This window comes from Streptomyces sp. NBC_01197 (assembly GCF_036010505.1).
Lineage (GTDB): Bacteria > Actinomycetota > Actinomycetes > Streptomycetales > Streptomycetaceae > Streptomyces.
The window spans coordinates 2086234-2201576 of record NZ_CP108569.1 but is presented as its reverse complement, the minus strand read 5'-3'; the positions used below and the strand labels follow the sequence as shown (position 1 = coordinate 2201576).

General features: G+C 70.6%; 100 protein-coding genes and 1 pseudogene (2 of these 101 only partly in view). 60 read left to right on the top strand and 41 right to left on the bottom strand.

Going from position 1 to position 115343, the window contains the following annotated elements:
* From prfA to OG452_RS09735, 16 genes are all read left to right on the top strand, one after another.
* Window positions 1-165 carry the 3' portion of a peptide chain release factor 1 gene (prfA, locus tag OG452_RS09810; protein WP_327295229.1) on the top strand. Its footprint begins 915 nt before the window's first position, so the window shows 165 of its 1080 coding nt (coding positions 916-1080); its start codon lies beyond the left edge, outside the window; its stop codon occupies window positions 163-165.
* 25 nt (window positions 166-190) lie between these two features.
* On the top strand, window positions 191-1036 hold the full coding sequence (gene prmC, locus OG452_RS09805) for a peptide chain release factor N(5)-glutamine methyltransferase (RefSeq protein ID WP_327295228.1): 846 nt from the start codon (window positions 191-193) through the stop codon (window positions 1034-1036).
* A 65-nt stretch (window positions 1037-1101) separates the two neighbouring features.
* A complete protein-coding gene (locus tag OG452_RS09800; protein WP_327295227.1) occupies window positions 1102-1749 on the top strand; it encodes an L-threonylcarbamoyladenylate synthase in 648 nt (215 codons plus the stop codon).
* On the top strand, window positions 1746-2393 hold the full coding sequence (locus OG452_RS09795) for an arsenate reductase/protein-tyrosine-phosphatase family protein (protein ID WP_327295226.1): 648 nt from the start codon (window positions 1746-1748) through the stop codon (window positions 2391-2393). The genes OG452_RS09800 and OG452_RS09795 overlap by 4 nt, the downstream gene beginning before the upstream one ends.
* Window positions 2394-2491: 98 nt before the next feature.
* Window positions 2492-3733: a serine hydroxymethyltransferase gene (gene glyA, locus OG452_RS09790; protein WP_327295225.1), complete on the top strand. Its 1242-nt coding sequence runs from the start codon at window positions 2492-2494 to the stop codon at window positions 3731-3733.
* Window positions 3734-3839: 106 nt separating this feature from the next.
* Complete coding sequence (locus tag OG452_RS09785) at window positions 3840-5210, top strand: MraY family glycosyltransferase (RefSeq protein WP_327295224.1); 1371 nt, start codon at window positions 3840-3842, stop codon at window positions 5208-5210.
* Window positions 5211-5518: 308 nt separating this feature from the next.
* Entirely contained in the window at window positions 5519-5962 is a 444-nt protein-coding gene (locus OG452_RS09780) for a hypothetical protein (RefSeq protein ID WP_327295223.1), read from the top strand.
* A gap of 304 nt (window positions 5963-6266) precedes the next feature.
* The gene (gene atpB / locus OG452_RS09775; RefSeq protein ID WP_327295222.1) at window positions 6267-7073 is read left to right on the top strand and encodes a F0F1 ATP synthase subunit A; all 807 of its coding nucleotides are present in this window, start codon (window positions 6267-6269) and stop codon (window positions 7071-7073) included.
* A gap of 73 nt (window positions 7074-7146) precedes the next feature.
* Window positions 7147-7392: an ATP synthase F0 subunit C gene (gene atpE, locus OG452_RS09770; RefSeq protein ID WP_266853030.1), complete on the top strand. Its 246-nt coding sequence runs from the start codon at window positions 7147-7149 to the stop codon at window positions 7390-7392.
* A gap of 42 nt (window positions 7393-7434) precedes the next feature.
* On the top strand, window positions 7435-7983 hold the full coding sequence (locus OG452_RS09765) for a F0F1 ATP synthase subunit B (RefSeq protein ID WP_405563084.1): 549 nt from the start codon (window positions 7435-7437) through the stop codon (window positions 7981-7983).
* Window positions 7980-8795, top strand: coding sequence for a F0F1 ATP synthase subunit delta (locus OG452_RS09760; RefSeq protein WP_327295221.1), 816 nt, complete (start codon window positions 7980-7982; stop codon window positions 8793-8795). The genes OG452_RS09765 and OG452_RS09760 overlap by 4 nt, the downstream gene beginning before the upstream one ends.
* A gap of 130 nt (window positions 8796-8925) precedes the next feature.
* Window positions 8926-10521, top strand: a complete 1596-nt coding sequence (gene atpA / locus OG452_RS09755; RefSeq protein WP_266853027.1) for a F0F1 ATP synthase subunit alpha — start codon at window positions 8926-8928, stop codon at window positions 10519-10521.
* 20 nt (window positions 10522-10541) lie between these two features.
* A complete protein-coding gene (locus OG452_RS09750) occupies window positions 10542-11459 on the top strand; it encodes a F0F1 ATP synthase subunit gamma (RefSeq protein ID WP_327295220.1) in 918 nt (305 codons plus the stop codon).
* Window positions 11459-12913 (top strand): F0F1 ATP synthase subunit beta, encoded by a 1455-nt coding sequence (atpD, locus tag OG452_RS09745; protein ID WP_327295219.1) that lies wholly within the window; start codon window positions 11459-11461, stop codon window positions 12911-12913. Before OG452_RS09750 ends, atpD begins: the two co-directional genes overlap by 1 nt.
* 127 nt (window positions 12914-13040) lie before the next feature.
* Window positions 13041-13415 carry a F0F1 ATP synthase subunit epsilon gene (locus OG452_RS09740; RefSeq protein ID WP_327295218.1) on the top strand — a complete coding sequence of 125 codons (375 nt, stop codon included), beginning with the start codon at window positions 13041-13043 and terminating at the stop codon, window positions 13413-13415.
* Between the two features lie 118 nt (window positions 13416-13533).
* Window positions 13534-13980 (top strand): DUF2550 domain-containing protein, encoded by a 447-nt coding sequence (locus OG452_RS09735; RefSeq protein WP_327295217.1) that lies wholly within the window; start codon window positions 13534-13536, stop codon window positions 13978-13980.
* A 50-nt stretch (window positions 13981-14030) separates the two neighbouring features.
* Here the strand turns inward: OG452_RS09735 and OG452_RS09730 are convergent, their stop codons facing one another.
* The 3 genes from OG452_RS09730 to OG452_RS09720 are packed head-to-tail and all read right to left on the bottom strand — an operon-like array spanning window position 14031 to window position 16169.
* Window positions 14031-14603: a cob(I)yrinic acid a,c-diamide adenosyltransferase gene (locus tag OG452_RS09730; RefSeq protein ID WP_327295216.1), complete on the bottom strand. Its 573-nt coding sequence runs from the start codon at window positions 14601-14603 to the stop codon at window positions 14031-14033.
* Between the two features lie 24 nt (window positions 14604-14627).
* A complete protein-coding gene (locus OG452_RS09725) occupies window positions 14628-15377 on the bottom strand; it encodes an ABC transporter permease (RefSeq protein WP_327295215.1) in 750 nt (249 codons plus the stop codon).
* A gap of 9 nt (window positions 15378-15386) precedes the next feature.
* Window positions 15387-16169 carry an ABC transporter ATP-binding protein gene (locus OG452_RS09720; protein WP_327295214.1) on the bottom strand — a complete coding sequence of 261 codons (783 nt, stop codon included), beginning with the start codon at window positions 16167-16169 and terminating at the stop codon, window positions 15387-15389.
* A gap of 101 nt (window positions 16170-16270) precedes the next feature.
* Between OG452_RS09720 and OG452_RS09715 the strand changes: the two genes are divergently transcribed.
* The 4 genes from OG452_RS09715 to OG452_RS09700 all read left to right on the top strand — a co-directional run bounded on the left by OG452_RS09715 (window position 16271) and on the right by OG452_RS09700 (window position 21158).
* Complete coding sequence (locus OG452_RS09715; RefSeq protein WP_266853011.1) at window positions 16271-16906, top strand: TetR/AcrR family transcriptional regulator; 636 nt, start codon at window positions 16271-16273, stop codon at window positions 16904-16906.
* Window positions 16907-17036: 130 nt separating this feature from the next.
* Window positions 17037-17885 (top strand): 3-hydroxyacyl-CoA dehydrogenase family protein, encoded by an 849-nt coding sequence (locus OG452_RS09710; protein ID WP_327295213.1) that lies wholly within the window; start codon window positions 17037-17039, stop codon window positions 17883-17885.
* A 146-nt stretch (window positions 17886-18031) separates the two neighbouring features.
* Window positions 18032-18355, top strand: coding sequence for an STAS domain-containing protein (locus OG452_RS09705; protein ID WP_164264323.1), 324 nt, complete (start codon window positions 18032-18034; stop codon window positions 18353-18355).
* 211 nt (window positions 18356-18566) lie between these two features.
* Complete coding sequence (locus tag OG452_RS09700; RefSeq protein WP_327295212.1) at window positions 18567-21158, top strand: ATP-binding protein; 2592 nt, start codon at window positions 18567-18569, stop codon at window positions 21156-21158.
* Between the two features lie 147 nt (window positions 21159-21305).
* Here OG452_RS09700 and nucS read toward each other — a convergent pair whose 3' ends face one another.
* Window positions 21306-21977 (bottom strand): endonuclease NucS, encoded by a 672-nt coding sequence (gene nucS, locus OG452_RS09695; RefSeq protein ID WP_327295211.1) that lies wholly within the window; start codon window positions 21975-21977, stop codon window positions 21306-21308.
* A 213-nt stretch (window positions 21978-22190) separates the two neighbouring features.
* Between nucS and OG452_RS09690 the strand changes: the two genes are divergently transcribed.
* Complete coding sequence (locus OG452_RS09690) at window positions 22191-22583, top strand: SCO5389 family protein (protein WP_164267472.1); 393 nt, start codon at window positions 22191-22193, stop codon at window positions 22581-22583.
* Between the two features lie 72 nt (window positions 22584-22655).
* Here OG452_RS09690 and OG452_RS09685 read toward each other — a convergent pair whose 3' ends face one another.
* Window positions 22656-23687: an LLM class flavin-dependent oxidoreductase gene (locus OG452_RS09685; protein ID WP_327295210.1), complete on the bottom strand. Its 1032-nt coding sequence runs from the start codon at window positions 23685-23687 to the stop codon at window positions 22656-22658.
* 219 nt (window positions 23688-23906) lie between these two features.
* Between OG452_RS09685 and OG452_RS09680 the strand changes: the two genes are divergently transcribed.
* Complete coding sequence (locus tag OG452_RS09680; RefSeq protein ID WP_327299570.1) at window positions 23907-24239, top strand: ATP/GTP-binding protein; 333 nt, start codon at window positions 23907-23909, stop codon at window positions 24237-24239.
* A 40-nt stretch (window positions 24240-24279) separates the two neighbouring features.
* On the opposite strand, the gene OG452_RS09675 is transcribed toward OG452_RS09680, so the two are convergent.
* The 7 genes from OG452_RS09675 to mce all read right to left on the bottom strand — a co-directional run bounded on the left by OG452_RS09675 (window position 24280) and on the right by mce (window position 33853).
* The gene (locus OG452_RS09675) at window positions 24280-25143 is read right to left on the bottom strand and encodes an ABC transporter permease subunit (protein WP_327295209.1); all 864 of its coding nucleotides are present in this window, start codon (window positions 25141-25143) and stop codon (window positions 24280-24282) included.
* Window positions 25140-26252, bottom strand: a complete 1113-nt coding sequence (locus OG452_RS09670; protein WP_327295208.1) for an ABC transporter ATP-binding protein — start codon at window positions 26250-26252, stop codon at window positions 25140-25142. Before OG452_RS09670 ends, OG452_RS09675 begins: the two co-directional genes overlap by 4 nt.
* Window positions 26253-26404: 152 nt before the next feature.
* Window positions 26405-27172, bottom strand: a complete 768-nt coding sequence (locus tag OG452_RS09665) for an ABC transporter permease subunit (protein WP_327295207.1) — start codon at window positions 27170-27172, stop codon at window positions 26405-26407.
* Between the two features lie 2 nt (window positions 27173-27174).
* The gene (locus OG452_RS09660; RefSeq protein ID WP_327295206.1) at window positions 27175-28197 is read right to left on the bottom strand and encodes an ABC transporter ATP-binding protein; all 1023 of its coding nucleotides are present in this window, start codon (window positions 28195-28197) and stop codon (window positions 27175-27177) included.
* 226 nt (window positions 28198-28423) lie between these two features.
* Window positions 28424-29362, bottom strand: a complete 939-nt coding sequence (locus OG452_RS09655; RefSeq protein WP_327295205.1) for a cellulose-binding protein — start codon at window positions 29360-29362, stop codon at window positions 28424-28426.
* A gap of 114 nt (window positions 29363-29476) precedes the next feature.
* A complete protein-coding gene (gene scy / locus OG452_RS09650) occupies window positions 29477-33196 on the bottom strand; it encodes a polarized growth protein Scy (RefSeq protein WP_327295204.1) in 3720 nt (1239 codons plus the stop codon).
* Window positions 33197-33373: 177 nt separating this feature from the next.
* The gene (gene mce / locus OG452_RS09645; RefSeq protein ID WP_327295203.1) at window positions 33374-33853 is read right to left on the bottom strand and encodes a methylmalonyl-CoA epimerase; all 480 of its coding nucleotides are present in this window, start codon (window positions 33851-33853) and stop codon (window positions 33374-33376) included.
* 134 nt (window positions 33854-33987) lie between these two features.
* On the opposite strand from mce, the gene OG452_RS09640 reads away from it, so the two are divergent.
* From OG452_RS09640 to OG452_RS09620, 5 genes and pseudogenes are all read left to right on the top strand, one after another.
* Window positions 33988-35187, top strand: coding sequence for an acetyl-CoA C-acetyltransferase (locus OG452_RS09640; protein WP_327295201.1), 1200 nt, complete (start codon window positions 33988-33990; stop codon window positions 35185-35187).
* 99 nt (window positions 35188-35286) lie between these two features.
* A pseudogene (meaB, locus tag OG452_RS09635) lies at window positions 35287-36237 on the top strand (methylmalonyl Co-A mutase-associated GTPase MeaB); the annotation flags it as partial.
* Window positions 36238-36549: 312 nt separating this feature from the next.
* Window positions 36550-37842 (top strand): MFS transporter, encoded by a 1293-nt coding sequence (locus OG452_RS09630; RefSeq protein WP_327295200.1) that lies wholly within the window; start codon window positions 36550-36552, stop codon window positions 37840-37842.
* A 163-nt stretch (window positions 37843-38005) separates the two neighbouring features.
* On the top strand, window positions 38006-38668 hold the full coding sequence (locus OG452_RS09625; RefSeq protein WP_327295199.1) for a response regulator transcription factor: 663 nt from the start codon (window positions 38006-38008) through the stop codon (window positions 38666-38668).
* The gene (locus OG452_RS09620; RefSeq protein ID WP_327295198.1) at window positions 38665-40086 is read left to right on the top strand and encodes a sensor histidine kinase; all 1422 of its coding nucleotides are present in this window, start codon (window positions 38665-38667) and stop codon (window positions 40084-40086) included. The genes OG452_RS09625 and OG452_RS09620 overlap by 4 nt, the downstream gene beginning before the upstream one ends.
* Before the next feature lie 53 nt (window positions 40087-40139).
* Here the strand turns inward: OG452_RS09620 and OG452_RS09615 are convergent, their stop codons facing one another.
* The 4 genes from OG452_RS09615 to OG452_RS09600 all read right to left on the bottom strand — a co-directional run bounded on the left by OG452_RS09615 (window position 40140) and on the right by OG452_RS09600 (window position 42861).
* A complete protein-coding gene (locus OG452_RS09615; RefSeq protein ID WP_327295197.1) occupies window positions 40140-40613 on the bottom strand; it encodes a MarR family winged helix-turn-helix transcriptional regulator in 474 nt (157 codons plus the stop codon).
* Between the two features lie 186 nt (window positions 40614-40799).
* On the bottom strand, window positions 40800-41576 hold the full coding sequence (locus tag OG452_RS09610) for an AIM24 family protein (protein ID WP_327295196.1): 777 nt from the start codon (window positions 41574-41576) through the stop codon (window positions 40800-40802).
* The gene (locus OG452_RS09605) at window positions 41573-42223 is read right to left on the bottom strand and encodes an AIM24 family protein (RefSeq protein WP_266852956.1); all 651 of its coding nucleotides are present in this window, start codon (window positions 42221-42223) and stop codon (window positions 41573-41575) included. The genes OG452_RS09610 and OG452_RS09605 overlap by 4 nt, the downstream gene beginning before the upstream one ends.
* Window positions 42223-42861 (bottom strand): AIM24 family protein, encoded by a 639-nt coding sequence (locus OG452_RS09600; RefSeq protein WP_327295195.1) that lies wholly within the window; start codon window positions 42859-42861, stop codon window positions 42223-42225. Before OG452_RS09600 ends, OG452_RS09605 begins: the two co-directional genes overlap by 1 nt.
* A 158-nt stretch (window positions 42862-43019) precedes the next feature.
* Between OG452_RS09600 and OG452_RS09595 the strand changes: the two genes are divergently transcribed.
* From OG452_RS09595 to OG452_RS09575, 5 genes are all read left to right on the top strand, one after another.
* On the top strand, window positions 43020-43367 hold the full coding sequence (locus OG452_RS09595; RefSeq protein WP_327295194.1) for a DUF3817 domain-containing protein: 348 nt from the start codon (window positions 43020-43022) through the stop codon (window positions 43365-43367).
* On the top strand, window positions 43364-43657 hold the full coding sequence (locus OG452_RS09590; protein WP_327295193.1) for an MTH1187 family thiamine-binding protein: 294 nt from the start codon (window positions 43364-43366) through the stop codon (window positions 43655-43657). The genes OG452_RS09595 and OG452_RS09590 overlap by 4 nt, the downstream gene beginning before the upstream one ends.
* A 96-nt stretch (window positions 43658-43753) precedes the next feature.
* A complete protein-coding gene (locus OG452_RS09585) occupies window positions 43754-44260 on the top strand; it encodes a MarR family winged helix-turn-helix transcriptional regulator (protein ID WP_327295192.1) in 507 nt (168 codons plus the stop codon).
* Between the two features lie 144 nt (window positions 44261-44404).
* A complete protein-coding gene (locus tag OG452_RS09580) occupies window positions 44405-44743 on the top strand; it encodes a DUF3817 domain-containing protein (RefSeq protein ID WP_327295191.1) in 339 nt (112 codons plus the stop codon).
* A 103-nt stretch (window positions 44744-44846) separates the two neighbouring features.
* Entirely contained in the window at window positions 44847-46547 is a 1701-nt protein-coding gene (locus tag OG452_RS09575; RefSeq protein ID WP_327295190.1) for an acyl-CoA mutase large subunit family protein, read from the top strand.
* 36 nt (window positions 46548-46583) lie between these two features.
* Here the strand turns inward: OG452_RS09575 and OG452_RS09570 are convergent, their stop codons facing one another.
* On the bottom strand, window positions 46584-47981 hold the full coding sequence (locus OG452_RS09570) for a sensor histidine kinase (RefSeq protein WP_327295189.1): 1398 nt from the start codon (window positions 47979-47981) through the stop codon (window positions 46584-46586).
* A complete protein-coding gene (locus tag OG452_RS09565; RefSeq protein WP_327295188.1) occupies window positions 47978-48697 on the bottom strand; it encodes a response regulator transcription factor in 720 nt (239 codons plus the stop codon). The genes OG452_RS09570 and OG452_RS09565 overlap by 4 nt, the downstream gene beginning before the upstream one ends.
* A gap of 64 nt (window positions 48698-48761) precedes the next feature.
* Between OG452_RS09565 and OG452_RS09560 the strand changes: the two genes are divergently transcribed.
* Window positions 48762-49895, top strand: a complete 1134-nt coding sequence (locus OG452_RS09560) for a UDP-N-acetylglucosamine--N-acetylmuramyl-(pentapeptide) pyrophosphoryl-undecaprenol N-acetylglucosamine transferase (RefSeq protein WP_327295187.1) — start codon at window positions 48762-48764, stop codon at window positions 49893-49895.
* Window positions 49892-50896, top strand: coding sequence for an SDR family NAD(P)-dependent oxidoreductase (locus tag OG452_RS09555; protein ID WP_327295186.1), 1005 nt, complete (start codon window positions 49892-49894; stop codon window positions 50894-50896). The genes OG452_RS09560 and OG452_RS09555 overlap by 4 nt, the downstream gene beginning before the upstream one ends.
* A gap of 42 nt (window positions 50897-50938) precedes the next feature.
* Here the strand turns inward: OG452_RS09555 and OG452_RS09550 are convergent, their stop codons facing one another.
* Window positions 50939-51577: a TetR/AcrR family transcriptional regulator gene (locus OG452_RS09550; protein ID WP_327295185.1), complete on the bottom strand. Its 639-nt coding sequence runs from the start codon at window positions 51575-51577 to the stop codon at window positions 50939-50941.
* A gap of 378 nt (window positions 51578-51955) precedes the next feature.
* On the opposite strand from OG452_RS09550, the gene OG452_RS09545 reads away from it, so the two are divergent.
* The 6 genes from OG452_RS09545 to OG452_RS09520 all read left to right on the top strand — a co-directional run bounded on the left by OG452_RS09545 (window position 51956) and on the right by OG452_RS09520 (window position 57903).
* Window positions 51956-52933, top strand: a complete 978-nt coding sequence (locus OG452_RS09545) for a tetratricopeptide repeat protein (RefSeq protein WP_327295184.1) — start codon at window positions 51956-51958, stop codon at window positions 52931-52933.
* Between the two features lie 610 nt (window positions 52934-53543).
* Window positions 53544-54188: a DUF6230 family protein gene (locus OG452_RS09540; protein WP_327295183.1), complete on the top strand. Its 645-nt coding sequence runs from the start codon at window positions 53544-53546 to the stop codon at window positions 54186-54188.
* A 94-nt stretch (window positions 54189-54282) separates the two neighbouring features.
* A complete protein-coding gene (locus tag OG452_RS09535) occupies window positions 54283-54870 on the top strand; it encodes a DUF6114 domain-containing protein (RefSeq protein WP_327295182.1) in 588 nt (195 codons plus the stop codon).
* Window positions 54839-56230: a hypothetical protein gene (locus OG452_RS09530; protein WP_442809985.1), complete on the top strand. Its 1392-nt coding sequence runs from the start codon at window positions 54839-54841 to the stop codon at window positions 56228-56230. The genes OG452_RS09535 and OG452_RS09530 overlap by 32 nt, the downstream gene beginning before the upstream one ends.
* Before the next feature lie 116 nt (window positions 56231-56346).
* Window positions 56347-57186: a hypothetical protein gene (locus tag OG452_RS09525; RefSeq protein ID WP_327295181.1), complete on the top strand. Its 840-nt coding sequence runs from the start codon at window positions 56347-56349 to the stop codon at window positions 57184-57186.
* Window positions 57187-57324: 138 nt separating this feature from the next.
* Window positions 57325-57903, top strand: coding sequence for a dihydrofolate reductase family protein (locus OG452_RS09520; RefSeq protein WP_327295180.1), 579 nt, complete (start codon window positions 57325-57327; stop codon window positions 57901-57903).
* 313 nt (window positions 57904-58216) lie between these two features.
* On the opposite strand, the gene OG452_RS09515 is transcribed toward OG452_RS09520, so the two are convergent.
* The gene (locus OG452_RS09515) at window positions 58217-59080 is read right to left on the bottom strand and encodes an SDR family NAD(P)-dependent oxidoreductase (protein WP_327295179.1); all 864 of its coding nucleotides are present in this window, start codon (window positions 59078-59080) and stop codon (window positions 58217-58219) included.
* Window positions 59081-59157: 77 nt separating this feature from the next.
* Between OG452_RS09515 and OG452_RS09510 the strand changes: the two genes are divergently transcribed.
* The gene (locus OG452_RS09510) at window positions 59158-59898 is read left to right on the top strand and encodes an AraC family transcriptional regulator (RefSeq protein WP_327299568.1); all 741 of its coding nucleotides are present in this window, start codon (window positions 59158-59160) and stop codon (window positions 59896-59898) included.
* Window positions 59899-60059: 161 nt separating this feature from the next.
* On the opposite strand, the gene pyk is transcribed toward OG452_RS09510, so the two are convergent.
* The 3 genes from pyk to pta all read right to left on the bottom strand — a co-directional run bounded on the left by pyk (window position 60060) and on the right by pta (window position 64876).
* Window positions 60060-61493, bottom strand: a complete 1434-nt coding sequence (pyk, locus tag OG452_RS09505; protein ID WP_327295178.1) for a pyruvate kinase — start codon at window positions 61491-61493, stop codon at window positions 60060-60062.
* 81 nt (window positions 61494-61574) lie between these two features.
* Complete coding sequence (locus OG452_RS09500) at window positions 61575-62780, bottom strand: acetate kinase (protein WP_327295177.1); 1206 nt, start codon at window positions 62778-62780, stop codon at window positions 61575-61577.
* Window positions 62777-64876, bottom strand: coding sequence for a phosphate acetyltransferase (gene pta / locus OG452_RS09495; RefSeq protein WP_327295176.1), 2100 nt, complete (start codon window positions 64874-64876; stop codon window positions 62777-62779). Before pta ends, OG452_RS09500 begins: the two co-directional genes overlap by 4 nt.
* Window positions 64877-65184: 308 nt before the next feature.
* Between pta and OG452_RS09490 the strand changes: the two genes are divergently transcribed.
* Window positions 65185-66210 carry an ATP-dependent 6-phosphofructokinase gene (locus OG452_RS09490; protein ID WP_327295175.1) on the top strand — a complete coding sequence of 342 codons (1026 nt, stop codon included), beginning with the start codon at window positions 65185-65187 and terminating at the stop codon, window positions 66208-66210.
* 118 nt (window positions 66211-66328) lie between these two features.
* Here the strand turns inward: OG452_RS09490 and OG452_RS09485 are convergent, their stop codons facing one another.
* The 3 genes from OG452_RS09485 to OG452_RS09475 form a co-directional block, all read right to left on the bottom strand.
* Complete coding sequence (locus tag OG452_RS09485; RefSeq protein ID WP_327295174.1) at window positions 66329-67003, bottom strand: helix-turn-helix domain-containing protein; 675 nt, start codon at window positions 67001-67003, stop codon at window positions 66329-66331.
* A 150-nt stretch (window positions 67004-67153) separates the two neighbouring features.
* Window positions 67154-67828, bottom strand: a complete 675-nt coding sequence (locus OG452_RS09480; protein WP_327295173.1) for a response regulator — start codon at window positions 67826-67828, stop codon at window positions 67154-67156.
* Window positions 67825-69402, bottom strand: coding sequence for a sensor histidine kinase (locus OG452_RS09475; RefSeq protein ID WP_327295172.1), 1578 nt, complete (start codon window positions 69400-69402; stop codon window positions 67825-67827). The genes OG452_RS09480 and OG452_RS09475 overlap by 4 nt, the downstream gene beginning before the upstream one ends.
* A 178-nt stretch (window positions 69403-69580) precedes the next feature.
* Here OG452_RS09475 and OG452_RS09470 point away from each other — a divergent pair, with 178 nt between their 5' ends.
* A complete protein-coding gene (locus OG452_RS09470; protein ID WP_327295171.1) occupies window positions 69581-70960 on the top strand; it encodes a cation:dicarboxylate symporter family transporter in 1380 nt (459 codons plus the stop codon).
* Window positions 70961-70978: 18 nt separating this feature from the next.
* On the opposite strand, the gene OG452_RS09465 is transcribed toward OG452_RS09470, so the two are convergent.
* Window positions 70979-71557, bottom strand: coding sequence for a DNA-3-methyladenine glycosylase I (locus OG452_RS09465; RefSeq protein WP_327295170.1), 579 nt, complete (start codon window positions 71555-71557; stop codon window positions 70979-70981).
* Window positions 71558-71854: 297 nt separating this feature from the next.
* Here OG452_RS09465 and OG452_RS09460 point away from each other — a divergent pair, with 297 nt between their 5' ends.
* A complete protein-coding gene (locus OG452_RS09460) occupies window positions 71855-72883 on the top strand; it encodes an alcohol dehydrogenase catalytic domain-containing protein (RefSeq protein WP_327295169.1) in 1029 nt (342 codons plus the stop codon).
* 468 nt (window positions 72884-73351) lie between these two features.
* On the opposite strand, the gene OG452_RS09455 is transcribed toward OG452_RS09460, so the two are convergent.
* Entirely contained in the window at window positions 73352-73978 is a 627-nt protein-coding gene (locus OG452_RS09455; protein WP_327295168.1) for a TetR/AcrR family transcriptional regulator, read from the bottom strand.
* Between the two features lie 144 nt (window positions 73979-74122).
* On the opposite strand from OG452_RS09455, the gene OG452_RS09450 reads away from it, so the two are divergent.
* The 4 genes from OG452_RS09450 to OG452_RS09435 all read left to right on the top strand — a co-directional run bounded on the left by OG452_RS09450 (window position 74123) and on the right by OG452_RS09435 (window position 78971).
* On the top strand, window positions 74123-75715 hold the full coding sequence (locus OG452_RS09450; protein ID WP_327295167.1) for an MFS transporter: 1593 nt from the start codon (window positions 74123-74125) through the stop codon (window positions 75713-75715).
* An 80-nt stretch (window positions 75716-75795) separates the two neighbouring features.
* Window positions 75796-76215, top strand: coding sequence for a MerR family transcriptional regulator (locus tag OG452_RS09445; protein WP_266852881.1), 420 nt, complete (start codon window positions 75796-75798; stop codon window positions 76213-76215).
* Window positions 76212-76544: a thioredoxin gene (trxA, locus tag OG452_RS09440; RefSeq protein ID WP_327295166.1), complete on the top strand. Its 333-nt coding sequence runs from the start codon at window positions 76212-76214 to the stop codon at window positions 76542-76544. Before OG452_RS09445 ends, trxA begins: the two co-directional genes overlap by 4 nt.
* A gap of 162 nt (window positions 76545-76706) precedes the next feature.
* Window positions 76707-78971 (top strand): HelD family protein, encoded by a 2265-nt coding sequence (locus OG452_RS09435; protein WP_327295165.1) that lies wholly within the window; start codon window positions 76707-76709, stop codon window positions 78969-78971.
* A gap of 96 nt (window positions 78972-79067) precedes the next feature.
* Here OG452_RS09435 and glgB read toward each other — a convergent pair whose 3' ends face one another.
* From glgB to OG452_RS09415, 4 genes are all read right to left on the bottom strand, one after another.
* Window positions 79068-81368 carry a 1,4-alpha-glucan branching enzyme gene (glgB, locus tag OG452_RS09430; protein ID WP_327295164.1) on the bottom strand — a complete coding sequence of 767 codons (2301 nt, stop codon included), beginning with the start codon at window positions 81366-81368 and terminating at the stop codon, window positions 79068-79070.
* Window positions 81369-81427: 59 nt separating this feature from the next.
* Complete coding sequence (locus tag OG452_RS09425; RefSeq protein ID WP_327295163.1) at window positions 81428-82873, bottom strand: maltokinase N-terminal cap-like domain-containing protein; 1446 nt, start codon at window positions 82871-82873, stop codon at window positions 81428-81430.
* A gap of 232 nt (window positions 82874-83105) precedes the next feature.
* Window positions 83106-84812: a maltose alpha-D-glucosyltransferase gene (gene treS, locus OG452_RS09420; RefSeq protein WP_327295162.1), complete on the bottom strand. Its 1707-nt coding sequence runs from the start codon at window positions 84810-84812 to the stop codon at window positions 83106-83108.
* Window positions 84809-86881 (bottom strand): alpha-1,4-glucan--maltose-1-phosphate maltosyltransferase, encoded by a 2073-nt coding sequence (locus OG452_RS09415; protein ID WP_327299567.1) that lies wholly within the window; start codon window positions 86879-86881, stop codon window positions 84809-84811. The genes treS and OG452_RS09415 overlap by 4 nt, the downstream gene beginning before the upstream one ends.
* A gap of 793 nt (window positions 86882-87674) precedes the next feature.
* On the opposite strand from OG452_RS09415, the gene glgP reads away from it, so the two are divergent.
* Window positions 87675-90302: an alpha-glucan family phosphorylase gene (gene glgP / locus OG452_RS09410; RefSeq protein WP_327295161.1), complete on the top strand. Its 2628-nt coding sequence runs from the start codon at window positions 87675-87677 to the stop codon at window positions 90300-90302.
* A 50-nt stretch (window positions 90303-90352) separates the two neighbouring features.
* Here glgP and OG452_RS09405 read toward each other — a convergent pair whose 3' ends face one another.
* Window positions 90353-91921: a sensor histidine kinase gene (locus tag OG452_RS09405; RefSeq protein WP_327295160.1), complete on the bottom strand. Its 1569-nt coding sequence runs from the start codon at window positions 91919-91921 to the stop codon at window positions 90353-90355.
* Between the two features lie 117 nt (window positions 91922-92038).
* Here OG452_RS09405 and murJ point away from each other — a divergent pair, with 117 nt between their 5' ends.
* Window positions 92039-93775, top strand: a complete 1737-nt coding sequence (murJ, locus tag OG452_RS09400) for a murein biosynthesis integral membrane protein MurJ (RefSeq protein WP_327295159.1) — start codon at window positions 92039-92041, stop codon at window positions 93773-93775.
* On the opposite strand, the gene OG452_RS09395 is transcribed toward murJ, so the two are convergent.
* The 5 genes from OG452_RS09395 to OG452_RS09375 form a co-directional block, all read right to left on the bottom strand.
* A complete protein-coding gene (locus OG452_RS09395; RefSeq protein WP_327295158.1) occupies window positions 93759-94436 on the bottom strand; it encodes a response regulator transcription factor in 678 nt (225 codons plus the stop codon). The genes murJ and OG452_RS09395 overlap by 17 nt on opposite strands.
* Before the next feature lie 162 nt (window positions 94437-94598).
* Window positions 94599-96230, bottom strand: a complete 1632-nt coding sequence (locus OG452_RS09390) for a M4 family metallopeptidase (protein WP_327295157.1) — start codon at window positions 96228-96230, stop codon at window positions 94599-94601.
* A 189-nt stretch (window positions 96231-96419) separates the two neighbouring features.
* Entirely contained in the window at window positions 96420-98450 is a 2031-nt protein-coding gene (locus OG452_RS09385) for a M4 family metallopeptidase (protein WP_327295156.1), read from the bottom strand.
* Between the two features lie 305 nt (window positions 98451-98755).
* Window positions 98756-98977, bottom strand: a complete 222-nt coding sequence (locus tag OG452_RS09380; RefSeq protein ID WP_327295155.1) for a nuclear transport factor 2 family protein — start codon at window positions 98975-98977, stop codon at window positions 98756-98758.
* The gene (locus OG452_RS09375) at window positions 98974-99435 is read right to left on the bottom strand and encodes a nuclear transport factor 2 family protein (protein ID WP_327295154.1); all 462 of its coding nucleotides are present in this window, start codon (window positions 99433-99435) and stop codon (window positions 98974-98976) included. The genes OG452_RS09380 and OG452_RS09375 overlap by 4 nt, the downstream gene beginning before the upstream one ends.
* Before the next feature lie 138 nt (window positions 99436-99573).
* On the opposite strand from OG452_RS09375, the gene OG452_RS09370 reads away from it, so the two are divergent.
* From OG452_RS09370 to OG452_RS09360, 3 genes are all read left to right on the top strand, one after another.
* Window positions 99574-100521: a helix-turn-helix domain-containing protein gene (locus OG452_RS09370; RefSeq protein WP_327295153.1), complete on the top strand. Its 948-nt coding sequence runs from the start codon at window positions 99574-99576 to the stop codon at window positions 100519-100521.
* Window positions 100522-100586: 65 nt separating this feature from the next.
* A complete protein-coding gene (locus OG452_RS09365; protein ID WP_327299566.1) occupies window positions 100587-101486 on the top strand; it encodes a sulfurtransferase in 900 nt (299 codons plus the stop codon).
* An 87-nt stretch (window positions 101487-101573) separates the two neighbouring features.
* Window positions 101574-102083 (top strand): DinB family protein, encoded by a 510-nt coding sequence (locus tag OG452_RS09360; protein WP_327295152.1) that lies wholly within the window; start codon window positions 101574-101576, stop codon window positions 102081-102083.
* A 158-nt stretch (window positions 102084-102241) separates the two neighbouring features.
* Here the strand turns inward: OG452_RS09360 and OG452_RS09355 are convergent, their stop codons facing one another.
* On the bottom strand, window positions 102242-104176 hold the full coding sequence (locus tag OG452_RS09355; protein WP_327295151.1) for an ABC transporter ATP-binding protein: 1935 nt from the start codon (window positions 104174-104176) through the stop codon (window positions 102242-102244).
* The gene (locus tag OG452_RS09350) at window positions 104173-105969 is read right to left on the bottom strand and encodes an ABC transporter ATP-binding protein (protein ID WP_327295150.1); all 1797 of its coding nucleotides are present in this window, start codon (window positions 105967-105969) and stop codon (window positions 104173-104175) included. The genes OG452_RS09355 and OG452_RS09350 overlap by 4 nt, the downstream gene beginning before the upstream one ends.
* Before the next feature lie 182 nt (window positions 105970-106151).
* Between OG452_RS09350 and OG452_RS09345 the strand changes: the two genes are divergently transcribed.
* From OG452_RS09345 to OG452_RS09330, 4 genes are all read left to right on the top strand, one after another.
* On the top strand, window positions 106152-107054 hold the full coding sequence (locus OG452_RS09345) for an ABC transporter ATP-binding protein (protein WP_327295149.1): 903 nt from the start codon (window positions 106152-106154) through the stop codon (window positions 107052-107054).
* Entirely contained in the window at window positions 107051-107836 is a 786-nt protein-coding gene (locus OG452_RS09340) for an ABC transporter permease (protein WP_327295148.1), read from the top strand. Before OG452_RS09345 ends, OG452_RS09340 begins: the two co-directional genes overlap by 4 nt.
* A 92-nt stretch (window positions 107837-107928) precedes the next feature.
* Window positions 107929-109182, top strand: coding sequence for a sensor histidine kinase (locus tag OG452_RS09335; RefSeq protein WP_327299565.1), 1254 nt, complete (start codon window positions 107929-107931; stop codon window positions 109180-109182).
* Window positions 109172-109813, top strand: coding sequence for a response regulator transcription factor (locus OG452_RS09330; protein WP_327295147.1), 642 nt, complete (start codon window positions 109172-109174; stop codon window positions 109811-109813). The genes OG452_RS09335 and OG452_RS09330 overlap by 11 nt, the downstream gene beginning before the upstream one ends.
* Before the next feature lie 42 nt (window positions 109814-109855).
* Here OG452_RS09330 and glgX read toward each other — a convergent pair whose 3' ends face one another.
* Window positions 109856-112129 carry a glycogen debranching protein GlgX gene (glgX, locus tag OG452_RS09325; RefSeq protein WP_327295146.1) on the bottom strand — a complete coding sequence of 758 codons (2274 nt, stop codon included), beginning with the start codon at window positions 112127-112129 and terminating at the stop codon, window positions 109856-109858.
* A gap of 160 nt (window positions 112130-112289) precedes the next feature.
* Here glgX and OG452_RS09320 point away from each other — a divergent pair, with 160 nt between their 5' ends.
* The 3 genes from OG452_RS09320 to OG452_RS09310 all read left to right on the top strand — a co-directional run.
* A complete protein-coding gene (locus tag OG452_RS09320; RefSeq protein WP_327299564.1) occupies window positions 112290-113483 on the top strand; it encodes a L,D-transpeptidase in 1194 nt (397 codons plus the stop codon).
* 201 nt (window positions 113484-113684) lie between these two features.
* Window positions 113685-114938: a L,D-transpeptidase gene (locus tag OG452_RS09315; protein ID WP_327295145.1), complete on the top strand. Its 1254-nt coding sequence runs from the start codon at window positions 113685-113687 to the stop codon at window positions 114936-114938.
* Between the two features lie 85 nt (window positions 114939-115023).
* Window positions 115024-115343 carry the 5' portion of an enoyl-CoA hydratase/isomerase family protein gene (locus OG452_RS09310; protein WP_327295144.1) on the top strand. 448 nt of this gene lie beyond the right edge of the window, so 320 of the gene's 768 nt are visible here — the first part of the coding sequence; its start codon is at window positions 115024-115026; its stop codon lies off the right edge, out of view.

Below are 115343 nucleotides of genomic sequence, written 5' to 3'. Positions count from 1 at the left end.
TCCGAGAAGATCCGCACGTACAACTTCCCCGAAAACCGGATCTCCGACCACCGCGTCGGCTTCAAGGCGTACAACTTGGACCAGGTGCTCGACGGCGACCTGGACGCAGTGATCCAGGCGTGTGTGGACGCGGACTCCGCGGCCAAACTCGCCGCCGCCCAGTAGTAGCCGGCCCGTACTGGAGAACCGCATGAACCTGCTGCTTGCCGAGGTGGCCCAGGCCACCCAGCGGCTGGCCGACGCCGGCGTGCCCTCCCCGCGCTTCGACGCGGAGGAGCTCGCCGCCTTTGTGCACGGTGTCAAGCGGGGCGAGCTCCACAACGTCAAGGACGCGGACTTCGACGCCCGCTACTGGGAGACCATCGCCCGCCGTGAGGCCCGCGAACCGCTCCAGCACATCACAGGCCGCGCCTTCTTCCGCTATCTGGAACTCCAGGTCGGGCCCGGGGTGTTCGTGCCCCGCCCGGAGACCGAGTCGGTCGTCGGCTGGGCCATAGACGCCGTACGCGCGATGGACGTCGTCGAGCCGCTGATCGTCGACCTCTGCACGGGCTCCGGCGCCATCGCGCTGGCCATGGCCCAGGAGGTGCCGCGCTCGCGCGTGCACGCCGTGGAGCTGTCCGACGACGCGCTGCGCTGGACCCGCAAGAACGCCGAGGGGTCCAGGGTCACCGTCCACCAGGGCGACGCGCTGAGCGCCCTGCCCGAACTCGACGGCCAGGTCGACCTGGTCATCTCCAACCCGCCGTACATCCCGCTCACCGAGTGGGAGTACGTCGCACCCGAGGCCCGTGACCACGACCCGGAGATGGCCCTCTTCTCCGGCGAGGACGGCCTCGACACGATTCGCGGTATCGAGCGCACCGCCCACCGTCTCCTCGTGCCCGGCGGCGTAGTCGTCATCGAGCACGCCGACACCCAGGGCGGCCAGGTCCCGTGGATCTTCACCGAGGAACGGGGCTGGGCCGACGCGGCCGACCACCCCGACCTGAACAACCGGCCCCGGTTCGCCACGGCCCGCAAGGCTCTGCCGTGACGATCGCAGGACCGGTTCCGCACCAGATTTCTCAGGCTCAGGCTTTGCTCAGGGAGGCTCGCTAAATGGCACGGCGATACGACACCAACGACGCGACCGACCGCACCACCGGTCTGCGTGAAGCCGCGTCCGCCGTCCGCCGGGGCGAGCTCGTCGTACTTCCGACGGACACCGTGTACGGCATCGGCGCGGACGCCTTCAGCTCCGAGGGCGTCGCCGATCTGCTGGACGCCAAGGGGCGTGGCCGCAATATGCCCAGCCCTGTCCTCATCGGCTCCCCGAACACCCTGCACGGCCTGGTCACGGACTTCTCCGAGCAGGCCTGGGAGCTGGTCGACGCCTTCTGGCCGGGCGCGCTGACGCTCGTCGCCAAGCACCAGCCGTCGCTGCAGTGGGACCTCGGGGACACCCGCGGGACCGTCGCCGTACGGATGCCGCTGCACCCGGTCGCCATCGAACTGCTCACGGAGGTCGGCCCGATGGCCGTGTCCAGTGCCAACCTGACCGGCCACCCGGCGCCGGAGGACTGCGACGCGGCCCAGGAGATGCTCGGCGACTCCGTCTCCGTCTACCTGGACGGCGGTCCCACCCCCGGCAACGTCCCGTCGTCCATCGTCGACGTCACCGGCAAGGTCCCCGTCCTGCTCCGTGCGGGCGCGCTCTCCGCCGAGGAACTGCGCAAGGTGGTACCTGACCTTGAGGTGGCCAATTGACAGCCCCTGAGGGGCGTGGCATAGGCGCGTCCGCCTCCGGCGGCACGTTCAGGATCCTCCACGTCAGCACCGGCAACGTCTGCCGCTCGCCGATCACCGAGCGGCTGACCCGCCATGCCCTGTCGGACCGCCTGGGCACCGGGCTCGCCGACGGCCTGATCGTGGAGTCCGCCGGCACCTGGGGCCACGAGGGCGCCCCGATGGAGGCCAACGCGGCGACCGTGCTCGCGGACTACGGCGCGGATGCCGGGGGCTTCCTCGGCCGCGAACTGCTGGACGACCATGTGATCCGCGCCGATCTGGTCCTCACCGCGACCCGCGACCACCGGGCACAGGTCATCTCGATGGGGCACTCGGCCGGGCTGCGGACCTTCACGCTGAAGGAGTTCACCCGGCTGGTGCGGGCCATAGACCCGGCGACGCTGCCGGACCCGCTCGACGAGGGCGTGGTGGAGCGGGCGCGGGCACTGGTCCGGGCCGCTGCCGCGCTCCGCGGGTGGCTGCTGGCGCCGACCGTCGAGGCGGACGAGGTGAACGACCCCTACGGGGCGCCGATCACGTTCTTCCGGTCGATCGGTGACGAGATCAACCAGGCGCTGGATCCGGTGGTCACGGCGCTCACGGGGGTCGCGGCGCCGCACTGAGCGCGCGCTGCGGCGGAGCTGTCCGCCGCACGGCAGAACACCGGCAGGCGCACCCGCGCGGCCCGTCCTACATTGGACTGGACGCCGAGGAGCCCACGATGCCGGTCACGACCACCGCCGCCCACCCCGCCGGCTTCGAGGTGCTGCGCGGGCAGGACCCCGAGATGGCCGATGTGCTCCTCGGCGAGGACGAGCGGCAGGCCACCTCGCTCCAGCTGATCGCCGCCGAGAACTTCACCTCACCCGCCGTGCTGGCCGCTCTCGGCTCATCGCTCGCCAACAAGTACGCCGAGGGCTACCCCGGCGCCCGCTACCACGGCGGCTGTGAGCTGGCCGATCTCGCCGAGCGGATCGCCTGTGAGCGGGCCACAGCGCTCTTCGGAGCCGCGCACGCGAACGTCCAGCCGCACTCGGGCTCCTCGGCCGTCCTGGCGGCGTACGCGGCCCTCCTGCGCCCCGGTGACACCGTGCTGGCCATGGGCCTCCCGCACGGCGGTCATCTCACCCACGGGTCGCCCGCCAACTTCTCCGGCCGCTGGTTCGACTTCGTCGGGTACGGCGTGGACGCGGAGAGCGGGCTCATCGACTACGACCAGGTACGGACGCTGGCGCGGCAGCACCGGCCCCGGGCGATCGTCTGCGGCTCCATCTCGTACCCCCGCCACCCCGACTACGCGGCCTTCCGGGAGATCGCCGACGAGGCGGGCGCCTATCTCATCGCGGACGCCGCCCATCCGATGGGCCTGATCGCCGGGGGAGCGGCGCCCAGCCCCGTGCCGTACGCCGATGTGGTCTGCGCCACTACCCACAAGGTGCTGCGCGGTCCACGCGGCGGTCTCATCCTCTGCGGGGCGGAGCTGGCCGACCGGATCGACCGGGCCGTCTTCCCCTTCACCCAGGGCGGCGCCCAGATGCACACGATCGCGGCCAAGGCGGTCGCCTTCGGCGAGGCCGCGGCCCCGGCGTTCGCGGCGTACGCGCACCAGGTGGTGGACAACGCCCGGGTGCTCGCCGCCGGGCTGGCCGCCGAGGGACTGGCGATCACCACCGGGGGGACCGACACCCATCTGATCACCGCGGACCCGGGTCCGCTGGGCACCGGCGGCGTCGCCGCCAGGGCCCGGCTGGCGGCGGCCGGGATGGTCCTGGACACCTGCGCACTGCCCTGCGGCGACGAGCGGGGCATCCGCCTGGGCACCGCCGCCGTCACCACCCAGGGCATGACCGCGCCGGAGATGGCGGAGATCGCCGGGCTCTTCTCGGCCGCGCTGCGTGAAGAGCGGGGGGCCCGTGAAGAAGTCCGCGAACTCGCCAGGAGATTTCCGTCGAATTCGGGCTAGAGCGGTACTCGTGCAACCATCGGAGCTACCCGTGTGTCCTCAACCTTATGCAGGCCGAAGCTAAGGTGTGGGGCTGAGATGGCCAGCGATATCTGTGGGGCAGCCCGTGCGTGAATACCTGCTGACGCTCTGCGTCACGGCCGCGGTGACGTATCTCCTGACCGGGCCGGTGCGGAAGTTCGCCATCATGGCCGGGGCGATGCCGGAGATCCGGGCCCGTGACGTGCACCGCGAACCGACGCCGCGGCTCGGCGGCATCGCCATGTTCGGCGGTCTCTGCGCCGGGCTGCTGGTCGCGGCGCATCTGCAGAACCTCGGCAACGTCTTCACGCTGTCGAACGAGCCGCGCGCGCTGCTCTCCGGCGCCGGACTGATCTGGATCATCGGTGTCCTGGACGACAAGTTCGAGATCGACGCCCTGATCAAGCTCGGCGGCCAGATGATCGCGGCGGGCGTGATGGTCATGCAGGGTCTGACGATCCTGTGGCTGCCCATCCCGGGCGTCGGCACCGTCTCGCTCACCCAGTGGCAGGGCACGCTGCTGACCGTCGCGCTGGTGGTGATCACCATCAACGCGGTGAACTTCGTGGACGGCCTGGACGGCCTCGCGGCGGGCATGGTCTGCATCGCGGCGGCGGCCTTCTTCATGTACACGTACCGGATCTGGTACGGGTACGGAATCGAGGCGGCCGCCCCGGCGACCCTCTTCGCCGCCGTACTGATGGGGATGTGCCTGGGCTTCCTGCCGCACAACATGCATCCGGCCCGGATCTTCATGGGCGACTCGGGGTCGATGATGATCGGCCTGGTGCTCGCCGCCGGTGCCATCTCGGTGACCGGCCAGGTCGACCCGGACGCGATGAGCCTCAACCTCGGTGGCGGACGTGAGGCCACTCACGCGATGCTCCCGGTCTTCATCCCGCTCCTGATGCCGCTGACGATCATCGCGGTCCCCTTCGCGGACCTGGTGCTCGCGATCGTCCGGCGTACCTGGAACGGCCAGTCGCCGTTCGCCGCCGACCGCGGCCACCTCCACCACCGGCTCCTGGAGATCGGTCACTCGCACAGCAGGGCGGTGCTGATCATGTACTTCTGGTCGGCCCTGTTCGCCTTCGGCGCCCTTGCCTACTCGGTGCGTTCCTCGTCCACCTGGATCCTGCTGGCGGTCGTCGTGCTGAGCGCGGTAGGTCTCGCGCTGCTGCTCATGCCGCGTTTCACCCCGCGCGCCCCGAAGTGGGCCCAGGGCTTCGTCCCGCCCCGTTACCGCGGTCGCCGTCGTACGGTCGCCGAAACGGAACCGGAGACAGTCGGCACAGCGAAATGCGACGAGTCGGGCAATTCACTTGAAATGGAAGATCCCACCCCGCATATCGATGTGAACGGAAGCGAGCCGATTCCCGCAGGCGTCAACGGGGCGACAGCAATTGGTCCCCGATCCGGGCTTCCCGATCGGCGCGAGGCCGGAACCTGGCGTTGAGTATTTCGCTCAACAGCCCCCAATATCAGGCAAACCAGCGGCCCGCCTGCACACACGCGCGGGTTAACTCTCATGTGTGACGGGCAGCACACTTCCATGGTAAAGACCTCATCAAATAGTTTGTGATAGCGTTCACTACCACCGGTTGGAGCACTGAAAGGCCTTGGTAAGAAGGCCTTTTGGACCGAGCCGCAGCTGTCTTCCGGCGCATCTCCCGGCGCTAACCTCTGATCGACGTAAGACCATCGACGAGTCGCCGTCAGTCACCACATGCATATCCACCCCCAACTCCTTCTGGAGCTGTTCGCATGCCGTCCAACGACGCCCGGATCCTCCGGGGCTCGACGATCATCGCCGCCCCTGTCGGTGTAGTCGCCACCGTTGTCAGTGCGCTCGTCGCAGGCGAGAAGGGCCTGATCGGCGGAGTGGTGGCGCTGGCTGTCGTCGGTGTCTTCTTCGTACTCGGTTTCGCCGCCCTGATGCGCATCACCCGGGACAAGCCCCAGGTGGCGATGACGGCCGGACTGCTGGTCTATGCCGTGCAGATCCTGCTCATCGGTGTCTTCGTCATTGCCTTCGGTCACACGACACTGTTCAACGGCCGTGCGTTCGCCCTCACTCTGCTGGTCACCGCACTGGCATGGGTGGGAGGCCAGGTTCGTCACAGTCTCACCAGCCGCATGCTCTATGTGGACCCCGAGCCTTCCGTTCCCGCCAAGGGGACGGCGGACCTGGCGAAGACGGAGTCCTGATCATGTGTAGGGGGGGCCTAAAGGGAGTTCGTCCCGGTCTGCTATCGTCCGGAATCGCTTCCAGTGAAGGCCCCTCCCGCTTGATGAGCGGAGGAGGACGCAGCCCTCACGACCGGCGGCGTACTCGGCCCGGCAGCTGTGAACACGGCGCGGAACCCGGGATGCCCGGTCCTCGGTGGATGCTTCCAGCGGACCGCGGAGGCACCGCCACACCACCACGTCCCCAGTGCCGAAAAGCGGCTCCAGCAGCCGCGCTGACACACAAGGTTGCCGTTACTTATGCGTCACGACGAAGGAGTCACGGGTGAGTGCCCAAACGCTGCTCGCTGAAAGCGGGTGCCATATCAATGCGGACTGCGCGTTCCCGGCGCCGGGCCTCCACTCGTTCGACTTCAAGCCGATCTTCAGCATCGGAAGCTTCGACTTCACGAAGCCGATGCTCCTCGCGATCATCTGCATGCTGCTCGTGGTCGGCTTCTTCTGGGCCGCGTTCAACAAGCCGAAGCTTGTGCCCGGGAAACTGCAGTTGGTCGGCGAGATCGGCTACACCTTCGTGGCCCGTAGCATCGCGCGGGAAGTGATCGGCAAGAAGGGCGACAAGTACGTCCCTTTCCTCACGTCGATCTTCTTCTTCGTGTGGATCATGAACCTGATGTCGGTCATCCCGCTGGCGCAGTTCCCCTCCACGGCACGCTTCGCGTACCCGGTGGTGCTCGCGCTCCTGGTGTGGGTCACCTACATGTTCCTGACGTTCAAGAAGCACGGTTTCGCCGGCGGCATCAAGAACCTGGTGTGGCTCGAAGGGCTTCCCAAGCCCATCGCGCCGCTCATTGTGGTCCTGGAGTTCCTGCAGAAGGTCATTCTGCAGCCGTTCACCCTCGCGGTGCGGCTGTGGGCCAACATGTTCGCCGGACACATGCTGATCGTCATGTTCAGTGTGGCCAGCTGGTACCTGCTGACGCCGTCGCTCCTGTCGGCCGTCGCAGGCGGCTCGTTCCTGCTGGCGCTCGCCATGACCGCCCTTGAGGTGCTGATCCAGTTCCTCCAGGCCTACATCTTCACGCTGCTCGCCTCCATCTACATCGGCGGAGCGCTCGAAGAGGGTCACTGACCCGTCTGCCCGTCCCACAGCCCTTCCGCTGGGAATCCTCCCAACGGACCGCATCACATAGGAAGACCGGAAAATGTCTGCCGACCTTGTTAACCTCGCCGCTTCCACCGTCCCCGGCCGCATGGGCGCCATCGCCTATGGTCTCGCCGCGATCGGCCCCGGCATCGGCATCGGCGTCGTCTTCGGCCACTCCATCGAGGCCATGGCCCGCCAGCCCGAGGCCATGCCGATCATCCGCACCAACATGTTCCTGGGCTTCGCCCTCTGTGAGGTGCTCGCGCTGCTCGGTCTGGTCGTTCCCTTTGTCTTCAGCAGCTGATCTGAAGCCGACCGGTAGCCACATTCGACGAAAGGTTCGGACATGATGCTCTTCCTGGCGGAGGGGGGCTCCGAGAACCCGCTCATCCCCAATACGGCGGAACTGATTGTCGGCCTGCTCTGCTTCTTCATCGTCTTCGGCTTCCTCGGAAAGAAGCTTCTGCCGAACATCCAGAAGACTCTGAACGAGCGGCAGGACGCGATCGAGGGCGGTCTGGAGCGGGCGGCCGAGGCTCAGGCCGAGGCGACCCAGACGCTTGAGCAGTACAAGGCCCAGCTCGCCGAGGCCAGGCACGAGGCCGCGCGCCTCCGCCAGGAAGCGACCGAGCAGGGCGCCACGATCATCGAGGAGATGCGGGCGGAAGGCCAGCGGCAGCGCGAGGAGATCGTCGCCGCGGGTCACGCCCAGATCGAGACGGACCGCAAGGCCACGGCCGCCGCGCTCCGTCAGGACGTGGGCAAGCTCGCGACCGAGCTGGCCGGAAAGCTTGTCGGCGAGTCCCTTGAGGACCACGCCCGGCAGAGCCGTACGGTCGACCGCTTCCTCGACGACCTCGAGGGCAGCGCTTCGAAGGCCGAGGCCGCGCGATGAACGGTGCGAGCCGCGAGGCGCTGGCCGCTGCACGCGAGCGTCTCGAGGCGCTGACCGACACCCCGTCGGTCGACGCCGCGCAGCTCGCGGACCAGCTGGCACAGGTCACCGGGCTGCTCGACCGCGAGGTGACCCTGCGCCGGGTCCTCACCGAGCCGGCGCAGGAGGGCGAGGCCAAGGCCGAGCTGGTCGGACGGCTGCTGGCCGGACAGGTGGACAGCCCCGCTGCCGACCTGGTCGCCGGTATGGTCCGTTCCCGCTGGTCGCGTTCGCGCGACCTGGTCGACTCGGTGGAGGAGCTCGCAGCCACCGCCGATCTGACCGCGGCCCAGCAGTCCGGTGCACTGGACGACGTCGAGGACGAACTGTTCCGGTTCGGCCGGATCGTCGAGTCGAGCCCCGCACTGCGCTCCGCGCTCACCGACCGTGCGGCGACAGTCGCCGCCAAGACGGAGCTGCTGCGCAGCCTGCTCGGAGGCCGGGCCAACCCGGTGACCGAGCGCCTGGTCGTGCGTCTCGTGACGCACCCGAGGGGACGTAGCCTGGAAACGGGTCTGCAGACCCTGTCCAAGCTCGCTGCCGCACGCCGGGACCGTGTCGTCGCCGTTGTCACATCGGCGGTGCCGCTCACCGACGGGCAGAAGCAGCGTCTCGGCGCCGCGCTGGCGAAGCTTTACGGCCGCCAGATGCACCTGAACCTGGACGTGGACCCCGAGGTCCTCGGCGGGATCTCGGTGCGGGTCGGCGACGAGGTCATCGACGGCACCATCGCCGAACGTCTCGACGAGGCGTCCCGGCGGCTCGCCGGCTGACCACCGCCGGCACAACTGCAGAACAAGAAGAGCGGCCCGGTTGGGCCGTGCAGAAATTGCAGAAGATTCCTGGGGGCCGCCCCCAGACCCCCAAAGACTTCAGGCCCAACAAGGAGAGCAGGGAACCCAGATGGCGGAGCTCACGATCCGGCCGGAGGAGATCCGGGATGCGCTGGAGAACTTTGTCCAGTCGTACAAGCCGGACGCGGCCTCGCGCGAGGAGGTCGGTACGGTCAGCGTGGCCGGCGACGGTATCGCCAAGATCGAGGGTCTTCCCTCGGCCATGGCGAACGAGCTGCTGAAGTTCGAGGACGGCACGCTCGGTCTTGCGCTGAACCTGGAAGAGCGCGAGATCGGTGCTGTTGTACTCGGTGAGTTCAGCGGTATCGAGGAGGGCCAGCCGGTGCAGCGCACCGGTGAGGTGCTCTCGGTCGGTGTAGGCGAGGGCTACCTCGGCCGCGTTGTCGACCCGCTCGGCAACCCGATCGACGGCCTCGGCGAGATCGCGACCGACGGCCGCCGTGCGCTGGAGCTGCAGGCTCCCGGCGTCATGGTGCGTAAGTCGGTGCACGAGCCGATGCAGACCGGCTACAAGGCTGTCGACGCGATGGTGCCGATCGGCCGTGGCCAGCGTCAGCTGATCATCGGCGACCGCCAGACCGGCAAGACCGCCCTGGCCGTCGACACGATCATCAACCAGCGCGACAACTGGCGCTCCGGCGACGAGAAGAAGCAGGTCCGCTGCATCTACGTCGCCATCGGCCAGAAGGGCTCCACCATCGCGTCCGTGCGCGGTGCGTTGGAGGAGGCGGGCGCCCTGGAGTACACGACGATCGTCGCTGCTCCGGCTTCCGACCCGGCCGGCTTCAAGTACCTGGCTCCGTACACCGGTTCGGCCATCGGCCAGCACTGGATGTACGCGGGCAAGCACGTCCTGATCATCTTCGACGACCTCTCGAAGCAGGCCGACGCCTACCGCGCCGTATCGCTTCTGCTGCGCCGCCCCCCGGGCCGTGAGGCCTACCCGGGTGACGTCTTCTACCTGCACTCCCGTCTGCTGGAGCGCTGCGCGAAGCTCTCCGACGACATGGGTGCCGGTTCGATGACGGGCCTCCCGATCGTCGAGACCAAGGCGAACGACGTGTCGGCGTTCATTCCGACCAACGTCATCTCCATCACCGACGGTCAGTGCTTCCTGGAGTCCGACCTGTTCAACGCCGGCCAGCGGCCCGCGCTCAACGTCGGTATCTCGGTCTCCCGTGTCGGTGGTTCGGCTCAGCACAAGGCCATGCGCCAGGTGTCCGGCCGACTCCGTGTGGACCTCGCCCAGTACCGCGAGCTGGAGGCGTTCGCCGCCTTCGGTTCCGACCTGGACGCGGCTTCCAAGGCCTCGCTGGAGCGCGGTAAGCGCATGGTCGAGCTGCTGAAGCAGGGCCAGTACCAGCCGATGCCCGTCGAGGAGCAGGTCGTCTCCGTCTGGTCCGGCACCACCGGCAAGATGGACGACGTACCGGTCGAGGACATCCGCCGCTTCGAGGAAGAGCTGCTGGACCACCTGCGCCGCGAGCGCAAGGAACTCCTCACCTCCATCCGCGAGGGCGCCAAGATGTCGGACGACACAGTGACCGCGATCGGCGACGCTGTCGCAGCGTTCAAGCGGCAGTTCGAGACCTCGGACGGCAAGCTCCTCGGCGAGGACGCGCCGGCCGTCAGCGCCTCCAAGTGACGACGGAAGGGACCTGACTCATGGGAGCCCAGCTCCGGGTCTACAAGCGTCGCATCCGATCCGTCACCGCGACCAAGAAGATCACCAAGGCGATGGAGATGATCGCCGCCTCGCGCATCGTCAAGGCGCAGCGCAAGGTGCAGGCATCGATGCCGTACGCGACCGAGCTCACCCGTGCGGTGACCGCGGTGGCGACCGGCTCCAACACGAAGCACGCGCTGACCACGGAGGCCGAGAACCCGACGCGGGCCGCAGTTCTGCTCATCACGAGCGACCGCGGTCTGGCCGGCGGGTACTCCTCCAACGCCATCAAGGCGGCGGAGCGGCTCACCGAGCGGCTCCGCGGTGAGGGCAAGGACGTCGACATTTACGTCGTCGGCCGCAAGGGCGTCGCCTACTACGGCTTTCGCGAGCGCAAGGTCGTGGAGTCGTGGGGCGGGTTCACCGACAACCCGACGTACGCGGATGCCAAGAGCGTGTCGGCGCCGCTGATCGCGGCGGTCCAGCAGGACACGGCCGAGGGCGGTCTGGACGAGCTCCACATCGTCTTCACCGAGTTCCAGTCGATGCTGACGCAGACGCCGGTCGAGAACCGGCTGCTGCCGCTGAGCCTGGACGAGTCCGCCGAACAGTCGGACAAGAAGGCTGAAGCGCTTCCGCTGTTCGAGTTCGAACCGTCGGCGGAGGGCGTTCTCGACGCGCTGCTGCCGCGTTACGTCGAGAGCCGTGTCTACAACGCGCTGCTGCAGTCGGCTGCTTCCGAGCATGCCGCCCGCCGCCGTGCGATGAAGTCGGCCACCGACAACGCCGGGGATCTCGTCAAGAGCCTCTCCCGGCTTGCCAATGCGGCCCGCCAGGCCGAAATCACCCAGGAAATCAGCGAGATCGTCGGTGGCTCAAGCGCCCTGGCCGACGCGACCGCGGGGAGTGACAAGTAATGACGACGACTATCGACGAGGCGGCGACGGCCGCCGCCGCCACGGGCCGCGTTGCCCGGGTCATCGGCCCGGTCGTCGACGTGGAGTTCCCCGTCGACGCGATGCCGGAGATCTACAACGCGCTGAAGGTCGAGGTCGCTGACCCGGCCGAGGACGGCAAGCTCAAGACGCTGACCCTCGAAGTCGCGCAGCACCTCGGTGACGGCGTGATCCGTGCGATCTCGATGCAGCCCACCGACGGCCTGGTCCGCCAGGCCCCGGTGGTCGACACCGGCAACGGCATCACGGTGCCGGTCGGTGACATCACCAAGGGTAAGGTGTTCAACACCCTCGGTGAGATCCTGAACCACCCTGAGGCCGAGTCGGAGATCACCGAGCGCTGGCCGATCCACCGCAAGGCCCCGGCCTTCGACCAGCTCGAGTCGAAGACCAAGATGTTCGAGACCGGCATCAAGGTCATCGACCTTCTCACCCCGTACGTCACGGGTGGGAAGATCGGTCTGTTCGGTGGTGCCGGTGTCGGCAAGACCGTGCTGATCCAGGAAATGATCTACCGCGTCGCCAACAACCATGACGGTGTGTCGGTGTTCGCGGGCGTCGGTGAGCGTACCCGTGAGGGCAACGACCTCATCGAGGAGATGGCCGAGTCCGGCGTCATCGACAAGACGGCGCTTGTCTTCGGTCAGATGGACGAGCCCCCGGGCACCCGTCTCCGTGTCGCGCTTGCCGGTCTGACCATGGCGGAGTACTTCCGCGATGTGCAGAAGCAGGACGTGCTCTTCTTCATCGACAACATCTTCCGTTACACCCAGGCCGGTTCCGAGGTGTCCACCCTGCTCGGCCGTATGCCGTCCGCGGTGGGTTACCAGCCGAACCTGGCTGACGAGATGGGTCTGCTGCAGGAGCGCATCACGTCGACCCGTGGACACTCGATCACCTCGATGCAGGCGATCTACGTCCCCGCGGACGACCTGACCGACCCGGCGCCGGCGACCACCTTCGCCCACCTGGACGCGACGACCGTGCTGTCCCGTCCGATCTCGGAGAAGGGCATCTACCCGGCGGTCGACCCGCTGGACTCGACGTCCCGCATCCTGGACCCGCGTTACATCGCGAAGGACCACTACGACGCCGCTCTGCGCCTCAAGGGTGTTCTTCAGAAGTACAAGGACCTCCAGGACATCATCGCGATCCTCGGTATCGACGAACTGGGCGAGGAGGACAAGCTCACTGTCCACCGTGCCCGGCGTGTCGAGCGCTTCCTGTCGCAGAACACCCACGTCGCCAAGCAGTTCACCGGCGTGGACGGTTCGGACGTGCCGCTCGACGAGTCGATCACCGCGTTCAACGCGATCTGCGACGGGGACTACGACCACTTCCCCGAGCAGGCGTTCTTCATGTGCGGTGGCATTGAGGACCTCAAGGCCAACGCCAAGGAGCTCGGCGTCTCCTGAGTCGCTGCCCCATGTGAGTCATCAGACTCCCGGAGAGGGGCGGGTGTGTCCCGCCCCTCTCCGTACGCCCATTAGACTTTGACCCAACACCCGGCAGCAGTGCCGGGTGATGACCCGAGGAGCCACCTTGGCTGCTGAGCTGCACGTCGAGCTGGTCGCGGCGGACCGTAATGTCTGGTCCGGCGAGGCGACTCTCGTTGTCGCGCGCACCGCGTCCGGCGACATCGGGGTCATGGCCAATCACCAGCCGCTGCTCGGTGTGCTGGAATCGGGCCCGGTGACCATTCGTACGAGCGATGGTGGGACGGTCGTTGCCGCTGTGCACGGCGGTTTCCTCTCCTTCGCCGACAACAAGCTTTCGCTGCTGGCCGAGATCGCGGAGCTGGCAGACGAGATCGATGTCCAGCGCGCCGAGCGTGCGCTGGAGAGCGCGAAGTCCGATGACGACGCCGTCGCCGAGCGGCGCGCCGATGTCCGACTGCGCGCGGTGACGGGGAACTGACGCCTCCCACCGAGATTTGACCTCAGCCGCGGCCCGTCCGGAACCATCCGGACCGGGTCGCGGCTGAGGCGATGCAGAACCAGTTCCCTTACGGTATGAGGCGAGGAGGTCGGTGTAGATGATCCTCGCTCTGCTTGTGGGCGGCCTGGTCGTCGTACTGGTAGCGGTGGGACTCTTCGTCTTCGGCCTGCGCCGGCGGCTGATCCAGCGTTCCGGGGGCACCTTCGACTGCAGTGTGCGCTGGGACCTTCCGGAGAAACCGGATGTGTCCGGCAAAGGCTGGGTGTACGGGGTGGCCCGTTACAGCGGCGACCGGATCATGTGGTTCCGCGTCTTCTCCTACGCCCCGCGCCCGCGCCGCACTCTGGAGCGCCAGTCCATCGAAGTCGTCTCCCGGCGTACGCCGGAGGGCGAGGAGGAACTGGCGCTCCTTTCTGATGCGATCGTGCTGCGATGTTCGCACCAGGGTGTCCGGCTCGAACTCGCGATGAGCGAGGACGCGCTGACGGGCTTCCTGGCCTGGCTGGAAGCGGCACCGCCCGGCCAGAGAGTTAACGTGGCTTAGCCAACCGGCTTATGCAAGAGGCCAGTTGGCCATGGGGAGGCCCCCGGTCCCTACCGCTCGCCGCCCGGCACCCACAGCACGTCACCGATCTCCTTGTTCGCGGTGCGCGCCAGGATGAACAGCAGGTCGGACAGCCGGTTCAGATAGGTCGCGGTGAGTGCGTTCATCACCTCGCCGTGCACCTCAAGCGCAGCCCAGGTCGACCGCTCGGCCCTGCGTACCACCGTGCACGCCTGGTGCAGCAGCGCCGCCCCGGGCGTGCCGCCGGGCAGGATGAAGCTCCGCAGCTTCTCCAGGTCTTCGAGGAAACGGTCGCAGTCGGCCTCCAGCTTGTCGATGTACGACTGCTCCACCCGCAGCGGCGGATACTTCGGGTCCTCCACCACGGGTGTGCACAGGTCGGCCCCCACGTCGAACAGGTCGTTCTGGACGCGGACGAGCACCTTCACCACCTCGTCCGGCAGACCGCCGAGCGCGACGGCGGTCCCGATGGCCGCGTTGGCCTCGTTGGCGTCGGCGTACGCGGAGATCCGCAGATCGGTCTTGGCGGTCCGGCTCATGTCACCGAGTGCGGTGGTGCCCTTGTCGCCGGTACGGGTGTAGATGCGCGTCAAATTGACCATGCGGCCGAGCCTAGCCGGGCGCGGTCAGCAGCCGGCCCTGCGGAAGACACGTGTGCCCACCGTCACGGCTGCGGCTGCCAGCGCCCCGGCCGCGAGTACCCCGTAGAGCATCGCCGTACTGGTGTACTCGCCCACGTAGCCCGCCCGTACCGCGTCCACCAGATAGCGGAACGGCATGAAGTGCGACAGCACGTTCAGCCAGCCCGGGGCCAGCGCCATCGGGAGCATCAGTCCCGAGAGCAGCATGGACGGCATGGTCACCGCGTTGATGACCGGGCCGAACTCGTGCGGCTTGGAGACCTTCAGGGCCAGCGCGTACGAGAGCGAGGCGAGCGACACCGTGAGGACGCCCACGAAGGCGAAGCCGATCAGTACGCCGCCCACAGGTGCCCGCAGCCCCATCACCAGGGCCGTCACGACCAGCAGGACGGACTGGAAGACGAAAAGCACGGCGTCCCGCAGCACCCGGCCCAGCAGCAGCGCGAACCGGCTGACCGGGGTGGCCCGCATCCGCTCGAACACTCCGGTCTGGTTCTCGATGATGATGGCGAAGCCGCTGAACGATGCTCCGAACAGGGCGAGTTGGAGCAGCAGTCCGGGGACCAGGATCTGCCAGGAGTCGCCCTGGGAGCCGAGCGGAAGACCGGTCAGCAGCGGGCCGAAGAAGAGCAGATAGAGCATCGGCATCAGAACGCCGAAGAGGATCTGGAACTTTGAGCGCGCTGTCTGCCGGGCATAGCGGCCGAAGATCAGCGCGGTGTCGTGCATGAACATGCGAGGCTCCTACACGGCTACGGGGGCGGTCTCTTCGGGTGCGGCGGTGCGGCCGGTGATGGCCAGGAAGGCGTCCTGGAGAGTGGCGTCGACGGAGCCGGTGTACTGGAGCTTCAGCGCGCCGGGCGTGCCGTCGGCCACCACCGTGCCCTCGTCCACGACGACCAGCCGGTCGGCCAGCGCGTCCGCCTCGTCGAGGTAGTGCGTGGTCAGGATGACCGTGGTGCCGTGTTCTTTCCGCAGCGCGCGCACCAGTTCCCACAGATCGGCCCGGCTGCCGGGGTCGAGGCCGGTGGTCGGTTCGTCGAGGAAGAGCACTTCGGGCCGGTGGGTGAGGCCCATCGCGAGGTCCAGGCGCCGCCGCTGACCGCCGGAGAGCGAGGCGCACTTGCGGTCGAGCAGTGCGGTGAGGCCCAGTTCGCCCGCGAGTTCGCCGGCGCGTGCTGCGGCGCGCGCCCGGCTCAGCCGGTAGAGGCGGCCCTGGGTCACGAGCTCCTCGCGTACGGACATCTGGGGGTCGACACCGCCCGACTGAGCGACGTAGCCGATCTTCCGGCGGACGCCCGCCGGGTCCCGTACCAGGTCGCAGCCCGCGACGGTGGCCGCGCCGGCGCTGGGCGCCAGCAGGGTGGTGAGCATCCGCAGCGTGGTGGTCTTGCCCGCGCCGTTGGGTCCCAGGAAGCCCAGGATCTCGCCCGCCCGGACGGTCAGATCGATCCCGCGTACGGCCTCCACCGGGCCGGCCTTGGTGGTGAAGGTCCGGGCCAGCCCGGACGTACTGATGATTGGCATGGAACTCAGAAAAACAGAGACGCTGTATTTTTGCAATGGATATAAATTTTGTAGTCACCCCAAGCTTTCACCGTGTCCAGCGGCCCGCATACGATGCGGGCATGGCTGAGGGGCTCAGGGAGCGCAAGAAGCGCCGGACCAGGCAGTACATCTCCGATGTGGCGACGGGGCTGTTCCTGGAGCGCGGCTTCGACGAGGTGACCGTCGCGGAGGTCGCCGAGGCGGCGGAGGTCTCCGTCAACACGGTGTACAACTACTTCCCGGCCAAGGAGGACCTGTTCCTCGACCGCAGCAAGGGCGTGGTGGACCGGCTCGCGCGCTATGTGCGCGGCCGGGACCCGGGGGAGTCGGCGGCGGGAGCGGTCCTGCGGGAGCTGCGGGACCAGGTGACGGCGGTCTCGCCCACGGTCGGGCTCCTCGACGGCTACGACCGGTTCTTGCGCGTCGTGCAGGACGCGCACTCCCTGCGCTCCCGGATGTGGCACATCCAGCAGCAGTCCCTGGCGAATGTGGAGACGGCGCTGCGCGAGGAGACGGGCGCGGCGGGCTCCGACACGCTCCCGACCCTGGTGGCCGGTCAGCTCGCCTGGATCCAGTCGACGCTGATGGCGTGGATCGGTGACGAGATGATCGCCGGGCACGCGCCGGACGAGGTCTCCCGTCGGGCCCTGGATCTCCTCGACGACATGGAAGAGGTCCTGGGGGAGAAAGTGCTCAACTACGCAGTAAGGGGCTGAGGGTGACGCCCCGGGGTGTGATGTCCGCCATGTGGGACGTGACGCGCATCTCTTAGCCACCACAAGGTGCCCGGCTCCCTATAGCCTCCGCCCCAGAGCCGTTCGCAGAATGCCGTTTAAGGGGTGCCAATTGGCCAGGAAGCTCGCTGTCATCGGAGCCGGACTCATGGGTTCCGGAATTGCGCAGGTGTCGGCTCAGGCCGGCTGGGACGTTGTTCTGCGCGATGTCACCGATGCGGCCGTGACCCGCGGTACCGACGCCATCAAGGCGTCCTATGCGCGGTTCGTCGCGAAGGGCAAGCTGGAAGCGGCCGACGCCGACGCCGCTCTCGCACGGATCACCACAACCACCGATCTGGACGCGGCAGCCGACGCCGACATCGTCGTGGAGGCGGTGTTCGAGAAGCTTGAGGTCAAGCACGAGATCTTCCGTGCACTCGACAAGCTGGTACGGGAGGACACGGTCCTCGCCTCCAACACCTCGGCGATCCCGATCACCAAGATCGCGGCGGTGACGGAGCGCCCGGAGCGGGTCGTCGGCGCGCACTTCTTCTCGCCCGTCCCGATGATGCAGCTGTGCGAGCTGGTCCGCGGCTACAAGACGAGCGACGAAACCCTCGCCACCGCAAGGGAGTTCGCCGAGTCCGTCGGAAAGACCTGCATCGTCGTCAACCGCGACGTGGCGGGCTTCGTCACCACCCGGCTCATCTCCGCGCTCGTCGTCGAGGCGGCGAAGCTGTACGAGTCGGGCGTGGCCACCGCCGAGGACATCGACACCGCCTGCAAGCTCGGGTTCGGGCACGCGATGGGTCCGCTGGCCACCGCGGATCTGACCGGCGTCGACATCCTGCTGCACGCCACTGGCAACATCTACACGGAATCCCAGGATGAGAAGTTCGCTCCGCCGGAGCTGATGCGCCGAATGGTCGATGCGGGTGACATCGGCAGGAAGAGCGGGCAGGGGTTCTACAAGCACTGAATCGCACAGGTCGCCCTACGATCACCCGGTTGGGTGAATTCGGTATCGGTTCGCTTACGGACGGCAACTTCTTTCCCGGCGGGGCAGTCAGTTCAGTGACAGACGTGAAAGACGTGACGGAGTCCGAGAACTCCCGGGGAGCGCATATGCATATCAGGGGCGACCACGTCGAGCTGGTCGTCGGGGGCCGCCTCGACGTTCGCAGCGCGGCGGACGCCCGTACGGTCCTGCACTCGGCTGTCGATGACGGTGTCGGCGATCTGGTGCTCGACCTGACCGAACTCGATTCGTGGGACGCCACCGGACTCGGGGTGATCATGGGCGTCCACCGGCGCGCCGGGAGATGCGGCCGCCGGCTCGTCCTGCGCGGGGTGCCGCCGCAGATGCAGCGCCTCCTGGTGGCGACCCGGCTGCACCGTATTCTGGCCATCGAGGGCGGAATCGCCGCCGAGTGCCTGCCCCGCGTCTGACCGAGCCCGCGTACCGCTCCTTCCGCACCCGCGAGGGCCGCCCCCGGCGCCGGGGACCCCGAGTGGTGACGGATACTGGCCGAAGGTCTATGGTTCGGTCGCCTACTGATTGACGAACCCATGTGCGGTAGGCACCGGACCAGAAGCGACAGCGTGGTGTGCGAGGCCGGGAAGGCAGACCGCGCGCAACGCCAGCTGGGGGCTTTGACCTATGGACCCGATGAACAGCAGACCGGACGAGCACGGCCAGGACCCCGGCCGCCGTCCGCCGTGGCCCGATGGTCCGGTTTCGCCCAGACCGCCCCGGGACCCGCTCGCACCCGACCTCGCCCAGCAGGCGCCCCCCCGCGTCCGTACCGTGCGGCTCGTCACGGGCGACTTCCTGGTCACGGTGAACCCGGTCGACGGCAGTGAGATCGAACACTGCCCGCCAGGTGAACACCCCGGCGCCCCGGAGCGGTACAGCCCCGAGGAGCGTACGGGCCTGCTGCGCGCGGCGGGCCCGCCGGTGCCGCCAGGGCCCGCAGGACCCGAACTGCCGCTGCTGGAGCGGCAGGAGGAACACGAGCGGCTGGTACGACTGCTGGCGCGCGGACGATCCGTACGTCTGACGGGCCCGGCGGGCTCCGGGCGCACCTCGCTGCTCGACGCCGTGGCCAGGGACTGCTCGGGTTTCGCGCCCGACGGGGTCGTCAGGCTCTCCGGATACCACCGCACCGCCGCCGACCTGCTGTACGGGCTCTTCGCCGCCGTTCACCGGGCTCCCCTGCACCGGCCCGACAGGGCCGAGCTGCTCACCCTGGTCCACGGGATCGGCGCCATCGTCGTCCTGGACGACCTGGAGCTCGGCGGGGCCGCCCTGGAGGAGTTGCTCGACGCCACCCCCGAGTGCGCCTTCCTGCTCGCCGCCACCCCGGACGTGGCCGCCCCGCTCCCCGAGTCCCACCTGGAGGAGGTCTTCCTCGGCGGTCTCGGGCGCAGCGCCTCGCTCGACCTCCTGGAACGCGCCGTGCAGCGGCCGCTCACCGACGAGGAGGCCAACTGGGCCGGTGACCTGTGGTTCGAGTCGGAGGGCTTGCCGCTGCGCTTCGTCCAGGCGGGAGCGCTGCTGCGCCAGCGCGACCTGCTGCGGACCGGCCCCGGCTCCTCCGGCGCCTACCCGGGACCCAGCACCGACGACGCCCCCGCGGGCAGCTCCGGTGGAGCCGCCGGCCCGCCCGGCGACACCACCGAGGTACCGCTGCCCACCCTCGGCCAGGGGGCGGCGCCCGCCCAGTTGCTCGCTGAGCGGCTCAGCGACGCGGCACGGGCCACGCTGGCCTTCGCCGTGGCACTCGGCGGCGAGGTGCCGCACCAGGCCCATCTGCCGGCGCTGGTCGGCGACACCCATGCCGACGCGGCGATGGGGGAGCTGGCCGGGTCCGGGCTGCTCTCCCCGGCCGGATCGCACTACCGGCTGGCCGCCGGAGTCCTCCAGCAGCTGGAGGCCGGCGGGTACGCCGACGACTCCGCCGGGCACGCGCTGACCACCGCCCAGCACTACGCCTGGTGGGCCGGGCACCCATCGGTGGCACCCGAGCGTGCGGCCGCCGAAGCCGACGCCGTCCTCGCGGCGATGAGCGCACTCGTACCCGGCTCGGAGGCCGGACACCCCAGCGCCGCCGTACTGCTGGCCCGCAGCGCGGCTCCCGCCTTCGCGGCCGCACTGCACTGGAGTGCCTGGGAGCGCGCCCTGCGGACCGGCCAGGAGGCTGCCAGGCTCTCCGGCGAGGTCGCCGAAGAGGCCTATTTCCACCATGAGTTGGGCGTACTGGCGCTCTGCACCGGTAACCCGGACCGGGCGCTGGCCGAGCTGGAGGCCTCCATAGCGCTGCGCGGTGCGCTGGCCGACAAGGCGGGTACGGTCGCCGGACGCAGGGCGCTCGCGCTCATCGCCGACCGCTCGGGAGCCGCCTCACTCGGCGGCTATGTGCCGGGCGCCCCGGGCGACACCCCGCCGCACGGGGCCGAGGTTCTGCCGCCCGCGCACGAGGACGTGGCCCCACCGCCGGTCGGCCCGGGCGCGGCGGGCGCAGTCGTCTCGCTCTCCCCGGCGCCCCACGACCACATCACGCTGGTCACCCAGCAGGTGTCCCCGGCAGGCGCCGCTCCGCCCACCCGGCGCCGTACGGTATTGGGAGGTGCCCGGCGCAATCTGGTCGCGGCCGGTGCCGGGGTGCTGCTCGCCGGAGTACTCGGCACCGTGGTGACCCTCGGCGCGACGAGCAACAGCGACCCCGGGCACGGGGACAGCACGCCCGGCCAGTCCGTCGACGACGGCGGCGGCAAGGACGGCATGAGCGCGGACGAGCCCACGCAGAGCACGCCGGGCACCTCGGACGGCTCGACGGGCAGTACCGCCGCCCCCTCCACCCCGGCGACTCCGAGCGCCACCGGCAGCGACCAGCCGTCCGGGAGCAGCACACCGTCGGACGACGCGTCGACATCGGGCGACAAACCCTCGGCACCGTCGGACAAGCCGTCCGGCCCCAGCGGGAAGCCGCCCACGAAGCCGTCGACGCCGCCGTCCAAGCCGCCGCACTCGCCGCCCAGCAGCCCGTCCACGTCGCCGAGCGACCCGGCCAGCCCGACCCCCAGCCCGTCCGACTCCACGACCGAGGGCCCGCCGCCCGCCGATTCGCCCTCGACCACCCAGAGCGCGATGCGGCCCTCCACGGCCTCCAGCGGGCCGGTGGACAGCGGGAGTTCGTCCACGCCTCCGGGGGACGCCTCGGCGTCCGCCTCGTCTCCCTCGGCGGGCTGAGGCTCACACGGCGCAGCTGACACGGCACGGCTCACACCGCACACAACTGGCACGGGAGACAGCGGAAGGCTCCGGCGGACGTCCACCGGGGCCTTCCGTTCAGCAGCTTCTGCTGTGCCGACCGGTCCGGCCGGCTGTTCCCGTTCCTCAGAAGAGCCGCAGCTTGTCGTCCTCGATGCCCCGCATCGCGTCGTAGTCGAGCACCACGCACTCGATCCCGCGGTCCGTGGCCAGCACCCGGGCCTGCGGCTTGATCTCCTGCGCCGCGAAGACGCCCTTCACCGGGGCCAGATGGGGATCCCGGTTCAGCAGCTCCAGATAGCGGGTGAGCTGTTCCACGCCGTCGATGTCACCGCGCCGCTTGAGCTCGACCGCCACGGTCCCGCCGTCGCCGTCCCGGCAGAGGATGTCCACCGGGCCGATCGCCGTCATGTATTCACGCCGAATCAGGGTGTGACCCTCACCGAGGGTTTCGATGCGGTCGGCGAGGAGTTCCTGGAGGTGCGCCTCGACGCCGTCCTTGATGAGCCCCGGGTCGACCCCCAGCTCGTGCGAGGAGTCGTGGAGGACCTCCTCCATCGTGATGATGAGCTTCTCGCCCGCCTTGTTGACGACCGTCCACTGACCGGTCTCGTCCCCTGTCCCCTCCTTCAGAGTGCAGGGCGGCGACATCCAGTTGAGGGGTTTGTACGCCCGGTCGTCCGCATGAATCGAGACGCTCCCGTCGGCCTTGACCAGGATCAGGCGCGGAGCGGACGGCAGATGGGCGGTGAGGCGGCCCGCATAGTCGACGGAGCAGCGGGCGATGACGAGACGCATGGTCGGCAACGCTACTCGACATCGCCGCTTGTACGCGATTCGCCCTGAACAACCCCGTTCGTTATTGGCCGGTTGTGTGCCCATTCTCCTGGTGCGGGCGCCTGCGCACGCATACCGTGGAAGCAGGAGGTCGTCGCGCGTGTACTCTGCGTCGCGGTCCTCCGCCCCTGCCCGTAAGGCCCCGGCTACTCCGGGGTCGCGAGAGGAGAACCCATGTCGCTCGACGTCTCACCGGCCCTACTCGAACAGGCCGAGCGAGGCGAGGTCGATGAAGCCGACTTCATCGACTGCGTCCGGACCTCCCTGCCCTATGCATGGGAGATGATCAGCTCTCTGGCGGTCCAGCTGAAGGTCGACGGTGGCGAGTTCGCCGACAACCAGACGCCTCCCCCCAATGAGCAGGCGCGCGGCCAGCTGCTGCGCGCACTCGCGAGTGACGCGATACGTGGAGCGCTGCAGCGGCATTTCGGGGTGCGCCTGGCATTCCAGAACTGCCACCGTGTGGCGGTCTTCCCGCTGGATCCCTCGGTCGATGAGCGGCTCGGCCGCTTCACCTCGATCAGGGGCCAGCTGCTGAACCAGTCTCCGGAGCTCAGGGACTGCTGACGCGCCGGGCTGCCGCTCCGCACCACCGGAGGTGTCATGGCTGCCGGAGCGGCAGTGCCCGGTTCCACTGGATCAGTGCAACCTGGGGAGGACTTCGGCTCCGATCAGCCGGAGGTTCTCCTCGGTGGCCGCTACATCGCCCGAACCCTCCACCAGCATCGCGAACCGTGTGATGCCGGTCCTCTCCGCCGTGGCCGCGAGCCGGTCGGCAGCCAGACGGGGAGGGCCCACCGGATGGATACCGCAGAGCATCTCCGTGTACGCGACCGGGTCCCGCATCGCGCGGTGTCTGCCGTCGACGGTCACATGGGCGTCAAGTCCCTGTTTGAGCCAGCCCGGCATGGCCTTCACCAGAGTCTCCGCCGCCTCGGCCCGGCGGTCCGCGATCTGCGCCACTCCCGCCGCCACATGCCCGGCCTCCGACACGGCCCCGGCCGGAACTCCCGCTGCCCGCGCGTGCGTTCGCCACAGGGAGATCATTTCGGCCTTCTCCTCGTCGTCCGAATGCATCCCGAGCAGCATCGGCAGACCGCGCTCGGCGGCGAGCCGCACACTGGCCGGGGAAGTGCATGCCACGATGACCTCGGGCCCCGGCACTTCACCGCACCGCAGCTCCTGCGGCCGTGGTACGACCGGGACTTCACGGAAGCGGAAGCGCTCCCCTCCGGCCGAGACCCGGGACTCGCGCAGCCACCGCAGCAGCAGGTCCAGTGACTCCGGGAAGCCGCTCTCGTATGCGCCGAGCCCCGCGCCGAAGACCTCCAGGTCCACCCAGGGGCCGCCGCGTCCCACACCGAGGCTGAACCGTCCGCCCGATGTGATGTGCAGCAGCGCCGCCTGTTCGCCCAGCGCGACCGGGTGCACGGTCGGCAGTACGCTCACCGCCGTACCGACCTGGATCCGCCGGGTGCGGCCCAGCATCATCGCGGCCAGCGTCACGGCCGACGGGCAGACCCCGTACGGTACGAAGTGGTGCTCGGCCAGCCAGACCGCGTCGAGCCCGGCCTCCTCGGCGACCTCGGCGGACCGCACCGCGCGGTGCAGTGCCTCTTCCTGCCCCTGCCCCGGGAACTGGGCTGCCAGTACAAATGCCCCAACACGCATCGCCTTCTGCCTCCTTGCGGCCGACGCGACTCTCCCCTTACCGGCAACAACGCCTGACACGTGCCAAAGGCACGGCCCATCGCAAAGTTGTTGTGATTTTCCGGTAAGCAGGGCTCCGGGGCTTTCACGTTCTCACGGTGCGCGGTACGGATGTGGCGTTCCGCTGCCCTTAGGCTGGACCGAGCGAGAAACTGTCCGCTCTGCCCCGTGAGGTGTTACGTGTCCCCGCGCCGCAACCGCCCCCGTGGGGGCGAGAAGCCGAGCGAGTCCGTCGGCGGGGGTGGGGGGCCCGACCGCTTCGGCCTCCAGGCCACCGAGTCCTGGCAGGGCGAGGAGTGGTCGGTCCGCATGGTCAGCGGGGCGAGCGCGCAGGGCAAGCGCTACCGCTGTCCCGGCTGCGACCAGGAGATCCCCTCGGGGGTGCCGCATGTGGTGGCCTGGCCCGAGTACGGCGGGGTCGACGACCGCAGGCACTGGCACAAGGCCTGCTGGAACGCCAAGGACCGCCGCACCTCCCGGGTGCAGCGGTCCCGTAACGCGCCGAAATACTGAATCGCCGAAAATGCTTGATCGCCGAAAATGCTGAGTCGCTTCAGACGTCGCGGCTGTTGAGCGCGGCGACCGCGCCCCCGAAGACCACCGCCGTCACCCCGAGCAGGACGCACAGCGCCTCCCAGCCGGACGGCCCGGTGCTGGAGACCGAGGTGCTGTAGAAGGCGCTGAGCTGGTTGGGGATCGAGTACTCGAAGAGCTTCTCGCGCACACTGAACAGTGATTGCGGCATGAACAGCGCCAGCACCAGCGGGACCAGCACCACCCCGAGCATGACCGTGATCGCACCGGCCGAGTGCCGGATCAGCGAGCCGACGGCCAGCGACAGCAGCCCCAGCACGGCGACATGGAGGCTGACGCCCACCGTCGCCAGGATCCACCCCGCGGCGTCCGGCTGCCGGGCGCCCGTCCCCTGGAGCACCGCGTACTGGAACATCGCGACCAGCGTGGTCGTCACCAGCAGGATGACGAACGCCAGCAGGAAGAAGACGATCGCCTTCGCCGTGAGCACCCGCGCCCGGCTCGGGCAGGCGGTCAAAGTCGTGCGGATCATGCCGGTGCCGTACTCGGATGCCACCGTCAGCACACCGAGCGTGATGACGCACATCGAGCCGAGCAGCACGCCGAAGAACCCCATACTCAGCACCGGGGTGCCGTTCATCGTGGAACCGGACGACGAGACGGCGACTGTCGTCAGCAGGCCGATGCCGAAGACGAGCAGGATCAGCACGCCCAGCGTCCACATCGTGGAGCGGAGCGACTTGATCTTCGTCCACTCCGAAGCGATGGCGTGCCCGAGGTGCGCGTCGGTCACCGGGATCGGCGAGACGTAGGACGGAGCCCGGTGGGGCAGGGGCGGCTGCTGCTGCGGCGGCTGGAACGGCGCGGAAGCGGGGGTCGTCATCGGAGGTCCTTCGGGGCGGGAGCGGGAGCGGCGGCCTGCGGCGCTGTGGGGCCGGTGGCGGGCGGCGCGGGCGCGGCGGCCGGGGGAGCGGCGTACGGGTTCTGGCCGGGCGGCGGCGGGGCGTACCAGCCCTGCTGCGGCATCTCGGGCGGCGCCGGCAGCGGGTGGTCGGGCTGCTCGAAGCCGGACAGCCGATCCGCCGTCGAGCGGTAGTCGACCGCCCCCTGCGTCATCCGCATGTACGCCTCCTCCAGCGAGGCCTGGTGCGGTGAGAGCTCCCACAGCCGTACGCCGGCGTCATGCGCGAGGTCGCTGATACGCGCCAGCGGCAGCCCGGTCACCCGCAGCGCGAGATCCTGCTCCGGCATGACCTGCCCGCCGGCCTCGGTGAGCGCGGCCGTCAGCTTCTCGCGCTGCGGCATGTCGGGGGTGCGTACCCGTGCGAAGTCGGCCGAGTTGTGCGAGATGAAGTCCTTGGTGCTCATATCCGAGAGCAGCTGGCCGCGGCCGATCACGATCAGATGGTCGGCGGTGAGGGCCATCTCGCTCATCAGGTGCGACGAGACGAGGACCGTACGGCCCTCCGCGGCAAGGGACTTCATCAGATTGCGGACCCAGAGGATGCCCTCCGGGTCGAGACCGTTGACCGGCTCGTCGAAGAGCAGCACCTGCGGGTCGCCGAGCAGGGCGGCGGCGATGCCCAGGCGCTGCCCCATACCGAGCGAGAACCCGTTGGAGCGTTTGCGGGCCACCTCCTGGAGGCCGACGACACCGAGCACCTCGTCGACCCGGGACGCCGGGATCCCGGAGAGCTGCGCCAGCGAGAGCAGATGGCTGCGCGCGCTGCGGCCGCCGTGCACCGCCTTGGCGTCGAGCAGGGCGCCGATCTGCCGGGGGGCGTTCGGCAGCTTGCGGAAGGGGTGGCCGCCGATCGTGACATGGCCCGAGGTCGGCTGGTCGAGGCCGAGGATCATGCGCATGGTGGTCGACTTCCCGGAGCCGTTGGGCCCCAGGAAGCCGGTCACCGTGCCGGGCCGCACCTGGAAGGAAAGGTTGTACACGGCCGTCTTGGCGCCGTAGCGCTTCGTCAGGCCGACTGCCTCGATCATTCTCCAGCCCCATCGACGTTCTGCGTGTCGTCGGGGCCTGGCCGCTTTTGGCCGAACACCCCCGTATGAGTGAGGAGGATAACCAGGCCTTTACGGTTCCAGCCAAGCCGTGAGCGGCGGCCGTTTCCGGCCACCGGCCCCCGGAACGGCCGTCAGGCGTCGCGTTTCTTCAGCAGTACGTAGCCGGCGAGCACCGCGGCCGCCACCCACAGAGCCATGATGCCCAGCCCGGCCCAGGGCCCGTACGGGGCGCTGTTACTGCCCGACACCACCTGGGTGATCTTGCTCCCTGCCTGGTCGGGGAGGTACTGGCCGACCTTCTTGGTGGCGGAGACGCTTCCCAGGATGTTGGAGATCAGGAAGAAGAACGGCATCAGGATGCCCAGCGACAGCATGGGACTGCGCAGCAGCGAGGCGATGCCCATCGAGAACATCGTGATCAGAGTCATGTACAGCGAGGCACCGAACACGGCCCGCAGCACACCGGGGTCCCCGATGTGGGAGCGGTGGACGCCGAGCAGCGCCTGGCCGAGGAAGTACGTCAGAAAGCTCGTCACCACACCGATGACGAACGCCAGGACCGTGGCCACCACGATCTTGGAGACGTAGAAGGTGCCGCGCTGCGGGACGGCGGCCAGCGACATCCGGATCATTCCGGTGCTGTACTCGTTCGAGACCACGAGCACCCCGAAGACGATCAGCGCGAGCTGGCCGAGCACGATCCCCGCGAAACTCACCGACGTCGGGTCGAAGGTGAGCTGGTCCGAGCGGGGCATGTTGCTGAACTGGGAGTTCGACAGCGCGCTGAACAGCGCCCCGAACGCCACCGTCACCACCAGCGCGCTCGCCAGTGTCCAGACGGTGGACTGCACCGAGCGGATCTTGGTCCACTCGGACTTCATCACCTGGGCGGCCGCCATGGTCAGGCCCCCCTCTTCGGGTTCTTCGGGTCCTGGCCCCACCTGGGCTGCTGTCCCGGCTGCTGCGGTTTCTGACCCCACCCGGGCTGCCGCGGTGCGCCCGGAGGTGCGCTGTCGCCGCCGTTGTGTGCGTGGTACTCCACCGATTCCGCGGTGAGCTGCATGAACGCCTCTTCGAGTGAAGCCTGCTGGGGACTCAGCTCATGCAGGACGAGCTGGTGTCGGGCGGCGAGTTCACCGATGTCGGCCGCGGCCGTGCCGTCCACTTCGAGTGTGCCGTCGCCCGCCGAGACCGGCTTGTACCCGGCCTCGTGCAGCACGTCGAAGAGCTGCTCCCGCTGCGGGGAGCGCAGCCGCACGTACGACCGCGAGTTCTCCGCGATGAACTCCGACATGCTGGTGTCGGCCATCAGCCGCCCCTGCCCGATGACGACCAAGTGGTCGGCGGTGAGGGCCATCTCGCTCATCAGGTGCGAGGAGACGAAGATCGTGCGGCCCTGCCCGGCAAGGGCCTTCATGAGGTTGCGGATCCAGTGGATGCCCTCGGGGTCCAGACCGTTCACCGGCTCGTCGAACATCAGGATCTCGGGGTCACCGAGCAGCGCCCCCGCGATGCCGAGCCGCTGCCCCATGCCGAGCGAGAAGCCCTTGGCGCGCTTCTTCGCCACCGCCGAGAGGCCGACGGTCTCCAGCACCTCGCCGACCCGGGACGCCGGGATGCCGTTGCTCTGCGCGAGACAGAGCAGATGGTTGTGGGCCGTACGCCCGCCGTGCATGGTCTTGGCGTCGAGCAGCGCGCCGATGTGCCGCAGCGGGTCCTTGAGGTCCTTGTAGTGCTTGCCGTCGATCCGGACGTCTCCGCCCGTGGGGTTGTCCAGGCCGAGGACCATCCGCATCGTGGTGGACTTCCCGGCTCCGTTGGGTCCCAGGAAGCCGGTGACGATGCCCGGTCGTACATTGAAGGTCAGCTGGTCGACCGCCATCTTCTCGCCATAGCGTTTGGTCAGCCCCGAGAGTTCGATCACTGCGTTCCGCCTCGTCGTTTCTGGTGATTCGCCCGGCCTTCCCCCTGCCCCCGGCCGGGCCGCGCGGATCCTGAGGGCAGCACGCAGCCACGTTAGGCGTACGACAAGCCCCCCGCCACCGGAATGACGGGGGGCTTGCTCGCGGTACGCGGGACCGCGGATGTACCGAGACCTGCACTGAGACCATCGAGACGCGGCCCCGGGGGAGAGGCGACGTAGCGGCGGGTCAGCGGGTCTGCTGCGCCGGGACTCCGTGGGAGGTCTGCTCCTCGTCGGCCGGCGCACCGGCAGCGGCCACCGCGGCACCGGTCAGCGTGGCCAGCATCTCGCGGACGTTGGTCAGCTGCGCGTTGATCGAGTCGCGGCGGTTGGTGAGCGCCGCCAGCTCGCGCTCCGATTCGCTGCGGATCCGGTCGGCCTTGGCGTTCGCGTCGGCCACGATGTCCTCGGCCTGGCGCTGAGCCGTCTCCACCGTCTGACGGGCGCGGCGCTCGGCGTCCGTACGCAGCTTCTCCGCCTCCAGACGGAGCTGCTCGGCGCGGTGCTCGATCTCGGCCAGACGCTTCTCGGCCTTGGCCTGACGCGAGGCCAGGTCGCGCTCAGACTGCTCGCGGCGCTTGGCCAGGTTCGTCTCGAAGTCCGCGGCGGCCTGGGCGGCCTTGGCGCGGGTCTCCTCGAAGAGGGCATCGGCCTCCTCACGCTTGGACTGCGCGTCCTTCTGGGCCTCGGAACGCAGCGAGGACGCGTCGCTCTTCGCCTTCTCTACGATCCGGACGCCCTCGTCCTCGGCCTTCGCCTTGCGCTCGGATGCGAAGGACTCGGCGTCGTTGCGGACCTGCTGGGCGGCCGACTCGGCGAGCTCGCGGTGCTGCTCGGACGCGCGACGGGCCTCCTCACGGAGGTCCTTCGCCTCCTCCTCGGCAAGCCGGAGGATCTTCTCGACGCGGGCGCCGAGACCCGCGTACGACGGCTCCGCGTCGTTGACCTGGGCCTGCGCGTTCTGCGTCTCGAGGTGGAGTTCCTCGATGCGCTTTTCCAGAGAGGTGATCCGTGCCAGAGCGCTGTCACGGTCGGCGACGAGCTTGGTAATGCGGTCGTCCACCTGACCGCGGTCGTAACCACGCCGCACGAGCTCGAAGCCGAATGGGGAGGAAGTGTCGCTCATGGGGTTCCTGTCGAATGAGACCGGTGAGGTGATAGGGGGAATCCTAGGGGCCGAAGCGGCGTGTCATCGAGCGGATGCCCGTTTGATCTGGAGAATGTCCAGCCTTTTGAGTGGCTAGCCATCAGAAGGCTTGCCACTCGGACGGGTTCCGCCTGCCGCCGCACCTGCCTTGACGCCGTCTGCGGCCTTGCCGCTCCCGGTCGGCGCCTCGAAGGACTCCAACGCCTCCAGTACGTCCTGGACACGGGAGATCTCGGCCTGGATGTCCGCCCGACGGCGCATCAGCACATCGTGCTCGCGGGTGGCTTCCTCGATGAGATGGTCCGACTCGGCCGCGGCGTCCGTCTTGAGCTGCTCCGCCTCCCGTATCAGACCGGCCTTCTTCTGCTCGGCCTCCTTCAGGAGGGCCTCGGCCCGTTTGACGGCGGAGATCCGGACACTGGCCGCCTCCGACTCGGCGTCGGACACCAGCTCCTTGGCCTTCGCCTCAGCCTCGGCCTGCTGGTCGGCGGCCGCCTTCAGCAGCTTGTCGACGCGTTCGCCCGCCGACTTGAGCTGCTCGGCTGTCTCGCGGCGGGCCCGCTCGTGCAGCTCCTCGATCTCGGCCGTCACCCGGTCCCGCAGCTCCTCGGACCGCTCCCTTATGGCGGTCGCGTCCCGCCGTGCGCCGACGAGCAGTTCATCGGCGTCCGTACGGGACCGCTCCACCAGGCTGTTGCCCTCGACGGTCGCCTCGGCGGTGATCCGGTCGGCCTCCTGTCGGGCTGCTCCGACCATCGTGTCGGCCTGCGCCTCGGCCTCGGTGGCGGTGCGCAGCGCCTCCTCCTGGGCCTTCGACATCAGCTGGTCGGCCTGTTCCGCCGCGTCCGCGCGGCGCTTGGCCGCGACCTCACGAGACTCGTCCAGCATCCGGTCGGACTCCGACTGGGCCTCGGCACGCAGCTGTTCGGCAGTGGCGGCGGCGTCGGCCCTGACCCGCTCGGCCTCCACCCGGATGCGCTCGGCGGCCTGCTGGGCGGCGCCGACGGTCTCGGCCGCCTCGGCCCGCATCCGCTCCGACTCGCCGGAAGCCTCCGCGATCAGGGCGTCCGCCTGGCCCGCCGCGTCCGAGCGGATGCGGTTGGCGTCCTCGCGTGCATCGGCCCGGGCGCGGGCCGCGTCCTGTTCGGCCGACGCCACCGTGTCGGAGGCCTCGGTCCGCATCCGCTGGGCGTAATCGGCGGTGTCGGAGCGCAGCTTCTCCGCCTCGGCGATCGCATCCGAAACGGTGCGCTCGGCCAGGGACTTGGCGGCCTCGGACTCCTCCTGGGCGACGCGTCGGATCCGGCCCGCGTCCTCGGACGCGCGCTCCCGCTCGGCGTGCGCGTCGGAACGGACCCGGTCCGCCTCCTCCTGCGCCTCCGTCCTGGTCCGCTCCGCCGCGTGCTCCGCCGCCGAGCGCAGCCCGGTGATCTCCTGCTCGGCCTGGTCCTGGAGACCCGCGACCGAGTCCCGTACCTGCTGAGCGGTCTGCTCGGCCGCCGACACCAGCTCGGTGGCCCTGCGGTCCGCCTCCTCGACCAGCCGCGCGGCCTCGGCCTGGGCCTCCTCCACCCGCTTGCGCGCGGAGGCCAGCAACTCCTCGCTCTGGCCACGCGCCTGGACCCGCTCCTGTTCGGCCTCGGCACGGGCCGACGACAGGGTCTCCTCCGCCTCCCGGCGGCGCCGGTTGGCCTCCTCCTGGGCGGCGGCGAGCGCCTCCTGCGCCTCCGTACCGACGCGTTCGGCCGCCGCGGCGGCCTCGGCGCGCATCCGGTCGGCGCTGTCCTGCGCCTCGGACTTGAGCCGCTCCGCCTCCGCGGTGGCCTCGCTGCGCAGCCGTACGGCGATGTTCTCGCCCTCGGCGCGGGCCTGCGAGGCGTCCGCCGCGGCCTCGTCGCGCAGCCGCTCGGCCTCCTGCTCGGCCTGTGCCTGGAGCGCGCGGACCCGCTCGGCCGCCTCGGCGCGCAGCCGCTCGGTCTCGTCCGCGGTCTCCTTGCGGAGCCGCTCGGCCTCGGCGCGGGCGTCGGCCAGCGCCGTCTCGGCGCCGCTCAGCCGCTCCTCGGCCTCGGAGTGCAGCCGGGCCAGCTCCCCGGCCGCGTCGGCCCTGCGGGCCTCTATGCCGCGTTCGTTCTCCTCGCGCAGCACACCGGCGGCCTCCTCGGCCTGGGTGCGGGTCGCCTCCGCGTGCTCCTCCGCTTCGGCGGCCAGCCGAGCTGCCTCGGCGCGGGTGCGCTCCAGCGTCTCCTCGGCCTGGGTACGCAGCGTCGTGGCGCGCTCGACGGCCTCGGCGCGTACCCGCTCGGACTCGGCGGTGGCTCCCGAGCGCACCTCGTCCGCGTCGGCCTTCGCCTTGGCCAGCAGCTCCTCGGCGGTCCGCGCCGCCTCCTCGATCTGCTGCACGGCCTCCCGGCGGGCCTCACCGCGGATGCGCTCGCCCTCGGCGACCGCGTCGGCCCGCAGCTGCTCCGCCTCGCCGCGGAGCCTGCGCGCCTCGTCCTGGAGCTCGACCGTCTTGGCCCGGTACTCCTTGGTGTCGTCCTTGGCCGCGCCCTTGAGCTGCTCGGCCGACTCGGCGGCCTGGTCGCTGAGCCGCGCGGCCTCCGCCTCCGCCTCGTGGCGGATCCGTTCGGCCTCGTCGGTCGCGGCCCTGGTGGTCGACCTGGCGTCCTCGGAGGCCTTGGTCAGGATCTCCTCGGCGGTTCTGGCGGCCTTGGCCAGCTGCGCGGCCGTGTCCTCGGCCGCTGCCGTCCTGGCCTTGTCGCTCGCCTCGGCGACCATCCGCTCCGCGGTGCCGCGAGCGTCCTCAAGTGCCTGCTGGGCCTCCGCCTTGAGGGCCTCCGCGTCCTTGGTCGCCTCGCCGACCAGCCGGGCGATCTCGGCCTTCGCGGTGCGGGTGCGCTGCTCGTTGACCGAATCGGCCGCGGTGAGCTGCTTGGCCGCCGCGTCCTTCGCCTCGGTGAGGACCTTCTCGGCCTCCGCCCGCGCCTCGCGCAGCGCGCGCTCGGCCTCCTGGACCCGCTGCTCGGCACCGCGGCTGAGTTCTGCGGCCTGCTGCCGGGCCTGGTCGGACTCGGCGGTCGTGGACGTACGCAGCTGCTCGGCGTGGGTGGTGGCCTCCTGCGCCTGGGTGGAGGCGGCGGTGAGCAGCCGCTCCGCCTCGGCGCGGGCCCTGCGCAGGATGGTGTCGGCCTCGCTGCGGGCCGACTCGGTCTCGGAACCGAGGCGCTGGCGGGCCTCGGAGACCAGCCGCTCGGCCTCGGCGCGGGCAGCGGCCAGGGACTGCTCGGCCTCGGCGCGCGACTCGTCCATGAGCCTGCGCGCCTGGGACTCGGTCCGGGCGCGCAGCTGTTCGGCCCAGGCCACGTTCTCGTTGACGTGCGACTCGACGGTCTGCCGGCGCTCGGAGAGCTCCTGGTCCAGGCGCTGGCGCCGGGTCACCGCCTCGCTGTGCAGTTCGGCCTGGAGCCTGGCCTGGTGCTCGGCGTGCTCCTGGAGGATGCGCTGCGTCTGGGCGCGTGCTTCGCGCAGTTCGCGCTCGGCGTCGGTGCGCAACTGGTCGGCCTGCACCTGCGCGTTCCGCAGCAACTGCTCGGCCTGGTAACCGATGTCCGCCTGGTCGTAGGCAGGACGGGACGCCAGACTGCGGCGCGCCTCGTGGAGCTTGGCACGCAAGACCTCGACCTGGTAACCGAGGTCCTCGGCGTGCTGTACGGCCTTCTCCCGCTCGGTCTTCAGCCGGTCCATCTTGGCCTCGAACCGCGAAAGATGGTCGTCTTCAGCCCGGTGGCTCTCCTGGCGTTCGTAGCCCCGCACTGCGCGGTCCCATCCGTCCCCTGGTCGCAACACACTCTTCCCGTACGAGCTCCGTCGTCTCGGCGACGACGGGCCCCCGGGGGGAATGGTGTCAGATCAACGACGAGGCATGGGTCACAGGCCCCGATCCGGCCCCGGACCGGAGCCGCCCACTCTACCGGCCCAGGTATCCGGGGGTCAGTGCTCCTTACGCGCCAGAGGGTCCCCCTCACCGGCTTCCGCGGCCGCTCCGTGCGGTGCGGCGGCCGTGACCAGCTCCGTCAGGACCCCGTGGCAGTCCTTGGGGTGAAGGAACGTGATCCGGGAGCCCATGGTCCCGGTGCGCGGCTCGTCGTACAGCACACGGATGCCCTTGTCCCGAATATCCTGGGAGTCACCGTCCACGTCCGCGGTGCCGAAGGCGATGTGGTGCACACCCTCACCGTTCTTCGCCAGCCACTTGCCCACCGCGGAGTCCTCGCGGACGGACTCCAGGAGCTGGAGACAGGAGGCACCGCCGTCGGACGTCTCATTGATCTTGAGCATGGCCTCCCGGACGCCCTGCTCCTCGTTGACCTCGGTGTGGAACACCTCGAAGCCGTATGTCGCCCGGTAGAACTCGACAGTCTTGTCGAGGTCGAAGCAGGCGATCCCGATGTGGTCGATTCGCGTCAGCATTCCCCCAGTGCAGCGCGCCGACACCTGGTTACGCAACGTGCGCGCGATCACATGGGTGGGGCGGTGACGGGCGGGGGGCCGCTCAGTACATTCAAGTAAACCCTCGTTCACTCTCTTCCAAGGGGCCGCGCCTCATGTCTGGAACGAACAGCAGTACCTCCGTGATCGTCGCCGGAGCCAGGACCCCGATGGGCCGGCTCCTCGGTTCGCTCAAGTCCTTCTCCGGTGCCGACCTCGGCGCCTTCGCGATCAAGGCCGCGATGGAGCGGGCCGGTATCGGCGGAGACCAGGTGCAGTACGTGATCATGGGGCAGGTGCTCCAGGCCGGGGCAGGGCAGATCCCGGCACGCCAGGCCGCCGTCAAGGCGGGCATCCCCATGAACGTCCCCGCGCTGACCATCAACAAGGTCTGTCTCTCCGGGCTCGACGCCATCGCCCTCGCCGACCAGCTGATCCGCGCCGGTGAGTTCGACGTGGTGGTGGCCGGCGGCCAGGAGTCCATGACCAACGCACCGCATCTGCTGCCGAAGTCGCGTGAGGGCTACAAGTACGGCGCGGTCGAGATGCTCGACTCGATGGCGTACGACGGCCTCACCGACTCCTTCGAGTCCATCCCTATGGGTGAGTCCACCGAGAAGCACAACGCCCGCCTCGGTATCGACCGCGCCCCGCAGGACGCCTTCGCCGCCGGCTCCCACCAGCGGGCCGCCGCCGCGCAGAAGAACGGCCTGTTCGAGGCCGAGATCACGCCGGTCGAGATCCCGCAGCGCAAGGGCGAGCCGGTGCTCTTCTCGCAGGACGAGGGCATCAGGGCCGAGACCACGGCGGAGTCGCTCGGCAAGCTGCGCCCCGCCTTCATCAAGGACGGCACGATCACCGCCGGCACGTCGTCGCAGATCTCCGACGGTGCGGCCGCGGTCGTGGTGATGAGCAAGGCCAAGGCGGAGGAGCTCGGGCTCGACTGGATCGCCGAGATCGGTGCGCACGGCAATGTGGCGGGCCCGGACAACTCCCTGCAGTCCCAGCCCTCCCAGGCCATCCAGCACGCGCTGGGCAAGGAGGGCATCGGCGTCGGCGACCTCGATCTCATCGAGATCAACGAGGCGTTCGCGGCCGTCGCCGTCCAGTCAATGAAGGACCTCGGGGTCTCGCCGGAAAAGGTGAACGTCAACGGCGGCGCCATCGCACTCGGACACCCCATCGGGATGTCCGGCGCCCGGGTGGTCCTGCACCTCGCGCTGGAGCTGAAGCGGCGCGGCGGCGGGGTCGGCGCGGCCGCCCTGTGCGGCGGTGGCGGACAGGGTGACGCCCTGATCGTGCGCGTACCCAAGTAGGAGCGGTCCGGGGCGCCGACGGGCACCCGGATACGGAACCGGCCGGACAGGGAAGTGGCCGGATACGGAAGTGGACTGAGCGGAGCTGTGAACGTGGACATGGACGTCCCCACCCTGGTCGGACAGGCCCGTGAGGGCAGGCCGAGGGCCGTCGCCCGGCTGATCTCCCTGGTGGAGGGGGCGTCCCCGCAGCTGCGCGAGGTGATGGCGCGGCTGGCCCCGCTGACCGGCGGCGCGTACGTCGTCGGGCTGACGGGTTCGCCTGGTGTCGGCAAGTCGACTTCCACCTCGGCGCTGGTCTCGGCGTACCGGCGGGCCGGCAAGCGGGTCGGGGTGCTCGCCGTCGACCCCTCGTCGCCGTTCTCCGGGGGCGCGCTGCTCGGCGACCGGGTCCGGATGTCCGAGCACGCGTCCGACCCGGGCGTCTACATCCGCTCGATGGCCACCCGGGGCCATCTGGGCGGCCTCGCCTGGGCCGCCCCGCAGGCGATCCGGGTGCTGGACGCCGCCGGGTGCGACGTGGTGCTGGTGGAGACGGTCGGCGTCGGCCAGTCCGAGGTGGAGATCGCCTCGCAGGCCGACACGTCGGTGGTGCTGCTCGCGCCCGGGATGGGCGACGGGATCCAGGCCGCCAAGGCCGGAATCCTGGAGATCGGCGATGTGTACGTCGTCAACAAGGCCGACCGGGACGGCGCCGACGCGACCGCGCGCGAGCTCAACCACATGCTGGGCCTGGGCGAGGCGCGCGGCCCCGGCGACTGGCGCCCGCCGATCGTGAAGACCGTGGCGGCGCGCGGCGAGGGCGTCGACGAGGTCGTGGAGGCGCTGGAGAAGCACCGGGCCTGGATGGAGGAGCACGGCGTCCTGGACGAACGCCGCAGGGCACGCGCGGCGCACGAGGTAGAGACGATCGCGGTCACGGCCCTGCGCGAACGGATCGGCGACCTGCGCGGCGACCACCGCCTCGACGCCCTGGCCGACCGGATCGTCAGGGGCAGCCTGGACCCGTACGCGGCGGCGGACACCCTGGTGGAGGCCGTGACGGAGGGGGCGGCGGTGGCTGCCGAGCCGGACGGGGCAGCCGGGGCGGCTGGTACCCGGGGCTCGTCGGACTGAGGCGGGCGGCAGCCCGGTACTCACGGTTCGTCGGTCCGGGGCCGGTGCGACCGGTACTGACGGCTGATCGAACTGAGGCCAGGCGCAAGGCCGTCGGGCTGAGCGGGGCGGCATCCGAAGGCGGCAGCCCGGGACCAGGGTCCCGGGGGCGCCCCCTGCTACGGTGACCGCATGTTCCTCTCTCGTGCGTAGGACCCGGCCGACCACCCGGTGTCCTGTCCGTGCCGCTTCCGAGGAACCCCCCCCATGCCGTCCTACGCCGCTGTCCTGCGGCCCCCGCACGCCCGCCGCACCTTCGGTGCCGCCCTGATCGGCCGTCTCTCCTACGGGATGGTCTCCCTCTCCCTCGTACTCGCCGTCAAGGACGCTTCGGGCTCCTTCACCCTCGCGGGTACCGCCATGGCGCTCTTCGGCGCGACCAGCGTCTGCCTCTCGCCCGCCAGAGCCGCCCTGGTCGACCGCTACGGACCCCGCCGCGCGCTCGTCCCCATGGCAGGCGGCTACGCGGTGCTGCTCCTGGTGCTCGCCGCCGCCACCCGGCGGCCCGGCACGCCCCCGCCGCTGATCGCGGCACTCGCCGCGGCCGCCGGCGCGGGGACGCCACCGCTCGGGCCGACCATGCGGACCCTGTGGCGCAGGCTCGTTCCGGGCCGGGAGCTGTTGCAGCGCGCGTACAGCCTGGACGGGGTCGCGGAGGAACTGCTCTACGTCGCCGGGCCGTTGCTCGTCGGCGCCCTGGTGACCTGCGCCTCGCCCTCGGCGGGAGTCGCCGTCAGCGCCCTCCTGGTGCTGGCGGGAACCCTGGCCCTGGTGACGTCGCCGGTCGCGGCGGGCCCGTACCAGGAGAACCCGGGCTCACCGCCCGGCTCGCCGCCCTGCGACACCGGTCCTGTCGGCGTACGGTCCCGGTGGCCCCGGCAGCCCGTGGTGGTGGCCGCGGGGGTGGGGCTGGCGCTCGGCGGGCTCGATCTGCTGGTGGTCGCCGACGCCGGGCGGCACGGCCGGCCCGACGCCGTCGCGTGGGTGCTGGCAGCGCTCTCCGCGAGCAGTGTGGTCGGCGGGCTGGTCAACGGGGCGGTCAGCTGGCGCGCCCCCGCCCGGCTGCGGCTCGCGCTGTCCGCCGCGGGCCTCGGGCTCACCTTGACCGGCGCCGGGCTCGCGCCGGATCTCCGGGTGCTGGCCGCTGCCGCCGCTCTGGCCGGTCTCTTCGTGGCGCCCGCGCTGACGACCGCGTATCTGATCGCCGACGAGAGCGCGGGCCCGAGCGCCCGCACCCGGGCCGGTGCCTGGGTCAACACCGCGGTGAACGCAGGGTCCACGGGGGGCACGGCTGCTGTCGGCGTCCTGGTCGGGCGGGTTCCGCTCGCGCTCTGTTTCGCCCTGGCGGCGGCACCCGCCTTGTTCTCCGCCGCGTCCGTCCTGCCGGTCCTGCCGGTCCTGGTCCGGATCAGTGGTCTACGTCGTTCTGGCGCGACGAGACGACCTCGCAGGTCCTGCGGGTCAGGCGGATCTCGTGCCGGACGCGGCCCCTTGCCGTAGCGGTCGGCCTCCCAGCGGCCGTGGTCCAGTCCGGCGGAGGTGACCGTACGGGGTTCGGACGCCCGGCTCTGCTTCGGACGGAATCCAATCTGCCGGGGCCGTGCTGAACGCAGCCTGAAGCCGCCTGAAGTTCCCTTCAGCTTCCGTTTGCGAAGCTGTCCCCATGCGCCTGTTGATCGTGGAGGACGAAAAGAGGCTCGCGGTGTCCCTCGCCCGCGGACTCACCGCCGAGGGTTACGCCGTGGATGTCGCGCATGACGGGCTCGAAGGGCTGCACCTGGCCGGCGAGGGCCCGTACGACCTGGTCGTGCTCGACATCATGCTGCCCGGGATGAACGGCTACCGGGTCTGCGCGGCCCTCAGAGCGGCCGGCAACGACGTCCCCATCCTGATGCTGACCGCCAAGGACGGCGAGTACGACGAGGCCGAGGGTCTGGACACCGGGGCGGACGACTACCTCACCAAACCGTTCTCCTACGTGGTCCTCGTCGCCAGGATCAGGGCGCTGCTCCGCAGGCGCGCCGCCGGCCGGCCCTCGCCCGTGCTCACCGCGGGGAGCCTCACGGTCCACACCGCGACCCGCCGCGTACACCGCGCGGGCAGCGAAGTCACCCTGACAGCGAAGGAGTTCGCGGTCCTGGAGCAACTCGTCGTACGCCAGGGCGAGGTGGTCGGCAAGCCGGAGATACTGGAGCACGTCTGGGACTTCGCCTACGAGGGCGACCCGAACATCGTCGAGGTGTACGTGAGCGCCCTGCGCCGCAAACTGGGCGCCGACCTCATCCAGACCGTGCGCGGCGCGGGGTACCGGCTGGTCGCCGGATGAGGCGCGTATTCGGCTCCGTACGGGCCAGGGCGGCGCTGGGCGCGACGGTCGTCGTCGCTGTCGCGCTGGTCGCCGCGGGCGTCTCCCTCCTGCTCGTCCTGCGGTCGAACCTCACCGGCCAGACCGATCTGCGCGCCGAGGTCGCCGCGCAGAACGTCGCTTCGCAGGTCGCGCTCGACGTTCCGTACCACAAGCTCGTCCTGCCCGACGCGGAACAGAATCCGGTGCAGGTGGTCACCGAGCACGGCAAGCTGCGCGCCGCCAGCGACGAACTGGACGCGGTGACGGGGACGGCGACCACCGCGGTGCATCCGGTGTCGTCCAAGCCGGACCACAACCATGGCGACGACGATCCGCCGCGCGGTGAGGTCTCGCACGACGACGCCCAGTTCAGCTCCGGCACCGCGACCGTCGACGGCGACACCGCCGACTACCGGTTCGCCGCCGTCGAGGTGACCAACGGCAGCGACGACACCCTGATCGTCTACGCGGGCGCCCCCCTCACCACCGAGGAGAGCGCCGTCAGCTCGCTCCGCGGTGCGATGCTCATCGGGCTGCCCGCCCTGCTGCTGGTCGTCGCGGGTGTCACCTGGCTGGTGACCCGGCGCGCGCTGCGCCCCGTCGAGGGGATCCGGCGGGAGATGGCGGCGATCACCGCGTCCGAGGATCTGGCCCGGCGGGTCCCGGAGCCCCGTTCGCACGACGAGGTCGCCCGGCTGGCCCGTACGACCAATGCGACCCTCACCGCGCTGGAGAAATCCGTCGACCGGCAGCGGCGGTTCGTCGCCGACGCCTCGCACGAACTGCGCAGCCCCATCGCGAGTCTCCGTATCCAGCTGGAGGTCGGGGCAGCGCATCCGGAGCTGCTGGACGTCGACGGCGCGGTCGCGGACACCGTACGGCTCCAGGAGCTGGCCGCCGACCTGCTGCTGCTCGCCCGGCTTGACGCGGGGGAGCGGCCCGGGGCGAAGCGGATCGATCTGGGGGAGCTGGTGAGTGAGGAGGTGTCGCGGCGGCAGGCGGGCCGGGTCCCGGTGAGCGTCCACGCGGCAGGCGGTCTCGAAGTGGAGGGCTCGCGCGGGCAGTTGGCGCGGGTGATCGGCAATCTCCTGGACAACGCCCAGCGCCATGCCCGTTCCAGGGTCGAGGTGTCCGTACGGGAGCGGAACGGCCGGCTCATAGCGGAGGTGGCCAACGACGGCCCCGGAGTGCCTGCCGCGCAGCGCGAGCGGATCTTCGAGCGGTTCGTACGGCTCGACGACGCCCGGACCCGTGACGAGGGCGGCGCCGGCCTCGGGCTGGCCATCGCCCGCGATGTGGCGCACCGGCACGGCGGGACGCTCACCGTCGGCGACGGCGCCGTCTTCGCACTGGACCTGCCCGCCGCACGGACCGGGGGCCGCTCCGAGCCGCGCTGACCCGACCTGCCGGCCTGATCCGCCCTGAAGGCGGGAACCGAACGGCGCGGCCGCTACCCCTTGCGCAGCCCCCGCAGCTGATCGGCGACCGGCGTCAGCGACTCACGCAGTCCGGCCAGTGCCTCGGGCGTCAACATGTCGATGAAGTGTCTGCGCACCGAGTCCACATGGTGCGGTGCGACCTTCTGCATGGTCTCGCCGCCGAGGTCGGTGAGGACGGCGAACAGCCCGCGCCGGTCCGACTCGCAGTTCTCCCTGCGGACCAGCCCGGCCTTCTCCATCCTGGTGATCTGGTGCGACAGGCGGCTCTTCGACTGAAGGGTGGCGGCGGCGAGATCGCTCATCCGCATCCGCCGGTCGTCGGCCTCGGAGAGATTGACCAGGATCTCGTAGTCGTTCATCGTCAAGCCGAACGGCTGGAGGTCCTTCTCCATCTGGTACGTCAGCAGCCTGTTGGCGTCCAGATAGGTGCGCCAGGAGCACTGCTCCGCCTCGTTCAGCCAGCGGGTGGCCGTCTCGGTCTCCATAATGAGAATTCTACCTAAGAAGTTGAATATTGGACAACATGGGGGGTGTCACTCGGGCCTCACTCCCGGCGCGCGCCACACTGCGCCACCGCGATCCCGATCCCGGGCCTGATCGCGGACGGCGATCCTGATCCGGTTCCGCGCCGGGGGTTCAGATGTTCGACGTTACACTCCGCAGGCTAGTGCTTACAGCCCGAAGCGGCGCTGAAGATCCCCGACCTGGCCGGGAAAGCGCGCTCCTGGGCCGTTTTGGCCGGAACGAGGCCCCTGCCCACCGGGAACGCCTGGTTCGTCCGGCACCGAACCGGTCGGCTTCTCGGGCAGCAGCGCCTCGGTCGACTGGAGCAGCACCGTCCCGGCGCCCACGAACTCGAACTGGTGCTCCTCGCCCGATACGCCGCCGAGGCCGGTGAACGACCTGATCCCGCCCAGCACCCCCGTCAGATAGGCGTGGTCGTAGTGGTGGCAAGGCGACGGGCAGTCCGCCCAGCCGACCAGGGCCTGCGGGTCGACCCGGATCGGCGGCTCCATGAAGACGACCGGACCGTTCGAAGCGGCCACGAACTTCCCCGTACCGATCAGGGTCAGAAAGCCGGGCACGATCGACTGCTTCAGGGAGAGCGACGGCTCGAACGCCAGCAGGTTGCCGGAGCGGACCGTGAGATTACCGTCGTCCAGGTCGAACGAGTTCACGTCGAAGGCCCGGTCGGCGAGCAGCATCTTGCCCGATCCCTCCGCCACCACCCAGTCCGAGGCGTGCAGCGGGGAGTGGAAGCTGGTGCGCAGCAGATGGTCGAACCGGCCGTTGCCGAAGCCGTTGTACTCGATCCGCCCGTAGTAGGCGATCATCTTGCCCTTCTGCAGGAACCACTGGCTGCCGCTGAGTTCCACGCAGAAGGTGTACTTGTTGACGTTGTCGTTGGCCGGCAGCGTCATCGGGTCATGGACCACCGGTCCCGTCACAGCTTCTCCTCCGATGCCTGCACATAGACCGCGCCGCTGCCGGACAGTTCGAGCTGGAACGCCTCGCCCGAGCCGCGCCCCACCATCTCCCGCCAGCCGAGCGCCGCCGACAGCTTGTTCCGTACGTCCCCGTGGTGGGCGACGTACGCCTGCGGGTCCACATGCACCGGCCCCTGCGGGGTGATCGGCAGCTCCACGACCCCGCCGTGCGCCATCACGGCCACCGCGCCGTGGCCCTTGAGCGTCGTGGTGAACAGCCCCTGGCCGGTGACCTGGCCGCGCACCATCCCCATGACCCCGCCCTGCGAACCCATGAACATCGTGCCCTGCTGGAGCGAACCGTCGAACGCCAGCAGCCGGTCCGCCTCCACATACAGCGTGTCGCCGGCCAGCGAGATCACCTGGATGTGGTGGCCGCCGTGTCCGAACATCACCGTGCCCCGGCCCTCCACCGTCATCAGCGGCGTGGCCTCGTTGGCCACCCGCCGCCCGATCATGGACATCACACCGCCCTGACCGCCCTGGATGTTCGGCGTGAAGGTCACGTCGCCCCGGTACGCGAGCATCGCTCCGCGCTGGCTGTAGAGCTTCTGGCCGGGCACCACCGTGGCCTCGACCATCTTCGAGTTGATCTCGGTGAACGGCATCAGACATCACCCCCGACCGTGCTGCGCTCGCTGGGCTGTACGTAGACCAGCCCCTCGCCCTCGAACCGGATCTGGAAGGACTCGCCGGACCCCTCACCCATGAAGGTCCGGAAACTGACCCCGGTCTGGAAGTGCTGCTGGAGGCTGCCGGTGTGCGCGATGTACGCACCGGGGTCGACCAGGAGCGGGTACTGCGGGCTGACCCGCAGGACGACCGCCGGGCCGTGCGACATCACCGCGGCCTGCCCCGTCCCCTCGGCGGTGGTGGTGAACAGGCCGTTGCCCTGGGACGCGCCCCGCAGCCCGGTGAAGGTCGTGCCGGTGCGCAGCCCCGCGTCCGTGCAGAGGAGGTTGCTCGCCTCCACATGGAGCTTCTCGCCGTGCAGGGCGACGAGGTTGATCTCGGTGGCGCGGTCGGCGAAGTAGCAGGTGCCCTTGCCGCGCACCTCCATCACGCTCATCTGCTCGCCGGTGAGGCGCCGGGTCACCATCCCGCGGAGCCCCTCACCGCCGCCGGACATCTTTTTGAAGGTCATCTGGCCGTCGTAGGCGACCATCGAGCCGTTCTTCGCTTTGACGGCGTCGCCTGTCATGTCGACGGCGAGCATCTTGCTGCCTTGGAGTCGGAACTGAGCCACGGACTGAAGGTAACGGGCCGGAAGGGGTACGAACAGCGCCCCTGGGCCTATATGCACCCTGAAGGAGCCCTGAGGAGGACGGCTGACACAATGGTGCAAGCTTGTGCGTACTTTCACAAGATCGCCGTGTGTCCCCCAACCGGGAAGGTTGCTCCCCCGTGGACCTCAAGACCGCTTCTGCCCTCCGCCGGTTCCGGCTGGTAGCCGCTCCCGAGGCGGTGTCCTACTTCCTGCTCCTGCCGATCGGCGTCGTGCTCAAGGGCACCACCTCCTTCAACCCGGTGCCCGTCCTGGGCTGGATCCATGGCCTGCTCTTCATCCTGTACGTGGTCTTCTGCGCGGATGCCTGGAACCGTGCCAAGTGGTCCGCCAAGACCGGCATCGTCTATCTCGTGCTCTCCGTGGTCCCGATCGGCGGCTTCTTCGCCGAGCGCAAGCTGCGCCGCGAGGCCGAGGACGCGGTGATCGCCTCCCGGGCGCGCCGCGAAGGCGTGGTCGCGTCGTGATCGTCGCTTTCTCGATCACCCCGCTGGGCGTCGGCGAGGACGTGGGGGAGTACGTCGCCGAAGCCGTACGCGTCGTACGGGAGTCGGGTCTGCCGAATCGCACCGACGCCATGTTCACCTCGGTCGAAGGCGAATGGGACGAGGTCATGGACGTCGTCAGGCGCGCCGTAGCGGTGGTCGAGCAGCGCGCCCCCCGGGTCTCGCTCGTGCTCAAGGCGGACATCAGGCCGGGTGTGACGGACGGCCTGACCTCCAAGGTGGACACCGTCGAGCGGCACCTCGCCGGGTAGCCCTGGCCCGTTCGCGTTCGCTCCCGCCCTTCGGTCCGCGGACCGAAGGGCGAGACGGGGCTGACCGTCATATGACCGGCCGGTAGGGTCGATGCCGTGCCGAAGCCGCTCAGCCTTCCCTTCGATCCCATCGCGCGCGCCGACGAACTGTGGCAGCAGCGCTGGGGCCCCGTGCCCTCGATGGCCGCCATCACCTCGATCATGCGCGCCCACCAGATCCTCCTCGCGGAGGTCGACGCGGTCGTCAAGCCGTACGGCCTGACGTTCGCGCGCTACGAGGCGCTGGTGCTGCTCACCTTCTCCAAGGCGGGTGAACTGCCGATGTCCAAGATCGGTGAGCGGCTGATGGTGCACCCCACATCGGTGACGAACACTGTCGACCGGCTGGTCACGTCCGGCCTGGTCGACAAGCGCCCCAACCCGAACGACGGGCGCGGCACGCTGGCCTCCATCACCGACAAGGGCCGCGAGGTCGTCGAAGCGGCCAGTGCGGATCTGATGAAGATGGAGTTCGGGCTGTCCGCGTACGACGCGGAGGGCTGCGGCGATATCTTCGCGATGCTCAGGCCGCTTCGGGTGGCGGCGGACGACTTCGAGGAGTAGGGCGGCGGGGCTGGGGAGCCGTGGGCGGGTCCTGCCGGGCCGGTGGGCCGCTCTGCGGGGCTCCGGAGGGTACTCAGGCGGGGCCTCGGCCCCAAGGGCAACCCCGCCGAAGATCGCCCATAGCGCCCGGATACGCTCGACTGCATGAAACGAAGCGTGCTGACCCGCTACCGCGTGATGGCCTATGTCACCGGTGTGCTGCTGGTCCTGCTGACCCTCGGCGTCATCGCCAAGTACCTGCTGGACATCAACGGGGCGACCGGTTTCGTCAGCGTGGTCGGAATCGCGCACGGCTGGCTGTACGTGGTCTACCTGATCTTCGCCTTCGACCTCGGCTCCAAGGCGAAGTGGCCGGTCGCCAAGCAGATCTGGGTGCTGCTGGCCGGTACGGTCCCGACCGCGGCGTTCTTCGTCGAGCGGAAGATCTCCCGCGAGCTGGAGCCCCGGATCACCGAGCGGGCCCCGGTCGCAGCGAAGGCCTAGCGCTGACCGGCCAATGGGGGGGCGGCCCTCGCACCACCGCCCGCACGGTGTGCGGGCGGTCTGCCATCGACATTTATTAGGACGTCCTAGTAAATTCGAGGGTATGGACGCTCACGCCATTGAAGAGGGCCGCCGTCGCTGGCAGGCCAGGTACGACAAAGCCCGCAAGCGGGACGCCGATTTCTCGACCCTGTCGGGCGACCCGGTGGACCCGGTGTACGGGCCACGGCCGGGCGACACCTACGAGGGATTCGAGCGGATCGGCTGGCCCGGCGAGTACCCGTACACCCGTGGCCTGCACCCCACCGGCTACCGCGGCCGCACCTGGACGATCAGGCAGTTCGCCGGGTTCGGCAACGCCCGCCAGACGAACGACCGCTACAAGACGATCCTCGCCAACGGCGGCGGCGGTCTCTCGGTCGCCTTCGACATGCCGACGCTGATGGGCCGCGACTCCGACGAGCCGAAGGCGCTCGGCGAGGTCGGCCACTGCGGGGTCGCCATCGACTCGGCCGCCGACATGGAGATCCTCTTCCAGGACATCCCGCTCGGAGATGTCACCACCTCGATGACGATCAGCGGCCCGGCCGTCCCGGTCTTCTGCATGTACCTGGTCGCCGCCGAGCGCCAGGGCATCGACCCGGCCGTGCTCAACGGCACGCTCCAGACCGACATCTTCAAGGAGTACATCGCGCAGAAGGAGTGGCTCTTCCAGCCCGAGCCGCATCTGCGCCTGATCGGCGACCTGATGGAGCACTGCGCCGACGCGATCCCCGCGTACAAGCCGCTCTCGGTGTCCGGGTACCACATCCGCGAGGCGGGTGCGACGGCCGCGCAGGAGCTGGCGTACACCCTCGCCGACGGCTTCGGTTACGTGGAGCTCGGCCTCTCGCGCGGGATGGACGTGGATGTCTTCGCGCCGGGGCTGAGCTTCTTCTTCGACGCGCACGTCGACTTCTTCGAGGAGATCGCCAAGTTCCGTGCGGCGCGCAGGATCTGGGCGCGCTGGATGAAGGACGTCTATGGCGCGCGGACCGACAAGGCGCAGTGGCTCCGCTTCCACACCCAGACGGCCGGGGTCTCGCTGACCGCGCAGCAGCCGTACAACAACGTCGTACGGACCGCGGTCGAGGCGCTCGCCGCTGTCCTCGGCGGCACCAACTCCCTGCACACCAACGCCCTGGACGAGACGCTCGCGCTGCCGAGCGAGCAGGCCGCTGAGATCGCGCTGCGGACGCAGCAGGTGCTGATGGAGGAGACGGGCGTCGCCAATGTGGCGGACCCGCTGGGCGGCTCCTGGTACATCGAGCAGCTCACGGACCGCATCGAGGCCGACGCGGAGAAGATCTTCGACCAGATCAAGGAGCGCGGCCTGCGGGCGCACCCCGATGGGCAGCACCCGATCGGCCCGGTCACATCGGGCATCCTGCGCGGCATCGAGGACGGCTGGTTCACCGGCGAGATCGCCGAGTCCGCCTTCCAGTACCAGCGCTCGGTCGAGAAGGGCGACAAGCGAGTCGTCGGCGTCAACTGCCTGCACGGATCGGTCACCGGCGATCTGGAGATCCTCCGCGTCAGCCACGAGGTGGAGCGCGACCAGGTGCAGGAACTGGTGGTCCGCAAGGCGGCCAGGGACGACGCCCGGGTACGGGCCGCCCTGGACGCGCTGCTCACAGCCGCCCGGGACGGCTCGAACATGATCGAGCCGATGCTGGCCGCCGTCCGCGTGGAGGCGACGCTCGGCGAGATCTGCGGGGTACTCCGGGACGAGTGGGGCATCTACACGGAGCCGCCGGGCTTCTGACCGGGACGGGTCATGTCATGACACGGGCGACCGGCCTCACGGGAGGCGCAGCCGGAAGAGTGCGCCGCCGCCCGGTGCCTGTTCCGCGGTGAGTTCCGCGCCGTGCGCGCGGGCGATCTGGCGGGCCATCGCGAGACCCAGACCGGAGCCGGCCAGCGAACGCGCGGCACGGGCCCGGTAGAAGCGGTCGAAGACGTACGGCAGGTCGTCGGGCGCGATCCCCGGCCCGTGGTCGCGCACGGTCAGCTCGGTCGTGGTCAGCGTGATCTCGACCTCGCCCACATCGCCCGAGAACTTCGCCGCGTTCGAGAGCAGATTGGCGAGCAGCCTGGAGAGCCGCGCCGGTACGCCGTTCAGTACCGGGTCGGCCGCCGTCTCCACGGTGAAGGCGAGCCCCGGCCAGTGGCCACGGGCCGCCGCCACCGCGTGCTCGACCAGCGGGGCCAGCCGGACGCTCTCCACCAGCGGTACGGGCTCCTCGTCACGGGCCAGTTCGATCAGGTCGTTCACCAGCGTCGTCACCTCGTGGATCTGCCGGGTGAGGGCGCCCGTCGCCCGGTCGCGCTGCGCGGGGGTCAACCGGTCGGCGCGGGCGAGGAGTTCCGCGTTGGTCCGCAGCGCCGTGAGCGGGGTGCGCAGTTCGTGGGAGGCGTCCGCCACCAGCCGGCGTTGGGCGGTCACCGACTGCTCCAGCTCGCCCAGCATGGTGTTGAACGTGGTCGCCAGCCGGGTGACCTCGTCCTGTCGGGTGGCGGGCCCCGGCGGCAGCTCGATGCGGTGGCGCGGGTCCCGGGTCGCGGCGATCCGCTCGGCGGCGCCGGTGAGCCGGGCGACGGGCGCCAGACCGGTACGCGACACCCAGTAACCCAGCGCCGCGGCGACCAGCACCCCGGCGCCGCCGACCGCCGCGAGCAGCTGGGCGGTCCGCCGTACGCTCTTCTCGACCGGGTCGGAGCGCAGGGCCACCTGCACCGCCTCACGGTGACCGAAGGTGGTGGTGAGCATCCGGGTGGGACGCCCCTGGAGGGTGATGTCGGTGAAGTACGGTGCGCGCTTGCCCGCTGCGACCTCACGGACCGGTTCCGATACCGGCAGCAGGTACGGCTGGGCGGGGTCCGCCGACGGATGGGCCGGCACGATCTGTGCGCAGGCGGGCGACGCCAGGAACTGGCACTGGCCCTCGACGACCCCGGGCTCCCCGCGCCCGCCGCCGGACACCGCCGCCGACTGGATGAGATTGAGGTCCAGCTGGTGGTACATCTCGTACCGCTGGACGAAGAAGGCCGCCGCGCACACCCCGAGCGCGACCAGGGCCACGGCCGCCGACGCGGTCAGGGCGAGCCGGGTGCGCAGCGGACGGCGGCGGCGCCAGCGCGCACCGAGCCGGTGGGACGGCGCCCGGCGCGGGCCGCCCAGGTCATTGCGGGCGCTCACGCCGCGTCCAGCCGGTAGCCGACCCCGTGCACGGTGTGGACCACGCGCGGTTCGCCCGCCGCCTCCAGCTTGCGGCGCAGGTAGCCGACGTACACCGCGAGCGAGTTGGAGTCGGGGCCGAAGTCCTGGCCCCAGACCCGCTCCTGGATCAGCTCCCGGGTGAGGACCTGCCCGGGGTGGCGCAGCAGCAGATCGAGCAGGGCGAACTCGGTCCTGCTGAACTCGATGGGGCGCCCGGCCCGGTGCCCGGTGCGGGTCTCCGGATCCACGGTCAGATCGCCGTACGACAGCGCGCCCGGCTCCTCATCCACCGGCGCGGCCCGTCGCAGCAGCGCCCGCACCCGGGCGATCAGCTCGTCGAGCGCGAACGGCTTCACCAGGTAGTCGTCGGCCCCAGCCTCCAGCCCGTCCACCCGCTCGCTCACCGAGTCAAGGGCGGTCAGCACCAGTACCGGCGTACGGTCGCCGACGGCGCGCAGCCGACGGCAGACCGCGAGACCGTCGAGCACCGGCATCAGCACGTCGAGCACGACCGCGTCCGGCTGCCAGGAGGCGACGGCCGACAGGGCGGCGAGTCCGTCGGCCGCGCCCCGCACCTCGTACCCCTCGACGCTGAGACCGTCCTCGACCGCCACGCGTACCTCCGGCTGGTCGTCCACGACCAGGATCTTTCTCGGTCGGGGGCTCACGGGCGGCGTGTGCGGGTGCGGGTTCATGGAGCGAAGCCTGCCAAACCCGTCTCTTAGAACCTTCTTACCTCGCGACGTGAGTGTGCTGGCCATGCGCACACCACTCTCCGTCGTGATCGGTGCGGGCGGCACCGGCGGCCACATCTACCCGGGCCTCGCCCTCGCCGACGCCCTGCGCCGGGCCGTACCCGGCGCGGTGATCTCGTTCGTCGGCACCGAACGCGGCCTCGAATCCACGCTCATACCCGGCGCCGGATACCCGCTGCACACCGTCGCCATGATCCCCTTCGACCCGGCGCTCGGCGCCCGGCGCTATCTGCTGCCGGCCGCTCTGCTGAAGTCCGGCGCACAGTGCCGGACGATCCTGCGCGAGCAGGGGGCCCATGTCGCGGTCGGCATGGGCGGCTACCCGAGCGCGCCGGTGATACTCGGCGCCCGGATGGCCGGTGTGCCGAGCGTCATCCACGAGTCCAACGCGGTGCCGGGCCGCGCCAACCAGTTCGCAGCCCGGCTCACCCCGCATCTCACCGTCGCCTTCGACCGCAGCCGGGCCCACCTCGCCGGCGGCGAGAACGCGGAGACGGTCGGGATGCCGATCGCCGCACCGATCGCGGCCCTCGACCGTCCCGCGCTGCGCGCCGAGGCCCGCCGGGCGCTCGGTGTCCCCGCCGGGGCGCGGCTGCTGCTGGTCAACGGCGGCAGCCTCGGCGCGGCCCGGCTCACCGCCGCCGCGGTCGGGCTCGCGGCCCGCTGGCAGGCGCGTACGGACGTCCATCTGCTCATCAAGACCGGCCCGGCCGCCCTGGAGGCGGCCCGGGCCCGGCTTGCAGCCGAGGGCGGCTGCCGGATCGCCGGCGCCGTCCCCTATCTGGACCGGATGGACCTCGCGTACGCCGCCGCCGACCTGGTGGTCTGCCGGGCCGGCTCCGCCACGGTCGCCGAACTCGCCACCACCGGGGTGCCCGCGATTCTCGTCCCGTATCCGCACGCGCCGGGCGACCACCAGACCCACAACGCCCGCGTCCTCAGCGACGCCGGGGCCGGGGTGCTGATCGCCGACGAGGAGACGACGGCGGAGCGGCTCGCCGAAGTGGCGGGCCCGCTCCTGGCCGACCCTGCCCGGCTCGCCGCGATGAGCGGTGCGGCCGGACCTTCCACCCATGCCCGGGCAGCCGATCTGCTCGCTGCCCGGGTCCTGTCCCACGCAAAGGAGTTCACCCCATGACCAGTCGGCAGACCAGCAATTGGCAGAACCGCACCGTCCTCGTCACCGGAGCCGAGGGCTTCATCGGCTCGACCCTGGTCGACCTCCTGGTGGAGCAGGGGGCGCGGGTCCGGGCATTCGTCCACTACAAGCCGTACGGCGAGAAGGGCCACCTCGGCCGCCATCTGGGCAGCTCCCAGGTCCAGATGGTGGCGGGGGACGTCCGGGACGCGGGCCGCGTCGACGACGCAGTGGCGGGCTGCGACACGGTCTTCCACCTCGCCGCGCTGATCGGCATCCCGTACAGCTACGACGCCCCCGGCGCGTACGTCGCCACGAATGTCACCGGCACCGAGAACATCGCCGAGTCCTGCTGCCGGCACTCCGTACGCCGTCTTCTGCACGCGTCCACCAGTGAGGTGTACGGGACCGCGCGCACCGCCCCGATCAGCGAACAGCACCCGCTCCAGCCGCAGTCCCCTTACTCAGCGTCCAAGATCGGCGCCGACATGATGGCGCTGTCCCACTGGCACGCGTTCGAGCTGCCGGTGACGGTGGTGCGGCCCTTCAACACGTACGGCCCCCGGCAGTCTGCACGCGCCGTCATCCCCACCATCCTCGCCCAGCTCCACTCCGGGGCCCGGGAGATCAAGCTCGGTTCGCTCACGCCGACCCGTGACTTCACCTATGTCACGGACACCGCGCGCGGCTTCCTCGCGCTGGCGGACTGCGACCGGGCGCTGGGCGAGAGCGTCAATCTCGGTACAGGACAGGAGATTTCCATCGGAGACCTGGCGCAGGCGCTGATCGCGGCCTCCGGCCGGGACGCCGAGGTCGTCGTCGACCCGGCCAGGCTCCGCCCTTCGGGCAGTGAGGTCCAGCGGCTGCTCTCGGACAACTCGCGGGCCCGCGAGTGGGCGGGCTGGCAGCCCGAAGTGGCGCTCGCCGACGGGCTGAAGCAGACATCGGAGTGGATCGCGGAGCACCTGCACCTGTTCGCGGCCGACCGCTACCAGGTCTGACACCTGTTCGCGGCGGACCGCCACCAGGATTGAGCCGGGTGATCAGGCGGGCGAACCGGCAGGCGGGGCCGGGGTGCTGCTCAGCCCGGAGCAGAGCAGCACCGTGAACTCGCGCGCCCACTCCTCGTCCACCGGCTCCGCGCTCACCAGCGCCCGGTGCACCACGGCGCCCGCGACCACGTCGAAGATAAGGTCGGTGTGGCGGGCCGAGATCTCGGGGTCCTCCTCGGAGGGGAGTTCGCCCCGGGCCTGGGCCCGCTCGCGGCCGACGGTCACCAGCCGCTTCTGCCGGTCGACGATGGCCGAGCGGATCCGGGCGCGCAGCGCCTCGTCGCTGATCGACTCGGCGACCACCGCCATCAGCGCGGTCTTGGTCTCGGGCCGCGCGAGGAGCGCGGCGAACTGGAGCACCACGCCCTCGATGTCGGCGGACAGACTGCCCCGGTCCGGCAGGTCCAGCTCGTCGAACAGGACCGCCACGGCGTCCACGACCAGTTCGTTCTTGTGCGACCAGCGGCGGTAGAGCGTCGTCTTGGCCACCCCGGCGCGGGTCGCCACCTCGCCCATGGTCAGCTTCGACCAGCCCACCTCGACCAGCGCGGCTCTCGTCGCCATGAGGATCGCGGTATCGGCCTCTGGGGAGCGTGGGCGACCCGTTCGGGTGGGCTTGCTGAAAGGCATGACCGCGACCATACCGGTCAGTAGCCGAGCCGCAGTGAGTCAGATCACGGGAAACCGGCGGAGGATTTACGCCCGCTGCTCCCGGTCGACCAGTTACGCTACGACTCGTAGCGTAAAGAGGCGCAAGCGCGCTTCGGCTGCACGAGCACCACGCGACGACCGGGTGACACCACAGCACGACAAGAGCCACTGGCGCCAGGGTGGGGACCCTGCGCCTGTACCGGGCCCCTCATCGGGCCGACGGCCTGTGTCCGTCCGTACGCCCCGCATCCGGCGGGGGGTGTACGGACGGGCCGGGCCCGCACCAGCGGCGGATTACGCCGACAGCTTTCTCGAACGGCTTTCCTGAACGAGTGGCGGAGGGGGGAGGATGTACGTATGCAGCCTAGGAACATGTCCATGAGCGGCGTCGTCGACCTCGCCGCAGTGAAGGCCGCCGGCGAGGCCCGGCAGAAAGCGGAGCAGGCGCGAGCCGAGACCGCCAGGCAGGGCGGCGCAGCGCCCGTCTCACCCGTCTCGCTGGTGATCGATGTCGATGAAGCCGGTTTTGAGCGCGATGTCATCCAGCGCTCCGCCGAGGTCCCGGTCGTCATCGACTTCTGGGCCGAGTGGTGCGAGCCCTGCAAGCAGCTCGGCCCGCTGCTCGAGCGCCTCGCCGTCGAGTACAACGGCCGCTTCCTGCTCGCCAAGGTCGACGTCGACGCCAACCAGATGCTGATGCAGCAGTTCGGGATCCAGGGGATTCCGGCCGTTTTCGCCGTCGTCGCCGGGCAGGCGCTCCCGCTCTTCCAGGGCGCGGCGCCCGAGGCCCAGATCCGGCAGACCCTCGACCAGCTGATCCAGGTCGGCGAGGAGCGCTTCGGGCTCACCGGGATCCCGGTGGACCCGGACGCGGAGCCGCCCGCGGCGGACGCCGAGCCCGCCGAGGCCCCGGCCGGTCCCCATGACGCGCTGCTCGAAGCGGCCGTACAGGCGCTGGACGCCAATGACTTCGACGGTGCGGTCCAGGCGTACCGGAACGTCCTCTCGCAGGAGCCGGCCAACGAGGAGGCCAAGCTCGGCCTCGCCCAGGCGGAACTGCTCGGCCGGGTCCATGGACTTGACCCCCAGCAGGTCCGGAAGGACGCGGCCGACAGCCCCGCCGACGTCCAGGCGCAGATCGCCGCGGCCGACCTCGATCTGGTCGGCGGTCATATCGAGGACGCCTTCGGCCGTCTGGTTCAGACGGTGCAGCGCACGGTGGGTGACGACCGCGAGGCCGCACGGGTCCATCTGCTCCAGCTCTTCGAAGTGATCGGATCCGACGATCCGAGGGTTACCGCCGCCCGTTCCGCCCTGGCGCGTGTGCTGTTCTGACAGGGTTCTGAACAGTCACTAAACGCGTGGCGTCTGCGGGTTGCCGCTGACGATTTGGCGACACAGCGATAACCGGCGGCCGCACTTTGCCAAAACTTGGCAATTGCGGCCGTCTGTTACTCCGAGTAAATCAGGTACCTCCTTCTGCCCGGTTATGGTCGCCTACCGCCCGATGTAGCGGCGGTGTCGGGCCCACCCTCTGTGCCCGCGCGATATCGGGGGGTCGCGGTTCGGTTATCGAGCCGTTACTAGCCGGTAACGAGCCCCTTGTGTCACGGCCGCGAATGCACCACGATCGGCCGGGCTCGGTCCAATCACGCACCGGCGCGACATCCGGTCGCGGCGTGGCCGCTTGGGTCCCCACCGAGCCGGTCGGCGGCAGTGGCGCCGGCTGCGGGACAGGGGGGTTCCTGCCACCCGGCGGGGCCTGTCCAGCGGTTGCGCGTAGGCGTGGCCAGTGGTTGTCGCTCGGGGGTGATCGCCGGTGCTTCGGACGCGGTTCGCGCTTCTGAACCGGGCGCTCTCCTTCCCGAGGACGTAGCACTTCTCCCATCCCAGGACGGGCTTCGAACCCGATCCGGAGATGTACGTCCGAGAAGGAGGAAACTAAGTGAGTTCCCAGGTACGTGGCGGAACCAGATGGAAGCGGTTCGCGCTTGTCATGGTGCCGAGCGTGGTCGCCACCGCTGCGGTGGGCGTCGGCCTCGCGCAGGGTGCGCTCGCCGCTTCGTTCAGCGTGTCCGGCCAGAGCTTCAAGGTCACCGCCGACCAGCTGGTCGGGCATGACTTCGTCCAGTACGGCAGTGTCGCGACCGGCAAGGACCTGAACGGCAAGAGCGCCGCGCACGCGGTGGCCGTTTCGGGCTTCCACGATGCGACGATCACCAACATGTGCCAGTCGGTGGTCACGCCCAACCTGCCGTTCGGCCTCGGCAGCGTCACGCTGCAGCTGCACGCCGGCACCCAGGCGAAGAAGCCGGTCGAGGCGACGAACCTGTACCTCGATGTCGCGAGCCTCGACGCCGATGCGACGTTCAAGAACATCGACATCGGTGTCGCGGCCGGTGACCCGTCGAACAAGACGGGCATCGAGCACGGCACGGAGAAGGCCGTCAACCCGAACGGCTTCGCGCAGCGCGCCGACGAGGCGACGCTGGAGCACGTGAAGCAGACGGCGTGGGCGACCACGGCCGGCACCTTCAAGCTCAGCAACTTGAGCCTGAGGCTCAAGTCGGGCGTCAAGGAGTGCTACTAAGCACGCCCGGGCGGCCGGAGCGCGCACTCCGCACTGCGGCCGCCCGAACCCCTCTACTTCTCAGAGCAACACCGGTACCAGGGAGCTGTTTTCCATGAGCGCCGAGTCCACAGGTTCCCGCGATTTCACCCACTGGCGGCTTCGCTTCCGCGCATGGCGGGGAAACCGACCCTTCTGGGCGGGCCTGTTCACCGTGGTGGGAGGCGTGCCGATCGCCTACTTCCCGTATGCCAACATGCACCTCGGCAATGTGACGCTGGCGATGTCCACCACCGCGGGCGCCGGATCGCTGATCATCGGCGTGCTGCTCGTCACGCTCGGCCTCACGATGTGGTACCACGGCGCCGTACGGGTGTTCGCGGGAATAGCGGCGATCCTGCTGGCGCTGATCTCCCTCCCGGTGGCGAACATCGGCGGTTTCGTCGTCGGCTTCCTGCTGTCGATGATCGGCGGGGCGCTCTCGCTCTCCTGGTCGCCCCCGAGGCCGGGTGCCGACCCGGCGGTGGCGGCCCAGGGTGGTTCCGAGGACGGGACCCCGCACGGAAGCACGCCCGAAGGGACCGCTCCCGTGGACGGGTTCCTGCCCTTCGGCCACGCGCCGGGCGTCCCGGAGCAGCCGTCCCGGGCGTATGACAAGGACACGACAGTGGATGCCAACGGTGGGAGGCACCGTGCGGGGTGACGAAGCGCAGCTGAGTACCACCGAAGGCGACGACTTCGCGGAGAGAAGAGGGGGCCGTCACGCGGCCCCCAGGAAGTCGCTGCTGACGAAGCTGCACATACCCGCGAGCAAGGCGATAGCCCTGGCTGCCATGCCCACCGCGGTGTTCGTCGGGATGGGACTCACCCCCAAGCTGGCGATGGCCGACGACCAGGGCGACATCCCGTTCGCGTCCGGACCGTGTGTGTCCCGCTCCGACGAGCCGAGCCCGTCGGACAGCGCGTCGGGCTCCCCGAGCCCGTCGGCCAGTGCGTCGGACAAGGCCAAGACGGACGCCAAGGACTCAAAGGCCAAGAAGGACGACAAGGCCGGCGATGCCCCGTCCCCGTCGGCCACGCCTTCGGCGGGCGCGACCGGCTCCACGAAGAAGACGCCGGAGTCCACGTCCGGTTCCTCCTCTTCGGACCAGACGTCCCCGTCGCCCGCCGCGAGCGAGTCGAAGAACCCGCTGGACCCGCTGGGTGTGGGTGACGCGCTCAAGAACCTGCTCAACCCGGACAAGGACACGGCGAGCCCGTCCCCGGACCCGTCGTCCTCCTCGACGTCCAAGACGTCCGAGACCGCGGCGGAGAAGAAGGCCGCCGAGAAGAAGGCCGCCGAGAAGAAGGCGGCCGAGAAGAAGGCGGCCGAGAAGAAGGCGGCGGAGAAGAAGGCCTCCGTCACGGACACGGCCGGCAAGGTCGTCGGCGGGGCGACGAGCGCTGCCGACAAGACCGCCGAGAAGATCCGCGAGGCGGCCGCCGAGGCCGGAAAGACGGTCAAGGAACTCCCTTCGGACGCCAAGGGCCTGGACCCCAAGAAGGACACGGCCATCCCGGACGGCGCCAAGCCCTCCTACCCGTGCCCGACCGCCGACCCGAAGGCGCTCGCCGCGGCCGATCTGGAACAGGGCATCCCCGCCCTGCCCGACGACCCGTGGACGCTGAAGAGCTCGATGCTGACCCTCAAGGGCCTTGACTACAAGGGCATCGTCGAGGTCAGGACGGGCAGCGGCAAGATCAAGAAGGTCCTGAAGTTCACCGCGTCCGCGCTGGACATCAAGGACCTGCACCAGATGACCGTCGGCCCGAACGGTGCCACCGGCCATGTGAAGGGCGCGGCGGGCTCGACGTCGACCATCCGCGACGGCGAGGTCACGATGTACACGGAGTCGCTGCAGGGCAACCTCTTCGGCCTCATCCCGATCACGTTCAGCCCGGAGACCCCGCCGCCGATCAACGTGCCGTTCGCGTTCTTCACGAACGTCACGGTGAAGCAGGCGGGCCAGTTCGGCGGCACGCTCCATGTGCCCGGACTCCAGAACTACTTCACCGGCGCCTGACCCGCGAGAACTTCCGGGAGCCGCGGAAACGGCTGTGGCCCGCACCCTCGATGCAGAGGGTGCGGGCCACAGCCGTATGGTGGTCCGGGCCGACGGGGAGCATGGGGGAGTGAGTGGTGGGGGCTGTCGACGGCTGCCGTGCGACGGGCGACGACGGGAGCGGGCCCGCCGGGCGGATACCCGAGCCCACCGGGCGAATACCCGGGCCGTCCGCCGGCCGAATAACAGGACCGCCCGCCGGGCGAAGTCAACTGCGCCCGGCCGCAAGCCGGTTCACCGCGTACGGGAAGGAACTGCTGCGTGGCGAGTGGCTGCGGATCGTGGCCGAGCCCGCGCAGGAGCTCAGGCGGCGCGGGGCGCCCGGCGTCGCACTCGGCATCCTGGCCGCCCTCGCCGTGATCGTCGTCCATGAGCTCATACGGACCCGTACGGGCGCCGTCGCGATACGGCTGACCGGCGAGGTCCGGGGCGATCTGCCCCTCCCGCTGGTCCTGCTGCGTACGCCTGTCTCACTGGTCCTCACGGACCCCGGGCTGCCCGTGTGGGCGGGGCTGCCCAAGCTGTTTCTCGCCTTCGCGCTCGCCGAACTCGTCCTCGGCCGCACCCGGACCCTGCTGATCGCCTGCGCCACGTCCCTTGCGGGCACGCTGGGCGCCCGGGCGATGATCGCGCTGGGGCACGGCCCGCTGGGACTGCCGCCGGAGACCGCGCACGTCCTGGACACCGGCCCGTCCGCCGCCGTGGCCGGGTTGTTCGCCTATCTGGCCGTGGTCCGGCGCGCCCCGGTGCTCGCTGTGCTGACCGCAGGGGTGATCGTCGTCCCGTCGGTGCTCAGGCCGAACCTCGCCGGACGTGAGCACCTGCTGGCCGTGGGCCTCGCGCTGGTCCTCGGGGTGGCCGCCTCCGTCCGGTCCCGGCAGCCGGGCGGCGAGCCCGCGGCGACCGTGGCGGGTTGACGGGGTTTCGGGGGACGGCGGGCGTATTCTCCGGGCCGCCCGCGACGTTCGGGCCAGGTCCCGTGACGGGCGATCCCGTTACGGGCAGGCCCTCTTACGGACAGATCCCATGACGCCCAGACCCCTGCGAGGACCGCGATGCGAAAGATCATCCTGACGATGGGGATGTCCCTGGACGGGTATATCGAAGGCCCCGGCCAGGACATCAGCTGGCACCGGGTCGACGACGAACTCCACCACCACCTCAACGCGTACCTGGCGACGATGGGCGGCTTCCTGCACGGCCGGGTGGTCCATGAGCTGATGGCCGACTTCTGGCCGACCGCGGACGCCGACCCGTCCTGCAGCGAGATCACGAAGGAATTCGCCGCCATCTGGCGCGAGATGCCCAAGACCGTGTACTCCCGGACCCTGGAACGGGCCGACTGGAACACCACCGTCGTACGGGAGGTGGTCCCGGAGGAAGTGCGCGCGCTCAAGGCCGCACCCGGCGGGGACCTGTCGCTCGGCGGGGCCGGTCTCGCCGCGTCCTTCATGGCGCACGGGCTGATCGACGAGTTCCGTATCTACGTCCACCCGGTGCTCATCGGCGGGGGCACGCCGCTCTTCCCGGCGGCCGGGGCCACCCTCGATCTCCACCTCGCGGAGTCCCGGACCTTCGGCAACGGCGTGGTCCTGATGCACTACCGGCGGGCCGGTGGGGCCGCCACGGAGTAACCGGCGCCTTCGTCTCGTGGCGCCTGGACGCGTACTGCGCTCTCGTCCAGGGCGGGCCGACCCCCGGACGAGCCGGCCCGCTCCCGCCGCATCGACGTCATCGACGTCCACGGCACCGTCGCGACCGCGACCATGGCCATGGCCCTCCGGCTCGGCGCGGACGCGTTCACCGGCGTCTTCCTGCCGGCTCGCGCCGGCGACAGCTGACCCATCGCCAACAAGGCGTACCCTCGGTCCTCCTGAGAGAGCGGGAGCCGACCATGGACGGCAGGGAGCGGGCGTGACCGACAGGCCGTGGGCAGCGGGACAGCGCTCAGGCGCCGAACCTGGCCCGGTGGTCGTCGGCCCACGTGGCATAGGTGCGTGCCGCCCGGCCGAGCACGGCCGCCACGTCACCGGTCAGCCGGGCGTTCCCACCCTCGGCGATGAACCTCTGGCCGTGCACGGCCCCCTCGGCGAACTCCGGGTCCCGGCCGGCGGCGATCATCTGCTGCTTCGCCACGTGCAGCGGCACGTCGACGGTCTCGATCGGGCGGCCGAGCACCTTCCGCAGGACGTTCACCTGGTCGGGCACGCTCAGCATCTCGGGGCCGGTCAGGGTGTAGGTCCTGCCCGTGTGGTCGGGCGTGGTCAGCGCCGCGACCGCGACCTCGGCGATGTCGCGTGGATCGATCACGCCCTGGGCGCCGTCCCCGGTCAGGTTGGCGATCGGCTGCCCCGCCCGGATCGTGGAGGCCCAGTGCAGGGTGTTGGTGGCGAAGCTGCTGGGCCGCAGGATCGTCCAGGCCGCCTCGCCCTCGTGCAGCGCCCGCTCGCCGGGAAGATGCCAGCCGCCGACCCGGAGCCCGGTGTTCTCGCCGGTGCCGATGGCCGACAGCTTCACCACCCTTCCGACGCCGTGGGACCGCACGGCGTCGAGCATCGCCAGGTCGTGCCGCTCGATCCAGGGGCCCGGCGCGTCCAGCAGGAAGACCACGTCGGCCCCGGCCACCGCGGCGTCGAGGGAGTCGCGGTTGTCGAAGTCCCCCTGTACGACCTCCGCGGGCCGTGCAGCCTCCGCGGGCAGATTCGCGCCTTGAGGGTTCCGCGTCATGGCCCTGACCCGCTCGCCGCGCTCGGCCAGGATCCGGACCACTTCAGTACCGATGGTGCCTGTCGCACCCGTAACAAGGATCATGCCGAGCACTCTGCCGCCCGCTGCCGCCCGGCTATAGGAAAAATCGGCAGCCCTCAGGAGCGGCCGGCGTGAACGCGATGATCCCCATGCCCGCGCTCCGGCCCTGGATCGCGGACGTGACGCTGATGCGGCCCGAAAGCACCCTGCCGCTGGTGCACCTGCCCGACGCCGCCACCGCACTGGTCTATCGCAGGACGGGCGCGCGCGACGGCGATCTGCGCGTGGTCGGCCCGCGCAGCCGCGCGTCCTGCCATCCGGGCAAGGAGCTGCCGATGTGCGTCAGGGTCCGGCTGCGGCCCGGCGCTGCCAGGGCGGTGTTCGGCGTCCCGGTCAGCGAACTGCGGGACCAGGCCGTGCCGCTCACCGCCTTGTGGGGCGAGCGCGCGACCCGCGTCGAGCACCGGCTCAACGAGCTGACCGGCCCCGGCCCGACTCTTCGGGGCATCCAGGACGCACTGCTCGAAAGCCTGCGAAACGACGCGGACGCCCGCGATCTGCTGCTCCGCGAGGCCGTCGAATCGCTGTCCACCACCGGCGTACGGGTCGCCGCGCTCGCCAGGCGGCTGTCGGTCAGCGAACGCCACCTGCGCGACCTGTTCACCGACCGGGTCGGTCTGTCGCCCAAGCGCTTCGCCCGGATCCAGCGCGTCCGCGCCGTGCTGGCCGGGGCGGGCTCCGCAAGGCTGGCGGCACTCGCATCGGACACCGGCTACTACGACCAGTCCCATATGACGGCCGACTTCCACACGCTGATGGGAGTGTCACCGGCGGCCTTCCGCGCGGGCCGCCTCCCGGCCGCGACTCCATGCGCCCCGTGAAAGCAGCAGGGCGTGAACCAGCAGAGCGTGAAGTGACAGAACATCAGCCCGGTCGTCGGCGGCCCGACGGCGCTGCTTCCAGTGGAACCGGTCCCGGCTCCACGCCTGTGGCCCGTACCCCCGTCAGCGGGGTGCGGGCCACAGGCGTACGGAGCAGGAGGTCAGCTCTGGTTGTCCTCGCCGCCCAGGTGGTGCACCCGGACCATGTTGGTGGTGCCGGGGACGCCGGGGGGCGAGCCCGCGGTGATGATCATGCGGTCGCCGTCGCTGTAGCGCTTGAGCTTGAGCAGCTCGGCGTCGACCAGCTCGACCATCGCGTCGGTGTTGTCCACGTGCGGGACCACGTACGACTCGACGCCCCAGCTCAGCGCGAGCTGGCTGCGGGTCGCCTCGTCCGTGGTGAAGGCGAGGACCGGCTGGCAGGTGCGGTAGCGGGAGAGACGGCGGGCCGTGTCGCCGGACTGGGTGAAGGCGACCAGCGCCTTCGCGTTGAGGAAGTCCGCGATCTCGCAGGCCGCACGGGCCACCGAACCGCCCTGGGTGCGCGGCTTCTTGCCGGGCACCAGCGGCTGGAGGCCCTTGGAGAGCAGCTCCTCCTCGGCGGCGACCACGATCTTCGACATCGTCTTGACGGTCTCGACCGGGTACGCGCCCACGCTCGACTCGGCGGAGAGCATGACCGCGTCGGCGCCGTCGAGGATCGCGTTGGCGACGTCGGACGCCTCGGCGCGCGTCGGGCGCGAGTTGGTGATCATCGACTCCATCATCTGGGTCGCGACGATCACCGGCTTGGCGTTGCGGCGGCAGAGCTCGATGAGGCGCTTCTGCACCATCGGGACCTTTTCGAGCGGGTACTCGACGGCCAGGTCGCCACGGGCGACCATGACACCGTCGAAGGCCGCGACGACGCCCTCCATGTGGGCGACCGCCTGCGGCTTCTCGACCTTGGCGATGACGGGGACCCGGCGGCCCTCCTCGTCCATGATCTTGTGCACGTCGATGACGTCGCTCGCGTCGCGCACGAAGGAGAGCGCGACCAGGTCGCAGCCCATCCGCAGCGCGAACCGCAGGTCCTCGATGTCCTTCTCGGACAGGGCCGGGACGTTCACCGCGGCGCCGGGCAGGTTGATGCCCTTGTGGTCGGAGATGACACCGCCCTCGATGACGATGGTCCTGACCTCGGGGCCCTCGACCTCGACGACCTTGAGCTCGACGTTTCCGTCGTTGATCAGGATCGGGTCGCCCTTGGTGACATCGCCGGGCAGGCCCTTGTAGGTGGTGCCGCAGATGGTCTTGTCACCCGCGACGTCGTCGGCGGTGATGGTGAACTCGTCACCACGTACCAGCTCGACGGGGCCCTCGGCGAAGGTCTCCAGGCGGATCTTGGGGCCCTGGAGGTCGGCGAGTACCCCCACGGCGCGGCCGGTGTCCTGGGAAGCCTTGCGGACGCGGTGGTACCGCTCCTCGTGCTCCGCGTGGGACCCGTGGCTCATATTCAGACGGGCCACATTCATGCCGGCTTCGATGAGCGTTTTCAGCTGCTCATAGGAGTCGACGGCTGGGCCCAGTGTGCAGACGATTTTGGAACGGCGCATGAGGCGGATCCTATCGGTTTGTTTCGCAACGGAATATTCCGTCTGGCGGAAAGTACAAATGGGCGGTACGGCGCTCAGGTGTCAGTCATTCACCAAGGCGTATACCTGCTGCGCGATTTCACGTTCCTCATCCGTCGGAACCACGGCCACAGCCACCCGGGACCCCTCCGGGGAAATAAACCGGGCTTTGTCGGAACGTACGGCATTGAGCCCGGCATCGACCGCCAGACCCAGCCCGTCCAGCCCCGCGACGGCGGCCGCGCGCACCGGAGCCGAGTTCTCACCGACTCCCGCGGTGAACGCCACCGCGTCCACCCGGCCGAGTACCGCGGTATAGGCCCCTATGTACTTCTTCAACCGCTGTACGTAGATGGCGAATGCGAGTTCCGCCCGCTGGTCGCCCTCGTCCGTCCGGCGGATGATCTCCCGCATGTCATTGTCCCCGCAGAGCCCGACCAGACCGCTTTTCTTGTTGAGCAGCGCGTCGATCTCGTCCACGGACATTCCGGCCACCCGGGTGAGGTGGAAGACCACGGCCGGATCGATGTCACCGGAACGCGTGCCCATCACCAGGCCCTCCAGCGGCGTCAGCCCCATGGAGGTGTCCATGCAGACCCCGCCCGCCACCGCGGACGCCGACGCCCCGTTGCCGAGGTGCAGCACGATGACGTTGACCTCCTCGGGGGTACGGCCGAGCAGCGCGGCGGTCTTCCGCGAGACGTACGCGTGGGAGGTGCCGTGGAAGCCGTACCGGCGGATGCGATGGGCGTCCGCGGTCTCCACGTCGATGGCGTACCGGGCCGCGTACTCCGGCATCGTCGTATGGAACGCGGTGTCGAACACGGCCACTTGAGGAAGGTCGGGGCGCAGCTCGCGGGCGGTGCGGATGCCGAGGATGTTGGCGGGGTTGTGCAGCGGGGCGACCGGCACCAGACGCTCGATCTCCTTGAGCACCGCGTCGTCCACGACGGTCGGAGCGGTGAACCGCAGCCCGCCGTGCACCACCCGGTGGCCGATCGCCGCCAGTTCGGGGGAGTCCAGGCCGAGCCCGTCGGCCTCCAGCTCGGCCGCGACGGCCTTCAGCGCCGCGGAGTGGTCGGCGATGTGGCCGCTCCGCTCGCGGGTGGAGCCGCCGTGCGCGAGGAGCGTGTGCACACAGCGCGAGGCCGCCTCGCCGATCCGCTCGACAAGACCCGTCGCCAGCCTGTTGCCGTCCGCCATGTCCAGGAGCTGGTACTTCAACGACGAGGAGCCGGAGTTGAGAACGAGGACACGGGTGGCGGTCATACGGATCCCTCCTGGGCCCGGCTCCGGCCCTCGCCCTGAGCCTGGATCGCGGTGATCGCGACGGTGTTGACGATGTCCTCGACGAGCGCGCCCCGCGACAGGTCGTTGACCGGCTTGCGCAGCCCCTGGAGCACCGGGCCCACCGCCACGGCTCCGGCCGAGCGCTGCACGGCCTTGTAGGTGTTGTTGCCGGTGTTGAGATCCGGGAAGATCAGCACGCTGGCCTGCCCCGCGACCGCCGACCCGGGCAGTTTGGTGGCGGCCACGGACGGCTCGACCGCCGCGTCGTACTGGATGGGCCCCTCGATCAGCAGATCCGGTCTGGCCGCCCGGACCAGCTCGGTGGCCCGGCGTACCTTGTCGACGTCCGCACCCGAACCCGAGGTGCCGGTCGAGTACGAGAGCATCGCGATGCGCGGCTCCACTCCGAACTGGGCGGCCGTCGCCGCGGCCTGGATCGCGATGTCCGCGAGCTGCCGGTCGTCCGGGTCGGGGTTGACCGCGCAGTCGCCGTACACGAGCACCTTGTCGGCGAGGCACATGAAGAACACCGACGAGACGATCGACGCATCCTCCTTGGTCTTGATGATCTCGAAGGCGGGCCGGATCGTGGCGGCCGTCGAGTGCACCGTGCCGGAGACCATGCCGTCGGCCAGGCCCTCCTGGACCATCAGCGTGCCGAAGTACGAGGGGTCGGCGACCACGTCGTGGGCCAGCTCGACGCTCACGCCCTTGTGCGCGCGGAGCTTCGCGTATACCTCGGCGAACCGCTGGCGCAGCCCGGACGTCACCGGGTCGGTGACATCGGCCCGTGACAGATCGATGCCCAGGTCGGCCGCCTTCTTGCGGACGGTCTCCGGATCGCCGAGCAGCGTCAGCTCGCAGACCCCGCGGCGCAGCAGGATGTCGGCGGCGCGCAGCACCCGCTCCTCGGTGCCCTCGGGCAGTACCACCCGGCGGCGGTCGGCCCGCGCGGTCTCCAGCAGCTCGTGCTCGAACATCATCGGGGTGACCCGGCCGCTGCGGGCCACCGAGAGCCGGTCAAGCAGCTCCGCGCTGTCCACATGGCGCTCGAAGAGGCCCAGCGCGGTCTCCGCCTTGCGCGGGGTCGCCGCGTCCATCCGGCCCTCCAGGGCGAACAGCTCACCCGCTGTCGGGAACGAACCGCCCGTCACCGCGACCACCGGGGTGCCGGGCGCCAGCCGGCCGGCCAGCCTGAGGATCGCCTCGCCGGGGCGCTCGTCCAGCGTCAGCAGCACACCGGCGATCGGCGGGGTGCCCGCGCTGTGCGCGGCGAGCGAGCCGACCACCAGGTCCGACCGGTCGCCGGGGGTGACGACCAGGCAGCCGGGCGTCAGCGCGTTCAGCAGGTTCGGCAGCATGGCCCCGCCGAACACGAAGTCCAGCGCGTCCCTGGCCAGCCCCGCCTCGTCGCCCAGCAGTACCGTGCCGCCCAGCGCGTGGCTGATCTGGGCAACCGTCGGCGCGGCCAGCGCCGGCTCGTCGGGCAGCACCGAGCACGGCACCGGAAGCTGCGCGGCGAGCTGTGCGGCCAGCTCGGCGCGGTCGCCGGGGGCCACCCGGTTCACCGCCATGGTGATGACGTCGCAGCCCAGTGCCTCGTACGCGCGGTAGGCGTTGCGGGTCTCGGAGCGTACGAACTCTGGCGGCTGCCCCTTGCCGCCGACGACCGCGATCACGGACGCGCCGAACTCGTTCGCCAGCCGCGCGTTCAGGGCCAGCTCGTCGGGGAGCTGGGTGGCGGCGAAGTCGGTGCCGAGGACGAGCACCACCTCGTACCCGCGCGCCACCTCGTGGAAGCGGCCGACCAGGTGCGAGACCAGCTCGTCCGTGCCCTGCTCGGCCTGGAGGGCGGACGCCTCGTGGTAGTCCATGCCGTACACCGACGCCGGGTCCTGGCTCAGCCGGTAGCGGGACCGCAGCAGCTCGAACATCCGGTCAGGACCGTCGTGCACCAGCGGCCGGAAGATCCCGACCCGGTCCACCTGACGGGTGAGGAGCTCCATGACCCCCAGCTCGACGACCTGACGGCCGTCGCCGCGATCGATCCCGGTCACGTACACGCTGCGCGTCACGCGTGCTCTCCGTCCTCTGCCTCGTCCTCTGTGTGGTCTTTACGGGCTTTGGTCTTTACGGGCCTGGTCTTTACGGGCTCTGTTTCCCGCGGGCCTGGCGATGATGCCGCCGAGCCTCCCCGACGCGGCGCCGGGGCCCGGGGGGCGCTCGCCGCGGCCCCGCGCGCCCTCTTGACAGTACCCTCGGGGCTGGCTGGGCCGCCTGTCCACGCCCGTGTACGGGACGGCCGCGAACGCCCCACGCGCGACCGGCCGTGGAAGAATCGGCATGGCTCGCACGTACCACTAGGAGCAGGAGAATCAGCACGATGCGCATCGGAGTCCTCACCGCGGGCGGCGACTGCCCCGGTCTCAATGCCGTCATCCGGTCGGTCGTGCACCGTGCCGTGGCCGGGCACAACGACGAAGTCATCGGCTTCGAGGACGGCTTCAAGGGCCTGCTCGACGGCCACTACCGCCCCCTCGACCTCAACGCGGTCAGCGGCATCCTCGCCCGCGGCGGCACCATCCTCGGCTCCGCCCGCCTGGAGCGCGACCGGCTGCGCGAGGCCGCCGAGAACTGTGCCGAACTGACCGAGCGGTACGCCATCGACGCGCTCATCCCGATCGGCGGCGAGGGCACCCTCACCGCGGCCCGGATGCTCTCCGACGCCGGGATGCCCGTGGTGGGCGTCCCGAAGACCATCGACAACGACATCTCGGGCACCGACCGCACCTTCGGCTTCGACACGGCCGTCGGCGTCGCGACCGAGGCGATCGACCGGCTGAAGACCACCGCCGAGTCGCACCAGCGCGTGATGGTCGTCGAGGTCATGGGCCGGCACGCGGGGTGGATCGCGCTGGAGTCCGGCATGGCGGGCGGCGCCCACGGCATCTGCCTCCCGGAGCGCCGCTTCCAGGTCGACGACTTGGTGAAGATGGTCGAGGAGCGCTTCTCCCGCAGGAAGCGGTTCGCGGTCATCTGCGTCGCCGAGGGCGCACACCCGGCAGAGGGCTCCATGCCGTACGAGAAGGGCGTCATCGACCAGTTCGGCCACGAGCGCTTCGCCGGCATCGGTACCCGTCTCGCCGTCGAGCTGGAGACCCGGCTCGGCAAGGAGGCCAGGCCGGTCATCCTCGGCCACGTCCAGCGCGGCGGCACCCCCACCGCGTACGACCGCGTCCTGGCGACGCGTTTCGGCTGGCACGCGGTGGAGGCGGTGCACCGCGGCGACTTCGGCAATATGACGGCGCTGCGCGGCACGGACATCGCGATGGTGCCGCTCGCGGACGCGGTGACGCATCTGAAGACGGTCGACGAGAGCCGGATGTACGAGGCGGAGTCGGTCTTCTAGTGCCGCGCGGCACTAGGGACGCCGACAGGGCGGGGCTCCCCACTCCGGAGTGCCCTCCGACGGGGCCGCCTCAGCCCCGTCTCGGTCCCGTCTCAGTCCCGGGTTCAGCAGCCCAGCCTCAGGCCCCGGCGAGTTCCCAGAACCGCACCACGATCGAGTCCAGGAAGGCCCGCCCCGCGTCGCCCGTGCCGGCCGCCTCCGTCGACCCCCAGTTGAGGGTCGCCACCATCAGCGCCTGGTAGTCGGAGTGCAGTTGCTCCAGCACCTTCTCCAGCGCGGGGCGGGGCAGCGGTACCAGCTTGGCCGTGGCCTTGACGTGGGCCTGCCAGCGGGTCGTCACCGCGCTGGTCAGGATCCCGGCCAGCTCACCGTCGCGGCCCGTCGCCGTCAGGAACGCCGCCGGGGTCAGCGCGAGGGCGTCGGCGAGCGCCGCCGACTGGCGTTCGTTGCCCCGCCAGCGCCCCGACTCCTCGACCTTGAGATAGGCCCCGGTGTCCATGCCGACCTGCCGGGCCACGTCCTCCGGTGCCATCCCGCGGGCCAGCCGGTGCTCGCGCAGGGTGACCGCCTCCATCAGCAGGTCCCCGGGGGAGCACCACAGCACCCCGGCGAGCGCCGTCAGCTCCCGTGCGGTCGGCGTCTGGAGGCCGCGTTCCCAGGCGGCCACCACATCCGGGGTGACAAGCAGCCCGTACTGGGCGCGGAGCCCGTAGGCGACGTGGCCGGGCGCCATACCCAGCGCCTCGCGGAGGCGGCGTGCGGCGGCAGCATCGAAGGGCGGGGTCTGGTGCACGGGCACACGGTAAGGGCAAGGACGGTCCCGCGAATACGGTTTGTTCACACAGTCTTGATATGTGGAGAAAGGTACGGGGGTGCGGTCATGCCGGGCGCCGCCCCTCCCGGCCGCCGGCCGCCGTTCCGCGTGAAAGGCTTGTACGCCCCGCTACGGGCTGCTCAGCCAGCGGTACTGCAGCTCGGGGCGCCCGATCTGCCCGTACTGCGGGCGGCGCACGGCCCGGCCGGTCGTCACCAGATGCTCCAGATAGCGGCGCGCGGTGATCCGTGAGATGCCGACCGCCTCCCCTGTCGCGGTGGCCGTGGTCCCGCCGCCCGCCGCCCGCAGTGTGCGGGTCACCGCCTCGAGCGTCGGCGCGCTCAACCCCTTGGGGAGCGAGGCCGGTTCGGGTGTACGCAGGGTGGCGAGCGCCCGGTCCACCTCGTCCTGGCCGCTCGCCTCGCCCGCCGCCGCCCCCCGGAAGTCGGCGTAACGCACCAGGCGGTCCCGCAGGGTGGCGAACGTGAACGGCTTCAGCACGTACTGCACGACACCGAGCGAGACCCCCTCCCGTACGACGGCAAGATCGCGCGCCGAGGTCACCGCGATGACGTCGGCGGTGTGCCCCGCGGTGCGCAGCGAGCGGACCAGCTGGAGGCCGTGGCCGTCGGGCAGATGCAGATCGAGCAGCAGCAGGTCGACGGGGGTACGGTCCAGGATCCGCACGGCCTCCGCCCTGGAGTGGGCCTTCCCGGTGACGGTGAAGCCGGGCACCCGGCCCACGTACAGCTCGTGCGCGTCCGCCGCGACCGGGTCGTCCTCGACCACCAGCACCCTGATCACGCCGGGGTCACCTCCTGTCGGACCGGCAGCCGTACGACGAACTCGGAGCCCGCCGCCGTGACCGTACCCCCACCTCGCTGGACGGTCTGCCTGACCAGGGCCAGCCCGAGGCCCCGGCCGGTGCTCTTCGTCGACCAGCCGAGCCGGAAGACGTCGTCGCCCGGGGCGACGCCGGGGCCGGTGTCGAGGACCCGTATCAGCAGCTCGCCGTCCGCTGCGCGCACCGTCACGGTGACCCGGGCGCCGTCGCTGCCCTGGGCCGCGTCGACCGCGTTGTCGATGAGGTTGCCGAGGATCGTGACCAGGTCGCGCGCGGGCAGCAGCCCGTCGTCCAGGACACTGTCATCGGCCAGCACGAGTTCGACCCCGCGTTCGTTGGCCTGGGCCGCCTTGCCGAGCAGCAGTGCGGCCAGCACCGGTTCGTCCACGGCGCCCACCACCCGGTCGGTGAGGGTCTGCGCCAGCTCCAGCTCGCCGGTGGCGAACTCCACCGCCTCCGCGGCCCGCCCCAGCTCGATCAGCGAGACGACCGTGTGCAGCCGGTTGGCGGCCTCATGGGCCTGCGCGCGCAGCGCCTGGGTGAAGCCGCGCTCCGAGTCCAGTTCGCCGGCGAGCGCCTGGAGCTCGGTGCGGTCGCGCAGGGTGACCACCGTGCCCCGGTGCTCGCCCGACGAGACCGGACGGCTGTTGACGACCACGACCCGGTCGGTGGTCAGATGCACCTCGTCCACCCGGGGCCCGTCGGCGAGCAGCAGCCCGGTGAGCGGGGCGGGCAGCCCCAGGTCGGCGGCGCTGCGGCCCACCACGTCGTCGCTGAGCCCCAGCAGCTCTCGGCCGCCGTCGTTGATGAGCGCGATACGGCGGCCGCTGTCCAGCATCAGCAGCCCCTCCCGCACGGCGTGCAGGGTGGCCTGGTGGTAGTCGTGCATCCGGCTCAGCTCGGCCGGGTTCATCCCGTGCGTGTGCCGGCGCAGCCGCGCGTTGATGACGTACGTACCGACGCCGCCCAGCGCGAGGGCGACCCCAGCGAACCAGAGCAGCACACTCACCTGCGCCTGGAGCTGCGCGTCGATCCGGTCCACGGTGATGCCCGCGCTGACCAGCCCGGTGACCCTGCCGTGCGCGCTGCCGTCGGCCCGGACCGGGGTGACGACCCGGGCGGACGGCCCTAGCGTGCCCGTGTACGTCTCGGCGTACGTCCTGCCGTGCAGCGCCTCCGCGGTGTGGCCCAGGTAGTGCTCACCGATCCTGGCCGGGTCGGGGTGCGTCCAGCGGATCCCGTGGACGTCCATGATCGTCACGAAGGCCACGCCGGTGGAGCGGCGCACCTGCTCGGCGTACGGCTGGAGCACCGCCGACGGGTCCTCGGAGACGGTCGCCCGGCGCACGGAGGGGGAGAGCGCCACGGCGGTCGCGGCGGCGGTGGCCTGGCGCCGGGCGGCGTCCTGGGCCTGGCGCTGGTCGGACACATAGCTGAACACCGCGCACCCGGCCACGATCACCGCCACCAGCACGACCTGCATCGCGAAGAGCTGGCCGGCCAGGCTGCGGGGCCGTGGGGTGCGTATGTACATGTCGACAGTCTGCACGCTGCGAAATGCGTGAACGAAATGCACGTAAGGGTGACCGCGGTCACAGGCTGTTGGAGAGTCGCGGGGATCCACCGGGATGGTCAGGGATGTGGATCGGACGTGGATCGACCTGGGCCGGGCCCGTACCGGACCTGGACCAGACCTGTACGAGGAGGCAAGCGTGTCCGCAAAGAAGCGGGACCGTACGCACTATCTGTATCTCGCGGTGATCGCCGCTGTGGTGCTCGGCATCGTGGTCGGCTTCGCCGCACCCGGGGTCGCAGTCGAACTCAAGCCGCTGGGCACGGGGTTCGTGAATCTCATCAAGATGATGATCTCGCCGATCATCTTCTGCACGATCGTGCTGGGGGTCGGCTCGGTCCGCAAGGCGGCCAAGGTCGGTGCGGTCGGCGGTCTGGCACTCGGCTACTTCCTGGTGATGTCGACGGTGGCGCTCGCCATCGGCCTCGTCGTCGGGAACGTGCTGGAGCCGGGCTCCGGGCTGCATCTGACCGAGGCGGTGCGGCACGCGGGCGCCGCGCAGGCCACCGGCGGAGGGGATTCCACCGCGGACTTCCTGCTCGGGATCATCCCGACGACGATGGTCTCCGCCTTCACCGAGGGCCAGGTCCTGCAGACGCTGCTGATCGCGCTGCTCTGCGGGTTCGCGCTCCAGGCGATCGGCCCGGCGGGGCGGCCGGTGCTGCGCGGTATCGAGCACATCCAGCGGCTGGTGTTCCGGATCCTCGCCATGATCATGTGGGCGGCCCCGGTGGGCGCGTTCGGCGCGATGGCCGCGGTGGTCGGCGAGACGGGTGTGGACGCGCTGAAGTCGCTGGCCGTCATCATGATCGGTTTCTATCTGACCTGCGCGCTCTTCGTCTTCGTCGTGCTCGGCGCGCTGCTGCGGCTGATCGCGGGCATGAACATCTTCATGCTGCTGAAGTACCTGGGCCGCGAGTTCCTGCTGATCCTCTCGACCTCGTCGTCGGAGTCGGCGCTGGCGCGGCTGATCGCGAAGATGGAGCACCTGGGCGTGAGCAGGCCGGTCGCCGGGATCACGGTCCCGACGGGGTACTCCTTCAACCTCGACGGCACCGCGATCTATCTGACGATGTCGTCCCTCTTCGTCGCCAACGCGATGGACAAGCCGCTGAGCGGCGGCGAGCAGATCTCGCTGCTGCTCTTCATGATCGTCGCGTCCAAGGGGGCGGCGGGCGTCACCGGCGCGGGCCTCGCCACGCTCGCCGGAGGGCTCCAGTCGCACCGCCCCGACCTGGTCGACGGGGTCGGCCTGATCGTCGGTATCGACCGCTTCATGAGTGAGGCGCGGGCGATGACGAACTTCGCGGGGAACGCCGTCGCGACAGTCCTTGTGGGCACCTGGACGAAGGAGATCGACAAGGCGCGGGCGGCGGAGGTGCTGTCCGGCCGGCTGCCGTTCGACGAGGCGACGCTGATGGACGACCGGCCGGAGGGCGCTGAGGCCGACGCGGCCGGGGTCCCGCAGGACATGCCACTGCCCAGGGAGGGCGACAAGGAGGCGGCGCCCCGGGCCTGACACCCGCAGGGCCGTGGCTCAGCCCGGCAGTGGCGCGACCACTGCCGGGCAGCCCGCCCAGTGGTCGTCGACGACGCCCACGGCTTCGAGGTAGGCGTAGACGATGGTGGTGCCGACAAAGGTGAAGCCGCGCCGCTTGAGGTCCTTGCTGATCCGGTCGGAGAGCTCGGTACTGGTCGCGAGAGGGTCGCCGGGCCCCGGCCGGTTGATGACCGGCTTCCCGCCGGTCCACTGCCAGAGGTACGTGTCGAACGAGCCGAACTCCTTCTGTACGGCGAGGAAGGCCCGGGCGTTCTTGACCAGCGAGGCGACCTTCAGCCGGTTCCGTACGATGCCCGGGTCGCCGAGCAGCTCCGCCAGCTTGTCCTCGTCGTACTCGGCGATCCGCACCGGGTCGAACCCGTCAAGCAGCTGCCGGTAGTTGGCCCGCTTGTTGAGCACGGTCGACCAGGAGAGGCCGGCCTGGGCGCCCTCCAGGACGAGGAATTCGAAGAGGTAGCGGTCGTCGTGCGAGGGGCGGCCCCACTCCTCGTCGTGGTAGGCGGCCATCAGGTCGGAGCTGTCCGCCCAGACGCAGCGGTGTTCGGGGTGCTTCATACGGATTCCCTGGAGGCGCGGTCGGGATGCGGGTGAGGTCGGGTCGCGGAGTGCGGGCAGGCGGTCGGTTCACATGCTGCCACCCGCCACCGACAACGGGCCCCGAGCGGATTCCGTACCGGGCGGCCTTCCCTCCCGCACCCCCGCTGACCTGGCGCGACGCGCCACCGGGAGCCGCGCCGCCCGGTGCGCGTGGCCGATGTGGCGCGGAATGCCCACACTGGGAGGGGCGGGCAGAACACCGACGCCCCGAGCACTCCTCGTACCCTCCACCTCGCGGAAGGCAGGGAAGGCCCCATGACATCCACGCCCACATCCCGCGCCATGCAGGTCGCCGAGCCCGGCGGCCCCTTCACCCTCGTACGGACCGAACTTCCGGAACCGGGGCCTGGCCGCGTCAGGATCGCGGTGGAGGCGTGCGGGATCTGCCACTCCGACGCGATGATCACCGGCGGAATGCTGCCCGGGGTGACGTTCCCGGTGACCACCGGCCATGAGATCGCGGGCCGGATCGACGCGATCGGCGCGGGCGTCGAGGGCTGGGATGCCGGGGACCGGGTCGCTGTCGGCTGGTACGGCGGCAGCTGCGGCTACTGCGAGGCATGCCGGGAGGGCGACGGCGTCAACTGCCCCCGTCTGGAGATCCCGGGCGCCGCCTACCCCGGCGGGTACGCCGACGCGGTCGTCGTACCGGCGGTCGCCCTGGCCCGCGTCCCCGACGCACTGACCTCTGTGGAGGCGGCCCCGCTGGCCTGCGCGGGCGTCACGGTCTTCAACGCGCTGCGGCGCAGCGCGGCCGGCCCGGGCGACCTGGTCGCGATTCTCGGACTCGGCGGACTGGGCCACCTCGGCGTTCAGTTCGCGTCGAAGATGGGGTTCCGTACGGTGGCCATCGCCCGGGGTGCGGAGAAGGCGAAGCTGGCCCACAGCCTCGGCGCCAGGCACTACATCGACAGCACGGCCGAGCACGTCGCGGACGCGCTGCAGAATCTGGGCGGAGCGAAGGCCGTCCTCGCCACGGTCACCCACGGCCCGGCCATGACGGAGACCTTCGACGGTCTGGGACGGCGCGGCGAACTCATCGTGGTCGGGGCCACCCCCGACGAAATGACCTTCACCGGACTGCAGTTCATCACCGACACGAAGAAGGTCTACGGCCACGCGTCGGGCACCGCCGTGGACACGGAGGACACCCTGCGCTTCGCCGAGCAGACCGGAGTCCGCTCGTGGACCGATGAGGCACCGCTGGAGGAGGCGGACGAGGCGTTCAGCAGGATGCTGTCGGGCGCGGCACGCTTCCGCATGGTCCTCACGACCGGGCGCTGACGCTGGATCAGGCCCCGGTTCCGCGGTCGGCAACGGTGTAAGCGGTGCTTGAGCATGAACACCGCGAAGCGCCCGCCCATGGGTTCCTTGTTGTGCATGCCGGAGATAGCTGACCGGCCGCACACTTCCTTGAATGTCGGGTTGGTGCCGTTGAGGCTGAACAGGTGCACCGACGAACCCAGCTTCTTCGCGTAGGTGCCGATACACGCACTCCCGTTGAGGGTGGTACTGCTGGGGGGCAGGGCGGGGTTCAGGCCGCCCGCGGCCACCGGCATCCCGCCGCTGTTGCACGACGACGCAAATGCGAACTCGTCACAGGCGCCGCCAGGCTGCCGGAGTGCCTGGTGGACGCACTGCGGATCGCCGAGAGCCGGGGCGCACGCCTGGGGAGTTGACGGCGCACGCGGGGCGTGGCGTAGTGGCCGGTGCCGTGCGTGGCCGCGGTGTCCCGGGCCCTGCGGAGGAGTGTCACTCCCCGCCGCCCCCCCGCCCCAGTGCCGCGCGCACCACTGTGGCCGCTCGCGATGCCGGTACGCCCGCTGTCATCAGCAGGGTGCTGGCCGCCGCCGCTCCGCCCTCCTCCGCCGGGAGGGCTCCTTCATTGACGGCCTCCATCAGGCCGAACAGCGCCTGCTCATGCACGTACGACAGGGCCGCCGCGGTCAGAGGTGAGGTGAACGTGCCCTCGTCCAGGCCGTATTGGAGCAGCGCCGTGCAGATCTCACGTACCGGGGTGAGGCGCTGTTTGATGCCCGCCATCGTGACGCTGCGCTGGGCCAGTGCGACCAGCAGCCGGTAGCGGTCGGCGATCTCCCAGACCGCGAGGGTCGCGCGGGCCAGCGCTTCGGCCGGGTCGCTGATGCCTTCGCGGCCGGTGGCGTGGGCCTCGACCACGGCTGCCGTCGCGTTGTCGACGAGCGCGGCGATCAGCGCCTCGCGGCTGGGGAAGTGGCCGTAGACGGTGCGGCGTACGACTCCGGCCGCGCGGGCGATCTGATCCATCGAGGCGTCCGGGTCGTGCAGCAGCTCGGTGAGCGCCACGTCCAGGATGCGGCGGCGGTTGGCGTCTGCTCGTCCGGAAGTCACAGGCCCCATTTTGCACCGCGCCGTGAAGCGCGCTAAATTGCACAGCAATGTGTAATTGCACAACACTGTGCAAGTAGGTGGGAGCGGCTACGGCGTGTGCGAGTCCGCGTGTGCCAGTGGGCGTATGTCAGTGGATGGGAGTGGTGGGACGTCATGAATCTCGTGGTGAAGCAACCGGTGGCGGAGATGGAAGGGCCCTACCGGCGCCGCTGGTGGGCGCTGCTGGTTCTGTGCCTGAGCCTGCTGATCATCGTCATGGCGAACACCGCCCTGACGGTCGCCGCCCCCGACATGACGCGGGACCTGGGGCTCAGCAGCGCCGATCTCCAGTGGGTCATCGACGGCTACACCGTCCCCTACGCGGCGCTGATGCTGCTGCTCGGTGCCATCGGTGACAAGTACAGCAGGCGCGGCGCGCTGGTGCTGGGGCTCGTCGTCTTCGGCGGGGGAGCGGTCGCCGGGTCGCTGGTCGGCAGTGCGACGGGCGTCATCGCGGCCCGCGCCGTCATGGGGATCGGCGCGGCGATGATCATGCCCGCCACGCTGTCGCTGCTCGCCGCGAGCTTCCCACGCGCCGAGCGGGCCAAGGCGATCGTCCTGTGGACGGCCACCGCCGGGCTCGCCATAGCCGCCGGCCCGCTGGTCGCCGGGGCGCTGCTCCAGCACCACGGCTGGGCCTCGACGTTCCTGATCAACGTACCCATCGCGGTCCTCGCCATCATCGGCGCCTTCGTCCTCGTACCCCCGTCGAAGGCCGGTCACGACGGCCGGATCGACTACGTGGGCGGGCTGCTCTCGGTGGTCTCCGTCGGCGCCCTCGTCTACATGATCATTGAGGGTCCGCACTTCGGCTGGGGCGCCAAGGCCGTCACCGCCGCCGTCGTGGCGGGCGCCGGGTTCGTCGTGTTCGTGCTGTGGGAGCTGCGGCACCCGCGCCCGGTCCTCGACGTACGGCGCTACCTCGACCGGGGGTTCGCCGGGTCGAATCTCGCCGTCGCGCTCTTCTTCCTGGCCGTGTTCGGCGCCTTCTACTACCTGACCCAGCACCTCCAGTTCGTCCTGGGCTTCAACGCCTTCGAGACCGGGGTACGGATGTTGCCGCTGGCCGGCGCGGTCTTCGTCGGCTCGGCGCTGACCGGAGTTCTGACGCCCCGGCTCGGGATGCGCGTCACGGTCACCGCGGGCATGGTCGGCGGCACGGCCTCGCTGGCGCTGCTCACCCGGACCGACGCGGGCTCGGGGTACGGGGAGTTCGTCCTGCCCCTGGTCCTGCTCGGCCTGGCCATCGGGCTCGCCCTCTCACCGTGCACCGACGCGATCATGGGCGCGTTCCCCGAGTCCGAACTCGGCGTCGGCGGCGCGGTCAACGACACCTCGATCGAGCTGGGCGGCTCGCTGGGCATCGCGATTCTCGGATCGGTACTCTCCGGCGCGTACTCCTCGCACCTCGCGGACGCGGTCGGCGGCAAGCTGCCCGCCGGTGCGCTGAGCACCGCTCAGGACTCGGTGGGCGCCGGCCTCGCCGTTGCCCAGAAGGCCGCCGCCACCGCGGGCCCCGAGCAGGGGCGCGCCCTGGTGGACGCGGTGAACAGCGCCTTCTCGCAGGCGGTCGCCCACACCAGCCTGGTCGGCGCGGTGATCCTCGGGGTGGGTACGGTGCTGGTCGCCGTCCTGATCCCGGGCCGCGGCGGGCGTACGGAACCGGAGGCGGCGCCGGAGAAGGAGCCGGCGGCCACCGCGGCCTGAGGCATCAGGACATCCCGGTGTGGCCCGGCCGCCGGATCCGCCCTTGCCTTGACGTCGACGTCAAGGATTACCGTCAGGGCATGCGAATCGGCGAGCTGGCGGAGCGGGCCGGCACCACCACCCGTGCTCTGCGCTACTACGAGTCCCGGGAGCTGCTGCCCGCACGGCGGGCGGTGAACGGCTACCGCACCTACGACGAGGACGATCTGCGGCTGCTCCAGCAGATCAGGACGCTCCAGGACTTCGGCTTCGACCTGGAGGAGACCAGGCCGTTCGTCGAGTGCCTGCGCGCCGGGCACCCGGCAGGTGACGTCTGCCCCGCCTCGCTCGCCGTGTACCGGCGCAAGCTGTCCGAACTGGATGCGCTGATCGGGCAGCTCCAGGGGGTCCGCCGGCAGGTGGGGGCGGAACTGGCCCGCGCCGAGGCGGAGTTGCCGGGTGGCCCGGAGCCGCGCTGTGAACTGTCCGACGGGGACGAGTGGGAGGAACACCGGAGATGATCCACGCAGAGGGCGTCGACGCCGTGACCGACGCCGATTTCGACACCGAGGTGCTCGCGGCAGAACTGCCGGTCCTGGTCGAGTTCACCGCCGACTGGTGCGGGCCGTGCCGGCAGCTCGCGCCGGTGCTGAGCGCAGTGGCGGGCGAGGAGGCCGGACGCCTCAAGGTCGTACAGCTCGACGTCGACAGCAATCCGGACGTGATGGTCCGGTACGGGGTGATGTCGATGCCGACACTGATGGTCTTCCGCGACGGGGAGCCGGTGAAGTCGATGGTGGGTGCCCGCCCGAAGCGGCGGCTGCTTCAGGAACTCGCCGACGTGCTCTGACGCGGAAAGCGGAAAACGCAGCACAAAAAATACCCCGGGCGAATTGACGTCCGGGGTATTGCAGCGCGTACAGTGGGTACTTCCTGTCTACGCTCACACCGTAGGTGTAACGCAAGGTCAGGAGAAGTCTTATAACGGCACCGTATCGCGTCAGGAGCTGCATTGTCAACCGAGGAATTGCAGAACGAGCAGCAATTCGTCTCACGGCTCTACGAGCGGCTGGACGCGCTCCGGGAGCGCGCCGAAGCCGCCGTCCAGGGCTCGTTCGCCCAGGTGGGCAAGGGGCTGCAGGCGCGTGTCGAGCGCGATGTGCTGGTCGCCGAACGGTCCGGGCTGCTCAGCGCGCTGAATTCGGTGGAATCCGGGCTCTGCTTCGGCCGTATTGATTTCACCGACGGATCCAGGTACCACATCGGGCGTATCGGAATCCGCGAAGAGGCCGACGAGAACAACGAACGCACCCCGCTGGTGATCGACTGGCGCGCGCGGATCGCGCGGCCTTTCTACCTCGCCACCGGGCATTCCCCGATGGGGCTGCGCCGCCGCCGGCACCTCACCACCGACGGCCGGACCGTCACCGCGCTCCACGACGAGATCCTCGACCTCACCGACACCGAGCGGACCGGACACGAGGGGTCCGACGCCGACGCGGTGCTCCTCGCGGCCCTGGACTCCGCGCGCACCGGCCGGATGCACGACATCGTGCAGACGATCCAGGCCGAACAGGACGAGATCATCCGGGCCCCGCACCACGGGATCCTCGTCGTCGAGGGCGGCCCCGGCACCGGCAAGACCGCGGTGGCCCTGCACCGCGCCGCGTACCTCCTCTACGCGCACCGCGACCAGCTCGCCCGCCGCGCCGTACTCGTCGTCGGCCCCAACCCGGCCTTCCTCGGCTACATCGGCGAGGTGCTGCCCTCGCTCGGCGAGACAGGCGTACTGCTCGCCACACCGGCCGAACTCTTCCCCGGTGTGACCGCCACCGGCACGGACACCCCGGCGGCCGCGGCCGTCAAGGGGCGTACGGAGATGGCGGAGGCGCTGGCCGCCTTCGTACGCGACCTCCAGCGCACCCCGGAGCCCGGCGAGCCGCTGGTGATCCCGCACGACGACGGCGATCTGCTGCTCGACTGGACCATCGCCGACGCCGCCCGTGAGCGGGCCCGCTCGACGCTGCTGCCGCACAACCTGGCACGCCCGCACTTCGCGTTCCGCATCATCGACGACCTGACCGCGCAGCTGGCCGACCGGCTCGGCGCCGATCCCTACGGGGGGCCCAACTTCCTGGGCCCCGACGATCTCGCACAGATCGGCAAGGCCGTCGCGTCCAGCCCCGAAGTGCACGCCGCCATCGAGGAGTTGTGGCCCGTCCTCACCCCGCAGCAGGTGGTCGCCGCCTACCTCACCGACCCGGTGCATCTGCCGGACGCCGACGCGGACGCCATTCGCCGCAAGGGCGGCGACTGGACGGCGGCCGATGTCCCGCTGCTCGACGAGGCCGCCGAGCTGCTCGGTGAGGACGACTCCGCGGTACGCGCGGCTGCCGAGGCGGCCCGTCAGGAGCAGGTCGCCTTCGCCCAGGGCGTCCTCGACCTGTCGCTGGGCTCCGAGTCCTTCGAGTTCGAGGACGAGGAGTCCGAACTGCTCGCGGCGCACGACATCATCGACGCCGAGCGGATGGCCGAGCGCCACGAGGAAGCCGATCACCGCAGCGCCGCCGAACGCGCGGCGGCCGACCGCACCTGGGCCTTCGGCCACATCATCGTGGACGAGGCGCAGGAGCTGTCGCCGATGGTGTGGCGGCTGCTGATGCGGCGCTGCCCGACCCGCTCGATGACGCTGGTCGGCGACCCGGCCCAGACCGCCGAGCCAGGCGGCGTGGGCGACTGGGCGACGATGCTGGCCCCGTACGTCGACGACCGCTACGAGCTGGTGCGGCTCGGCATCAACTACCGCACCCCCGCCGAGATCATGAAGGTCGCGGCCGCCGTCCCGAGCGCCGTGGACCCGGCGTTCCGGCCGCCGCGCTCCATCCGCTCCACGGGGGTGGCGCCCTGGGTTCGGGCCACGGAAGACCTGCCCCGCGCGGTGGCCGACGCCGTGGCGGACGAGCGCGCCGACGAGCGCAGGCTCGCGGTGATTGCGCCCGCCGTGCTCCACCGCGAACTGGCCGCCGCGCTCCCGGACGTCGACGACGGCGAGCCGGACCTGCACCGGCTCGTCGTCCTGCTGGACCCCCGGCAGGCGAAGGGGCTTGAGTTCGACACCGTGATCGTGGTCGAGCCCGGCCTGATCCTGACCGGTTCACCGCGCGGCACGAGCGACCTGTACGTGGCCCTGACCCGGGCCACCCAGCGGGCCGGCATCGTGCACACCGGTGGCGGACTGCCGGAGTGCCTCAGCTGCGCGGCGGACGCCCGCCCGTGACACGGAGGAGGTGCGGCGCGTGTGAACTCCACGCCGCCGCACCTCCACACCTCCGCACCGCCCCGCCGTCTCCCGGACCGGGTGCGTCCGGCGGGATCAGACCGGCCTCAACCACACCGTCGCCAGCGGCGGCAGCGTCAGCCCGATGCTGGACGGCCGCCCGTGGTACGGCACCGGCTCGGGCTTCAGCGGGTCCGTGTTGCGGACGTCCCCACCACCGTAGAGACCGGTGTCGGTATTGAGCACCTCGTGCCACTCCGGCACCGACTCCGGCACCCCCAGCCGGTACTGGTGCCGCACCACCGGCGAGAAGTTGGAGACCGACAGGAGCGGGGCGCCGTGCGCGTCGTAGCGCAGGAACGCGAAGACGTTGTCCTCCGCCGCGTCACCCGCCACCCAGGCGAATCCGCCCGGGTCGGTGTCGCGCTGCCACAGGGCGGGGGCCGCCGTGTACACCGCGTTCAGGTCGCGCACCAGGTCCCGTACCCCGCGGTGGTCGTGCGCCGCCCCGTACGACGGGTCCAGCAGCCACCAGTCCGGGCCGTGCGCCTCCGACCACTCCGCCCCCTGCGCGAACTCCTGCCCCATGAACAGGAGTTGCTTGCCCGGGTGGGCCCACATGAACCCCAGATACGCGCGGTGCGTGGCGCGCTGCTGCCACCAGTCGCCCGGCATCTTCGAGACCAGCGCCTGCTTTCCGTGCACCACCTCGTCGTGCGAGATGGGCAGGACGTAGTTCTCGCTGAACGCGTACACCATCGAGAACGTCATCTCGTTGTGGTGGTACTTGCGGTGCACCGGCTCCTTGGCCACGTACTCCAGCGAGTCGTGCATCCACCCCATGTTCCACTTGAGCCCGAAGCCGAGACCCCCGTAGCCGCCCGCGCCGACCTGGTCGGTGGCCCGGGTGACACCGTCCCAGGCGGTCGACTCCTCGGCGATCGTCACCACGCCGGGGTTGCGCCGGTAGACCGTCGCGTTCATCTCCTGGAGGAAGGCCACCGCGTCCGGGTTCTCCCGGCCGCCGTGCTCGTTCGGCGACCACTGCCCTTCCTCGCGCGAGTAGTCCAGATAGAGCATCGAGGCGACGGCGTCCACCCGGAGTCCATCGATGTGGAACTCCTCGCACCAGTAAGTTGCGTTGGCCACAAGGAAGTTACGGACCTCGGTGCGCCCGTAGTCGAACTCCAGGGTTCCCCAGTCGGGATGCTCGGCGCGGGCCGGGTCGGAGTGCTCGTACAGCGGGCGCCCGTCGAACTGCGCCAGCGCCCAGTCGTCCTTCGGGAAGTGCGCCGGCACCCAGTCCATCAGGACGCCGATACCCGCCCGGTGCAGCGCGTCCACCAGATACCGGAAGTCGTCGGGCGTGCCCATCCGGGACGTCGGCGCGTAGAAACCGGTGACCTGGTACCCCCACGAGCCGCCGAAGGGGTGCTCGGAGACCGGCATCAGCTCCACATGCGTGAAACCCAGGTCCTGGACGTAGGCCGGGAGCTGTGTCGCCAGCTGGCGGTACGTCAGGCCGGGCCGCCAGGACGGCAGATGGACCTCGTACACCGAGAGGGGTGCCTCATGGACCGGCCGGTCGGCGCGGTGCGCCATCCACTCCTGGTCCTGCCAGCGGTGGTGCGACTTGGTCACGACCGAGGCGGTGGCGGGCGGTACCTCGGTGCGCCGCGCCATCGGGTCGGCGCGCAGGGTGTGGCTGCCGTCCGGGCGCATCAGGTCGAACTTGTAGAGCGCGCCCTCGCCGATGCCCGGCACGAACAGCTCCCACACACCGGACGACCCGAGCGAACGCATCGGATACGCCACGCCGTCCCAGTAGTTGAAGTCCCCGCTGACCCGCACCCCGCGTGCGTCCGGTGCCCAGACGGTGAAGCGGGTGCCGGTGACGCCCTGGACGGTCATCGGCTGCGCGCCGAGCGCCTTCCACAGCTCCTCGTGGCGGCCCTCGCCGATCAGATGCAGATCGAGCTCCCCGAGGGTGGGCAGGAAGCGGTACGGGTCCTGGAGCTCGATCTCGGCGTCGTCGTACGTGACGAGCAGCGCGTACTCCGGGACGGTGCGCAGCGGCAGCAGGGCGGAGAAGAAGCCCTGACCGTCGTCGTGCAGTTCGGCGCGGAGCCCCTTCGCGACCACGGTCACGGACCGGGCGTACGGCCGCAGCGCCCGGACGGCGATGCCACCGGTGACCGGGTGGGCGCCGAGCAGCGCGTGCGGGTCGTGGTGGCCGCCGCTGAGCAGCCGCTCGCGTTCCCCGGCGCCGAGCGTCTCCGCGGGCCTTGCACCTCCGGCCGGCGTCGGCTGGGAGGGCAGAACGGCTGTGGGCTCGGTGCGCGCGGGAGGCTCTGTGTTCGCCCTGGGCTCTGTGGCTTCTGCGGGTTCTGTGGGCATTTTGGCTGTGGTGGGCTCGCGTTCGGCGGGCGACGGAGTGCGGGACGGGGGACGGGCGGTCACTGGGGCGGCCTCCTCGGCAGCTTCGGCGCACGGTGGGAAACAGGGGGTTCGGGGAGCGAGAGCCGCTCGATCGCGGCCATCGGTACGGGCAGCCAGTCGGGGCGGTTCCTGGCCTCGTAGAGGACCTCGTACACCGCCTTGTCGGTCTCGTACGCGCGTAGCAGCTCCGGTTCCGCGCGCGGGTCGGCGCCGGCCACCGACGCGTACCCCTCGCAGTACGCGTCGCGGCAGCCGATCGCCCACTTCGGGGACCACGGGCGGTGGGTGCGGGCCGCGTAGTCGAAGGAGCGCAGCATCCCCGCCACATCGCGGACCACCGGCTGCGGGCGGGTGCGTTCGGCGAGCGGGCGGGCCGGTTCGCCCTCGAAGTCGATGACCGACCACTCGCCGTCCCTGGCCCGCAGGCTCTGGCCCAGATGCAGATCGCCGTGGATGCGCTGGGCGGCCCAGGTACGGCCGGCGTGCCCCAGGTCGGCGAGCGTGTCGAAGGCGGTGCGCAGCCCCGCAACGTACGGCGCGAGCGCGGGCACGGCCTGGGCCGTGGCCTCCAGACGCGCCGTCATCTCCGCGGCGAGATGCTGTATCTGCTGTTTGCGCAGGACTGCGGTGGGCAGGGCGGACGCCAGTGTCCCGTGTACCTCGGCGGTCGCCCGGCCCAGCGCCCGCGCGCCCGCCGCGAAGTCGTGGCCGTCGGTGAGCGCGAGCAGCGCCAGCTGCCAGCCGTCCTCGGAGCCGGCGAGGTACGGCTGGAGTACACCCAGCGTGGCCGGTTCGGGCTCCGTCGTCTCGTACCAGGCGACGGGTGCGGGCACCCGGGAGCAGCCGGCCTGGGCCAGCGCGAGCGGCAGCTCCAGATCGGGGTTCGACCCTGGGTGGACGCGGCGGAAGACCTTCAGGATGAACGTATCGCCATAGACCAGAGAGGTGTTGGACTGCTCCGCGCCCAGCGGCCGTGCGGGCAGCCCGGCGGGGATCTCCGATGCGGGGTCGCGGTCGAAGCGCAGCGCTCCGATCCGGCCGGGCGCGCGCAGCCGTTCCAGGAGCAGCCCGGTCAGCCGCGGGTCGAGCAGCGCGTCGTACAGCACGGACCCGGCCAGCGGTCCGGTACGGGCCCGCCCGATCAGCGCGGCGGCGAGGCGCGGCGGCAGTGAGGTCCGAACGCCGAGCAGCAGCTGGTAGCAGTCGCCGGTCGAGTCGGCGGGCGCGGGGGATTCCTGTTCGGCCCGGACCAGCAGATGGAGTAGCCCGGGGGCCGCGCCGACCGGCAGCAGTTCGGTGGCCGAGACCAGCGTGAAGGCGGTGACGGGCCGTCCCTTGCCCGCGAACCAGCGCTGCTTGGGCAGCCACTCGTGCAGCAGGGGGGCGAGGGAGTCGAGGAGGCGGAGGGGGCCGGACGACCCGGCGGAGCGCACGCTGTTCCGGGTGGATGCAGCCTTGGACATGGCATCGCGTCCTTTCCCGGGCACACCACACGATGCGCAGAGTGTCCCGGATTGCGTGGGGTCGCCTCCCATGCTGAACGCAATGAGGGCGGGAATCCGGCTGTGCGGGACGGTGCGGGTGAGGATGGACCAGATGGACTAGGGCTCTGTGGGCCGGGTGCTGGTGCCGTGGTACCAGTGAGGAGGGTGCCCGGGACGGAGCGGGGGAAACCGCCCAGCCCCGGGCCCGTCGTCACACGGTGGGGGCGTCCTTGCGCAAGCGGAACCAGTAGAAGCCGTGGCCCGCGAGGGTCAGCAGATACGGCAGTTCACCGATCGGGGGGAAGCGCACCCCGCCGATCAGCTCCACCGGATGGCGTCCGGTGAAGGAGTTGAGGTCGAGTTCCGTCGGCTGCGCGAACCGCGAGAAGTTGTGTACGCACAGCACCAGGTCGTCCTTGTACTCCCGGAGGAAGGCGAGGACGGCCGGGTTGGACGAGGGGAGCTCGGTGTACGAACCGAGGCCGAAGGCCGGGTTCTGCTTGCGGATCTCGATCATCCGGCGGGTCCAGTGCAGCAGCGAGGCGGGCGAGGCCATGGATGCCTCGACGTTCGTCACCTGGTAGCCGTAGACCGGGTCCATGATGGTCGGCAGATAGAGCCGTCCCGGATCGCTGGACGAGAAGCCCGCGTTCCGGTCGGGGGTCCACTGCATCGGCGTACGGACCGCGTCCCGGTCGCCGAGCCAGATGTTGTCGCCCATCCCGATCTCGTCCCCGTAGTAGAGGATCGGCGAACCGGGCAGCGAGAGCAGCAGCGCGGTGAACAGTTCGATCTGGTTGCGGTCGTTGTCCAGCAGGGGCGCGAGCCGCCTGCGGATGCCGATGTTGGCCCGCATCCGTGGGTCCTTGGCGTACTCCGCGTACATGTAGTCGCGCTCTTCGTCCGTGACCATTTCGAGCGTCAGCTCGTCGTGGTTGCGCAGGAAGATGCCCCACTGGGCGTTCTTCGGAATGGCCGGGGTCTTGGCCAGGATCTCCGATACGGGGTAGCGGGACTCCCGGCGTACGGCCATGAAGATGCGCGGCATCACCGGGAAGTGGAATGCCATGTGGCACTCGTCGCCGCCCTTTTTGAAGTCGCCGAAATAGTCGACGACATCCTCCGGCCACTGGTTGGCCTCGGCGAGCAGCACCGTGTCCGGGTAGCTCGCGTCGATCTCGGCGCGCACCCGCTTCATGAACGCGTGGGTCTGCGGGAGGTTCTCGCAGTTGGTGCCCTCGACCTGGTAGAGGTACGGGACCGCGTCGAGGCGGAATCCGTCGATGCCCAGGTCGAGCCAGAAGCGCAGCGCCGAGATGATCTCCTCCTGTACCACCGGGTTCTCGTAGTTGAGATCCGGCTGATGGGAGAAGAACCGGTGCCAGTAGTACTGCTTGCGCACCGGGTCGAAGGTCCAGTTGGAGCTCTCCGTGTCGACGAAGATGATCCGGGCGTCCGCGAACTGCTTGTCGTCGTCGGCCCAGATGTAGTAGTCGCCGTACGGGCCCTCCGGGTCCTTCCGCGACTCCTGGAACCACTCGTGCTGGTCGCTCGTGTGGTTCATCACGAAGTCGATGATCACGCGCATCCCGCGCTGATGGGTGGCGTCGACGAACTCGACGAAGTCGGCGAGGTCGCCGAACTCCGGCAGTACGGACGTGTAGTCCGCGACGTCGTAACCACCGTCCCGCAGGGGCGACTTGAAGAACGGCGGCAGCCAGAGGCAGTCGACGCCGAGCCACTGGAGGTAGTCCAGTTTGGCGGTGATGCCCTTGAGGTCACCCACGCCGTCGCCGTTGCTGTCCTGGAACGACCTGACCAGGACCTCGTAGAAGACGGCGCGTTTGAACCAGTCGGGGTCACGGTCCTTGGGGGGAGTGTCCTCGAATTTGTCGTGGACGGGCTCATTGACAATCATGATGTGGGTGACCCTCCGATCGGCGGGGACGGTCGCAGCACCAGGATGTGCGCCGGCGTACTGCCCGGCTCCAGACGCACATAGTTGGCCCTGCCCCAGTGGTAGGTCTCACCGGTGAGCTCGTCGCACACCGGGACGGATTCGTGCCATTCCAGGCCGAGATCCGGCATGTCCAACGAGACCGTGGCCTCCTGGGTGTGGTGCGGGTCAAGGTTGACGACAATCAGAACTGTGTTCGAGGTGACCGTGGCTCCGGCTGCCTCTCCGCCCGGCGTGGCGACCTCCGTGGGGGCCCCCGTGGCGAACTCCGTGGCGACCGGTACGGACACCGACTTCGAGTACGCGATCACCGCGTCGTTGTCGGTGTGGTGGAAGTGCACCGAACGCAGCTGCCGCAGCGCCGGGTGGCGGCGCCGCAGCTCGTTCAGTGTGGTGATGAGCGGGGCGATGGTCCGCCCCTCCCGCTCGGCGGACTCCCAGTCGCGCGGCCGCAGCTGGTACTTCTCCGAGTCCAGGTAGTCCTCGCTGCCCGCCCGGGCGGTGGTGTTCTCGCACAGTTCGTACCCGGCGTACACCCCCCAGGACGGTGCCATCGTCGCCGCGAGCACCGCACGGACCTCGAAGGCCGGGCGGCCGCCGTGCTGGAGGTACCCGTGCAGGATGTCCGGGGTGTTCACGAAGAAGTTGGGCCGCATGGCGGCCGCGGACGCCCCGGCCAGCTCGGTGACGTAGTCGGTCAGCTCCTGCTTGCCGGTTCGCCAGGTGAAGTACGTGTACGACTGCTGGAACCCGACGGCGCCCAGGGTGTGCATCATCGCGGGCCGGGTGAACGCCTCGGCCAGGAAGACCACATCCGGATCGCGGCCGTTGACCTCGGCGATGACCCGTTCCCAGAAGACCACCGGCTTGGTGTGCGGATTGTCCACCCGGAAGATCCGTACGCCGTGCCCCATCCAGAAGCGCAGGATGCGGACGGTCTCGGTGACCAGGCCGTCCATGTCCTGGTCGAAGGCGATCGGGTAGATGTCCTGGTACTTCTTCGGCGGGTTCTCCGCGTACGCGATCGTGCCGTCCGGCCGGTGGTGGAACCACTCAGGGTGCTGCGTCACCCAGGGGTGGTCGGGCGAGCACTGGAGCGCGAAGTCGAGGGCGATCTCCAGGCCCAGCTCACGGGCGCGCCCGACGAAGTCGTCGAAGTCCTCCAGGGTGCCGAGATCCGGGTGGACGGCGTCGTGGCCGCCGGCCGGTGAGCCGATGGCCCACGGCACGCCCACGTCGTCGGGCCCGGCGGTCAGCGCATTGTTGGGGCCCTTGCGGTGGGTCGTTCCGATGGGGTGGACCGGGGGCAGATACACCACGTCGAACCCCATGGCCGCGACGGCCGAAAGCCGCTTCGCCGCAGTCCTGAAGGTGCCGCTGACGTGCGGCTTGCCCTCCTCGACCACGGCGCCCTCGGAGCGCGGGAACAGCTCGTACCAGGATCCGTACAGCGCCCGCTCACGCTCCACGAGGAGCGGCAGCGGCTCCGACGCGCTGACCAGCTCACGCAGCGGGTACCGGGCGAGGGCCGCCACCACGTCCGGCGCGAGCGCGGCCGCGAGCCGGTCGTCGGCGGGCGCCGCGGTGTCGGCCAGCGCCTCCGCCACCGCGAGGACCGCCCGGCGGCCCCTGCTCTTCGGCACCCCGGCTGCCGCACGTGTATACAGCCCGGCGCCCTCGGTGAGCACCAACTCGGTGTCGATGCCCGCCGGGACCTTGATCCGGGCGGTGTGCAGCCAGGTGGTGACGGGGTCGCTCCACGCCTCGACCGTGTAGGTCCAGCGGCCCTCGCGGTCCGGGGTGACGTCCGCGCCCCAGCGGTCGGTGCCGGGGGCCAGCTCCCGCATCGGCGCCCAGGGCGCGGTTCTGCCGCGCGGTCCGCGCAGGACGACATTGGCGGCGACCGCGTCATGGCCCTCACGGAAGACCGTCGCCGTGACCTGGAAAGTCTCACCGGTCACCGCTTTCGCGGGCCTGCGCCCGCCGTCGACGCGCGGGCGCACATCGAGCACCGGGATACGGCCGATCAGCTGACCGGTCGGGGGCCGCTTCGGCGGCCTCGGGGACCTCGGCGGCTGCGGGGACGTGGCGAGAGTCCCTCTGGCCGGCTTGTCCGATGACGGCTTGCGGGCTGCGGGCATGACCGCTCCTGTCCGCTTTCACTCAGGCTGTGGAGAGGGGTGGGGGTGAGCTCGGGCGGGTACCGGAGGAGCCTTCCCCCACACCTCCGGTGGGCAATCCGGCTCCTGAGTTAAGTACTCGTGCGTAATGTGCAAGGCAAGGACCAGGTGGGCCGCGCGTCGCGGAGAGCCGTGCCCGGCCGTGCGGGTGGCCGCGGTTTCACACCTTTGGCAGAGCCCCCCGCGCCCCGCCCCAGTCGGCCGGACCGGACGGAGCGCGCCGCGCCCGGCGCGCAGCCGCCGCGGGTCGTGCACCGCGTGCGGGAGGCGCCGGTCGGGCACCGCGTACGGGAGGTGCCGACGGCGCCTCATGGGGCGGGCCCCTCCCGGCAGGTGACGGTCCGTTCCATCCGGGCACACTCCTCTCCGTTCCAGGGTCACCGCTGTGTGTCACAGCGAGGTGTCACACAGCAGCCTCACCCGTGGTGCGAAGTGCCACAAGCCCACGCGACGGGGGAGAACCGGCCATACCGCCCGGTCTGACACACACCGGCGCACCCCGCAGCGGGGCCCCGGCGCACGCGGAAGCGGCCTCGCGCCGTGGTTGCGGGGAGCGCGGACGGGCTACCTTCGGGGTGAAGTGCGGACGTACACACCGCTGTGCGTCCCCTGGATGCGCATCTCCCCTGCGAAGGTGGAACACGTGAAGGCCATTCGTCGATTCACCGTCCGCCCCGTCCTCCCCGAGCCGCTGCGCCCGCTGGGTGAGCTCGCCCGAAACCTCCGCTGGTCCTGGCACGCCGGGACCAAGGACCTGTTCAGAGCCGTCGACCCCGACGGTTTCCCGGCGGCCGGCGGTGACCCCGTCCGGCTGCTCGGCACGGTGCCGGCAGCCCGGCTCGCCGAGCTGGCGGCCGACCCCGGCTTCCTGCGCGCCCTGACCGAGGCCGCCGACGGCCTCGACACCTATCTGCACGGACCGCGCTGGTACCAGGAACAGCCCGCCGGGCTGCCCGCGGCCATCGGCTACTTCTCACCCGAGTTCGGTGTCACCGCCGCACTCCCGCAGTACTCCGGCGGCCTCGGCATCCTCGCCGGCGACCATCTGAAGGCCGCCAGCGACCTCGGCGTACCGCTCATCGGCGTCGGCCTGCTCTACCGGCACGGATACTTCCGGCAGTCCCTCTCCCGCGAGGGCTGGCAGCAGGAGCACTACCCGGTGCTCGACCCCGACGAACTGCCGGTCACGCTGCTGCGCGAGGCGGACGGCTCACCCAGCCGGGTCGCCCTCACACTGCCCGGCGGCCGCTCGCTCCAGGCGCAGATCTGGCAGGCGCAGGTCGGCCGTGTCCCGCTGCTGATGCTCGACTCCGACGTCGAGGAGAACGAGCCGGGCGAGCGGAGTGTCACCGACCGGCTCTACGGCGGCGGCAGCGAGCACCGGCTCCTCCAGGAGATGCTCCTCGGCATCGGCGGGGTACGGGCGCTGCGCTCGTACTGCCGGATCACCGGGCACCCGGGCCCCGAGGTGTTCCACACCAACGAGGGGCACGCAGGCTTCCTCGGCCTGGAACGGATCCGCGAACTCGTGGGCACGGGGCTGGACTTCGACGCCGCTCTGGAGTCCGTGCGCGCCGGAACCGTCTTCACCACCCACACCCCCGTACCCGCCGGGATCGACCGGTTCGACCGCGACCTGGTGGCCAGGCACTTCGGGGACGACGGCGAACTGCCGGGTGTCGACGGCGGACGCGTGCTCCAGCTGGGCAGGGAGACCTATCCGGGCGGCGAACCGCGCCTCTTCAACATGGCCGTGATGGGCCTGCGGCTCGCCCAGCGCGCCAACGGGGTCTCCACCCTGCACGGCGCCGTCAGCCGGGAGATGTTCGCCGGACTGTGGCCGGGATTCGACCCCGACGAGGTGCCGATCACCTCGATCACCAACGGGGTGCACGCCCCGACCTGGGCGGCGCCCGAGATCACCCGCACCGCCGTCCGCCGGATCGGCGCCGAACGCACCGAGCACGCGCTGTCGGTGGGCGTCGCCGACCGCTGGGACGCGGTGGCCGACGTTCCCGACGCGGAGATCTGGGAGCTGCGCCGGACCCTGCGCGAGCAACTGGTCGGCGAGGTACGGACCCGGCTGCGGGCGTCCTGGCGCGGGCGCGGGGCGTCCGACGCCGAACTGGGCTGGATCGACGGGGTGCTCGACCCCGGGGTGCTGACCATCGGCTTCGCCCGGCGCGTCCCCTCGTACAAGCGCCTCACGCTGATGCTGCGCGACCGCGACCGGCTGACGGAGCTGCTGCTCCACCCGGTCAGGCCCGTCCAGATCGTGGTCGCGGGCAAGGCGCACCCGGCCGACGACGGCGGAAAGCGGCTGGTGCAGGAACTGGTGCGGTTCGCGGACGACCCGCGGGTGCGCCACCGCATCGTCTTCCTGCCGGACTACGGCATGGCGATGGCCGAACGGCTCTACCCGGGCTGCGACGTCTGGCTGAACAACCCGCTGCGCCCGCTGGAGGCGTGCGGTACCTCCGGGATGAAGGCGGCGCTCAACGGCTGCCTCAACCTTTCGGTGCTCGACGGCTGGTGGGACGAGTGGTTCGAGCCGGACTTCGGCTGGGCCATTCCCACCGCGAGCGGCTCGGGGATGGACGAGGACCGGCGGGACGAGCTGGAGTCGGCGGCGCTGTACTCGCTGATCGAGGACCGGGTCGCGCCGCGCTTCTACGACCGTACGGCCTCCGGCCTGCCCGAACGCTGGGTCGGGATGGTCCGCTCCACGCTGGCAACCCTGGGGCCGAAGGTGCTGGCGGGGCGGATGGTGCGTGAGTACGTCGAGCGGCTCTACGCGCCAGCCGCCCTCGCCCACCGCTCGCTCGGGCCCGAAGCGGCCCGGGAGCTGGCAGGCTGGAAGGCGCGGGTGCGGACCGCCTGGCCGGAAGTGCACGTCGACCATGTGGAGGCCGTAGCGGCGACCGCGGCCGACGGCACGGCGGAACTGGGCTCCACTCTCTCGCTGAGGGTCCAGGTCGCGCTCGGCGGGCTGGGGCCTGACGACGTGGAGGTGCAGGCGGTGTCGGGCCGGGTCGACGAGCAGGACCGCATCGCGGACGCGCGGACTGTCGCACTGAAACCGGCGGGCGGCCCCGACCTGGACGGACGCCGGCTGTACGAGGGCCCGCTCGCCCTGGACCGTACGGGGCCGTACGGCTACACGGTCCGGATCCTGCCGGCGCACCACCTGCTGGCGACCGGCGCGGAGCTGGGACTCGTCGCGGCACCGACCGCGGCGACGGGGGAGGGCGCGGGTGTGCTTCTGAGGTGATCCTCCTGAGGTGGCACTTCACGGGTTCCACCTCAGGAGCCGTCCGCCGGTCAGCGGAGCACCGCCTTGGACGTCAGGGTGCCACCGCTGAAGCAGAGCCGGTACGCGGGCAGTTCGGCGAACAGCCCGGCACGGTAGTACCGGCACTCCGCACCGGCGGACACAGGCGGCGCACCCGCCGGTGCGCCGCCCATCGCGTGCCGGGGGAGCCGCGCACCGACCGGCCCCGCGCGGTCGCCGACGCGGAACAGGTCGTACTGGGCGCGGTCGAGGACCGTTCCGTACCGGGTGGCGAGGCCGACGGCGCCGATCAGAACCGCCAGTGCGGCGGTGGCCGCCAGCGGGACCCAGACCGCCTGCTTCAGACGCCGCCGGACCTGCTGTCTGGCCCTGGCCAACTCCTGCGCGGATGAAAATGTTCCGCCGGGAGCCGCAGGCGGGGCGCCGGGTTCGGGAGGCAGGGTTGCGGACACTTCGAAGCCGCCGCCGGGCAGCGGCCCGTGGCGCAGGACCCCGCCTGCGAGACGGATCCGTTCGTCCAGGCCGACCAGCCCCGTACCGCCGCCCGGGCCGCCGTGGAGTTCCACCTCGTCCGCCCAGCCGGCCTCCGCCGCCGGGCCCGCTGACAGGCCGGATGGTCCTGCCGTGCTGGTGACGGTGACCGTCAGGGCCGAATCCGACCGCACGAACCGTACCGCCACCGGTGCGCCCGGCGCGTGTCTGGCCGCGTTGGTGAGCGACTCCTGGACGGTCCTGTGCACCGCGCGGCCGGTCATCGGGGCCAGGCCGTCCGCCACCCCGTCGCCGCTCAGCTCCACCTCCATCCCCGACCTGCGGGCCCGTTCCACCTGCTCCGCCACGCTCTCGCCCGGCGGCGAGACCGGAGCCGCCCCGTCGTTCTCCCGCAGAACACCGATGATGTCGCGCAGCCGGGCGGTGGCGTCCCCCGCAGCGGCCCGCAGCTCACCGGCCGCGCTCCGCTGCCTTCCGCTCAGCGATGGGTCGACCTCAAGTGCCGCCGCCCGTACGGCGATCAGCGACAGATCGTGGCCGAGCGAATCGTGCATGTCGCCCGCGATCCTGGAGCGCTCCAGCAGCCGCGCCCGGTCTGCGGCGACGGCCTGCTCGCGCTCCAGCCGGCCGGCCAGCAGCCAGCCGGTGTCGACGAGTTGGGCGTACTGCCGCACATACCGGCCGAGCAGCCACGGGACCATCACCGCGAAGGCCAGGGTGGACAGCTCGACGAGCCAGGTCCAGAGATCCAGGTGCGCGGCCTGCGTGATCAGCAGGCCCACGGCGGCCGTCCCCGCGAAGGCGTGCAGCGCGGGCCGGGCGAGCGAGGTCCGCCGGCCGGCCAGATAGCCGAAGACCGCGAGGGCAGCCGCGTACTCCGGTGTCCAGAGCCTCGGCGTGACGGTCAGGCCCAGCGCCACCGCGAGCAGCAGCGCGGTCAGCGGCCGCCCGCGGGACAGCCCGACGCCCGCCCCCAGCACCGCGATCCCGGCCACGGGCCGCCACCACGTACCCCCGCCGGCCACCACGGTCCTCAGCACTACGGGCGCACAGATCAGCGCCCAGAGTGCCAGATCGGTGATGCGCTCTCTCCGCTCTCTCCCCATGGGCCCAGCTTGCCGGACCCGGCCGCTTCCCGGCCCCCGACGAAAGTCGGGGTCTGCGTCTGCCGTACGCCCCATGAACCCGGCGGGCGGCGCTGCCTACCGTCGGCGCGGCACAGCATGCACGGAGCAGCACACCATGGGGGAGACAGCGTGGAGGGCACAGAACCAGCAGGGACACGGCCGCGCGGGAGGGCCGCCCGGGGCCGGCACGCCGCTCCAAGGAAACCGCGCCCGGCCCCACGCGTACTGCTGAAACCCGCTGTGCTGATGGCGGCGGGGACCGTGGCGTCCAGAGCCACCGGCCTGATCAGACAGGTGCTCCAGGCCGGGGCACTCGGTACGGGTCTCCTCGCCACCACGTACAACCAGGCCAACACCGTCCCCGCAAGCCTGTACTTCCTCATCATCGGCGGGGCGCTGAACTCCGTCCTGGTGCCACAGCTGGTCCGCGCCCGGATCGAGCAGCCGGACGGTGGACGGGCCTTCGAACAGCGGCTGGTGACGCTCACGCTGACAGTCCTCGGAGCGGGCTCCCTGCTGGCCGTGTGGGCCGCGCCGCAGATCATCGGCGTGTACCAGAGGGACACGCCAGGCAACCACGCCGCTTTCGAACTGACCGTGGTCTTCGCCCGGTTCCTGCTGCCGCAGATCTTCTTCTACGGGATGTACGGCGTCCTCGGCCAAGTGCTCAACGCCCGGGGGAGGTTCGGGGCGATGATGTGGACGCCGGTGCTCAACAACGTACTGCTGATCGCGGTGTTCGGCTGGTACGCCGGGGTCATGACGGTGGCGGACGGTGTGCACGACATCAGCCGGGCACAGGTTACGCTGCTGGGCGCCGGCACCACCTCGGCCCTCGCGGTCCAGGCCCTCGCGCTGGTGCCGTTCGTCCGCGCCGCCGGATTCCGCTTCCGCCCGCGCCTCGACTGGCACGGGACCGGAATGCGGGCGAGCCTCGGCGCGGCCCGCTGGACGCTGCTGTTCGTGCTGGCCAATCTGGCGGCGGCCACCGTGGTCACCCGCTACGCCACCGCGGCCGACCGGGAACTGCCCCGGGCCGGAGTCGGCTTCACCGCGTACACATACGCGCAGACCATCTGGTCATTGCCGCAGTCCGTCGTCACGGTCACGCTGGTGACCGCGTCCCTGCCCCGGATGAGCCGGGCCGTCGCCGAGCACCGCGGCGACGACATGCGCCGCGATCTGTCCCGCACCCTGCGGACCAGCGGCCTCGTCACCGTCCCGGCTGCCTTCTTTTTTCTCGCGCTCGGCCCGCAGCTGGCGCAACTGCTCTTCGCGCACGGCGCCGCCGACGCCGCCGCCACCCGGCCGCTGGGGCAGATGCTCCAGGCGTTCGGGCCCGGACTGATCCCGTTCTCCGCGCAGTACGTGCTGCTGCGCGGCTTCTACGCCTTCGGGGACACCCGTACCCCGTTCCTGATGGCGCTGTGGATCGGCGCGGTCCAGGTCGCGCTGGCCACCGGCTGCCACCTGCTGCTGCCCGCACGGTGGGCGGTCACCGGGATGGCGGCCGCCTACGGGGTCGCTTACGCGGCCGGACTGCTGGTCACCGCGCGGCTGCTGCGCCGGAGACTCGGCGGCCGGCCGGCCGGCGGGAGGATCGCCCGCACCTACGGCAAGCTGGTTGCGGCGGCCCTTGCGGGCGCTGCCGCCGGGCGGGTGGTGGCCGGGCTCTGCCCGGTGCCGTCCGGCGCGTCCGCCGGGGCGGCCGCGCTCGCCCTGGCTGCGGGCGGTGGAGCCATGCTGCTGGTGTTCCTGCTGCTCGCACGGGTGTGTCGGATCGGCGAGTTGCGCGGGGCGCTGCGGTTCCGGCTGGTCAGCGGGAACCGGTGACCAGCCCGGCCTCGTAGGCGAGGATGGCCAGTTGGACGCGGTTCCTGAGTTCCAGGCGGGCGAGTACGGAACTGACATGGGCTTTGACGGTGCCCTCGACGACGTGCAGTTGGGCCCCGATCTCCGCGTTGGTGAGCCCCGCACCAACGCGCGCCACCACCTCGCGTTCCCGGTCGGTGAGCGGGTCCAGCCGGGTGCGGGCGTCCGCCGCGCGGGAGAGCCGCCCGGTGCCGAGATGCGTGAGGACGCGCCGGGCCACCTCGGGGGAGAGGAAGGCGGCGCCGTCGGCGACGGCCTGGACCCCGGCGATCAGCTCCCGGGGATCGCCGGATTTCAGCAGAAAACCGCTGACACCGCTGTCGAGCGCCCGTGCGATGTACTCGTCCTCGGAGAAGGTGGTGAGCATGACGAGGGCGGTATCCGGTGCCGCCGTCCGCAGTTCCCCGGCGGCCCGCAGGCCGTCGAGGCGCGGCATCCGGATATCCAGGAGGGCGACGTCCGGCCGGTGTTTCAGGGCCAGTTCGACCGCCTGGTGTCCGTCGGCGGCCTCAGCGACGACCTCGATGGACGGGTCGGCGGCGAGGACGGCCCGGATCCCCGCGCGGATCAGCGCCTCGTCGTCGGCGAGCAGGACGCGTACCCGTGGTCGTGGTTCCGTCATGACGTCAGCCTAAAGTCCTGTTCTTCTTCCTCTGCTCGGAGACCGAGTACCGGGGATCCGGATCGCACAGGCCGGCCGGACTGGGGAAGGCCCCGCCTCCCGCCGATGTACGGCGGGAGGCGGGGCCTTCACAGTCGTGCAGGTCGAGCAACTGGCCAGCTGCTACTTCACGTTGATGCCGGCCCAGGCCGCGCCGACCGCCTTGTACTCGGCGCTGTTCGTGCCGTAAAGGTCAGTCGCCGCCTTCAGCGTCGCCACGCGGGCCGCCGCATAGTCGGTTGTCGACGTCATGTACGTCGTCAGGGCCTTGTACCAGATCTGGATGGCCTTGTCCCGGCCGATGCCGGTGACCGTGGAGCCGTTAGATGTGGGGGAGTCGTAGTTGACGCCGTTGATGGTCTTCTTGCCGCTGCCCTCGCTGAGCAGGTAGAAGAAGTGGTTGGCCGGGCCCGACGAGTAGTGGACGTCGAGTCCGCCGAGGCTGGAGGACCAGTAGTCGGCCGAGCCGCCGTCCTTGCTCGGCTTGTCCATGTAGCGCAGCGGGGTGCCGTCACCGTTGATGTTGATCTTCTCGCCGATGAGGTAGTCGCCCGGATCCGACGCGTTGTTGGCGTAGAACTCGACGGCGGTGCCGAAGATGTCCGACGTCGCTTCGTTGAGCCCGCCGGACTCACCCGTGTAGTCCAGGTTGGCGGTCGCCGCCGTGAGGCCGTGCGACATCTCGTGGCCCGCTACGTCGATGGCGGTCAGCGGGTCTGCGTTGCCCGCCCCGTCCCCGTACGTCATGCAGAAGCAGCTGTCGTCCCAGAACGCGTTGACGTACGCGTTCCCGTAGTGCACCCGGCTGTAGGACGCCTTGCCGTCACCGGCTATGCCGTTGCGTTTGAGGACGTTCTTGTAGAAGTCCCAGGTCTCGGCCGCGCCGTAGTGAGCGTCCACCGCCGCTGTCTGAGGGTTCTTGGCGGTGCCGTCGCCCCAGGTGTCGGTGGAGTTGCTGAACAGGGTTCCCTTGCCGGACGTCTTGTGGTTCAGATTGAACGTCTGGTGGCCGCCGCGGGCGGCGTCGTTGAGCGTGTAGTTCGACCCCGACTTGGTGGTGCCCAGGGTGACCTTGCCGCTGTACTCGCTGGTTCCGGTGCCGGTCTCGACGGCCTGCCACTGAGAGAGCTTCTTGCCGGTGGCGGCGTCGGTGACGACGTGCAGCGCGCTGGGGGTGCCGTCGTCCTGGAAGCCGCCGACCACGGTCTCGTAGGCCAGGGTGGGCTTGCCGGTGGCCGCCCAGATGACCTTGCGCGGGGCCTTGTCGGCCGAAGTCCTGTCGGTTCCCGCTGACTTGGCGGCGCTGAGCGCCTTCTGCTGGGCGGCGGCCGGCTTCACGGCCGCGGTGGTGCGGGCGACCTTGATGGTGGCCTTGGTCGCCTTGGTGACCGTGGCGGCACCCGACTTCGGCGTGTGGACGACGAGGTCGCCGCCGAGGACCGGGAGTCCGGCGTAAGTACGCTCGTATCGCGTGTGCGTCGTGCCGTTGGCGTCCTTGATGACGTCCCGGACGATGAGCTTCTCCTGGCTGCCCAGGCCGAGCTTGCCCGCGGTGCTCGCGGTGTTGGCCGCCGCTGAGCGCATCAGGGCCGCGTGCTGGGTGGTGGAGAGGGCCAGGGCCTGAGCACCCGTGGCGGCCGGCGTGGGCGCCGCGCCCGCGGAGCCGGAGGAGAGGGTGGTGAGGCCGGTGGCCAGCAGCGCCGCGACGGCGATCGAACCGGCGATGCGCTGGGAACGCGATATGTGAGAGGTCACTCGATTTTCCCTTTCAGAGGTGGGGGGTTGGAAAGATGCGGGTGACGTGCGGGTGGTGGCGCTGCCCGGGGGCGATTGGGGTCCCCCGGGCAGCTCTGTCCTGTGGAACAGGCCTACGGTCGAACGATGTTTCTGTGAAACGCCGTTCGGTGGAACATTAGTGCGGCCGGGTGGCTTTGTGGCTGGAAATCAGAAGGTCAGTTTCCAGCTGTTCAGCGTTCCGGTGTCCTGCAGGGCGACATCCTGGACCTTCAGCTTCCAGGTGCCGTTGGCCGTTTCGGTGGACGCGTTGACCGTGTACGACGCCACCACGTTGTCCGCCGAGTCGGACGGACTGGAGTTCTTCAGCCGGTACGTCTTCCCGCTCGGGCCGACCAGGTCGATGACCAGGTCGCCGCGCCAGGTGTGGCTGATGTTGACGTCCACCTTGAGCGTGGCCGGAGCCTTGCCCGTCAGGCCCGTGACCGCGATCGGCGAGTTGATCGCCGGACCGCCGTCGGGGATGGCGTACTTGGTGGTGGACTGGAAGACGGTGCCCGTGCCCGGATCCCCGCCGCCGGGCCTGGAGCCGACGTTGATGGCGGCCCAGGCGTCCGCGACCGACTTGTACTCGGCGCTGGTCGCGCCGTACAGCTCGCTCGCGACCGCCAGCGTCCCGGTGCGGGCCGAGGCGTAGTTGGTCGTCGACGTGAACTTCTCGGTGAGCGCCTTGTACCAGATCAGCTGGGCCTTGTCCCGGCCGATGCCGGTGACGGGCAGACCGTCGGACGTGGGGGAGTCGTAGTTGACGCCGTTGATGGTCTTCTTGCCGCTGCCCTCGCTGAGCAGGTAGAAGAAGTGGTTGGCCGGGCCCGACGAGTAGTGGACGTCGAGTCCGCCGAGGCTGGAGGACCAGTAGTCGGCCGAGCCGCCGTCCTTGCTCGGCTTGTCCATGTAGCGCAGCGGGGTGCCGTCGCCGTTGATGTTGATCTTCTCGCCGATGAGGTAGTCACCGGGGTCGGCGGTGTTGTTGGCGTAGAACTCGACCGACGTACCGAAGATGTCGGAGGTGGCCTCGTTCAGCCCGCCCGACTCACCGCTGTAGTTGAGCCCGGCGGTGGCCGCGGTCACACCGTGCGACATCTCGTGGCCCGCTACGTCGAGGGCGGTCAGCGGGTCTGCGTTGCCCGCCCCGTCGCCGTACGTCATGCAGAAGCAGCTGTCGTCCCAGAACGCGTTGACGTACGCGTTGCCGTAGTGGACGCGGGAGTAGGCAGCGACACCGTCGCCCGCGATCCCGGTCCGGCCGAAGACGTTCTTGTAGAAGTCCCAGGTCTCAGCGGCCCCGTAGTGGGCGTCGGCCGCCGCGGTCTCCGAGTTGGAGGCCAGGCCGTTGCCCCAGGTGTCCGTGGAGTTGGAGTACAGGGTCCCCTTGCCGGAGGACCCGTGGTTGAGGTTGTACGTCATGTGGCCGCCGCGGGCACCGTCGTTCAGCGTGTAGTTCGACCCCGACTGAGTGGTGCCGAGGGTGACCTTGCCGCTGTACTCGGTGTTGCCGACGCCGGTCTCGACGGCCTGGCGCTCGAAGAGCTTCTTGCCGGTGGTGGCGTCGGTGATGACATGCAGCTCGCTCGGAGTGCCGTCGTCCTGGAAGCCGCCCACGACCGTCTCGTAGGCGAGCGTCGGCTTGCCCTGCGCCAGCCAGACCACCTTGCGGGGTGCCCGGTCGGCCGAGGTCTTCGCCGACCCCTGTGCGGCAGCGGCCTTCAGCGCCGACTTCTCGGCGGCGGCCGGAGCGACGGCCGCGCTGGTGTTCACGTTCTTCAGTTCCGCGCGGGACGCCTTGGTGACACCCTCGGTCGCTCCGGCCTTCGAGGTGTCGACGACCAGGTCGCCGCCGAGTACGGGGAGCCCGTCGTAGGTGCGCTCGTACCGGGTGTGTGTGGTGCCGTCACGGTCCTTGGTGACGTCGTGGGCCTGGAGCTGTTCATGTGCTCCGAGACCGAGACTCCGGGCGGTGTCCGCCTTGGTGGCGTTCGCGTGACGCAGCAACTCGGCCCGCTGGGAGGGCGAGAGGGCTGCCGGGGCGGCGCCGGGGGCGGACTTGCCGGTGATCGCGGCCGAAGCGGCGCTGTTCCCGGGTGATGCGGAGGCTGTGCCGGCCTGTACTCCTACGGCGAGCAGTGCCGCGGCGGCGATGAGTGCGCCGGTGGCGGTGGCACGACGGTGCGTGGGTCTCACGCTGACTCCTTCTGCATGGGTGGACAGAGCGACCTGATGGGCCGTTCTGACGAGCAAGCAGTGCGCAGAACGGGGAGAGAGTGACATCTGTGAGGACCCTGTGTCAGGACCGCGTCAAAAGGTTGGCTGGAAATCGTCCGTTGTCCACATGGTCGTGTTCGCTATACGGAATGTTTGCTGGGCTGCCCGATGCGGATGGTTGCGGGCCGGGCGGGGCCGGGCCGATCGGGGCAGAGGCGGGCGGGACCCGAGGTGGGCCGGGCCGAACCGGGTCGGGGCCGGGCGAGCCGGTTCCGGTTCCGGGTTCAGACACCGGCGAGGTGCCGGCCGTTGTAGTCCGCGGACACCTCCGGAGCGAACACCGCGTCCAGGGCTGACCAGTCGCGGCGGTCGAGGGCGTCGGCGTAGGTGTTGACCAGGTCCGCGAGGTCGAGCCGGGCCGCCGCGTCCGCCGCGTCTGCCGCTTCCGCTGTGGCCTCCGCCGCTTCCGCCGGGTCACTCCCGGTCGTCCGCTGAGGTGCGGTCATGCCTGTCCTTGCGGGAGGCCACCAGCCAGCAGGTCCTGGCGCAGGCGTGCCACGCGGGTGGTGGCGATGCGCCAGGCGCCGTCCTGGAGGCGGTACTCGTCGTGATAGTGGCCGTAACCGTGGAAGCCCTGCGGGAGACCGTCACCGGGGAACTGGACGTAGTCGTACATCGCCCAGATCCCGGTGGCCCGGCCGTCGCCGGTCAACTCGATCTCCGGCATGTGGCCGTGGTGCACGGTGCGCACGTCGGTGAGGACATCGGACAGGAACGCGGCGATCGCGTCGCCGCCGGTGGTCACGAAGCCGTCGATGTCCATGCGGGCGTCGTCGGTGAACACCTCCCGCATCGCCGTCCAGTCCTTGGTGTCCATCAGCCGGAAGTAACGCGCTTTGAGTTGCTTTATGTCCTCGGTCGCAGCGAGGCGGGCCGACGTGGGGTCGTGCTCGACACGGGACACGGCGTCCTCCTGTGATGAATATTCAACATGGGATGTCGAGCAGGTACCGTATCGGTGCCCCGCCGGGAGATCAACGGTCATGGCCCGTCGGCGCGTGGCGCCGAGCGGCCGGCCGCGACATGGAAGGACCCGCCCACGATGACCACCGCCCCGGGCCGCGATTCCTGGTCCGCGATACCGTCACCGCCCACGGACCGGGTGGTCGCCGTCGTCGAGTTCCTCGCCTCCCGCCCGGCCGAACCGGCCACCGTCGCCGAACTCGTCCGGCAACTCGGCCTCAACCGCGCCACCTGCCACGCCGTCCTCGCCGCCCTGGTCCGGGCCGGCTGGGTCGCCCGCGATCCCGCCGAACGCACCTTCATGCCAGGACCGGCGCTGATCGCCGTGGGTCGCGCGGCCGAGTCCGGCGTACCGGCCGCGCGCACCGCAGACTCAGAACTCGCTCTGCTCGCAGGGGACTTGGGCCTCCCGGCGACCATCAGTCATCCCAGCGGAGACCACATCGTCATCGGCAGCCACAGCCCCGCCGCGACCAACCGCGGCGGCAACGGGGTACGCGTGGGCCAACGCTTCCCGTTCGCTCCGCCGTTCGGCCCCGGCCTGGTCGCCTGGAGCGGCAGCGCCGAGATCGACCGCTGGCTCTCCCGCGCGCCGCGCATGGACCCCGGCGCCGCCCCCCGCTTCCGTGACGTCCTGGCCACGGTGCGCCGACGGGGCTACACCGTCGAGAGGAGCACCCCGGCGTCGCGGCGACTGCGGGACCTGCTGGCCGAACTCGACTCCCTCACCGTCCGCCAGCGGCCGACCCTGACCGGGCTGCTCCACGAGATCGGCGCGATCGAGTATCTGGACGACGACCTGGAGGCCGGACGCACCTACCCGGTCAGCGTCATGACCGCTCCCGCCTTCGCGGGCGACCGGGTCGCGGTACTCAGCATCAGCGTGCACGTGTGGGACGACCTCGAACCGGCCCGTATCCAAGCTCTCGGCGACCGGCTGCTGGCGGCCTCCCGCGCCATCACCCGCGACATCCACGGCACCGCGCCGGACGATTTTCCGCAGGGATCACCGTGGGGTATCGGATGAGCGCGGGGAAGCCGTCGGGGCAGGATCCGTCGCGGATCGGTACGTCGGGCGGTACCCCGGTCGGTATGTCGACCGGTGCCCCGGCCGGGCCGCTGCCCGGGCCGCTGATCGGTGCCGACTGGCTCGCGGCCCGGCTCGGCGGGCCGGGGCTGGTGGTCCTCGACGCATCGGTGGGCGCGCACCGGGGCATCGAACCGGGTTCGTCCCGCGTAAGGGAGAACCGGACGGGAATCCCGGGCGCCCGGATCTTCGACATCGACGGGGCGCTGTCCGACCACGCGAGCCCGCTGCCGCACACCATGCCGGGCCCCGGACACTTCACCGACGAGCTGCGCGCCCTGGGCGTGAACGACACCGACACCGTCGTGGTCTACGACGCCGTGGGCATCTACTCCAGCGCCAGGGCCTGGTGGATGCTGCGGGCGATGGGCTTCGACCGGGCGGCCGTACTCGACGGCGGGCTGCCCGCCTGGACGGCGGCGGGGCTGCCGGTGGTGAGCGGCGGACCCGGACCCGTGAGCAGGCGCGGCGACTTCACCGCCCGGCCCCGTACCGGCCTGCTCGTCGGCAGCGCCGAGGTCACCGCGGCGCTCGCCGACCCGGCTGCGGCCGTCCTCGACGCCCGCGCCCGCGACCGGTTCTCCGGCGAGGTCGCCGAACCCCGCCCGGGGCTGCGCGGCGGCCATATGCCGGGAGCGGTGAACCTCCCCTTCGGGGAGATCCAGCACGGCGGCCGGATGTCCCCGGTCGCCGGACTGCGTACCGCTTTCGCCGACGCCGCGGGCGGCCGGGAGCGGCTGGTCCTCAGCTGCGGATCGGGTGTCACCGCCTGCGTGCTGGCCCTCGGGGCCGAACTCGCCGGGTACCGCGACCTGTCCGTGTACGACGGGTCCTGGAGCGAGTGGGGCCTGCCGTCGGCCCGGCCCGTGGCGACCGGTGACGGCCCGCCGCCTCGCCGCCCATGACGGAAAGGGCTGCCGGGTGGCGACCGCGGGGCGCGTCCGGCGCCGATACTGGCCCTCACCGCAGGGATACCGACAAGGAGTACGGCTTTGGCCATCGACAAGCGCACAGGACCACCCAGTTCCGGGAATGAACGCGACACACTCCGGGCCTTCCTCGACTACCACCGTGCGACCCTCGCCATGAAGTGCGAAGGGCTCACCGACGAGGAGCTGCGGCAGCAGTCGATGCCGCCGTCGACGCTTTCGCTGCTCGGTCTGGTGCGGCATATGGCGGAGGTGGAACGCGCCTGGTTCCGCCGGGTGTTCGAGGACAACGACGCGCCCATGGTCTGGTCGACGGAGATCGATTTCCAGGCGGCGTACGACGCGAGCGCGTCGACCCGGGGGGAGGCGTTCGCCGCGTGGGAGGCCGAGGTGGAGAACTCGCGACGTATCGAGCTTGAGGCCGACTCGCTGGACCGGGCGGGCCTTCAGCCGAGGTGGGGCGAGGAGGTGTCGCTCCGGATGGTGATGGTGCACGTACTCCTGGAGTACGGCCGCCACAACGGGCACGCGGACTTCCTGCGGGAGGGTGTCGACGGGACCGTCGGCGCCTGAGCGGACGCCGGAAGACCGCGCCCGGCCGGCATGCGCTGAGCACCGCGCGGATGAGACCCTCCATCGTCGGAAAGCCCCGGACCCTGGTGCCTCGGCAGGCAGGCGAACCCCGCCTGCCGCGACGGGCGAACCTCATCCGCTACTGCACCAGCGCCGGTTCACCCCACCAGGCTCTCCCGCCAGGCACGGTGCAGACCCGCGAACTGCCCGCTGCCGCCGATGAGTGAGTCCGGGGTGCCGTCCTCGGTGATCCGGCCGTCCTCCATCACCAGGACCCGGTCGGCGATCTCCACCGTGGAGAGCCGGTGTGCGATGACCACCGCGGTGCGGCCGTGCAGCACCGTGTCCATGGCCCGCTGCACCGCCCGTTCGCCCGGGATGTCCAGCGAGCTGGTCGCCTCGTCCAGGATCAGTACGGCCGGGTCGGCCAGCAACGCGCGGGCGAACGCCACCAGCTGCCGCTGGCCGGCCGAGATCCGGCCGCCGCGTTTGCGTACGTCCGTGTCGTACCCCTCCGGCAGCGCGCTGATGAAGTCGTGCGCTCCGATCGCCTTCGCCGCCCGCTCGATCTCGGCGGGGGTGGCTTCGGGGCGGCCGATGGCGATGTTCTCGGCGATCGTCCCGGAGAAGAGGAACGCCTCCTGCGTCACCATGACGACCCCGCGCCGCAGTTCGGGCACGTCCAGGTCGTCCAGGCCGACCCCGTCGAGCCGGACCTGCCCCTCGGTCGGGTCGTAGAACCGGGCCAGGAGCTTGGCGAGGGTCGACTTGCCCGCGCCGGTCGAGCCGACGACCGCGACGGTCTGGCCCGCCGGAATGGTGAGGTCGAAGCGCGGCAGCACCTCACCCCCGGTGCGGTACGCGAACCGGACACCGTCGAACACGACCTCGCGGCCCGGGTGTTCGGATGCCAGGGCGGGCAGCGTACGCGGATTCACCGGCGCCGGGACCGTCGGCTCCTGGGCCAGCAGCCCGGCGATCTTCTCCAGTGAGGCGGCCGCCGACTGATACGAGTTGAGGAACATACCGAGCCGGTCGATCGGGTCGTACAGCCTGCGCAGATACAGCACCGATGCCGCCAGCACCCCGAGTTCGAGCCCACCCCGGGTGACCCGGTAGGCGCCCCACAGCACGATGCAGGCGACGGCGGTGTTGGCGATCAGGCGGGAGCCGGTCACATAGCGGGCCATCTCCAGCATGGAGTCCCCGTTGGCCCGCTCGTGGCGGTGGTTGAGCCGGTCGAACTCCGCGTCGTTGGCGCGCTCCCGGCGGAAGGCCCGCACCGGCCGGATGCCGTTCATCGTCTCGGCGAACTTCACGATGACGGCGGCGACCGCGGTGGAGCGCCGGCTGAACACGACGCCGACCCGCCTGCGGTAGCGCCGGATCAGCAGATACAGCGGTGCGAACGACAGCACGGCCACCGCGCCGAGGCCGGGATCGAGAAAGAGCAGCATCGCGCAGATGTAGACGGCGGAGAGCACGACGCCGATCAGCTCCTGGAGCCCGTCGCTGAGCAGTTCGCGCAGCGACTCCACATCGCTGGTGGAGCGGGAGATCAGCCGGCCCGACGTATAGCGCTCGTGGAAGTCCACACTCAGGGCCTGCGCGTGGCGGAAGATCCGGCCGCGCAGGTCCAGCAGGGCGCCCTGGTTGAGGCGGGCGGAGACCTGGACGAACGCGTACTGCAGGCCGCCGGAGAGCAGCGCACTGGCCAGGTAGCCGACGGCCACGGCGATCAGCGGGCCGTGGTCGCGGTCGCGGAAGGCGGGGACGCCGGTGTCGATGGCGTACGCGACGAGCAGCGGCCCGGCCTGCACCGCCGCCTGCTGGATCAGCATCAGCACGGCGGAGACGATCGCCGCCGTCCGGTGCGGCGCGATGAGTGAGCGCAGCAGGGCACCGGTCGCGCCGGGCGGGGCGGGCAACTCGTCCCTGTCGAACGGGTCGTCACCGGCCTTCCGAGTATCACCGGCCTTCTGCGCGTCACCGGTTTTCTGCGGTACGGCCGCGGGGCCCGCGGCGGGCCCTGAGCCGGGCTCCTCATCCGGGCCCGGTTCCGCGGCCTCCCGGCCGTCGACGGTGGTGGTCATCGGGTCCCGTCCCCTTCGGCGCCGGACATCAGCCAGGCGTACTCGGCGTTGGTCTGCAGAAGTTCGTGGTGGGTGCCGACCGCGTCGATACGCCCGTTGGAGAGCAGCGCGACCCGGTCGGCGAGCAGCACGGTGGACGGCCGGTGTGCGACGACGAGGGCTGTCGTCTCCGCGAGCACCCGGCGCAGGGCGGCCTCCACCAGCGCCTCGGTGTGTACGTCCAGCGCGGACAGCGGATCGTCGAGCACCAGGAAGCGCGGCTGCCCGACGACGGCCCTGGCCAGCGCGAGCCGCTGGCGCTGCCCGCCCGACAGGCTCAGCCCCTGCTCGCCGACCTGGGTGTCCTGGCCGTGCGGCAGCTCGTGCACGAAGTCGGCCTGGGCGGTGGACAGGGCGCGCAGCAGCGCGTCGTCGTCGGCGTCCGCGGCGCCCATCCGAACGTTCTCGGCGACGCTCGCGGAGAAGAGGGTGGGTTCCTCGAAGGCGACCGACACCAGCTCACGCAGCCGCTCGCGGGGCAGGGCGGTGATGTCCTGACCGTCGAGGGTGATGCGGCCCCCGGTGATCTCGTGCAGTCGCGGTACGAGCGCGGTGAGCGTGGTCTTGCCCGAACCGGTGGCACCCACCACGGCCAGTGTCTCGCCCGGCCGGATGTGCAGATCGATGCAGTCGAGGACGGGCGGGGTGCCGGGCGCGGCGTCCGGGTACCGGAACTCGACGCCCTCGAAGCGCAGGCCGCCGCCGGTGTCGCCGGCACCGGTGACACCGCGGCCGAGCGCGGCCGGACCGGCGGCGTCCGTCTCCTCGGCCACGTCGATCACCTCGAAGTACCGCTGGGTGGCGGTCGACGCGTCCTGGGTGATCGCCAGCAGGAAGCCGATCGACTCCACTGGCCAGCGCAGCGCGAGCGCGGTGGAGAGGAAGGCGACCAGGGTGCCCGCGGAGAGATGCCCGTCGGCGACCTGGACCGTGCCGAGAACGAGGGCCGCGCCGATCGCCAGCTCGGGAATGGTGGTGATCACCGCCCAGATGCCCGCCAGGAGCCGCGCCTTGACCAGTTCCGTCGAGCGCAGCCGCCCCGACAGCTCGCGGAAGGCCCGCGCCTGGCTGCGGTGGCGTCCGAAGCCCTTGATGATGCGGATGCCGAGCACGCTCTCCTCGACGACCGTGGTGATGTCGCCGATCTGGTCCTGGGAGACCCTGGCGACCTTGGCGTACTTCTCCTCGAAGACCTTGCAGAGGATCATCAGCGGAATCGCGGGAGCCAGCAGCACCAGCCCGAGCGTCCACCGCTGCACCAGCAGGATGACGAAGCCGACCACGATCGTCACACCGTTGACCAGGAGGAACGTCAGCGGGAAGGAGAGGAACATCCGCACCAGCATCAGATCGGTCGTGCCGCGCGAGAGCAGCTGGCCCGAAGGCCACCGGTCGTGGAACGCCACCGGAAGCCGTTGCAGATGGCGGTAGAGGTCGGCCCGCATCGACGCCTCGACCCAGGCGAGCGGCCGGGCGACCAGCCACCGCCGCAGGCCGAAGAGCAGCGCCTCGGCGACCCCGGACCCCAGCAGCATCAGGGCGCCGACCCAGACCCCGCGGGTGTCCCGGTCGGTCACCGGGCCGTCGACGATCCACTTCAGTACGAGCGGGATGACCAGGCTCAGACAGGAGGCGACGATCCCCACCAGAGCCGCCGCGGCCAGCCGTCTTCGTACCGGCCGTACATACGGCCAGAGCCGCAGCAGCGAACGTACGCCGGAGAGTTGTCTGTCTGTTGCATGTGTTTCGGGCATCGGGCGGGAGCCTACGGTCCGGCACTGACAGTGCCCACCGGATTTCGCGGCAGTCCGCGCCGCCCGGCGGGGGCCCGGCCCGGCTGCCTGGGGGTCGTACCCCGGCATCAGCCGATCGGTTGATGCCTGTTCGAGCGTGATGGCGGATGCCGCGGAAAGCCGTCCGCCGGGAGCCTGGGGGTATGGCAATCATCGAAGTGGACGGGCTGCGGAAGGCGTACGGCGGCAAGCACGCCGTTGACGGGGTGTCCTTCGCCGTCGAGGTGGGGGAGATCTTCGGGATTCTCGGGCCGAACGGCGCGGGCAAGACCACGACAGTCGAGTGCATCGGGGGGCTGCGGGTGCCCGACGGGGGCGTGGTGCGGGTGGCCGGATTCGATCCGGTCGCCGACCACAACCGGGTGACACGCATCCTCGGCGCCCAGCTCCAGGAGAGCGAACTCCAGCCGAAGATCACCGTCCGTGAGGCGCTGGAGCTCTACTCGTCCTTCTATCCGCACCCCGCCGACTGGCGGCCGCTCACCGAACGGCTCGGCCTCGCCGAAAAGGCGGGCTCCCGCTTCGCCAAGCTCTCCGGCGGCCAGAAGCAGCGGCTCTCCATCGCGCTGGCGCTGATCGGCAACCCCAAGGTGGTCGTGCTCGACGAGCTGACGACCGGGCTCGACCCGCGCGCCCGCCGCGACACCTGGAAGCTGATCGAGGACGTCAGGGACAGCGGGGTGACCGTCCTGCTCGTCACCCACTTCATGGAGGAGGCCCAGCGCCTCTGTGACCGCATCGCCGTGATCGACCGTGGCCGGGTCGCCGCGCTCGACACACCGGCGGGCCTCATCCGCCGCTCGGCCGGCTCGACGGTCATCTCCTTCGCCCCCTCGCAGCCGCTCGACGAAGGTGAACTGGACGCACTGCCCGGCGCCACCTCCGTACAGCACCGGGACGGCGCGCTGGTCATCCAAGGCACCGACGAGACGGTCAACGCCGTCATCACCCTGCTCGCCAGGCACCACATCACCGCCCACCAACTCCGGGTCACCGACGCCACGCTGGACGACGCGTTCCTGGACCTGACGGGAGCCGCAGCATGAGCACAGCGACCGTAACCACACGTACGAAGGCCACCGCGGGGAAGGGCGCTTCAGCCGCGGTCCTGCGCTCCGAGTACAGGCTCTTCCGCCGTGAACCGGCCACCATCTTCTGGGTCATGGCGTTCCCCACCATCCTGCTGGTGATCCTCGGCTCGATCCCGTCCTTCCGGCAGCACGACCCGTCCGTCGGAGGCCGGACACTGATCAGCGCGTACGTCCCGGTCACCGTGCTGCTCGCGATGATCATGGCCGGGCTGCAGGCGATGCCCCAGGTGATCACCGGGTACCGCGAACGCGGCATCCTGCGCCGGATGTCCACCACACCGGTCAGACCGCACGCGCTGCTCACCGCGCAGATGGGCCTGCACGGCGCCGCCGCCCTCATCTCGACCGCGCTCTCGCTCACTGTCGGGCGCATCGCCTTCAAGGTCGCCCTGCCCCAGCAGATCTTCGGCTATCTGCTCTCGCTCGCCCTGGCGGTCTGCGCAGCTCTGGCCCTCGGCTCCCTGGTGGCCGCGCTGTCGCGCAACCCGAAGATCGCGAACGCGATCGGGTCCGCCGTCCTCTTCCCGATGATGTTCTGCGCCGGGGTCTGGCTGCCCGTCCAGGCGATGCCGGACGCCCTGGCCCATGTCGTCGGGCTGACCCCCTTCGGCGCGGCGGCGCAGGCCCTCAACGGGGCGGCGACGGGCGGCTGGCCGGGCTGGGCCCACCTGGGCGTGCTCGCCGGGTGGACGCTGGCGCTGTCGGCCGGGGCCAACCGCTGGTTCCGCTGGGAGTGACCGCCACCGTGGGCCGTTACGGGCAGACTGGACGGATGACATCGGAGCTGACCGGCCCCGCCGCCCGGCCGTGCGGGGAGGCCGCCGCGCCCATGATCGGCGGCGCCAGGCTGGGCGCCGGATGGGCGGCCTTCTACCGCTGGGGTCCCTACGCGCTGCTCGCCATCGGCACCCTCGCCGCGGCCGCCACCGCCGGCGCACTCCACATGACCCGGTCCGAACTGGTCGCTTCGGCGGCCCTCACCGCGTCGGGGGCCGGGCTCCAGCTGTGGTGGGGCCACGCCGCCCGCACCCGGCCGGGCCCCTCGACGGCGGGAACCTGGTACTACGTGCTGCGCTGGGCGATCGCCTTCGCCCTGACCTGGCTGAACACCTTCTACGCGTTCTACGCGGTCACCGGCTACTTCGGCGCCGAGCGGCTGCTGCCCCGCCGGCTGGTGCGGATCGGGCTGCTCGCCAGCGCGGTCACCGTGTCGGGCTCCCAGGCCGGCGGGCTGCCACCGGACGGCCTCATGGGCTGGATGGTGTTCCCCGCGCTGTTGGGCGTCAACGTCACCCTGCTCATCGTCTTCACCCACTTCGCCAACCTGGAGGGGGAGCGCGCGACGCAGCAGACCGAGACCATCGGCGAGCTGGAGCGCACCAACGTCCGCCTGCAGCAGGCGCTCGACGAGAACGCCGCCCTGCACGCCCAGCTCCTGGTCCAGGCGCGGGAGGCCGGGGTCGCCGACGAGCGCCGCAGGCTGGCCGCCGAGATCCACGACACCATCGCGCAGGGGCTCGCCGGAATCATCACCCAGCTCCAGGTCGTCGCCGTCACCAGGACCCCGGACGCCGCCCGTGAACACCTCGCCCGCGCCCAGGAGCTGGCCCGGCACAGCCTGGGCGAGGCGCGGCGCTCGGTGCAGAACCTCAGCCCGGTCGCCCTGGCCGAGGCCTCGCTCCCCGAAGCGCTGAAGAAACTGGTCGCCGGGTGGTCGGCGGAGGCCGGTGTGCGCGCCGAGTTCACCGTCACCGGCACCGCCGAGCCGCTGCACGACGAGGTCGAGGCCACCCTGCTGCGGATCGCCCAGGAGGCCCTCACCAACACCGGACGGCACGCCGCGGCCTCCCGGGTCGGGGTCACCCTCTCGTACATGGACGACGAGATGACCCTTGACGTACGCGACGACGGCCGCGGCTTCGACCCGCTCGCGCTGCCGCCGCGCAGCACCGACGGTGGCTTCGGCCTCGGCGGGATGTGTGCCCGCGCCGAGCGGATCGCCGGGAGGGTGGCGGTCGAGTCCGAGCCGGGGCACGGCACGGCGGTGTCGGCTCGCGTACCTTTGGTCCGCCATGAACTCTGATGTCATCACCCTGCTGATCGTCGACGACCACCCCGTGGTCCGGGACGGTCTGCGCGGCATGTTCACCGAGGCCCCCGGTTTCCAGGTGCTCGGCGAGGCCGCCGACGGCGTCACGGGCGTCGAGCTGGCCGGCCGGCTCGACCCCGATGTGGTCCTCATGGATCTGCGGATGCCGGGCGGTAACGGGGTGGACGCCATCGCCGAACTGACCCGCCGCGGCAGCCGGGCCAAGGTGCTCGTACTGACGACGTACGACACGGACTCCGACACGCTCCCGGCCATCGAGGCGGGCGCCACCGGCTACCTGCTCAAGGACGCACCGCGCGAGGAACTCTTCACCGCGGTACGGGCCGCGGCGGACGGCCGTACGGTGCTCTCCCCGGCGGTCGCCTCCCGGCTGGTCTCGCGGGTGCGCACTCCGGCCGGACCGGGCCACGACGCGCTGAGCGCCCGGGAACGCGAGGTGCTCGTGCTGGTCGCCAGGGGCACGTCCAACCGCGACATCGCGCGTGAGCTCTTCATCAGCGAGGCGACGGTCAAGACCCATCTGACCCATATCTACGGGAAGCTGGACGTCAAGGACCGGGCAGCGGCGGTCGCGGTGGCGTACGACCGCAAGATCCTCGGCTGACGCGGACCCGGCACGCCTCCGGGCCGGCCCGCACGAGCCGCCTCAGGCCCGCACCTTCAGCAGCAGCACCGACCGGGCCGGCACCGTGAGCACGGCGCCGCCCCGGTGCAGCGTGCCCGGCGCCGTGTTCTGGTCCTCCAGCGAGGTGTCGACCAGCAGTTCGTAGGTGTCCGCCCACGGGGCCCCGGGAAGCAGGAAGCCCACCGGCCGCTCCGCCGAGTGCAGGACCGTCAGGAAACTGTCGTCGGTGATCCGCTCGCCCCTGGCGTCCCGGCCGGGGATGTCGCCCCCCGAGAGATAGACCCCGAGCGTGGCCGTCGGCGCGTACCAGTCCTGTTCGGTCATCTCGCGGCCGTGCGGGGTGAACCAGGCGAGATCCCGCAGCCCGTCGCCCGCGCGCGCCCCGGAGAAGAACGCCCGGCGGCGCAGCACCGGATGGGCGTGGCGCAGCGCGAGCAGCCGGGAGGTGAGGCCGAGCAGCATCCGCGGGCCCGGCTCGTCGAGCAGCGACCAGTCGACCCAGCTGACCTCGTTGTCCTGGCAGTACGCGTTGTTGTTGCCGCCCTGCGTCCGCCCCATCTCGTCACCGGCGACGAGCATCGGCACCCCGGTCGACACCAGCAGCGTTGTGAGCAGCGACCGCAGCTGCCTCCGGCGCAGCGCGCCGATCTCGGGATCGTCCGTCCGGCCCTCCGCGCCGCAGTTCCACGACCGGTTGTCGTCGGTGCCGTCCCGGTTGTCCTCGCCGTTGGCCTCGTTGTGCTTGTGCTGGTAGGAGACCAGGTCGCGCAGGGTGAAACCGTCGTGCGCCGTGATGAAGTTGACGGAAGCCTGCGGACGCCGCCCGCCCCAGGCGTACAGATCGCTGGAGCCGGAGAGCCGGTACCCCAGATCGCGTACGTCGGGCAGCGCACCCCGCCAGAAGTCCCGTACGGCGTCCCGGTAACGGTCGTTCCACTCCGTCCACAGCGGCGGGAAGGCGCCCACCTGGTAGCCGCCGCTGCCCACGTCCCACGGCTCGGCGATCAGCTTCATCCGCCGCAGCACCGGGTCCTGGGCGATCACCGCCAGGAAGGGGGAGAGCATGTCGACGTCGTGGAAGGACCGGGCCAGCGCGGCGGCCAGATCGAAGCGGAAGCCGTCCACGCCCATCTCGGTGACCCAGTAGCGCAGCGAGTCGGTGATCAGCCGCAGTACATGGGGCTGCACCACGTGCAGAGTGTTGCCGCAGCCGGTGTAGTCCGCGTAGCGGCGCGGGTCGTCCTGGAGCCGGTAGTAGCCGCGGTTGTCGACACCGCGCAGCGACAGCGTCGGCCCCAGCTCACCGGCCTCCGCCGTGTGGTTGTAGACGACGTCGAGGATGACCTCGATCCCGGCGGCGTGCAGCGCCTGCACCATCCGCTTGAACTCGCCGACCTGCCCGCCGCCGGTCCCGGACGCCGCGTACCCGGCGTGCGGGGCGAAGTAACCGATCGAGTTGTAGCCCCAGTAGTTCCGCAGCCCGCGCCGCAGCAGATGATCCTCGTGCGCGAACTGATGCACCGGCAGCAGCTCGACGGCCGTCACCCCGAGCCGTACGAGATGGCCGATCGCCGCCGGATGCGCCAGACCCGCGTACGTCCCCCGCAGCTCCTCGGGGATCCCGGGGTGCCGCTTGGTGAAGCCGCGCACATGCAGCTCGTAGATGACGGTGTCCGCCCACGGCGTCTTGGGCCGCAGGTCGTCCGCCCACTCGTCGCCGGGGGTGTCGTCGTGGACGACGACGCCCTTGGGCACGTACGGCGCGGAGTCCCGCTCGTCGCGCACGGTGTCGGCGACCGCCTGCTCCGGCCAGTCCCTGACGTGCCCGTACACCTCGGGGGGCAGCTGGAACTCCCCGTCCACGGCGCGCGCGTACGGGTCGAGGAGCAGCTTCGCCGCGTTCCACCGGGCCCCGGTCCAGGGGTCCCAGCGGCCCCGGACGCGGTAGCCGTACCGCTGTCCGGGCCGGACCCCGGGCAGGAATCCGTGCCAGATCTCATGGGTCAGCTCGGTCAGTTCGCAGCGCGTCTCCTGGTCTGACTCGTCGAAGAGGCAGAGCTCGACGGCCTCGGCGCCGCCCGCCCAGAGCGCGAAGTTGGTACCGGCGACCCCGTCGGGCCCGACCCGGTACCGCGCCCCCAGCGGCATGGGCGTACCCGGCCACACGGTCACCGCGTCCGGTACGGCTGCGGACACCGGCCCGGGTACGGCACCCGGCACGGCTTCCGGCACCGCCTCGGGCACGGCTTCCTGCACCGCTTCCGGTGCGGTCTCCTGCTCGGCTGCGCTCGACACCTGTCGGCCTCCCGCGGCTCATCGGGACCGGCGGCGCGTCGGGCCGCGGCGGCCCGGCCGCGGCTCCCTCGCATGGTCCTCGCTCTTGTTCTGCCCGCAACAACCGGCAATCTCACGTTTCCCCCGCAGGGGGGTGGTCGTTGAGCGCTCTGTGAGACAACTGACAAAGCGGACATGGGCGGGCGTCGCGGCCGCGCTGGTATGGGCGGGACTGCTGGCCGGACCGACCGGATGCGGAGCCGGCTGGGATGGAAAACCCCGGGCCCCCGAAGAGGCGATCCGGGTGGTGCCCGACGACGGCGCGAAGGGCGTCCGCGCGAACGACGAGGTCGAGGTACGGGTACCGGACGGTAAGCGGCTCGAACAGGTCACCGTCTACAGCGGCACCGACGGGCACCGCGAGGTGCTTCCCGGCAGTGTCTCCGGCGACGGCAGGACCTGGAAGCCGGACGGCGGCCGACTGGGGCTCGCATCCGAGTACTCGGTGGACGCGGTGGCCTCCGACGGCGACGGCCACACCCTGGCCCGCCACACCACCTTCACCACGTTCGTCCCCCCGCACCGCTTCATCGGCTACTTCACACCGGAGAACGGCTCCACCGTCGGCACCGGCATGATCGTCTCCTTCAACTTCAACCGCCCGGTCGAGAACCGCACGGCCGTGGAGCGGGCGATCCGCGTCACCGCCGCCCCATCGGTCCCGGTCGAGGGCCACTGGTTCGGCAAGACCCGTCTGGACTTCCGGCCGAGCGCGTACTGGAAGCCGGGCACCCGGGTCTCCGTCGGGATGCGGCTGCGCGACGTGCAGGCGGCGCCGGGGGTGTACGGGACTCAGCAGAAGACCATCGGCTTCACGGTGGGCCGCTCCCAGGTGTCCGTGGTCGACACGGCGGCGCACACCATGGCCGTACGCCGTGACGGCACCCTCCTGACGACCCTGCCGGTCACCGCCGGCGCCCCGAAACACACCACGTACAACGGCAAGATGATCGTCATGGAGAAGCACGCGGTGACCCGGATGAACGGCCGGACGGTCGGCTTCGGCGGTGAGTACGACATCCCGGATGTCCCGCACGCGATGCGGCTGACCAACTCGGGGACGTTCCTGCACGGCAACTACTGGGCGCCCGCCCGTACCTTCGGCGCTTCCAACACCAGCCACGGCTGCGTCGGACTGCGCGATGTGCGCGGCGGCAGTGCCGATTCCCCGGCCGGCTGGCTCTTCGACAACACGCTGATCGGCGACGTGGTGGAGATCGTCAACTCACCGGACACGACAGTCGCCCCGGACAACGGGCTCAGCGGCTGGAACCTGGACTGGGCCCACTGGAAGTCCGGCTCGGCGCTCGGCTGAACCGCCGCCTGCCCGCAGAGTCTGCACGAGTCGTGTGCCCATGGCCTGTGCGGTGGCGCCCGGTTGGGACTGAACGGTGACATCGGCGGGGAGCCGGGCGGGGCCGCGCTGCGATTATTCTGTGACCAGTGCGCGCGGACAGGGCGCGCGGGGGGACGTGCACCGGCGGCGCCGGGATGTGCGCGAGGGGAGACCACCATCTTGAACGGGCGACCGATATCGGGGACATCGGCCGGGGTCCGGCCTGCGCACGGATCGCGGCGCGGCGGGCCCGGGCTGCTGGCCCTCCTGCTGGGCGCGCTGCTGCTGCTTGTCACGGCGTGCGGCGGTTCGGGGAGCGGCGGCGGTGAGAAGGCGAAGCAGGGTGAGGGCAAGGCGGCCGAACCCGCCGCCTCGCAGGCCGTCGTGACGGTGACCCCGCAGGACGGCGCCGAGTCGGTGGCCACCAGCGACGCGCTCAAGGTCACCGCGGACCAGGGCCGACTGACCTCCGTCACCGTCAAGGACACCAAGGGCAACGAGGTCGCGGGCCGTATCGCGGCGGGCGGCGCCAGCTGGCAGCCGCTCCAGCACCTGCCCGCGGCCACCAGGTTCAAGGTGCACGCGGTCGCCAAGGACGCCAAGGGCCGGGAGTCCGCGAAGGACACCGCGTTCACCACGCTCGTGCCGAAGAACACCTTCGTCGGCCAGTACACACCGGAGGACGGCTCGACCGTCGGTGTCGGTATGCCGGTCTCGATCCACTTCACCCGCGGGATCACCCACCCCGCGGACGTGGCGGACGCGATCAAGGTGACGGCCGACCCCGCCGTACCGGTCGAGGGCCACTGGTTCGGCAACGACCGCCTCGACATCCGCCCCGAGAAGTACTGGGCGGCCGGCACCAAGGTGACGGTGAAGCTGAACCTCGACGGTGTCGAGGGCCGGCCCGGGGTGTACGGGAAGCAGACGAAGACCGTGAAGTTCACCGTCGGCCGCTCGATGGTCTCCACGGTGGACGCGGACAGCCACACCATGAAGGTCGTCAAGGACGGCAAGCTGATCAGGACCATTCCGATCAGCGCGGGCGCCCCGGCGACCACGACGTACAACGGCCAGATGGTCATCAGCGAGAAGTACGCGGTGACCCGGATGAACGGCGCCACCGTCGGGTTCGGCGGTGAGTACGACATCAAGGACGTGCCGCACGCGATGCGCCTGTCCGACTCCGGCACCTTCGTGCACGGCAACTACTGGGCGTCCAACAGCACGTTCGGCGCCGCCAACACCAGCCACGGCTGTGTCGGCCTGCACGACGTGCGCGGTGGCTGGAGCAAGGAGACCCCGGCCGCCTGGTACTACAACAGGTCGATCGTCGGTGACGTGGTGATCGTCAAGAACTCGCACGACAAGACGATCCAGCCGGACAACGGGCTCAACGGCTGGAATATGTCCTGGGCGGACTGGAAGAAGTAACAGCTGCTCTCCATCCCGTACGGCCCGGTGCACTGTGACCAAGTGCACCGGGCCGCACCGCGTTAGCCGCCGTTAACCTGCTGTCATGACAGTCACCCTCGAAGTCTCCGAAGGCGTCGGCACCATCCGTCTGGTCCGCCCGCCGATGAACGCACTCAACGTCGCGATCCAGGACCGGCTCCGCGAGCTCGCCGAAGAGGCGTCCCAGCGCGACGACGTACGTGCCGTGGTGCTCTACGGCGGCGAGAAGGTGTTCGCGGCCGGAGCGGACATCAAGGAGATGCAGGCGATGGACCACGCGGCGATGGTCGTACGCTCCCGGGCCCTGCAGGACTCCTTCACCGCGGTGGCCAGGATCCCCAAGCCCGTGGTCGCCGGGGTCACCGGATACGCGCTGGGCGGCGG

What these genes read in the sequence shown, in the direction of transcription:
- nucS (WP_327295211.1), bottom strand. Translation starts at nt 21,977, where the DNA reads ATGCGTCTCGTCATCGCCCGCTGCTCCGTCGACTATGCGGGCCGCCTC.
- OG452_RS09550 (WP_327295185.1), bottom strand. Translation starts at nt 51,577, where the DNA reads ATGCCTTTCAGCAAGCCCACCCGAACGGGTCGCCCACGCTCCCCAGAG.
- OG452_RS09670 (WP_327295208.1), bottom strand. Translation starts at nt 26,252, where the DNA reads ATGATCGAGGCAGTCGGCCTGACGAAGCGCTACGGCGCCAAGACGGCC.
- OG452_RS09730 (WP_327295216.1), bottom strand. Translation starts at nt 14,603, where the DNA reads ATGGTCAATTTGACGCGCATCTACACCCGTACCGGCGACAAGGGCACC.
- OG452_RS09565 (WP_327295188.1), bottom strand. Translation starts at nt 48,697, where the DNA reads ATGAACCCGCACCCGCACACGCCGCCCGTGAGCCCCCGACCGAGAAAG.
- OG452_RS09615 (WP_327295197.1), bottom strand. Translation starts at nt 40,613, where the DNA reads ATGGAGACCGAGACGGCCACCCGCTGGCTGAACGAGGCGGAGCAGTGC.
- OG452_RS09520 (WP_327295180.1), top strand. Translation starts at nt 57,325, where the DNA reads ATGCGAAAGATCATCCTGACGATGGGGATGTCCCTGGACGGGTATATC.
- OG452_RS09380 (WP_327295155.1), bottom strand. Translation starts at nt 98,977, where the DNA reads ATGACCGCACCTCAGCGGACGACCGGGAGTGACCCGGCGGAAGCGGCG.
- OG452_RS09705 (WP_164264323.1), top strand. Translation starts at nt 18,032, where the DNA reads ATGCATATCAGGGGCGACCACGTCGAGCTGGTCGTCGGGGGCCGCCTC.
- OG452_RS09445 (WP_266852881.1), top strand. Translation starts at nt 75,796, where the DNA reads ATGCGAATCGGCGAGCTGGCGGAGCGGGCCGGCACCACCACCCGTGCT.
- OG452_RS09720 (WP_327295214.1), bottom strand. Translation starts at nt 16,169, where the DNA reads ATGCCAATCATCAGTACGTCCGGGCTGGCCCGGACCTTCACCACCAAG.
- OG452_RS09630 (WP_327295200.1), top strand. Translation starts at nt 36,550, where the DNA reads ATGCCGTCCTACGCCGCTGTCCTGCGGCCCCCGCACGCCCGCCGCACC.
- OG452_RS09655 (WP_327295205.1), bottom strand. Translation starts at nt 29,362, where the DNA reads ATGAGCGACACTTCCTCCCCATTCGGCTTCGAGCTCGTGCGGCGTGGT.
- OG452_RS09560 (WP_327295187.1), top strand. Translation starts at nt 48,762, where the DNA reads ATGCGCACACCACTCTCCGTCGTGATCGGTGCGGGCGGCACCGGCGGC.
- glgB (WP_327295164.1), bottom strand. Translation starts at nt 81,368, where the DNA reads ATGCCCACAGAACCCGCAGAAGCCACAGAGCCCAGGGCGAACACAGAG.
- OG452_RS09510 (WP_327299568.1), top strand. Translation starts at nt 59,158, where the DNA reads ATGATCCCCATGCCCGCGCTCCGGCCCTGGATCGCGGACGTGACGCTG.
- OG452_RS09490 (WP_327295175.1), top strand. Translation starts at nt 65,185, where the DNA reads ATGCGCATCGGAGTCCTCACCGCGGGCGGCGACTGCCCCGGTCTCAAT.
- OG452_RS09685 (WP_327295210.1), bottom strand. Translation starts at nt 23,687, where the DNA reads ATGCGTGTTGGGGCATTTGTACTGGCAGCCCAGTTCCCGGGGCAGGGG.
- OG452_RS09500 (WP_327295177.1), bottom strand. Translation starts at nt 62,780, where the DNA reads ATGACCGCCACCCGTGTCCTCGTTCTCAACTCCGGCTCCTCGTCGTTG.
- OG452_RS09345 (WP_327295149.1), top strand. Translation starts at nt 106,152, where the DNA reads ATGGCAATCATCGAAGTGGACGGGCTGCGGAAGGCGTACGGCGGCAAG.
- atpE (WP_266853030.1), top strand. Translation starts at nt 7,147, where the DNA reads ATGTCTGCCGACCTTGTTAACCTCGCCGCTTCCACCGTCCCCGGCCGC.
- glyA (WP_327295225.1), top strand. Translation starts at nt 2,492, where the DNA reads ATGCCGGTCACGACCACCGCCGCCCACCCCGCCGGCTTCGAGGTGCTG.
- OG452_RS09555 (WP_327295186.1), top strand. Translation starts at nt 49,892, where the DNA reads ATGACCAGTCGGCAGACCAGCAATTGGCAGAACCGCACCGTCCTCGTC.
- OG452_RS09625 (WP_327295199.1), top strand. Translation starts at nt 38,006, where the DNA reads ATGCGCCTGTTGATCGTGGAGGACGAAAAGAGGCTCGCGGTGTCCCTC.
- OG452_RS09575 (WP_327295190.1), top strand. Translation starts at nt 44,847, where the DNA reads ATGGACGCTCACGCCATTGAAGAGGGCCGCCGTCGCTGGCAGGCCAGG.
- OG452_RS09735 (WP_327295217.1), top strand. Translation starts at nt 13,534, where the DNA reads ATGATCCTCGCTCTGCTTGTGGGCGGCCTGGTCGTCGTACTGGTAGCG.
- OG452_RS09405 (WP_327295160.1), bottom strand. Translation starts at nt 91,921, where the DNA reads ATGGGGAGAGAGCGGAGAGAGCGCATCACCGATCTGGCACTCTGGGCG.
- OG452_RS09620 (WP_327295198.1), top strand. Translation starts at nt 38,665, where the DNA reads ATGAGGCGCGTATTCGGCTCCGTACGGGCCAGGGCGGCGCTGGGCGCG.
- OG452_RS09545 (WP_327295184.1), top strand. Translation starts at nt 51,956, where the DNA reads ATGCAGCCTAGGAACATGTCCATGAGCGGCGTCGTCGACCTCGCCGCA.
- OG452_RS09750 (WP_327295220.1), top strand. Translation starts at nt 10,542, where the DNA reads ATGGGAGCCCAGCTCCGGGTCTACAAGCGTCGCATCCGATCCGTCACC.
- mce (WP_327295203.1), bottom strand. Translation starts at nt 33,853, where the DNA reads ATGCTGACGCGAATCGACCACATCGGGATCGCCTGCTTCGACCTCGAC.
- OG452_RS09605 (WP_266852956.1), bottom strand. Translation starts at nt 42,223, where the DNA reads ATGCCGTTCACCGAGATCAACTCGAAGATGGTCGAGGCCACGGTGGTG.
- OG452_RS09465 (WP_327295170.1), bottom strand. Translation starts at nt 71,557, where the DNA reads ATGAAGCACCCCGAACACCGCTGCGTCTGGGCGGACAGCTCCGACCTG.
- pyk (WP_327295178.1), bottom strand. Translation starts at nt 61,493, where the DNA reads ATGCGCCGTTCCAAAATCGTCTGCACACTGGGCCCAGCCGTCGACTCC.
- atpD (WP_327295219.1), top strand. Translation starts at nt 11,459, where the DNA reads ATGACGACGACTATCGACGAGGCGGCGACGGCCGCCGCCGCCACGGGC.
- OG452_RS09725 (WP_327295215.1), bottom strand. Translation starts at nt 15,377, where the DNA reads ATGTTCATGCACGACACCGCGCTGATCTTCGGCCGCTATGCCCGGCAG.
- OG452_RS09460 (WP_327295169.1), top strand. Translation starts at nt 71,855, where the DNA reads ATGACATCCACGCCCACATCCCGCGCCATGCAGGTCGCCGAGCCCGGC.
- OG452_RS09665 (WP_327295207.1), bottom strand. Translation starts at nt 27,172, where the DNA reads ATGGCGGCCGCCCAGGTGATGAAGTCCGAGTGGACCAAGATCCGCTCG.
- prmC (WP_327295228.1), top strand. Translation starts at nt 191, where the DNA reads ATGAACCTGCTGCTTGCCGAGGTGGCCCAGGCCACCCAGCGGCTGGCC.
- OG452_RS09340 (WP_327295148.1), top strand. Translation starts at nt 107,051, where the DNA reads ATGAGCACAGCGACCGTAACCACACGTACGAAGGCCACCGCGGGGAAG.
- OG452_RS09425 (WP_327295163.1), bottom strand. Translation starts at nt 82,873, where the DNA reads ATGTCCAAGGCTGCATCCACCCGGAACAGCGTGCGCTCCGCCGGGTCG.
- OG452_RS09700 (WP_327295212.1), top strand. Translation starts at nt 18,567, where the DNA reads ATGGACCCGATGAACAGCAGACCGGACGAGCACGGCCAGGACCCCGGC.
- OG452_RS09475 (WP_327295172.1), bottom strand. Translation starts at nt 69,402, where the DNA reads ATGTACATACGCACCCCACGGCCCCGCAGCCTGGCCGGCCAGCTCTTC.
- OG452_RS09760 (WP_327295221.1), top strand. Translation starts at nt 7,980, where the DNA reads ATGAACGGTGCGAGCCGCGAGGCGCTGGCCGCTGCACGCGAGCGTCTC.
- OG452_RS09350 (WP_327295150.1), bottom strand. Translation starts at nt 105,969, where the DNA reads ATGCCCGAAACACATGCAACAGACAGACAACTCTCCGGCGTACGTTCG.
- OG452_RS09450 (WP_327295167.1), top strand. Translation starts at nt 74,123, where the DNA reads ATGAATCTCGTGGTGAAGCAACCGGTGGCGGAGATGGAAGGGCCCTAC.
- OG452_RS09330 (WP_327295147.1), top strand. Translation starts at nt 109,172, where the DNA reads ATGAACTCTGATGTCATCACCCTGCTGATCGTCGACGACCACCCCGTG.
- treS (WP_327295162.1), bottom strand. Translation starts at nt 84,812, where the DNA reads ATGATTGTCAATGAGCCCGTCCACGACAAATTCGAGGACACTCCCCCC.
- OG452_RS09535 (WP_327295182.1), top strand. Translation starts at nt 54,283, where the DNA reads ATGAGCGCCGAGTCCACAGGTTCCCGCGATTTCACCCACTGGCGGCTT.
- OG452_RS09715 (WP_266853011.1), top strand. Translation starts at nt 16,271, where the DNA reads ATGGCTGAGGGGCTCAGGGAGCGCAAGAAGCGCCGGACCAGGCAGTAC.
- OG452_RS09675 (WP_327295209.1), bottom strand. Translation starts at nt 25,143, where the DNA reads ATGACGACCCCCGCTTCCGCGCCGTTCCAGCCGCCGCAGCAGCAGCCG.
- OG452_RS09365 (WP_327299566.1), top strand. Translation starts at nt 100,587, where the DNA reads ATGTCGACCGGTGCCCCGGCCGGGCCGCTGCCCGGGCCGCTGATCGGT.
- OG452_RS09690 (WP_164267472.1), top strand. Translation starts at nt 22,191, where the DNA reads ATGTCGCTCGACGTCTCACCGGCCCTACTCGAACAGGCCGAGCGAGGC.
- OG452_RS09455 (WP_327295168.1), bottom strand. Translation starts at nt 73,978, where the DNA reads ATGGGGCCTGTGACTTCCGGACGAGCAGACGCCAACCGCCGCCGCATC.
- murJ (WP_327295159.1), top strand. Translation starts at nt 92,039, where the DNA reads ATGCACGGAGCAGCACACCATGGGGGAGACAGCGTGGAGGGCACAGAA.
- OG452_RS09765 (WP_405563084.1), top strand. Translation starts at nt 7,435, where the DNA reads ATGATGCTCTTCCTGGCGGAGGGGGGCTCCGAGAACCCGCTCATCCCC.
- atpA (WP_266853027.1), top strand. Translation starts at nt 8,926, where the DNA reads ATGGCGGAGCTCACGATCCGGCCGGAGGAGATCCGGGATGCGCTGGAG.
- OG452_RS09780 (WP_327295223.1), top strand. Translation starts at nt 5,519, where the DNA reads ATGCCGTCCAACGACGCCCGGATCCTCCGGGGCTCGACGATCATCGCC.
- OG452_RS09515 (WP_327295179.1), bottom strand. Translation starts at nt 59,080, where the DNA reads ATGATCCTTGTTACGGGTGCGACAGGCACCATCGGTACTGAAGTGGTC.
- OG452_RS09355 (WP_327295151.1), bottom strand. Translation starts at nt 104,176, where the DNA reads ATGACCACCACCGTCGACGGCCGGGAGGCCGCGGAACCGGGCCCGGAT.
- OG452_RS09800 (WP_327295227.1), top strand. Translation starts at nt 1,102, where the DNA reads ATGGCACGGCGATACGACACCAACGACGCGACCGACCGCACCACCGGT.
- trxA (WP_327295166.1), top strand. Translation starts at nt 76,212, where the DNA reads ATGATCCACGCAGAGGGCGTCGACGCCGTGACCGACGCCGATTTCGAC.
- OG452_RS09335 (WP_327299565.1), top strand. Translation starts at nt 107,929, where the DNA reads ATGATCGGCGGCGCCAGGCTGGGCGCCGGATGGGCGGCCTTCTACCGC.
- OG452_RS09640 (WP_327295201.1), top strand. Translation starts at nt 33,988, where the DNA reads ATGTCTGGAACGAACAGCAGTACCTCCGTGATCGTCGCCGGAGCCAGG.
- OG452_RS09530 (WP_442809985.1), top strand. Translation starts at nt 54,839, where the DNA reads ATGCCAACGGTGGGAGGCACCGTGCGGGGTGACGAAGCGCAGCTGAGT.
- OG452_RS09580 (WP_327295191.1), top strand. Translation starts at nt 44,405, where the DNA reads ATGAAACGAAGCGTGCTGACCCGCTACCGCGTGATGGCCTATGTCACC.
- OG452_RS09395 (WP_327295158.1), bottom strand. Translation starts at nt 94,436, where the DNA reads ATGACGGAACCACGACCACGGGTACGCGTCCTGCTCGCCGACGACGAG.
- OG452_RS09370 (WP_327295153.1), top strand. Translation starts at nt 99,574, where the DNA reads ATGACCACCGCCCCGGGCCGCGATTCCTGGTCCGCGATACCGTCACCG.